The organism is Citrobacter sp. Cb031 (assembly GCF_030336725.1).
Classification (GTDB): Bacteria; Pseudomonadota; Gammaproteobacteria; order Enterobacterales; family Enterobacteriaceae; genus Citrobacter; species Citrobacter braakii.
Genome location: NZ_JAOWDA010000034.1, coordinates 577,616 through 692,958, shown reverse-complemented (window position 1 = coordinate 692,958; position 115,343 = coordinate 577,616). Strand labels below are relative to the sequence as shown.

The following is a 115,343-nucleotide window of genomic DNA, read 5'->3' as shown; positions in this document are numbered from 1 at the left end:
CTGCCGTATGCCATGACAGAGAGCACGCCAGAAATGAATGGATAGTTCTAGTTTGCTTTGCTGTTTTGACGGGATGTGACAATCGTCATTGCTGCCGCCGCCAGAAGTAAGAAACCACTCAAGCCAAAAGTACTGCGCCATCCCAGAGTGTCGAATACCAACCCACCTGCCGTTGAACCCAGTGCAATTGATAGCTGGATCACCGCAACCATTAAGCCACCACCCGCCTCTGCATCTTCGGGTAGTGCCCGCGCTATCCATGTCCACCATCCCGTTGGCGCAGCCGTTGCTAGTAGTCCCCACAGGCTGAGCAATACGGCAACAGCCCAGATGCTGTGTCCAACCAGCAGTAACGCCCCGGCAGTCGCTGCCATAAGCAGGGGGATCATGATTAAAGTTTTATAAAAACATGTGTTCAGGAATATTGATACGGCCAGTGTGCCGACAAAACCCGCCACGCCTATTGCGAGCAAAATCAGAGAGAGACCAGAAGGGCCTACGCGGGTTACGGTTTCAAGAAAGGGGCGCACGTAGGTAAATAAGGCAAACTGCCCCATGAAGAAGAGCCCGCAGGCCAGGAGTCCCGCAGGGACAATGGTGATGCGGAACAGATGATGCATAGATTTCTGGGATTTTTGTTTTTTATCGTTTTCCATCGATGGCAGGCTGACCCACTGCCACATGAACGCGGCTATAGCCAGGGGAACGAGGCATAAAAAAGCCCCTCGCCAGCCCACGGTCATCCCCAGATAGCTGCCAAGCGGTGCCGCTACAACGGTAGCCAGCGCGTTCCCACCGTTAAAAATCGCCAGCGCGCGGGGAACCTGATGCTGCGGAACGAGCCGAATGGCGGTTGCAGCAGACATGGACCAGAATCCACCAATGACCACCCCAAGCAGGGCCCTCCCCAGGATATAAACCGGGTAGCTGGGTGCCAGGGCGACGACTATCCCCGATATGGCCATTAAAACCGTCAGCCCCTGCAGGAGATGTTTTCGGTTCAGATCTCCGGCAATATGGGAGATAGTCAGGCTGGTAATGACCGCCAGCGCGCCAGAGATTGCAATTCCCTGGCCAGCCAGCCCTTCGGTAATGTGTAAATCACTGGCAATAAGCGTAAGCAGGCTGACCGGCATAAACTCGGAAGCGATCAGCACAAACACGCACAGCGTCATGGCAAACACGCCCCCCAATGCGCATGCTTTTTTTCGTAATGCGGTTTTAGTCTTACTGTGGACATTATCAGATCTCTTAATATCGAATCGGCCAGGTTCAGGCGCAGTCCGGACAGACGTCATTCAGGAAATCACGTCAAAACATGGATGAAAATGATCTGCAGGCGATTTACAGCCGCCTGCAAATATCAGGCGGCTTGGGGCGGTTATCTTAGGTTGGTATTGAAAAACTGCTCAAATTTAGCAAACGGAATCTTACCCGCAACGTTGTCGTACAGATCAACATGATTTGCCCCCGGCACAATCACCAGCTCTTTCTCATTGCTGCCGATCGCCCTAAAGGCATCTTCAGCAAAATAGCGTGAATGGGCTTTTTCGCCGGTCACGATAAGCGTGGGGATAGTGACTTCATTGGCGTAGCTCAGCAGTGGCATATTCATAAATGACAGCGGCATCGTCGCATTCCAGGCCCCGGTTGAGTTGACCGAACGCGCATGGAAACCACGCGGCATGCGATAATAATCAAAGAATTCTTTCAGAACCGGATTAGGATTTGCGGGTAACGTTTCTGGCAGAATACGTTTCGACGTACTGACGTCCCCCTTTTCATCAACATAAATGTCATGCCCGCCGGGCGCGAAAGCTCCGTTCTTCGCATCTTCCCAGCGCTGTGCGTTCAGATACTGTAATACGGCGCGACGATCCGCAGTGGTATAACGGTCTTTACCATCACCTACGCCATGCCCCATCGCACGGCTCATGTCATACATCACGCTGGTCGCCACTGCTTTCACGCGGGTATCCATCGCGGCGTCGTTTAAGGCCATCCCGCCCCATCCGCAGATACCCAGTAATCCGATACGATTTCGATCAACCTCATTTTGCAGGCCAAGGAAATCAACAGCCGCGCTGAAATCCTCGGTGTTGATATCCGGAGAGGCAACGTTACGCGGATAGCCACCGCTTTCCCCCGTATATGAAGGGTCAAAAGCCAGGGTAACAAATCCCTGCTCAGCCAACGTCTGCGCATACAGACCGCTGGACTGCTCTTTCACCGCGCCGAAAGGCCCGCTGATGGCAATGGCCGCCAGTTTGCGCTCGCCGCGATCCTTTGGAATGTAGAGATCACCGACCAGGGTGATCCCGAAGCGGTTCTGAAAGGTTACTTTACGGTGATTAATTTTCGTACTTTTAGCGAAGGTTTTATCCCATGTCTCGACCAGTGAAACTGGCGCGTTCGGATTGGTTGTATTGGCATAACTCATCGTTGTAACTCCACTTAATGATGCGCAGAGCAGCATGGCTGGTATCGCGGCTGTCAGTTTTTTGGTGAAGGCAGTCATCAAAATCCCCTCATAAAACGTGATAGATACAGGTTTCATACGGACAACACTGCTGTGATTTGTTGCAATGCGAGCATTATAGTGAGCAGTAATAGTGCTTATTAGAGGGGTAAAATTGCTAGAATTAATACCATATTGTTCTAAATGGTGATGCGATAGCGAGGGAAACGTGATGGCGAAACGGGAAAACTATAATGATTTATACCTGTTCATGCAGGTGGTGCGGGAAGGGAGTTTTACCGCTGCGGCGCAACGACTCGGCCTGGCACAATCAGGTATAAGCCGTTCCGTACGCGAACTTGAAGAAAGACTGGGCGTTCAGCTTCTGGCTCGCACTACGCGTAGGCTATCGCTCACCCATGCCGGCGAACAACTCTACCGGACTATTGAGTCAGGATTCGACGCTTTAGATATGGGGCTTGCCACGCTGGCCCATTATCGCCAGTCCCCGTCAGGTACGGTACGGATTAATGCCAGTCAGCACGCTATTGATAAACTGCTCCTGCCAAAGCTTGCGGTGTTTAAGCAACGCTATCCTGACATCCGGCTGGAACTCATTAGCGAAAGTCGGTTTGTCGATATTATTGCGGAAAGATTCGATGCCGGTGTACGTCTCGGACCGGAAGTTGGCGGTGGCATGATAGCGGTCCGTATTTCCCCCGACATGGAGATGGCCATTGTTGGTACGCCAGAACACTTTCGCCGCTATGGCTTTCCACAAGTCCCGGCAGATTTGGCGGTTCATCCCTGCATCGCTTATCAATTTGGCGATGGAAGCCTCTATACATGGGAGCTTCAACAGGATGGTAAAAAAATAACTCATCAGCCGCAGGGACAATGGGCTTTTGCTGACAGTTATATGGAAGCCAAAGCCGCCAGACTGGGGCTGGGGCTGGCTTATGTTCCGGAAGAACTGGTGTCCGATGATTTAGAAGAGGGTTCGCTCATCAGAGTTTTACAACGCTACAGTCAACGCCTGGAAGGCTCATTTCTCTATTATCCGCACCGCAATGTGTCTCCCGCTCTGCGAGCAGTTATCGATACACTGAGAATTTATGAATGAAGGCCAGGCTGCACACGTGTCAGGGTAACGGGTCTGAGCGAGGTGCGGGCCTTATATACACATCCCCATTAACTTGAGTATGCTCCTCTGTGAATTTGTTTCGAAAATGATGTCGCTGATGTGTTTCATTCCCTGCTTTTTATAGAATTTTTGAGCACGTTCATTTTGTTCAAGAACCTCCAGCCATAAATATTTTTTCCCCTGACTTCGGGCAATATCTATGACTTTATTAAACATTAGTTGACCGTAATGCTGATTCGTTTTGGTTGGGGCAAGGTAGAGTTTATTAAGTAAAACACCGCTGATGTCTGTATTCGGGACAGTTGCTTGCCATGTCAACTTCACAAAACCAATCGGCTGCTCGATTTCAACTATATACCAGCTAATGTTTTTATCATTAATACTCTGCTCAATAACAGGAAGTGAATATTCACCCTCCAAATAATTATCAAATTCTGATTCTGACTTCCACATATGCTTAAAGTGCGCAGTATAGAAGCGGTAGCCAAGCTCATTTAGTAATGCCGAATCGGCTAATGTTGCTTGTCGTATGATTAAAGACATGGGATAGGCCCTTACTTTATGAGAGAAAAGTGATATTAAATTTGTAATATATACGGCCTGTTAAGTCTACATGTCCGTTGTGACAGTCTTACCCTCAAACTTTGAATACGCAATCTAAGGTCTGAAGTTGGTGGAGCTCGACCATTAAGTTATTTTTTATCGATGTTAGCTTCTGGCTCGAAGCAGACAGGCCAACTGATTGCCTGGTCTGCTTTGAGCGAAAATGAAAAGACATCTTCCGAACTTGCGGCTGTTCATTCAGGATTTTACAAACAAGCTCATTATTCCCACTGCCAGGGCGCTATAGAAAAGCAACTGATATAGATTCGTCGGCACGTCTGTCCATTTTCTAACGATGCCCAGCGCGACCACGACCAGCGCAGCCGGGTAAATGGCGCACAGCACGGGAACCGCCATTGCGGTGAGGGAATTCAGTCCCAGCACGGCAAGTGCTGCTGACACCATCAGGGAGAGCGTCACCAGCAGCCCATAAGACGCACCGGTCGTCTGGTTGAAATAGCGCGCCGTTCCGGTCGTCAGACCAATGGCCGTGACCAGACAGGCGAGGGTAATGATCGCCGCCAACAACACCCGGCCATAAACGCCAAAAACAGTCTCGACATAGGCGCTCATCACCTGCATACCGTTTGTTGCGCCCCGCACCGGGCTGTGGGACCCCATCGACAGATAGCAGATATAAATCACGGCCAGACCTGCAGCGGCGATAAAGGCTGCGGCGATGGAATGGGTAAAGATGCCCCGCGGATGGTGGATCCCGCGCTGTTTAAGCGTGTGGGTGATAATGGCGCCAAAGCACAGCGCACTGATCACATCCAGGGTCTGATAACCGTTGACGAACCCTGTATCGAACGCGCGAGTTTGATACGCGGTTGTGGCGGTCGTGAGGTCACCAATCGGATGTAACCAGGCACATATGCCGATAAAAATCAGGGCACTAATTTTAATGGGCGAAAGGAAGAAACCGACGATTTCCAGCAGTTTTCCCGGCTTAGCCAGCGTCGCGCCAGCAAGGCCAAAGAACGCGGCGGAAAATATAATCTTCTGCATCAGGGAACTAGCTGCGCCATCGGTGATGACCTCGTAGCTAATCGTCGCGGTGCGTGGCGTACCAAATAAAACCCCCAGTGTTAAAAAGCAAATGCCAATAAAAATCAGGCTCGGCCATTTGCCTAAGGGTTTCGTTAATTCCGCGATATCACCGCCATTAATGGCAAGGGAAATAATCGCCAGCGCCGGGAACAGAACCGCTGTGATGATAAAGCCAAAGCCTGCATTAAAGGCGTTTGCGCCAGCCTGCATGCCGACCAGCGGCGGGAATATAATATTGCCTGCACCCAAAAAAAGCGCAAGGGTCATCCCGCCAAGAGCCATTGTCTCTGGCAATGAAAGTCTGGTGTTTGCTGTCATTATTAACTCTTATTTTATATAAACATCATGCTTTGGAAGGCGTGGTCATTATCTGCTCAGTCACCGTTCCGGTCATACATCGTCATTACAACTGGAATATTCCTTCGATGGTCATACGAGCGAAGCCATGCAATTCCACGCGCCCGTCATCCCGAACTACACAGCGCAACGCCCCTTTACGCTTCCCGCCTTGTTGAGCGGTCAGGACATTTTTACCCGTACGCGCTGCCCAGAACGGGGCGAGGAAAGTGTGTGCCGACCCGGTGACTGGATCTTCGTTCACGCCGACCTGCGGGCCGAACCAACGGGACACAAAATCAAACTGGTTATCAGCGGCGGTCACGATCACGCCGCGGGTGTCGAATACCGCCAGCTTGTTGAAGTCAGGATTAAGCCCGTCGATGATGGTTTTGTCATCGACCAGTACAATCAGATCGTCCGATTTCCACACCCCGATAACACCGTCGGTAATGCCAAGGGCTGCCAGCAGCCCATCAGGAGTATCAATCTTTATGGCCGATTTAGCCGGGAAGTCCATGCAGAGTTCGTCCCCGTTCTTACTCACCGTCAACAGGCCGCTGCGGGTGTGGAAGCTGATAGTTTCTTGTTGGTAGCCAAGCTTGTTGAACAGCACCCAGGATGCAGCGAGAGTGGCATGACCGCACAAATCCACTTCAACCGCAGGCGTACACCAGCGCAGGTGATAACCCTCCTCGAACGGCACAAAAAACGCGGTTTCAGAAAGATTATTCTCCGTGGCGATGGCTTGCAGAACAGCGTCAGGCAGCCACTCAGTTAACGGACAAACGCCCGCCGGGTTGCCGCCAAAAGGTTGAGAGGTGAAAGCATCAACCTGATAAAAAGGAATTACTGTGGTGTCAGACTTTGTCATTTAATTTATCCAGATAGTTGTAAACGGTGTATCGGGTGACGCCCAGCGCTTTAGCGACATGATTAACGCTGCCTTTAATCTTGAAAAAGCCCTGAGCATGTATTTCAGAAATAACCCGTTTTCTGAAATCAATTTTATTTTCTGAACCCGTGGGTCTGAATTTCGAAATAACGTCATCCAGAGATTTATCCTGAATATCACCTAGCGGATTTTCCGGCGTTTCAGCCGCGGCGGCCGGATGGAGTAAATAATCCAGGTCGCGTTTGAGTTTTGATACCACATCCATATCGACGTTAATGCAAAAAGCCACTAACGGCACGCCGTCCTTGCTGTAATAAATCGTCGATGCGCTATTCAACGTGGTGCCAGAGAGAGTGGTGGTGGTATATCCACTGAATACCTGACTGGGAACACGCTGCGAAGCATCCAGTAAACCTAAGAATCCCGTGTCATTTTCCGGGCCGGACAACAGTGCATCACCGACTTTCCTGCCGCTGACGTGTCCATTAATGATGTTTATCACGGACGATTCGGGGCGGGTAAGGTCATGCAGAACCGCTTCTGTGTTTAAGGGAAGCGTGGTTCTCAATGCCTCAAGCGAAGCCGTCAAAATAGTGATTAAACGTTCACGTTCGTCTTTCATTTTGCTCTCTCCATCAGACAACGGCCTGGACTTCTATTTCGACGTCTAAATCAAATGCGAGGTGGCTGGTGATGACGCTCCTTGCGGGGAAACCTTCCGGGAAGAACACGCTGTAAGCAACATTGAATTCGCTAAAGTGCTCCATGCTGCTTAACCAAACCTGGACTTTCACAATGTGGTTCAGCGTCGTTCGCGCCCGCGCCAGAGTTTCCCGGATGGCGTGCATGATATGCCGGGTCTGCTGGGTGACAGATCCATACAACGGTTCACCTTCGGAACTCATGGCGACATGGCCTGAAAGAAAAACAAACCCGTTCACCTGCACGGCGTCTGAAAAGGGAAAAGGCTTGGTCGAGGGGTAGCGTACGATAGACATGTGTCAGATTTGCCCTAAAGAAAGTGTAGTAGCACGGTAGCATGACTTTATTTTAAATTAAACAAAATTATTATTTTAAACATTTGTTGATTTTGTGGTTTTCATGCATCGCCACTAGCTGAGCATCGACAGATGCTTTGTTGACGGGATGGGACATGCTCTGACCCGCGTTTAAGTTCTGTAAGGACAAGCTCGTCTGTTTCTGGTACTGATCGGATAAGCTAACTGAACGAATGTCCGTTTTGGGCGAGGAGCGGAAGTTAGTCTCGTAAGCACAAAAGCAGTCTGTCGGAAGCTCTATAAAAGTGAATGATTCGTTTTGCAGGGATACTTACACCGCCAGTTAGTTTGAAAATGGTGCAATTTCTCAACACAGGGTTTACCCAGATGGCTATGTCACCACCTCCTATTTTTGAAGGCAACGACTATTACAGCGTCTCTGAAGAATTTTTTAGCAAATTACCAGCTGATCTAAGAGCGCCTTTTGAACAAATAATGAAGAAAGGGGCGGAGATTATTAGCGGTTGCGATAAAGAGATTGAAAGTCTGATTAGACTTATAAAGGTAATACCTACTACAACAAGCCTTAGTTACATTTATCGTCGGCTTCGTACGACCAAGTTTGAAATCACTACTGAATCGATGATGGAACAGGAGATGTTAACAACCGCTTTTGTGGTCAGCTACGCACGTTTGTTCGCCAAAAGCAATGGCACTTGCGTTCTCCAGCGGAATGATCTCCCTGTCCACCTACGGGCTGTTCATGATGAGCTGTATAAAATTCGCAACGAACGTTATGCTCATAACGGAGGTCATAACCCCCTACAGCGGCCTCGTCGGCTTACTGGTTTTAGCGCTATTACCTTCTATAACCTCTCTTTTGCGGTAGATAACTATTGCAGGGATCGTTTGGATGAGCAACATGCGTATAATATGGCTTGCCATCACAAAACTCGCATTCGCGTTAAGCGCCAGTGCCGCAAAGGACATTGATTCCACGCTCCCGGGAACCCAGGAGAGCATCAATAAATAAAATGGATAATCCAGAAGATGCGCCGCTGTAAATGCCATCATGACCGTCACACCCAGTCCAATAGCAATGAGCTGTATTGAAGACCAAAGATGACGCAAAAATGCAGTCAACGTAAACGCAATAAAATGATGCCCCAGTAATATGCCCATCAGGATCATACTGAACTGATTGAAAATATCGGGAAAAAACACAGTCTGAGATGACAAAGGGTGCAGGAGTGCTGCACAAAGCAACGACGTGATCATAAAGGGCGCAGGAAAGTGGAAGCGTTCAAGGCATTTGCCCAACACATAGCCCGCAAAGACAATACCCAATAGCCAGAGCACATTAGTCGTTGCAAACAATACAGGCGGCATGGCCATATGGGTTTGCGCACCGCCGGTAATATATCCGGCAAATAAGGTCAATGTGATGAGCCGTAGCGAGTGCGAAATGATAATTTTTTGCGGCGGCGTTTTAACATGGGACGCTAGCGCTAATACCGCTGCCATTGCCCCCGGAACGGCGCCCAATAACGCCTCTTCCTTACTCCAACGTAATCGGTGAATACACCACAAGTAGCATGCGGTGAATTGCAGGGATAAGCATACTAATAACAACACCAGTAAAAATGCGATATTTCCTTGCGCCCCAAAAGAAAAATCGCGAAATAAAAGACCAATTGACGTACCAAGAGAGAGTTGAATCACCGTCAGGCTGCCCGGCAGTACTGGCACAGAAAGACCGGTACGTTTTAACACCAGCACGGTAATAAGGGGGCCAAACATCATACCTAACGGAACGTTGCAATAGGTAAAACCCAACCCAGCCAGGATACAAAGAGCAAAACCTAACAATAATTTCATACACCTTTCTCCTGGCTACCGGGAGTGTTAAATACTCAGTGAACGGTTTCGTTAACCCAAAGGGTATTTTCAGCAACCCATTGGGTCAATGCATCAAGACGTTCGTGTATTTCCCGGCTGGACTCCGCTTGAACAATAGCACTCACGATCTCGCCATTTGTTAATTTCATCGCGTCATATTGGCGGCCGACGACACCTGTTGCCCGATATTTAACCACAAAAGGCAATGGACATTTTTCCGCAATAGAGAGGAGCGTGCCCTGTGCAGGCGGCACATTTAATTGGCCAACCCGTAAAACGGGTTGTCTTTGCGATAAATCCTGCGGATAGATTTCGCATAAACTGGCTTTAAGCCAGGTCATTCGAGGATCAAGACCAAAAGCGGCCCCTAATTCTTCATTGACAAAGCAGCCACCTAATCGGCAAGCAAGCTCGCCAAAAATAATGTTGTTATCTTTATCAACAAAAACTTCAAGGTGAAGCAATGCGTTTTCTTCCGTTGGAAAAACCTCTTCAGCAAGATATTTGGTGTAGGCAATCAGTTTACGATGCAGCGGCGTGTCATCTTCCATAACCAGACCTAATGTTTTCCCGGATAGAAAATCCAGGCAGGAGACGGTTGCACGAGATGCAGAAACAAATATTGCCTTTCCTTTTAAATACAACGCATTAATTTGATAAGCTTCGCCTTCGATAAATTTTTCAATGAGCAGATTGTGATACTCTGGCGGCTTAACCTGCGCCAGATATTTATAAAGCTGGCCTTCATTTTTAAGAACCACCACGCCCTGTGATCCACGCCCATCATTAGGTTTGATGACGCAGGGATATCCCTGTTCGGCAATGAATCGCGCCATCGCAGTCGCACTGTCGACGCGTGCCATAGCAGGAACCGCTAACTGATGAGACTGAACAAGCGATTTCATCATAAATTTATCACGGAAGAACATGGCCTTTTTTTCACGGTCGTGTGTCAAACCCAGACGATCGCTGATTCGCGCGGCCCTCAGAACATCGATTTCGGCGAGGTAAAAGATACCCGTTGCTTTATTGTCTTGGGCGTAGTGGTAAATATCCATTTCCACGAAGGGATTATCATTAAAGTTTTCATAAAAAAGGAAAGAAAAACCTGCCCCCATATGATCAAGAATATTATCGATCTGGCTTGCGCACGTTGCAATCAGAACCGGGGCCACTGATTGCAATGACTGCCACTCTTCACGTGAGTGCTGAAAAATAATTTTTGGTGGACACAGCAAGATATTCATTGTTTTTCTCATTCAATATCAAATGTAATGACAAATACATCCCGATAACCTTTTCCTGGCAACAAAGGAACCACTGCCGCGGTATAATGCTGATAATTCACATCATTGAATATTACTGCATCGCCCGCATGCAGTTTGAACGTAGAGGCATCATTGCCCCCATCATGATTAGGAATAAGCGTGGTTTCTCCACCAGTCACATTCTCAATTTCGCTGCAATAGATTGCAATGTACTTAAAACCATCTTTATGAATACCCTCTGGAGCGGGATATCCAGGCCTTCGGTCATCTGTCGTTATTCTTATTTGATGAATGCCAATATTGTAAGTCGTGTCTGGAAGCAATGGCAAAAGCTTACGAAACACCAGATTCATCACTTCTTCAGCAACGTCTTGTTTTATTTCTGGGTATTTTCTTGCAATACCGCCAGCGTAATTGTTCAGTTTTTCCGCTTGAAAAAACTCACCCACTGCGCACAGATCAAAATACTTTTCACGTCCGGCCCTGGCCTGCATGTAACTTCTGAACCGAAAAATACCATCTTCAGCCTTAAGCCATGGATCGGGTAGTAATTCATCAAAACTATTTTTGACTTTCGCTGAAGTCTTCCCCAGTCGAATATGATGATAGGCGTGCATAGATAACGTCCTTAATACGGTAGTTTGAGCAGTCTACTTATAAGATATGAAATGCATATCCAACAATAAATAATATTGCAGACTCTTTTATACTGATAATCTATGGGCAAAAGTAAGGAGGCAGGCTCCTTACTTTTTAAATAACTCTACTTGCTTTTTTTACGTAACTCCGTCACTGGCACGCCACCAATTCCCCAGTTATCAGTCTCCACTTCATCAATGACCACGATGGTTGTGCAGGGGTTTTTATTCAGGACATCAACCAATAGTTGTGTCACTCCCTCCATTAATTTTTTCTTTTGCTGTTCGGTAGCACCTTCATTAGTAATTTTAATATTTACGTAGGGCATATGAACTCCTTTTATTAGATAATTTTTGACATTGCACCAAGATAAACAAGTGCAAAGAGATTAAACGATAGAACATAACCGTAGTGCATTTTAAAACTGGTGTTACTGGGTGATACATTCAGACTGTTTGCGGCGAAAATAGCATTGATCGATACGGGAGAAATAAGCTGAGTTGCAATAAATAAGCAAATCCATATCTGATAATCAACCATCCCCCCCGTAAGATAATCAGAAAATATCGACCATGCGATACTAAAGATAATCAGTGGATGGATACCTAATAAACCAAAAAGCGGTACGATGAACAAAATAATCGCGTAGATCTGCAACGTTGTCAGCCCGCCAACATAAGCAGTGATACCCTCAGGTACATGGGAAAAAAGCAGCCAACAAACTGAGGTCAACACACTACAGCTTAAAAGCAACAATACCTCACCGGATATATTCTGTGCTGATTCAGTTAATTGCTCAGCCCAGGGTTTATCCTTTTTAACCAGATGATCGACAACAAAGAGCACAACTGCTGTAAAGGCAATACTTTGCAGTGAATTAAGATTCAGTACCGTTAATGAAAAAATGAATACTCCCCAGAACAGACCTACACATAGCAGGATATACCGCATCCCATCACGGCTGGGTGTCACCGTCTCGTTTTCAGCGATTACCGTCACTTTTGCGCTTTGGTTGAACAAGATACTGAATAAAAAGAGAGGGATACCCACCAGCATCGCCTTAAGATGCGGTACGTCAGGCATTGCCGCCCAAACGGCAGCAGCGCCGATGGTGGTTGGCATCAGTACCATCGTAATGCATACGGTGCGCGTAATAATCTTTGCCAGGTTGAATCTTGGCCCAATAACTGACTTGAGGCCATCGAGCAGCAATGATATTGCCCCCAGACTCATTGGCCATGTTAAGAACGCCGTCAATAACGTAACCCCAAAAGTCATGTTCGATGTTTTTCTACGCGAAAAATATCCTCCCAGAACAGCTGTAAAATTAAGAGAGGCCATGACTTGTCGTAATAAGGCAATACCAACAAGCAGTAAAATCACATCAAAATATCGCGAAAAAATTGCAGGGAGCACAATGCCTTTCAGGTTGTTTGTAGCAAGAAGAAACATCATCGAGCAGAGAAAAATAATCACACCACTTCTGGCGGATGATTTTTTTGACCAGAAAGCAAATGTCGATGCGAAGTAGAGCACGGCGGTAACTCCCGCAATAGCCGACATCGCCGCATGTTTATCCGTCAACGCACAAGCGAACAGAAATACCAGCAATGATGTTATCGCTAACGCAGGTTGCAATGATTGCCACGCCTTGCCACGGGCCTGGATTTGCTCAGTCTGCATTTATCGCTACCTCTGGCTGAGCCTGCCGCACCATCATTTGATGATACATATCTGCGACACAACGGCCTGCATCAACCAGGAATCTTGAATTAACCAGCGGACGTGGCAGGACGTAGGTGTAAAAATTCGCGCCTTCCGCAGGATTGCCCAGCACCCAAAAAGTCGTCTGCGCTTCCCCCATGCGATTAATAGGATGCTGGCATTGATCGATATCCAGCCCACCCGGGTGATACCCCTCATTCATAAATGGACGAACAATACCATTGGCTGTCATATTTCTGATTAACGGTGAAGCGTCATGTAGTGGCGAAAAACTGGCAATTTTCGCCTTGATTAAAACATCAGCCTGAATCTCAGTACTCTCTTCTTTAAAAGGTGAGTGAACTTCGAATTTTCCTTCGCAGTCGTTCAATACTAACCTTGAATCTTTACCACCGGCCAGACTCACCACATTCGCTTCCATTAATGCTAATAGTTGTTCATTTCTTAACTTCGGCGGGCCAACGGCAATGCGGTTAAAAATAGGATTAAAATGCTCAAGGAAATACTGATGTGACCGCGATTCAAGCCCTGAATTATCAATCGCTTCTCGTAAAATATCCCTGACATCACGAATAATGTCTGTCGCCGCTTTGATCGGGCCATGGACATTGCCCTCCTCAGACTCCTGGAGATCTTTACGCAGGAAATACATAAACCATTGAGTATAATCCTTTAAACTCAGATGTTCCTGCGATTGATGTGGATAAAGCACACTGTCAATTACCGCGATGTCTTCAGCGCTCGGTTCATAAGAGCCAGCATCTAACCACTGCCCATTTAGGGTTGAACGATAGGCATAACACATTTCTTTATGCAGTAAGGGGAAAACTTGTTCAAGAAAATCGATTTTTGAAGATCCTTTCTCAAACACATTTTTCAACCGCAATTCTCTGATAGCCATTGCCGTTAAGAAGCGTGGGGAGTACTGCCCAGAAACGCCTTTTTGATTCGCGCCGCGACTGCTAAAAGGTAGAGCCTTACGTGAATAGATAAAAATACCCGGTTCTTTTCCGGAAGGATGATAGCGAAGCTCACCATCTTCCCGGCTAAATTTTCCACCCCTGCCGATAGTGAGTTGCGAAATGACATCATAGGCAGTCAGACCAATACCCTGAACAATCACATTTGATTCCGCTGTTATTTTATTCAAATTATTTATTGGATAAGGAGTCGAATAGTAGTCCAGGCGTTCATTTTTCTTATAATTATTGGCAATAAATCGTTCAACAAGATGATCGTCAAACGTTTTGGCGTTGTCGCTGTGACCAGTGGTTAAATAGACGTAATCGGCCACCACACGCTGACTGTCTTCCAAGACAATAATAGACTTCGCATCGTCCTGAATCAGAATGTTGTTGGCCTGCTGATTTATCTGTGTAACCGAGATATTGTCAGGCAAACTTTTGATAATTTCGTGATAAAACCAATTTAAGTATTCACCTAATAATCGACGAGGTAAATAATCGTTGGCGTCAATTGGTTTGCCAGCCACGTCTTTTAAATAACGGCCATCAACATTTTTATAGCCCTGCTCATTAGCCCACTGATGAAAACATGGCCCTGAACGGAAAGATCCGGCATTTTTTACCGTTGCATCACCAAATAATGTTATCTGGCAAGCAACGGTGTTAACCAATAAATGGTCGGGCTGCGATAAACTGTGCGCACCTACACCCATCGCATTTTTATCAACGATAACAATATTAATATGTTCATTCTGTTTACGTTGTGCATGCTGAGCACAAATCCTTTCCAGAATACTAAGCCCCCGAGGTCCCATTCCTATAATAGCAACGGTTGTCTTTTTCATTCTTTGCTCCAACTTTGAGAGTATTTAACTTTGCTGTGTTGAACATAGCTAATCCCTGCTGCGATAAATAACGCACAAGCGCCAGATAATATTGAAATAGTCATCCCGTTTTTATTGTTCTGAAACGCACTCACGATTAATGGTCCGGCAATTTGCCCAATGCCATATGTTAACGTCACCAGACCCAGAAGATTAATTTTCTGTGGTGCAGAAATCTTTTTCGCGAGTGGCATAACGAGAGAACTGGTTCCCATGAAAGTTGCACCAAAGCCAATACAACTCAAGGTCAATAAAAGCGGGGAATGGATAAACGAGGCCATCACAACGCAGCTCGCCTGCACAATTAAGTTAACACTCAGGCAGGACAATATGCTCCACTTGCGTGCAGCCCATAACCAACCATAGCATCCTGGGATAACGGCAAGGCCAACAATAGACCAGATATGGTTGGCCAGAAATTCATTACCCACTCCCCGGGCCATTAAAGGGAGATAAGTAGCTACAATGATATAACCGAAGCCTGCCAGTCCATATAACAATGCTAAATTCCACCACTGGATGTTCGGCTCGGATGACGAAGCTTTTTTCTGAGGAGGTAGAACGTGTTTATTTGCAGGCAGCAAGATAATCAGCGCGATGAAGAGTACAGCTGAAATGATTGACGCGCCGATCCATAGTAGCTTTGAATTTAATGCATATGCGATACCGGCTATAACATATTCGTTGCCTATAAAAATACCCACCCCGACGCCGGCAAACAAAGAAGCAATGACAAACGGATTATGGGTATGCTGTAGCATAAGCATCGACCCGAATATCATCATGCCTGCGCTGGCAACACCGGCGAAAAATCGAATAACAATTACTATATCAGGGTGCGTGACTACTGCCATCGCAAAAATAAGTAGGCCGGTGACTAATGCAGCACAAATTAACATCGTTTTGATATTCTTCAGGCCACCAAAAATACCAAACGAGAACAGGAGGCTGCCAACCAGGTATCCGGCGTAATTCGCGCTTGCGATTAACGATAATTGCGAAAAATTAAAAATGCCTTCATGCAACATGACCGGCAGCATCGGAGTATATAAAAACCGACCAATTCCCATCCCCAGCGTTAAAACAATCATACCGAAGACAGCCGTGCTCAACTGGCGATGGCCAATAACATTGTGATCAAGATCCATTTTTCAGGCTCAATATGTCAATCAGATTTGATTGTTATGTTACATAAAGAAATGATAATAAAAAGTTAATAAAAATGACGAAAACCTTCACTTTGAGTGACAGACACGATGAACAGTACCTCATTAAATTTGTTTAAAACCGTCGCGGAAACCGGCTCTATCACCGCAGCAGCCCGTAATCTGCACTGCGTTTCTTCAAACGTCACGACGCGGCTCAAGCAACTGGAGTCCAGCCTGGATGTTTCGTTGTTTGTTCGCGAGAAGAATCGTCTTCACATCACCCCTGAAGGTGAACTGCTTCTGCGTTACGCTAACAAAATCCTCGCGCTTTTAGACGAAGCCGAGTTGTCTATGCAGGGAACGAAAGCGGCTGGCCCTCTGCGCATTGGCGCAATGGAAACCACTGCCGCCGTCCGACTTCCTGCTTTGCTGGCAAACTTCCACCGTGAAATGCCCTCCGTAGAATTAAACTTAAAAACGTCACCGACAGATGTGTTAGTTCGTCAGATCCAGAATAGTGAACTTGAAATTGCCTTCGTCGCTGACCACAAGGCGTTGCACGTAGACAATTCAAGGCTACAAACGCAGGTGCTGTGTCAGGAAACCCTGGTTCTGGTTACGGCCGCAGAGCATGGTGATGTCGTGACGGGAGCCGATCTGGAGGTGACAAGGCCGCTCGTCTTTGTGAAAGGATGTAATTATCGTTCCCGGCTTGGGCAATGGTTACGGCTACAAAATGTCGATTATGACGACCCGCTGGAGTTTGGTTCTTTTCAGGCAATACTTGGTTGCGTAAGTGCCGGAATGGGCATTGCATTATTGCCTGAGAGCGTCGTCAAACAGTATGAAACGAGCTTCCCCATACGGTGCCACTCTATTACTCCTCACATTGGTAATGTCAATACTATGATGATATGGCTTAAAAATCGTGAGGTTAGCCGGGTATTGAATTGCTTTGTTTCCTTTGTTTCATCCCACTGAGGTATTCCACAACCATATTGTGCCGTTAGGGCTTTTGGGCTGGTAAATACTCTATATGGATCTATTATCGATGCAGGCTTTCAGTTTCAGGATTGACTAATGCAATTTAATAGAGTTGCTGAAGATTTCTTTCCTGGGATTGGTCAAGAAATTTGACCACTGTTTTGTAGTAAGAACGGCATCTGCTCTCTGATTCGTTCGTTGCCAGTCTGCCATTGCCACAGAGCTGCTGTTGCAGCCCTGACAACCTTAGACTTCAATCGATTCAGAGATCTCTAACGCATCATCGACTTCAATGCCCAGATAACGGACTGTGCTTTCCAGTTTCCTATGGCCCAACAGAAGTTGGATCACCCGAAGATTCTTGGTTTTCTTGTAGATCAGGTAAGGTTTTGTTCTTCTCATGGAGTGTGTGCTGTAAAGCGAAGCTTCGAGACCAAGCTTTTCTACCCACCCATGAAAAATTCGGCTGTATTGCCGGGTTGATATGTGCCGGTTAGTTCCGATCCGAGACCGAAACAAGAAGTCTTTACTGTGCAAATTGCCAAGCTTTATCAATGCAGCAACAGCTTCTCTTGTCCCTTTGGTTATCTCAAATTGCACAGGGCTACCGGTTTTCTGTTGCAGCACCGTAGCTCTGCTTGAAACCGAGCTACCATATGCAACATCAGATACTTTGAGGTTCACCAGATCACAGCCTCGTAGCTTACTGTCTAAGGCCATGTTGAACAGAGCTAAATCACGCGTTTTACCTTCCAGTTCAAGCCGGATTCGGATCCCCCAGATATGAGATATCTGAAGTGGTCTTTTTTGGCCGATGATACGGTCTTTGTTCCACGGTGACATGTTCATACTCAAATCTCCTGCAATGTTGGAGATTTGAGTATGGTTGTCCCTTATGAGCGAGGAGCGGACGTGCTCATTACGAGATAAATAATGAAGAAAAGCCTAGATTAAGCTAAGTATTTAAGCGTAAAATTTTGGCAGACATTCACTATTTTTCTTTAAAATGAAATATATTAAAAGAGATAACTAATTGTAAAAGGATTACTTAATGTTTGATTTTTCATTTATTAAAAGCGATCGTTCTAATGAAACGATTAGTGTTCGTTGTGGAGAGGTTGTTTTTTTTGTCGGTGGAAATGGAACAGGAAAATCATCTCTCGTTAATAAACTATACCGAGAACACTCCGATAATAATTCCGTATACGTGGTTGCACATCGGAAAAATGCGTTTAAGACGGATGTAATTGATTATAGTAACTCAGATTATAAAAGTGCATCCGAGAGAGTCTTTAATGATTCCAGGTCTGCAAGTAGTAGGTATCGGACGGCTTGGGAAGATGATAGAACTGCAGTGCCAATAGTAAGATTAAAAAATAAAGCGACATCCCATGCGGTCAAAAGTATGCAACACTTAAAGGCTGGTGGTAAAACAGAAGAACTTGTTCTTCACAACGAGATTGATCTTGTTAACAATATTTTTAAAAATAGTGGATTTAATCTTGAATTTATCATTGATGAAGAAGCAAACTTAATGGTGAATAATCTTAGCTATGAACCGGTAAAAAAATACTCATTATCCCGGATGTCTGATGGAGAAAAAAGTGCATTAATCATCTGTTGTGAGGTTTTATGTGCTAATAGTGGTGCACTTATTGTGCTTGATGAGCCTGAGCGCCACTTACACAAACGGATCGTATCTCTTCTATTATCGAACCTAATAGAGGCTCGCAGAGACTGTGCTTTTGTCATATCAACGCATGAATTGACATTACCTTCTTTTTTTAAAGAGTCTACAGTTGTAAGTATTAATAGCTGCATTTATGAAAATGACCAACCTATTCAATGGAATACGGCTGTTATAAAAAAATATGATGAGGCGTTGAATGGTTTAGATGAGCAAGTCAAAACTGATATTCTTGGTGCAAGAAATAATATTTTATTTGTGGAAGGTACACAATCAAGCTTGGATGCTGAGTTGTACGGTGCTTTATTTGAAAATGTATCAGTAATATCAAAAGAAAAATGTGATCTTGTTGAACAGGCAGTTAAAGGCTTGAGAAATAACACTGCTGCGCATTGGGTTAACGCTATCGGAATCATAGATAATGATAATAAGGTTCCGTCACAAATAGAAAATTTGAATTCGAGTTTTGTTTTTAGTCTGTCAGTACATTCAATCGAATCAATTTACTATCACCCTAAAATGATAAGATGGGTATTGTATTCCGTTAAGGATACTAATTTGACTTCTACTATTGATGAATGTTTTAGTGAGGTTTGCGAAATTATACGCTCTGCTCTTGAAGAGAAAAAAGAACATTTATGTTGTCGAGCAATAGAGAAAAAAATTCGAGCAAATGTGATGTCCTCAATTCCAACGCAAAGAGATATTCGTGAAGGCGGAACCTACAGTAAAGAAATTAATTTTTCTTCATTTTTAAATGATGAAATTAGTTATTTCAATAATTTAATGAGCTCATCTGATTTTGACTCGCTTGTTGGTCGTTACCCAATAAGAGAAACGAATTTGCTGACTCCTGTTGCCAAACAATGTGGGTTTATAGATAAAAAAAGATATGAGCTAAATGTTATCAGAGTTATAAAAAATAATTGCGACGCCAGAAATTTTGTGCTCTCTTTACTTGGCGGTGCTTCCGAAGCTCTCATTCACTAAGAAAAAATAAGCTAATTAATCATATAATGCAACAGCCTTCGTTAAAGAAAGGTTGTTGCATTATGATCTGATATGTTGTTCAAATCTCTATCAATCTTTTTTAATGTCCGCTTCTGGCACAAAGCGGCTATTCAGTCTGCTTAACTTTGTTTCCAGGTTCAAAGGGGGAACGATGAGGTTTTGGCAGAATATGCTTAAGTTAAATGTGAAAAGGAATTCAAATTGGATGGAGTTTTTCACACATGAAAGACATCTTTCAGGATGCAGGTAAAAATTACCGAACAAGCAGATTCTGCCAATCTGGATTCTCAATTTTATGGGAATAGGGCAGCATCGCACGATTAATCAGATCAAAGAATTCTGACTCCACCATCCTTACCGCTTTGCTTGTACCTGGCCCTTTCCATTCATCAAAGAGACGCCAGTAAAGCGATTTCAGCATATCGACCGCTGCCTCGAAAATCTTTACGTCAGGTTCAAACCAATGACACACCAGAAAATACATTTTTTGTTCTGCATCATGAATGGATGTGCACTGGGAAAGTTGACTCATAAATAGCTTTATCCAGACCAATGCTGCTGTTTTTAGCGGTGGCAGTACAATCCGCTGCTCTATCATGTATCGTGACAGATATAATTCAACCTCATTCCGTTCAGGTTGATTATCAAGACCCAGTGAAGCGAGAATTAAGAGAGTCCCCGAATCATTTCCTTCGGTAATTTTATCTTCAGCCCATGCAATGATCAGGCAGTCCAGATTATCGTGGAGAAAGTGATATTTTCTTGAAAAAACAAGCAGTCCGAGCAGGTCATTGAGTGAGTATATATATGGCATCTGATGTTCTCTTTCGTGTATCGTTTACATGAACCTTGGCAATGCTCCTGTCTAAGGCCATCATTCATTTAACGGGTGGGGCTACGTATTCGAATGAAATGCCAGTTAACCTTAATTTTATCTTAACTATTGATATAAATACTATAAAGTGTAGTGATATACAGATTTTGACCACATAAGCCGAAGTGTGAGAAGTCCGCATCTGGCACGGAGCAGTCTGGCTGGCAACCCTCAAGAGCTGCTATGTCAAGAGCGGACGTTGACCACGTTGTTCAACGTCACCAAATTCAGCCCCTGGAACTCAGTTTCTCGCGAGTTGGACCTTGAAAGTAGATACTACCTATATGGCAACTACGCGGTTGAGCGAGCACAAAACGAATTGTTTCCCAGACTGAGCGTCCATTTAATAAACGTTCCCCCATTCTGGATTGACTATCAACAAACGTATCTAACCCGGTAAGTTCGAAATCCGGTGGATACAACCCGGTCACACGTATATTTTCTTCGGACAACTGGTGTGACAGTTTAGATGTGAATCCGCTAAGCCCGTGTTTGCTGGCAAAAAAAGCGGGATGCGCAATTGAATCCGTAAAATTCGGAATCCCACATGAAGATATTATTGAGACGACATCCGCGCTTTCTGAACGTCTTAACCCAGGCAACAATGCATGAGTCAATAAAATCGCACCTGTCAGGCCTGAACTGACGGTATTGATAATTTCTGCGTCTGGTTGATCGTCTAACGTTCCTGAAAGCCACTGGGCGGCATTGAGGATTAAAATGTCGATGGGCGTGTCTGAAGTTAACAACTGTGAAGAAAACTGCGAAAGGGATTCAGGCTGGGTTAAATCACAGATATATCCTTTTGCAATCCCGCCTTCAGCCGCGATGATACTGCAAGTTTTTTGAATATCATCAGCACGCCGCGCGCAAAAATCCACCTCGACGCCTTCCTGCGCCAGCCACACGCACAGCGCCTGACCAAATCCTCCACCTCCACCCGTAATTACAGCTCTTTTACCTCTTAGCATCTTCATCCATCCTTTCTTTATGACTATGTGTGGATATAGATATACATGAGGAAGTGGATTGGCATCTTTCAATTAGTGCCATTTTTACATGAGGAATAGGGATAGGGGACTTGCAAAGCCAGCATCTGGCGCGGAGCGGACTGAGCGTTAGATTATTATATTCTCTGCAAGGATATGTATGCGCTATACACCAATTTTAATTGTGCTATTTAGTCAGTAAATTTGTTTAGAATACCATTCCTCTTCTGTTTATAAAGACAAGAAGAGGGATGTGCTAATCATTTAGATATCAGTAGCCTGCAGCCCTGTTGGCTTCTTTGATGCGATTGTTTCTTGCGTCTTTATCGTGTTGGTCTTTTGCCTGCATTATCCCACTTGCAGCATCCACCCAATCATTTGCGGTACAACCTGACAATACAATACTCAACATTAATGCAAACGCATACTTCATTTTAACTCCATCATTCATTATTGTATAAATAGCGTCTGTGTAATGCTCAATGTATTTGACGCTAATGCGGTTAATTTAACAAATAATCATATCTCAGGCAAGGTGAGGATTTCGAACCCGTACATGTAATGGGTAATTCATAATGATTAGTTGAAATAATTGAAGGTGCAGGGTAGAAATTACACTGCATAAAAAACGACATATCGTATTGCGTGGATTATTAAACAGCGAATTAATTAGCCTCTGTGACAGAGGTTATCTTTACGCGTCAACGCATAGCTGCGCCACTCCCGGCGATTGTCATTCGTCGGGAGCTATCTTTATTTATCGAACCTGTAGTGCTTCGAGTTCAGAACACCGGCAAACCCAGCCCTTGCTTTACTTCTTTTAATGTCTGCTGCGTGACCTCGTGCGCCTCTTCGCTTCCTTTTTTGAGCATCGCCATCAGCATACCTTTATCCTGGATGTAGGTTGCCCGCCGCTCGCGCATCGGGGCGATAAGCTCCTGCAAGCACATCTCCAGCTCGTTTTTGCATGTCCGGTCACCCAGCCCGCCGCGCTGATAATGTGCTTTCATCTCCGCCACTTTCGCTTTATCCGGATGAAAAGCATCGAGGTAAGTAAATACCATATTGCCGTCAATCTGCCCCGGATCGGACACTTTTAGATGATTGGGATCGGTGTACATTGCGCTGACCGCATGATGAATGGCCTCTTCGCTGGCGGACAGGAGTAGAGTGTTGCCGAGCGATTTTGACATTTTGGCATTACCGTCGATCCCTGGAAGACGGCTGGTCTCACTCAGTAGCGCTTTACAATGCGACAAGACAGAGGTCGGTAACAGACTATTCATCTTATGCACGATCTCATTGGTCTGTTCGATCATGGGCAACTGATCGTCGCCGACGGGAACCACCTCGGCTTTGAAAGCGGTAATATCTGCTGCCTGGCTGATGGGATAAACCAGAAAGCCAACCGGTAACGAGCGGGCAAATCCTTTCTGCGCAATTTCGTTTTTGACCGTAGGATTTCGCTCCACGCGAGCCACGGTAACAATGTTCATATAAAGCGCGGTCAGCTCAGCGAGGGCGGGCAGGGCCGACTGCAGACAAATGGTGGTGAGTGACGGGTCGATTCCTGCGGCGAGGTAATCAGCCAGCACTTCGGGAATATTGTTGCGGATCTTTTGTGGTGTGCTGCCGTTATCGGTTAGCCCTTGCAGGTCAGCAACCAATATAAACTGCTGATAATCATGTTGCAGCGTGGCGCGCTGGCGCAGAGAGCCAACATAGTGGCCGAGATGCAGCGGGCCAGTGGGACGATCGCCAGTGAGGATGATAGTTTTGTTGTTCATGTAAGACTCCTTAATCAAAAAACCGAAAGGGGTCTTTAAATGCAAATAACCGCCTTTCGGCGGTTATTTAAAATGGGGAAAACACATTCTGACCGCCTTTAAGAAGGCAGCCACCACAGGTTGTGATTAAACGCGGTGATATTGTGTTTTGTGTTCATCCAGTCAACATATCACCGCCTGGCGCAGAGGTAAAGCAATGCACGGCGTACTGACGTATCTTAGCTCGCTTCCAGCATGCCAAAGCTCACGATGCGCGAACGGCCTAACTCTTTCGCGCGATACAGCGCCACGTCTGCGGCGCGCAGAAGATTGTCGCTCTGGGCGTGCTGCGGATAGCTGGCAACGCCGATAGAGACATCAACGTGACCAATCTCTGAGAGTCCAAAGCGCAGCGACAGTTCGCGTACACCATTATAAATATCTGTCGCAAAGCGGTTGGCGGCCTGCTCATCCGTATTGGCCAGCAACACCAGAAACTCTTCACCGCCGTAACGGAAGGCCATGCCGCTGTCATGGACAACGCGCTGAATAGTGGTGGCGATACTTTTTATCACGCTATCGCCCGCCTCATGGCCAAAGCGGTCGTTAATATTTTTGAAATGATCGATATCGATCATCAGGCAACTGATTGGCTCTTTGTTACGCACTGCCTGGCTCATCTGGGTGCGCAGCGTATCTTCCAGATGATGACGGTTGCGCAGGCCGGTTAGCGGGTCGTAGAGTGCTTTCTCCAGCAGCGCATCACGCAGGCGCTGGTTGGCTAACGCCAGACCGAGTGCTTCCGCCATCAGTTCCAGATACGCGCGAGAGGGAGCGGAATCATTGCTGAGGTTCTGGAATGAGAGCAGGCCGATGGCTTCACCCTGGGCAATCAGTGGCACGCATAGGGTATGCTGCTGGCATGATTCCGGTAGATGGTAGCAGGCGATATCGGGTTCGCCTTGCACCGGTGGATGACTCTGACCACGGCGCACTGCCCAGCATTCGTCCGGGTGGAAAGCATCCGCTTTGCCCTGCGGTGAAAGCCATTGCGCAACGCAGCGCATTTGCCAGGGCTCTCGATCCAGTATGTAAAGCCGCCCGGCAATACCGGGAGCAACATTCGGCGCAAACAGCTCTGCCACATTAATGACATCGGCAAAATTCTCGCAGCCTTGCAAACGTTGAGTCATACGTGCGAGCAGCTCGCGGATTGCCCAGTCGGCGTCTCGTTCTTTCTCCAGTCGCTGACGTGCCAGGCCGTTCTCGCGAAAAATGCGGATCGCCTGCGCCATATCGCCGATTTCGTCGATCTGATTAAAGCTGGGTGTCTCAACGGCGTAATCCTGCGACGCCAGACGGTTAACCACATCGCTCAAACGCACCACGGGACGCAGTACGCGGCGTTTTAAAATAAAGCCGAGAACGAACAAAAATAGCAGCGCCGTCAGCCCGACCATCACTTCCGAAGCCGTACGTAGCGTGCGCGATGTCTGAGTGGCATCTTCAATGGTGTTGCGTACGCGGCTGTCGAGTAACTGACGGAAATGATCTATCCGGTCCTGGGCTCGCTCCAGTTCCTGTTCATAGGATTTGCCATACAGCAGGGCGATGGCCTGCGACTCTTCTCCGCGCGCGACGCTGGCAAGCGCCGTAGCTTGCTCATCCTGCAGGGCATCAACAATCTGCAGCCCTTCATGCAATAGCGCCAGCTCTTCATCCGTCGCCCCAATGTCTTTTAGTTTCGACAGCCGCTGTTCAACGGCTTTCAGCGACGCTTCTTTCTGGCGGTAGGCGTTAAGCGCTTCAGGGTCTTTTGCAATAACATATTCGCGTGCCAGACTGGACAGCGACCAGGCATCGAGCTCGACTTCTTCGGTCAGTTGATCGAATTGATAACGCTGCTCCACCACCTGGCGTTCGGTGTTATCGGCGCTGGAGGCCATCAACATGACAACGCCGGAGGCAATGGTCAGACACACCGTCGCGCTGTAGGCCCAGTTGGTGATTGTGGCAATTCGCACTGATTAGTTCCTTCTGCGACGATTAATGAATAAGCATGATTGAAATTATAGGAAACGTATGATTTTGCGTGAAAATAAAAAAGGCGGTCTCAGGACCGCCTTCTGTTATCGTCCTGCCATCATAAATCTGGAGGATTTTTTCCTTCTTCCATAAAGGCTTCGTCGATTCCTTCCACGTTACCTTCATGATCGCGCCCGGAAAACAGGTTCCAGCAGGTAATGAACAGTGCGGCAATCAGGGGGCCAATCACAAAGCCGTTAATGCCGTAGATCTCCATTCCGCCGAGAGTGGAAATCAGAATCAGATAATCCGGCATTTTGGTGTCTTTACCCACCAGCAGCGGGCGCAGGATATTGTCCACCAGCCCGACGATAATCACGAAGAAGCCAACGATAAACAGCCCTTGCCACAGCTGGTGCGTGGCGAAGAGGAATATTGCCGCAGGTACCCAGACGATCGCTGAGCCGACCGCGGGCACGAGGGAGAGAAACGCCATCAGCGCGCCCCACAGGACGCTGCCGTCGATGTCGACAATTGCAAACGCGATGCCGCCAAGAATACCCTGAACCAACGCCACGACCGCCGTGCCCTTGACCGTTGCCCGCGTCACGCCGACGAATTTGGCAAACAGGTGCTGTTTGGCAAAATCAGAAAGCGGTAATGAGTCCAGAATCTGGCGCACCAGGTACGGCCCGTCCTTCAGTAAGAAAAACAGCAGATACAGCATGATGCCAAAGCTAATAGCAAAGCCGAATGTCCCTTTACCAATCAGGAACGCGCTGCCGGCGAGGTACTGTCCACCCTGCAGTACAACGTCGGACAGTTTTTTCTGGATCTGCGCGACGTTATCCAGATTATGTTCTGCGAGGAATCCTCTGGCCCAGTCAGGAAGATACGAAATAATGGCGGTGACCACTTCCGGGAACTGAGTGTCGTTTTGTTGTAATTTGGCATACACCACGTTCAGCTCAATAGCCAACGAGGAGAAGATCACCATCAGTGGGATAAAAACAATCAGACAGATGATGCCGATGGTGAGCAGTGACGCCAGCCCGTTACGTTCGCCAAGCGCGCTGCGCAGTCTGTTTTTCACCGGGTTAAAGATGGTGGTTAAGATTGCGGCCCACAAAATGGCAGAGAAATAGGGAGATAACACATCGAAGAACGCCCAGGTCACGAGGGCAAGTATGAAAATGAAGAAACCTTTAGTCAGTCCGTTAAATCGCATTAGTGAACCCTGTAATGAGAAGCAGTCCCGACTATAGAACCGTTCAGGGGAATTACCAACTTTCGCTGCGCATATTTTCTTAAATTGGTTAACCTGTTTTTCGTAGGGAGCCTGCGACAGATAAATAACGTACGCTATGATTTATTAGTGAAACAGTCATACTTTTCTTCCCGAAAAAGGGCGTCAAAAAAAGAGGGGGCGTTATGAACACTCAACCTGTCATCGGGATTAGTGGATGTTTAACCGGCTCAGCCGTGCGATTTGACGGCGGGCATAAACGGATGGGATTTGTGATGGACGAGCTGGCTCAGTGGGTGACTTTTAAACCTGTCTGCCCGGAGATGTCCATCGGTTTGCCTGTACCACGCCCCGCGTTGCGTTTGGTTCAAACCGCCCAGGGGAATATCCGCATGTGTTTTAGCCATGCGCCTGGTGAGGATGTAACCGATAAAATGTCCGATTTCACCGCTTCATATATCAATGGGCTTGGCGGTCTGTCGGGTTTTATCGTCTGTGCTAAATCACCGAGCTGCGGAATGGAGAGAGTGAGGCTGTATGACGAAAAGGGAAATCGCGGGCGAAAAGAGGGAACCGGTCTGTTTACCGGCACCTTAATGGAAACCTACCCGTGGTTGCCGGTCGAAGAAGATGGCCGCTTGCACGATCCGGTGCTGAGGGAGAACTTTGTCGAGCGAGTGTTCGCGTTACATGAACTTAATATGCTGCGAGCCTCTGGTCTTACTCGCCACGGTTTACTCAACTTCCACAGCCGCTATAAGCTCCAGCTTTTGGCTCATCACCAGGCGGGTTACCGGGATATTGGCCCTTTCGTGGCCTCGCTCCATCAATGGGATGATTTGGACGCTTTTTTCGTGGTATATCGCGAAAAGCTAATGGCAATCCTCAAAAAGCCCGCCTCACGGAAAAATCACACCAACGTACTGATGCATATTCAGGGCTACTTCCGCGATCGGTTGAACACCCGCCAGCGCGGAGAGTTGCGTGACGTTATCCTCAACTATAGCGGCGGACTGCTGCCAATATTAGCGCCACTGACTCTGCTCAAGCACTACCTTGCTGAATACCCAGACAGCTATTTGCTTACCCAGAACTATTTTGATCCTTATCCGAAGGATTTAGCCCTACGGTTAATGATTAATTAGCCTGATGGCGAGTAAATCTGGGGCAGAAATATCCGTTGTTCGGGAAGGTTATCCCTGCCGTTTTCTGATGCGTTTAAGCAGGGATAATTTTCACGGTGTGTAATCATGCGGCCCTGCACCCACGGGCAAATGTGCCGACCGCGATTTAACCGTTTCTGATTTCTTCATCGATACAAGGCTGAGGTTTGCCAAACAGATATCCTTGCGCGAAATCGCAGCCCAGAGCCTGAAGTCTTGTCAGTTGCTCCTGCGTTTCAACACCTTCTGCAACAGCCTTCATATTGAGAGATTTCGCCATACCCGTGATAAGTTTGATGATAGTCAGGGCGTCTTCCTGCGTAGATATCGAATGCACAAAGGACTTGTCTATTTTGATTTTATCGAAGGCAAGTCTGCTGAGGCGCGAAAGAGAAGAGTATCCGGTACCAAAATCATCGATGGAGATTTTTACCCCCATGGCCCGGAGCTTATTAAGCGTATTTATCGGCGTAGCACTCTCGGTAAAGAGAGAGGATTCAGTCACTTCCAGTTCGAGGCGGTCAGGTGGAAGTCCAGTTTCTTTCAGAATGGTTAACACGATTCCTGCAAAGGCCTTGCTGCTTAGCTGGACAGGGGAGACATTGACTGAAATTTTAGCCGGAACCGCCCAACCCGCGGCTTCCCTGCAGGCAATTTCCAGTACCGCTTTCCCCATCTCATTAATCATCCCTGTTTTTTCAGCAACAGGAATAAAGCTATCCGGCGACAAGAGGCCCTTGAGAGGATGGACCCAACGAATAAGCGCCTCATAGCTGTATATTTTCTGACTGAAAGAATCGACAATAGGCTGGTAATACACCACGAACTCTTTGTTCACTATTGCTAATGCCATATCATGCTCAAGCGTTCTGCTTTCTTGCAATTTTTCTAACATTCGTTGCCGGAAGACTTTTATCTTGCCAGAGCCTTCATTTTTGGCTTCATAAAGGGCCAGATCGGCAAATTTATAAAGATAGTCAGAGCGACGCTCATTTTCTGAGATAACAATGCCAACACAGGTGGTTATGTTGATAATTGTGTTGTAAATGGTGTAGGGCTGGCTGATAAACTCACATATTTTCTGGGCTCGCGAAACGGCCCGACTTTCTGTCAGGCCACTTGAGAGAAACGCAAACTCATCCCCGCCTAAGCGATACAACGTATCCGACGTAAGGCTTGTCGAAATCAGACGATCGGATATCTGGCGCAGTAACATATCACCGGCATCATGACCATACGTATCATTGACCTCTTTGAATCGATCTAAATCAAACAACATCACAGTCACAGCATCGTTATTTTTCTCTGCCATTTCGATTGTTTTATTTAAATCGCTCCAGAATAACTGGCGGTTATTCATCTCGGTGAGCGAGTCATGGTAGACGTCATATTCCAGTTTGGCATTCTGAATTTGTAGCTTTTCCTTCGATTTCTGCAGTTCTTCGGCAAGACTCTTGACCTGAAGGTGCGCCCGCAGAATATTTCTGTTTTGATAAAAAATGAGCACGCCCAGAATCGCACTCAGTATTATTAGCAGTACAGATGTCGTTGAGTAAATATAGTACAGCGTTTGAATTTTTTGGTTGGCGTTATTAATCGAGTTTACATCTTTGTTTAATGCGCCGGATGAAAGACGCCCAAGTTGTGCATCCAGGGTATGCATTTTTTTCAGATACGCCTGGAGTGCTGGACGGTTCATTTTCTCGAGATTATCATCCAGATAACTAAGGGTATTTTCAAGTGTTATCGCTAGCTCACGGTGGGCAATATTGCTCTCAATGTAGCGTCCCAAATCACCTTCTTTTATCAAATCACTCTGGCTGAGCATAATGTCGAGACGCATGCGTACATCATCAAGATTCATCGTATCATCGATAGTGTAAAGACCAAGCAACGATTCAAATCGGTAATATTGAGATACCAACTGAGCGGCAGACCAGGAATCGGTGTAGTGAGTCAGTTTCTGTAGCTCTTGTTGCCTTTCATGCACGAGGAAAGAGATATATCCGGTCGATATAAAAAGAAAAAAGATGATGCCAGCCAGTATTCTGTTCATGATGTTCCTCTGAACGCTTACTCAATATCCATACTACTTACCTGCCATGCAGACCTTGAATAATAAATCTGATTATTTAGTTCCGGCATGCTGTCATAGGGGTACACAATGAATAATGGACCTTTATCACGGATGCGCATATATTTTCCGTTGATTTTTAAAGCAAGGATGGCATTGTATTTTTTGAAATCACTGAGAGGGATAACGGTGGTGTAGTCATTAAGCGCAGTAACCTTTACAACGGAGCCGCTCGCTCCAACATAATCCATGAGTTTTTGTAGTGGAATACCCGTAAAGGTCGTACGTCCATTATACCAGGGGGAGGTGGTCTGAAAACTTACCATGCCCAGCTTCTCAAGGCTGGCGGTATCAAAAACCGCTTTCCCGTCTTCATTTGTATTTTCAATATTACCGGATAACGTTAAAAGAACTTTACCGGTGGGCCTGGAAAGTTCACCCGCCCAAAGCTGGGTGGAGAGCACAACGCTTACCAACATGACTATTAACCGCATTCTAACCTCACCAATCAGCCGGATGTAAAAGAATTATAATTTAGATATCACGCTATTTATATATTCCGCCTGTCTATTATTGATGATGTGAAGTTATTTGTGTTTTAATTCATTTAAATCAATGAGTTGCCATGCTTAGTGGTTATGAATATTTATTAAATCAGGCGAAGTCTGTTATTAACGGACGGTGATTTTTGTTGTATCTGTACAAAAAACACTCACTCTGTGGTTGTTAAAAAATCACACGGTCATAAAGGTTTATTTTTTTGTGCAGCGACAGGGAATCGTTGTTTTATCGGCGGGTAACCTTGCTGAATAAATCGAACTTTTGCCTATTCCCGGGATTAGATTACACAGGCGTAGCAGACGTTCAAAAATAGTCAATTATCAGGAATTCAAAATATGCAAAATCACCTACGGGATCGTCAGCAACTTAATGAACTTATCAATGGCTGGATACACCGAGATTGGGGGAATATGCCGCGCTGGCTTGCTGCATGAGCCAGGCGGATAAACCTTGCTGAGCGCCGCATAACCGGGTTTATTCGCCAGCCTGAGCCGACTGGCGGGCATACAGATACGCGGTCGCTCTGGAGACGCCCAGATGCTGCGCCACAGTGTCCATAGATTTTCGTACGTTCAGCAAACCGTCTTTGCGTAATTGTTGAATCAGTCGTTTACGGTCTTCAGGTTTCAGGGCGCGGGCCGTCGTTGCGCATTTAGCGGCAAAGTCATCGATACGCTGGCGGATGACTTCGTTACTGCCGGGATCGATATGTTCCTTAATGGGAGAGTCAGCGGTTTCAGTAAAACGCGCAAGGGCACTCTGTATGCCACGAAACAGCGTCATATCCACGTTCAGACAGAGTGCTGCTACGTATTTGCCTTCATCATCCTTGATGCCGATGGAGGTACTTTTCACCGGGCGGCCATCGGCAAACTGGTTGCTGTAGTTGGCTATAATGCTGGGGAATTCAGGCGATGCGATTCGCGCCAGACCCAGTTCTGTTGCCGGTTGGCCGGGTTCTCGCCCGGACAGGTTATTATGGATGGATAAAATGGCATGTTCAGGATTTTTGAGATCATGAACCACCACTTCGCAAAACGGCGAGAAGGTCTCGCTCAAGCCCCTGGCGATAGTGTCAATTTGGCTGAGAAGTGAGTTGTTATCGGTTTTTGGCATGCCAGTCTCCTGCGGTGATGCCTGTTGCCATGATTGCGGTCAGTTTACAGTGAGCAGGGTTCGCTTTTCCAGACGCGAGTGTTCAGACGGTAATAAGGTATCCGCATGGCAGATACCTTCTTGATTACTCGGCAAGGAATTCACTGTAGCGGCTGATATCCACGTTCCCGCCGCTGATGATAATGCCGATTTTCTTGCCGCGAAGTTCAGCTTTGCGCGCTTTGGCGGCGGCAAAACCCAGACAGCCAGTCGGCTCCACGACAATTTTCATTCGCTCAGCGATAAATTTCATCGAGGCGACTAATTCATCGTCTGAGACAGTCAGAATATCGTGCACATTTCGCTGGATAATCGGAAACGTAATATTCCCGAGATGTTGGGTCTGAGCACCGTCAGCAATGGTTTTCGGCGTATCGATATGAACAATCTTTCCGCTGCGAAACGATTGTTGACCATCGTTTCCTGCCTCCGGCTCGACACCATAGATGATGCAGTCAGGTGACAGATGTCTGGCTGCCAGTGAGGAGCCCGAAAGCAGGCCGCCACCGCCCAGACACACGAAAAGAACGTCTAGCTGACCCACTTCTTCAATCAGCTCTTTTGTGGCGGTACCCTGGCCCGCAATCACGTGCGGATGGTCGTATGGCGGGATCAGCGTCAATCCTTGTTTCTCTGCCAGCTCCCGTCCGATTTTTTCACGATCTTCGGTATAGCGATCGTAAATCACCACATTTCCACCATAGCCTTTTGTGGCTGCAACTTTAGCCGCCGGGGCATCATGCGGCATGATAATCGTCGCCGGGATCCCCAACAATTTTGCCGACAAGGCAATGGCCTGCGCATGGTTGCCGGACGAAAAGGTGACGACGCCCGCAGCGCGTTGTTCTGGCGTGAACTGGCGTAACGCATTCATGGCTCCGCGAAATTTAAACGCGCCCATTCTCTGGAAGTTTTCGCACTTGAAGAAAACTTCAGCACCAAATTCGTCATTAACCGTTCGGGAGGTCATCACCGGCGTTTTGTTGGCATAGTCGGCGATGCGCTCTGCCGCGGCGGCAACATCGTTATAATCAGGCAGTGTCATCTCAGTCATTGTTGTTCACCTGTATGTCGTTAAACGTCATGCTTGTGGGGCCAGGGCTATAGCTTCAACTTCCAGCGCGAAACCATAATGAAGTTCTGCAACGCCCGCTACCGCGCGGGAGGGCCGGAAATCACCGATCCACTCCCCATAGATTTTGTTAAACGTTGGCCATTGGTTGATATCTGTCACATAGACGCGTACTGACACCAGGTGCTGTCGAGAAACCCCAGCGCCAGCCAGGCAGGCATCAATATTCTGCAGTACCAGCCGCGTCTGCTCTTCAAAAGAGGCATCCGTTTTTTTTTCGCCATCACTTGTGACCGGCAACTGACCAGAAATGAAGACGAATCCGCCAGCCGTTGTACTGTGTGAGTAATGACCTGCAGGCGGAAAACCTCCTGCAGATGAGTTCAATGTAATGTCCACGGACATAAGAGAATCTCCTGTAGTTAGTGGTAATTCATTTTGTATAAAATAATACTTTTTGTATTATTTTATACGCTTTCAAACCGCGTTCGGCTAGTGATAGTTTTCACAGATGATGATTTTGTGAACTATGGCAAACGTGATGACCCACGTTATATAGCTATCCTGGCGCGGTGAAAGAGGGGGAACGCTTTTGATGAGGGTAAAGCTGGGGAGTGAAGAAGCGCCCCGGGGCGGGGCGTTAAAGCCAAAAATTAGCCGATATGGCCGTGGTTAATCTTACTTAACGGTTCATTGATATCGAAGATTTTGCACGTCACGTCATCCACACCCAGGTGCTTCAGGCGGGCCGTGTGTTTTTTGATATAGGCCAGAGCGCTGTCTTCATCCTGAAACAGGTAGATGCCACCCGCTTCGTGGTTTGCTGCGTTCTCGGTCCAGATTTTCCAGATGAAACCCGGTTCCTGGTTGATGGATTCTGCCAGTTCAACAAGCTGATGTGACATCTCAGCGCCAAACGGACCAGGAAAATCAAAGTGTATCTGCACGAGTTTGTTTGCCATAAATCCTCCATGGATTGGTTAATTCGGGTAAGGCTGCTAGCGTAACAGCACTTTACCCGTCAGATAAGTTACTGCTTGTCCACCAATATAAACACGCGTTCCTGTCAGTTGGCAGCGTAAATCGCCGCCGCGTTCAGAGACCTGGCGCGCCAGCATCTTCGTTTTATTCAGTTTTGCAGCCCAGTAAGGAATCAGCATGCTATGCGTCGAACCTGTAACCGGGTCTTCTGCGACTGCTTCACCCGGGCAGAAGAAACGGCTGACGAAATCGTATTCCCCGTCACCCGGCGCGGTGATACATACCATTTTCCCGAGGGGAATCATGGCGTGGATATTCGGGCGCACAGCCTCAACCTGCTGTTGATTCTCCATCACGACCATGTAATCGCGCGCGACGCGCACTTCTTTATATTCGGTGATGCCCAATGTTTCCAGCAATAAGGCGGGCGGTTCGGCAGGTTCGCTTTGCCAGGCAGGAAAATCAAGCGTCAGCCAATCACCGCTGCGCGTGACCGTCAGTGGCCCCACAAAACGGGTGGCAAAATGAATGGTCGCTTCCGGGTAATCCAGATGTTCAAAGATGACATGTGCGGCGGCAAGCGTGGCATGCCCACACAGATTAATTTCGCCTTGCGTGGTAAACCAACGCAGCTCGAAGCCATTCTCACTAGCGACAAAAAAAGCGGTTTCCGACTGGTTATGCTGCTGCGACATTTTTAATAATATTTCATCGGGCAACCAGTCATCGAGCGGGCATACTGCTGCGGCATTACCGCCAAACGTCGTAGTGGTAAAGGCATCTACCATGTAGAAATCGATTTGTTGCACGGTGTAACCCTCTCATCGCACTCAGGATATCCCACACTCTATCATGCAATGATTGTCATTGGTTAAGCGCCCTGATTCGCTAGTGTGGTAAAAATTCGCTATCATCCGTTTCCACACTTCATCCTGGCCGCTCATGTCTACGATCCTTGATACCTTTATTGCCCCGCCTTGTCATGAGGAGATAGCGATCCTCTATCAGGACGAGCATCTGGTGCTTATCAATAAACCCACCGGACTGCTTAGCTTGTCGGGGAAAAACCCGCAGAATTTCGATTCGGTACATCACCGGCTGGTACAAATTTATCCCGGCTGTACGCTGGTACATCGGCTTGATTTTGGGACGTCAGGGCTGATGGTGATTGCCCGTAACAAGGCTATCAACGCCGCGCTTTGCCAGCAATTCAGTCAGCGCGCGGTAAGCAAGGTGTATAGTGCGTTGTTGTGCGGGCATCTGAAAAACGATGAAGGCGTTATAGACGCAGCGATTGCCAAGGATCCGGCGCTGTTTCCACTGATGTCGATTTGCGCCATTAACGGTAAACCCGCGCGCTCGCGCTATCAGGTTATTGAGCGTTTTCATCATCGCCAGCAAGATGGGACATTACTCGCTTTGACGCGGGTACGGCTGACACCTGAAACCGGGCGTACCCACCAGTTGCGGATCCACTGTCAGCAGTTGGGGCATCCCATTTTGGGGTGCGATTTATATGGTGGGCGTCTGCTGCCAGGCACCGAACGGACGTCGAGACTGATGCTGCATGCCAGTGAACTGCATTTCAGGCATCCGGTCAGTCAGGAATGGATGACGGCCCAAAACGCCAGCCCGTTTTGAGGATATAAAAAAGCCGCCAGATGGCGGCTATTTGGGGATTATCGTGCAGCGCGTTGTAAAATAACCGCTGACGGCTGGCGCTGCAGAAAACGCATCCGCAACATCATCAACACTGCCGCAGAGGTCAGGCCGATAATAAAGCCCATCCAGAATCCTGCCGGTCCCATCCGGTCAACCACCAGATCGGTCAGCGCCAGAATATAGCCGCTCGGCAGACCCAGTACCCAGTATGCCGTAAAGGTAATAAAGAAAATGGAACGCGTATCTTTATAACCACGTAGGATACCGCTGCCAATAACCTGGATAGAGTCCGATATTTGATACACCGCGGCCAGTAACATGAGCTGCGCTGCCAGAGCGACAACTTCCGGGTTATTGTTGTAGAGCAGGGCAATGTGCTCACGGAATGTCACGGTGAAAATCGCCGTCACAACCGCCATGCAGACGCCGACGCCCAGACCTGTTCTGGCTGCGGTTTGCGCATCCAGCGTGGAACCCTGGCCCAGACGATAACCGACTCGAATGGTGACGGCTGCAGCCAGAGACATCGGCAGGACGAACATTAACGAGCTGAAGTTGAGCGCGATCTGGTGTCCGGCCACGTCGACAATCCCCAGCGGGGAAACCAGCAGCGCCACCACAGCAAACAGCGTCACTTCGAAAAATAACGCCAGCGCGATAGGTAAACCCAGCTGTACCAGACGCTTCATTACGGCGGTGTCCGGTTTCTGGAAACCACGCTCATTACGGATATCACGCATCGAGCGTGCGCGTTTAACGTATGACAGCATGGCGATAAACATCACCCAGTAAACCGCCGCCGTTGCCACGCCGCAGCCCACGCCGCCTAGCTCCGGCATGCCAAAATGCCCATAAATGAAAACATAGTTAACCGGAATGTTCACCAGCAGGCCGAGAAATCCCATCACCATCGCCGGTTTGGTTTTGGCCAGACCTTCACACTGGTTACGGGCTACCTGGAAGAACAAATACCCCGGCGCGCCCCACAGCAACGCACGCAGGTAGCCGACGGCTTTATCCGCCAGCGCCGGGTCGATGTTATGCATGGAGCGAATAATGTATCCCGCGTTCCAGAGCACGATCATAATCAGAATGGAGACGCTGCCCGCCAGCCAGAAACCCTGGCGTATTTGATGGGCGATACGATCGCGGCGCCCTGAACCATTGAGTTGCGCAATCACTGGCGTCAAGGCCAGCAGCAGTCCGTGACCAAACAAAATGGCCGGCAACCAAATAGATGTGCCAATGGCGACGGCCGCCATGTCCGTGGCGCTGTATCCGCCCGCCATGACGGTATCAACGAATCCCATTGCGGTTTGAGCGATTTGCGCAAGAATCACCGGAATTGCCAGAGCTAATAACTGACGCGCTTCACTTACATACTTTTGCACGTGTACACCACTATATTGTTGTTATTTGAGAGACTAAAAAAGCCGCCTTATATGGCAGCAAGGAGAAAAAGCAGGGGAAATTTCAGTCTATTGTAGCGAGGAATACGTAATTCTCCAGTGAAAAAACAGGCAGTAGCGGCGCATTGCTGGCAACCTGAATTTCCACCTGCTATTGTGCTGTGCAGAGATGTCTTAATTCAGTTCAGGAGTTAGAAGTATGTTTACGGGTATTGTGCAGGGCACCGCGAAATTGGTGTCCATTGATGAAAAACCAAATTTTCGTACGCATGTTGTGGAGTTACCTGAATATATGTTGGATGCGCTGGAGACCGGCGCATCGGTTGCCCACAATGGGTGCTGCCTGACGGTAACCGAAATCAACGGTAACCAGATAAGCTTTGATCTGATGAAAGAAACGCTGCGTATCACCAATCTGGGTGACCTGAAGGTTGGGGATTTGGTCAACGTTGAGCGTGCGGCAAAATTCAGTGATGAAATTGGCGGACATTTAATGTCGGGCCATATTATGACGACCGCCGAAGTGTCGAAAATTCTGACCTCGGAGAACAACCGCCAGGTGTGGTTTAAAGTTCAGGATCCGTCGCTGATGAAATACATCTTGTACAAAGGATTTATCGGAATTGATGGCATCAGTCTGACGGTCGGTGAGGTGACACCGACGCGTTTCTGTGTGCATTTGATCCCGGAAACGCTGGAACGTACGACACTGGGTAAGAAAAAGTTAGGCGCGCGGGTCAATATCGAAATCGATCCTCAAACCCAGGCGGTGGTTGATACCGTTGAGCGCGTACTGGCGGCGCGTGAAAGCGCCATCAGTAACGTAACGGGTGAGGCGGGAGCCTAAGCCAGAGTGTAAAACCCCCGTTGGCACGGGGGTGATAACGATTAGCGGGGAACGCGCAGGCCGTGTTCAACGCCGCGGGAAAAAACCACCTGCCACAGCTGGATGTCGCGAGCACGAAACGCACCGGCGCAGGCGTTCAGGTAATAGCTGAACATCCGTTTAAAGCGTTCGGTATAGTTATCGGCGATTTCAGGCCAGGATCTCATGAAACGCTCGTGCCAGGCCATCAACGTTGTATCGTAATCCGCGCCAAAATTATGCCAGTCTTCCATCACAAAATGCGGCTCGCTGGCGTTGGCAATCTGGCGAACTGACGGTAAACAGCCGTTCGGGAAGATATATTTATTGATCCACGGATCAACGTTATTGTCGGTCTTTTTAGAGCCGATGCTATGCAGCAAAAAGAGGCCGTCGGGTTTTAAATTACGATCAACCACTTCAAAATAAGTCGCGTAGTTCTTCGGCCCCACATGCTCAAACATGCCGACAGAGACAATGCGATCAAATTTGTCGTTCAGGTCGCGATAATCCTGCAGCAAAATTGTGACATCCAGCCCCGCACAACGCGCCTGCGCCATTTTCTGCTGTTCTGCCGAAACGGTCACGCCCACCACGCTAACGCCATATTGTGACGCCATAAACTGGGATAAGCCGCCCCAGCCGCAGCCAATATCGAGCACCCGCATGCCTGGCTTCAACTGCAGTTTTTCGGCAATCATTTTTAGCTTCGCCTGTTGGGCAGATTCCAGGGTATCGGCATCTTTCCAGTAGGCGCAGGAATACTGCATATAAGGGTCCAGCATGCGGGTAAAGAGATCGTTGCCCAAATCGTAGTGTTCTTTGCCGACGACCCACGCACGTTTTTTGGTCTGTAAATTGAACAGGCGAGCAGTGGCGATACGGAGCGTATCTTTAAAGTGGCGGGGGAGTTGGTTTTCAAGACCGGCGCGCAGGACTTTACAAAAAAACATGTCCAGCCGGTCGCATTCCCACCAGCCATCCATATAACTTTCGCCCAACCCTAACGATCCTTCCTGCAGTACGCGTTTGAAAAAATCGGGGTTCGTTACGCGAATATCTGCCGGTGCCGGACCATTAATGGTAATACCTGCACGGCTTAATAATTCATTGGTGATGCGGTACCAGTCATCATCCGGTACGCTGACGTCTTCTATACACGATGAACTCATAGCTTCTCCATCACTGGTCGGTGATCAGAACCTTAAAATAGCGTAGACGCTTTTTTGGGCTTTGTGAGAACTCTCACGGAATTAATCCGCGAATCTATAATCCGACGTAGAACAGAGGAAGGGAGGAACCCTTGCCGAAAAGACCATCCATGGGAAAACGGGAACGTTCTTGTCCCCGTTAACACATAACAATTATCGTTTTTTTAACAACCGGAAATCAGTATAGGCCTGAATTTTTGACGATTCAACCAATAAATATTAGCAGGCTAATCAATTATCAAAGGTGATTACTAGTGAGACTCACCGTGGGCAATTTGCGCCCGATCATCTGTGTGCGGGGCGTTAGCCTTCTGCGACTGCATTTTGTAACCCGCGGCCGCCAGCAGCACCGTTGTCAGCATCACGCTGGTGGTGGTGAGCAGCGGGGTGGCGATCAACCAGGAAACCACAAGGCTTGCCAGGAAGCATAAACCCAGTTGCAGAGTGTTCTGCAATGCCGCTGCGCGTCCCGTAGCCTGTGGGAAAGGACGTAACGCCTGAGCCACAACAATTGGGTAGATTGCTCCATTGGCAATCGCCATAACGCAGAATGGGATGAGGATTTCAGCCAGCGCAACATGGTGAATAAAGCCGGTTGCCCAGGTGGCCACTACGCTAAAGGCATACAGAATGAGTAACCAGGGCAGCAACTGACGGCCCTGCCATTTTTGCAGCGCAGCGCGGCAGCCGTAACCACCAATTAAGAAAGCGATGGTTTGTGGAACATAGCTCAGGCCAATCACCGCCGGACTGTAGCCCATTTCGCTGAGGATGAACGGGGAACCCGTCAGCCACGCGAAGAAGCTCGCGGAGCAGGCGGCATAAATCAGCACGTTTCCGCGGTAAACTTTTGAGCGCAACAGGGTAGCGAAAGTCAGTTTATCCTGGCTGTCGTCGCGTGCTTTAGCTGTTGGTTTTAAGCGCAGAGCCGGAAGCATCAGGATTAGAGTAATGGCAAACAGGGTGGCGAAAATGGCCTGCCAGGAAAAATGTACCAGGATCCAACTGCCTAATAACGGCGCTAATGCCGGGGATAACCCGACCAATGGCATAATGGTGGCAAAGATGCGGTTTACTTTTTGTGAAGGATAATAATCGGTGACCAGCGCCTGCCAGATAACCGATGCCGCACAAACGCCAACGGCCTGAACAAAGCGCAGTACCAGCAGACCGGTGGCATTTTCAACCCACAGCATGCCCAAACTGCCCAGCGCGAAGATGGATAAACCCAGCAGCAAAACAGGCTTGCGACCATAGTGGTCAGAGAGCGGCCCCCACAGAAGTTGCGCGACGGCAAAACCCGCTAAGAATAAGCTAAGACTGGCGCTGACGGCAGATGCAGGCGTCTGCAGATCGGACTGAATTGCTGCAAAGGCGGGCAGATACATATCCGTTGCCAGAAAGCCGAGTACGCTAAGACCCGCCAGCCAGACTAAAAATCCTTTCCCAGGTTGCATCATCATTTCTCTTTTTTTAGCAGTAGAACAATGCCGCTGAGTGTAGTGAGTGTAATTCTTGCTGTGAAACGCTAATATTTGCTTACTGATTTCAAATTTTTTGTAGGCAGAATATGTGGTCGGAATATTCACTTGAAGTTGTGGATGCGGTTGCGCGTAACGGTAGCTTTAGTTCGGCCGCGCAGGAGTTGCACCGCGTACCCTCGGCGGTAAGCTACACCGTGCGTCAACTGGAAGAGTGGCTGGCGGTGCCGCTTTTTGAGCGACGCCATCGGGACGTGGAATTGACGCCTGCCGGTGCATGGTTTCTCAAGGAAGGCCGCTCTGTTATCAAAAAAATGCAGATCACCCGCCAGCAATGTCAGCAAATTGCCAACGGCTGGCGCGGGCAGTTGGCGATCGCGGTAGATAATATTGTCCGCCCGGATCGTACCCGACAGATGATCGTGGATTTCTATCGTCATTTTGATGATGTGGAGCTGCTGGTTTTCCAGGAGGTGTTTAACGGTGTCTGGGATGCGCTGTCCGATGGGCGCGTTGAGCTGGCAATCGGCGCCACGCAAGCGATTCCGGTGGGGGGGCGCTATACCTTCCGCGACATGGGAATGCTGAGCTGGAGCTGCGTGGTGGCAAGCCATCATCCGTTGGCGTCAATGCCCGGACCGCTAAGCGACGACACGTTGCGCAACTGGCCGTCGCTGGTGCGTGAAGACACGTCGCGTACGCTTCCTAAGCGTATTACCTGGCTGCTGGATAACCAAAAGCGCGTCGTGGTGCCTGACTGGGAATCTTCTGCGACCTGTTTATCGGCAGGTTTGTGCGTGGGCATGGTACCGACGCATTTTGCCAAACCGTGGATTGATAGCGGCAAATGGGTCGCTCTGCAGCTGGAGAATCCATTTCCTGATGCCGCATGCTGCCTGACATGGCAACAGAACGATACGTCGCCGGCATTGAGCTGGCTGCTGGACTATTTAGGGGATAGTGAAACGCTGAATAAGGAATGGCTGCGGGAGCCCGATGAGGCTCCCGCACAACTGTCTTAACGACGGTAATCGCGGAACGGGCCGTCGGCAACGGAGCGGCGTTCTACCAGGCGCGGATGAACCTCGATAGACTGCGACTCTTCACGTTTATTCACGATACGGTCTAACAGCATGTTGAAGGCCGTTTCCCCCAGTGAATCTTTAGGCTGGTGAATGGTCGTCAGAGCCGGCGTGAAGAAGCGGGCGTTGCGCACGTTGTCGTAACCGATGAGCGAAACATCCTGCGGTACGCGCAGTCCCATCTCGTCAGCGGCGCACAGCGCACCCATCGCCATGATATCGCCACCGCAGAAGACGGCGGTCGGACGATGTGACTGTGACAGAATTTGCTGCATGGCGCGATAGCCGGATTCAGGCTCAAAATCGCCCTGCACAATCCAGTTTTCAGGAACTTTAATCAGCGCTTCTTCCATCGCTTTCATAAAGCCTGCCAGACGCCCGGCTCCGGTATTACGCTCCATTGGGCCTGGGATCACGCCAATCTCACGATGACCGCGTTCTACCAGATACCGACCCGCCATGTAACCGCCTTCGAAGGCGTTATCAATGACCGTATCGGTAAAGTCGGCTTTAGCTTCGCCCCAGTCCATGACGACCATCGGAATATGGCGGTACTCTTCGAGCATCGAAAGCAGCGACTCCGGATACTCAGAACACATCACCAGCAGACCATCAACGCGCTTTTGCGCCATCATTGACAGATAAGCCTGCTGTTTTTCGAGGCTGTTCCATGCGTTACCCAGAATCAGGGTATAGCCTTTCTGGAAACAGTTTTTCTCAACGGCTTCGATAATTTCAGCGAAATAGGCCGCTTCGCTGCTGGTGGCCAGCAAGCCAATAGACTTGGTGTGATTCACCTTCAGGCTGCGCGCCACGGCGCTCGGAGAATAGTGCAGCTCTTTGATCGCCGCCCAGACAGCATTACGCGTTTCTTCCGCGACAAAGCGCGTTTTGTTAATTACGTGTGATACGGTTGTAGTGGAAACGTTTGCTCGCTTCGCTACATCTTTAATTGTTGCCATTACATCTCACTCCAGACCATATCCTAAGCTCCTGAGAATACTCCAGGTAAACGTTTGCCTTAACACACCCTTAGCGCAACGTAAGGGTTGCGGCACGCCGGGAAAACGACACGGAACGTCAGGAAGGGGTCAATGGCCGGTACGCTAATCAAGTAAGCGTGGAATTTTGTCTGATCTTAACGAAAAGGGGAAGAGTTAAAAGCAGTTATCAATATAAATCGTGAGAGATTTTTGCTTTCAAGTGTGTAAAAATGCGCAATATCACTTTTTGTGTGGGAATAAAAAGGAGAAAACTTGATGAGCACCGATCTGAAATTTTCGTTAGTGACTACCATTATTGTTCTGGGTTTGATCGTCGCGGGTGGCCTGACCGCAGCGCTGCATTGATTTCCCCCGAGGGAGTTCGCTCTCCCTCATCCTTTCCGCTTGCCTTTCCCGTCGATTGTTTGCGAATAAGCAAAAGTCTTTTGCAATTTTGTTAACTTTATTAATTTTGCGATCAATGTCATGCTTTTGACTCTTATTTTATGTCGCGCCCCGGCTCGACGTTACGGAGTCGAAATATGAAACTCAATTATCCTTTACTGGCGCTGGCGATCGGCGCGTTTGGCATTGGCACCACTGAATTTTCGCCAATGGGATTATTGCCCGTCATTGCCAAAGGTGTGGATGTCTCGATTCCCGCGGCCGGAATGTTAATCAGCGCGTATGCGGTTGGGGTGATGGTGGGTGCTCCGCTGATGACATTACTGCTTTCCCATCGTGCGCGACGTAATGCGTTGATATTCCTGATGGCGATTTTCACGCTGGGCAACGTGCTTTCGGCTATTTCGCCGGATTACACCACCCTGATGTTATCGCGTATTTTGACCAGTCTGAACCATGGGGCATTTTTTGGTCTTGGCTCCGTTGTCGCTGCAAGCGTAGTACCCAAACATAAGCAGGCCAGCGCCGTGGCAACCATGTTTATGGGGTTGACCATTGCCAATATTGGCGGCGTTCCTGCGGCGACCTGGCTTGGTGAAACCATCGGTTGGCGTATGTCATTTATGGCAACCGCGGGTCTGGGCGTCATCGCCATGGTCAGCCTGTTCTTCTCATTACCCAAAGGTGGGGCGGGAGAGCGCCCGGATGTCCGTAGCGAACTGGCGGTACTTATGCGTCCGCAGGTGCTGTCGGCGCTGCTGACGACCGTTCTGGGAGCCGGGGCGATGTTCACGCTTTATACCTATATCTCACCAGTGTTACATACGATCACACATGCCACACCGGCGTTTGTGACCGGTATGCTGGTGCTGATTGGCGTTGGCTTCTCTATCGGTAACTATCTTGGTGGCAAACTGGCTGACCGTTCCGTCAACGGTACGCTGAAAGGCTTTTTACTGCTGCTGATGGTTATTATGCTGGCCATTCCTTTCCTGGCGCGTAATGAGCTGGGTGCGGCAGTCAGTATGGTGGTCTGGGGGGCAGCGACGTTTGCGGTCGTTCCGCCGTTGCAGATGCGCGTGATGCGTGTTGCCAGCGAAGCGCCTGGATTATCATCGTCAGTCAACATTGGCGCCTTTAATCTGGGGAATGCTCTGGGTGCCGCAGCCGGTGGGGCGGTGATTTCCGGTGGGTTGGGCTATAGCTTTGTTCCGGTGATGGGGGCAATTGTGGCAGGACTTGCGCTGCTGCTGGTCTTTATCTCGGCGCGCAAACAGCCTGAAGAGGCTTTCACTACCGCGAATTAATGCTAAAACGCAGAAGGGTTCTCCTTCTGCGTCATCTTTTTTATGCTGCGAAGTTCTTCGCAACAAATTCCCAGTTCACCAGCGCCCAGAAGTTTTCCAGGTAGCCAGGACGGGCATTGCGATAATCGATGTAGTAGGCGTGTTCCCATACGTCAACGGTCATCAGCGGCGTCGCGTCGGTGGTCAGCGGTGTACCTGCATTGGAGGTGGAAACGATAGCCAGTTTGCCATCCGTTCCTTTTACCAGCCAGGTCCAGCCAGAACCGAAGTTTTTAATAGCGGCATCAGTGAACTGCGCTTTGAAATCCGCAAAGCTGCCAAAGGAGGCGGCAATTGCTTCGGCCAGTTTACCGGTAGGTTCGCCACCTGCGTTCGGTGCCAGGCAGTTCCAGTAGAACGTGTGGTTCCATACCTGTGCTGCGTTATTGAATACACCGCCTTCAGAGCTACGTACGATCTCTTCCAGTGATTTGCCTTCAAACGCCGTGCCTTTAATCAGGTTGTTCAGATTAGTCACGTAAGTTTGATGGTGTTTGCCATAGTGATATTCCAGCGTTTCGGCAGAAATGTGCGGTGCCAGAGCATCTTTGGCATACGGTAATGCAGGTAATTCAAACGACATTGCTTCTCTCCTTATTATTTATATTGAGTACACACAATAGCCTCATTGTGAGTAAGGATAGGGTAGCAAATTGAAAGGTTATGCAAAAGAAGAACTTACCCTACAGCATGTACTGTAGGGTAAGTTTTTAACGAATTGTTTTTGGCGTCATTACCCGACGAGCGCCCACATAGTGGCGCTGCCAGTAATCTTCACTCAGAGAGGTGATTTGAATTTCCTGGCCGCTGCGCGGTGACTGAATAAACTTACCGTTGCCAACATAAACGCCAACATGATCGGCAGTTCCACGCCCCTGGGTACGGAAAAATACCAGATCGCCATTTTTCAGTTCGCCACGTTCAATCGGCGCGGCATCGCGCAGATGATACATTTCGTTCGCAGTGCGTGGAATGCGGAATTTCACCAGATCTTTATAGGCGTAATAGACCAGACCGCTGCAGTCAAACCCGGTTCTTGGTGAGGTGCCGCCCCAGCGATAAGGCTTGCCGATTTGGTTCATCAGCGTGGACATGGCGGTTTTAGTGGCTTTCTGCACTTTCACTTTATGCGCGTCAGCCAGCGTCGTTGGTGCGGTGGTTTTCACTTTTACACAGCGCGGCTTATGGCCTTTGCGCGGCGTGCATTTTTCAGTCCAGGTAACGGCAGCGGTTTGTGCTGCGGTGTTTTTACCACGACGGTTTACTGTTTTAGTCGACTTTGCCGGAGCGGCAGTACGATGTTTAGAAGAGGAAGCGGTTTTGGTGCTGGTTTTGCTGGTGGTTTTTGTCGCCGTTTTTTTGCTGGTCTTTGTTGTTTTTTGGCTGGTTGTTGCGCTTTTCTTTTTATCTACCGTTTTGATGGTGTGGGAATGGGTAGGTGTCGTCCTGGCCTGCTTGGAAGCATGAGCCATGGGCGTAAAGGGCAGTGTAGTAAAAAGTAAAGCACAGAGCGTGATCGAGATTCGGTTTATCCGCGCCACTGAGCAATCCTCTGGTAAGGCAGGTCTATCATGCCTGCGTGTGATTTTCAAAACTTGATGATTCTAATCTATAGAAAGAGGGAAAGTTAATAGCTTTTTTGTTTAAAACTACGTTTCGTAACCGACCGCAAAAAAAATCAGCAATTAAAGTTGGCGTTGGTGAACGAATAATCAAATCCACAGGCTTTAAAGGGATAAGTGAGATTGTGAATGCAACTTTTGGCGTCAGGGGATAAAATAATAACGCGTAATGAAAATGTTATTTTCCGTTGCCTGTCTGACCCGCTACAATGTCAGACTACTGCCGTAAAAGAAGTTTAAGGAAGCAAGATAATGAGCACCACTATCGAAAAAATCCAGCGCCAGATCGCTGAAAACCCGATTCTCCTGTACATGAAAGGTTCCCCTAAACTGCCAAGCTGCGGTTTCTCCGCTCAGGCTGTGCAGGCGCTGTCCGCCTGTGGTGAACGCTTTGCTTATGTTGATATTCTGCAGAACCCGGATATTCGCGCCGAGCTGCCGAAATACGCAAATTGGCCAACCTTCCCGCAGCTGTGGGTTGATGGCGAGCTGGTTGGCGGCTGTGACATTTTGATCGAAATGTACCAGCGCGGTGAGTTGCAGCAGCTGATTAAAGAAACAGCGGCGAAATACAAAACCGAAGAGCCGGACGCTGAATAATATCAGCGTAAATAAAAAAGCGACCTCGTGATGGTCGCTTTTTTTATCGGTCCGTTATGCCTCTTCAGGCATGGGAAGAGGCCAGCCGCCGAGACGTTTCCAGCGGTTAACAATTTCGCAAAACAGCACGGCCGTCCGTTCGGTGTCATACAGCGCCGAGTGCGCCTGAGTCCCGTCAAATTCCATTCCCGCCGCCAGGCACGCTTTCGACAACACAGTTTGCCCCAGAGACAGGCCGCTTAAGGCTGCAGTATCAAAGGTGACGAACGGATGAAATGGATTACGTTTGAGCGAGGCGCGTTCTGCAGCGGCCATCATAAAACTGTGGTCGAACGTAGCGTTATGCGCCACCATGATCGCCCGATTGCAGCCGCTGTCTTTAATCCCTTTACGCACCATTTTAAAGATGGCATGCAGAGCGTCATATTCGCTGACCGCGCCGCGTAGCGGATTGTTAGGGTCAATTCCGTTAAAGGCGAGGGCTTCCGGCTGCAAATTCGCGCCTTCAAATGGCTCTACGTGGAAATGTAACGTCGTGTCCGGCATCAGCCAGCCTTGTTCATCCATTTTCAGTGTGATGGCTGCGATCTCAAGCAGCGCATCGGTTTTGGCATTGAACCCTGCGGTTTCGACATCAATGACGACAGGATAAAAACCACGAAAACGGTCACACAGACCGGAAAGTTGAGCGTTATCGGACATCTGGGTCTCTTAATACGGGAAAATTGCAGCGCGTATTATGGCAAAATGATGAGTATAAAACTACGGGCACAGACGATCTGCGCCCGTGGGGAGGTTAGTCGCCCAGGCCGCGCCCGGCGTCTTTCTCTTCGATCAGTTCAATTTTGTAACCGTCTGGATCTTCAACGAACGCGATTACGGTGGTGCCGCCTTTTACCGGACCGGCTTCACGCGTGACGTTACCGCCATTCTGACGAATACGTTCACAGGCTTCGGCTGCGTTGTCTACGCTCAGGGCGATATGACCGTAGGCAGTGCCCAGCTCATACTTGTCGACACCCCAGTTATAGGTCAGTTCGATCACGGCTTCGCTGGTTTCAGGGCCGTAGCCGACAAAGGCCAGGGAGTATTTGTATTCAGGGTTTTCGCTGGTACGCAGCAGCTTCATGCCCAGCACGTTGGTATAAAACTCGATGGAACGCTGCAGGTTACCCACGCGCAGCATGGTATGAAGTAAACGCATCTTTTTCCCCTTCGAAAATGGCTAATACATTCAAAATGTTGTTTTAGTATAGCGGCGTTGTTACGCCGCTATCAATGGCAGAACGGAGTTTGTGACGTTAGAGGGTAGGATAATCGGTGTAACCTTCCGCGCCGCCGCCGTAGAAGCTTTCGGCACGTTGCGGATTCAGCTCCGCTTTACGCTGCAGGCGCGCAACCAGATCCGGGTTAGCGATATAGGCGCGACCAAAAGCAACGGCGTCGATCAGGCCCTTCTCGATCAGTGCTTCTGCTTTTTCAGGTGTGTAGGCACCCGCACCAATGATCGGACCGTGGAAACGTGCACGAACTTTTTCGCGAAACGCATCGGAATACGGCTCGCCGCCAGCCCAGTCCGGCTCAGACATATGCAGGTAAGCGATTCCGCGCTTGCCCAGTTGTTCAATCAGATACAGCGCATCGGCTTCTTCGTTCGGGCCGTTGTCAACGTTCTGGAATGAGCCAATCGGGGAGACGCGAATACCGATGCGATCTGCACCCCATTCTTTAATACCGGCATCGACAACTTCCAGCACCAGACGTGCACGATTTTCGACGCTGCCGCCGTATTGATCGGTACGCTGGTTAGACGTTGGCGACAGGAACTGGTGCAGCAGATAGCCGTGAGCGGAGTGCAGTTCAACCATGTCGAAACCCGCTTCGCGCGCGTTGGCAATCGCCTGACGGAAGTCATTAACGATGCCGGGAATTTCTTCCGTTTCCAGCGCACGCGGCATTGAGGTATCCGCACGCGTTGCCAGACCATTTTCATCACGAAGCGAGGTCCGGGTACCGGCGCTAATTGCGGAAGGTGCGACCGGTGCCTGACCGTTGGGCTGCAGACTGGCGTGAGAGATGCGCCCGGTATGCCACAACTGGACCGCAATATGACCTTGCTCCGCATGTACGGCAGCGGTGATTTTTTTCCATGCGGCAATTTGCGCTTCGCTGTGTAAGCCGGGGGCCCCCGCATAACCTTTCGCCTGCGCGGAAATCTGTGTAGCTTCACTGATGATAAGACCCGCGCTGGCGCGTTGACGGTAATACTCGGCCATCAGCGGAGTAGGGATGTCGCCAGGCTCAATGCTGCGCAGACGCGTCAGTGGCGCCATGAATACGCGGTTTGCTGCCGTAATAGCACCCACTTTCAGTGGGGAAAAAAGTTTTTCAGATGACATATGGCACTCCTGAATAGACCGGTCGTCTAGTAATAAAAGAAATAAAAACGCCTGTTAAACGGCAGGCGTAGTAATGATGGTTTTAACGTGCGCCAGCGCATTTTCCAGCGGGGTGGCGCTACGAGAAATCTTGGCCTGCAGGTTGGCGCCCAGCCACAGCGCATACAATACCTGCGCCTGTTGTAACGGCTCGCCAACAAAGGACAGACAATGATTTGCCTGACCTTTCTCCAGCGCCTGCGCTAACAGCGCAATAATGTGCCGCGCGCCTTTATCCATCGCCGTGCGCATATCTTCTGACAGATCGCACACTTCGGCAGACAGTTTTACGGTTAAACAACCGCTGATAATGCCGTGCTGGCTAAACTGGTTCAGAGTTTCCTGATAGTAGGCCAGAATACGGTCGCGATAGTTTCCTGCCCCCGTATCAAAGTGCGTAGCCAGTCGCTGATGATAGGCCGCATAGTGGCGTTCCAGCATCGCAACACCGAACGCTTCTTTAGAGCGAAAATAGTGATAAAACGAACCTTTGGGGACTTCAGCGGTTTTCAGTAGTTCGCTTAAGCCCATACCGGTGAAGCCGCGCTGCATACATAGCAGTTCGCCAGTCGCCAGCAGATGTTCGCGTGTATCGTGTTCAGTGATTTTGTTCATGGGAAGGAGTGTAATAGACCAGTCGGTCTAATGCAATAGCGCTTGCGAGAAATTCAGTTAACGTCTTCAATAGGTATATCAATCTTACTAAAGGAGGGGATGTGGCCGAACAGCTGGAGTTTTTCCCCGTCCAGAGCCCATGCCGTGGAATATGTCAGTCTGACGAGCGCGGTTTTTGCCGCGGCTGTTTTCGCAGTCGGGATGAGCGTTTTAACTGGCAAAAGATGAGCGATGCCGAAAAGCAGGAAGTGTTACGGCTTTGTCGTCAGCGCCTGATGCGTAAATTACGAGCAAACAAAGCCAACCCTTCGGAAGAACCGCAACAACCTTCACTCTTTTAAAAGCGTAATTGCGTATACTCGATGCACATTCACTTATAAGGAAGCTGCTATGGTTCAGCGTATTACTATTGCGCCGCAAGGTCCGGAATTTTCTCGCTTTGTAATGGGGTATTGGCGCCTGATGGACTGGAATATGTCCGCGCGCCAGCTAGTCAGCTTTATTGAAGAACATCTGGATCTGGGCGTTACCACCGTCGATCACGCCGATATTTACGGCGGATACCAGTGTGAAGCGGCGTTTGGTGAGGCACTGAAGCTGGCCCCGCATCTGCGTGAAAAAATGCAGATTGTTACCAAGTGCGGGATCGCCACGACGGCGCGCACGGAAAATGCGCTGGGTCATTACATCACCGACAGCGCGCATATCATTGCCAGTGCGGAAGCATCGTTGAAGTTACTGGCGACCGATCATATTGATTTGCTGCTCATCCACCGTCCCGATCCGCTCATGGATGCGGACGACGTCGCTGACGCGTTCAAAAAATTGCACCATAGCGGAAAAGTGCGTCACTTTGGCGTATCTAACTTCACCCCGGCACAGTTCTCACTGCTGCAATCGCGTCTGCCGTTCACGCTGGCGACTAACCAGGTTGAGATCTCACCGGTACATCAGCCGCTCCTGCTGGATGGTACTTTAGATCAACTGCAACAACTGCGCATTCGTCCGATGGCCTGGTCCTGCCTCGGCGGTGGTCGTCTGTTTAATGACGATGCGTTCCAGCCATTACGTAATGAACTTGCCACAATCGCAGAAGAGTTAAACGCGCAGTCCATTGAGCAGGTGGTGTACGCCTGGATTTTACGTCTGCCGTCTCAGCCGTTGCCGATTATTGGCTCAGGGAAGATAGAGCGCGTACGCGCTGCCGTTGAGTCTGAGTCATTGAACATGTCTCGCCAGCAGTGGTTCCGTATTCGCAAAGCCGCGCTGGGTTACGACGTACCGTAATCGCGTTTTTGACGCTTCTCCGTTCAAATTTGTGTCACTGGTTTACACTTATCAATCAGACACCTTTCGGACGGAGGTCTTATGAAGCGTTTGAGTTTGGCCATTATTACTCTACTCGCCTGTGCAGGTGCGCAGGCTGCAAGTGAAGAAAAAGTGACGATGAATCTGGTAACGTCGCAAGGCGTCGGCCAGGCGATTGGTACGGTCACTATTGCTGAAACCGGGAAAGGGCTGGAGTTTACGCCCGATCTGAAAGCGCTGCCGCCGGGTGAACATGGCTTCCATGTCCATGCGAATGGCAGTTGCCAACCGGCGATTAAAGAAGGAAAAGCCTCAGCCGCGGAATCGGCTGGAGGCCATTATGATCCGCACCAAACCGGCAAGCACGAAGGCCCGGAAGGCGCAGGCCACATGGGCGACCTGCCGCTGCTGGTGGTGAATAACGACGGTAACGCCACAACACCGGTCATTGCGCCGCGGCTGAAAACGCTCGATGAGGTTAAAGGCAAAGCGCTGATGATCCATGTCGGTGGCGATAATATGTCCGATCAACCAAAACCGCTTGGCGGTGGTGGCGCGCGCTACGCCTGTGGCGTTATCAAATAATCAATTGCCTAGCGTACCCGGCGGAGGCGCCTGTTCGAGCTGAGAAAGCGAGCAGTGTAGTCGCCAGATAAGCGCCGACAGTTCTTGCGCCGCAGGTTGATGATGGTGGGCGAGCGTGTCGCAAATACGCTGTAGCTCACTCAGCGTGGCATTCAGCGGCCGTTGCTGAACGCCGCGCTCACTCATTACGTCGCGAAGCAGCGAAATACACACGTCTCTGACGCGAGCCAGAGGATCTGAACGCACCTCCCAGGTGCGCAGTTGCCACACCACGTGCGAGCAGTTCAGCAAGACAACCCCCCAACGCAATAGCCAGCGTCGCGCCAGTGCATCCTGACTGTTGCTGAGTTGGCTGACGTGATGATAGGTCAGCGACTCAAATTCGTTTTCACTGAGCGAGGGATGTCGGCTGAGCTGATCGACAAAATCCCGGCGCAGGGCGCGAATATGGCGGCGACCTTTCCGCGCATCCGATCCGGGCCGCAGAATGGCGAATGCCAGCCACGATAGCGCCACGCCGGTGATTTTCGCCATATTGTCATTCAGGAAATCAGCAAAATCATAAACCGGTGGATTAGTCACCGCGATAAACGATCCCATAAACACGATTAGCTGTCCCCAAAGACCCGCCAGCGCGGGCATTTGCAGCTTCAGGAGTTGCATGGTAGCGAATAGCGGGAAGAGAAACAGAATAAATTGCCAGAGGTCAGAGATTTGCACCATCAGGCCAAACTTAACCACAAAGCTAAACAGCGACAGCAGAACCAGCGTGCGCATCAGCAAAGAAAGCGACTTAAACGGCGTGGCTACGGCGGAATAGAGCACGCTGCTGATGGCCGCGAGCGTTAGTGCGCCAGAGCCTGATTCCCATTGCGCGCCAATGCTCCATGCGCCGATAAGCATCAGGGTACAGAACGTACGCAATCCGCTCCAGAGGGCTTCCGCATTATCGGTATGACGGGCAAGTCCTGGCGTGCGGGCGATAGTAATACGCTCGGCGGTAACGCCATTTTCCAGTAAATGCAGATAATGACTGCTGCGTAAGTACAGCCGACAAAAATAACGCAGTCGTTGCCAGAAGGCAACGTGCCGATAGTCGCGCGCATCGAGAGGACGCAAGGGGGCGATAATACGCGCGACGGTGTAGGTGTCGGTATTGGATTTGACCAGCTCGCTGAGCAGTTGTTCGATGATTTGCCGGGTATTAGCCGGGGGAGTGGGCCAGTTCAGTAGCATCCTGCGCAGACTGGATATCACGCTGGTCATACGTAACTGCTGATGCAACAGCGAATTGAGCAACGCATTTTGACGGCGAAAACGGTAGTGACTCCAGAACGCCTGAATACGCAGCAGGTTCATGGTCAAAATCTGACCAATAACACCTTCATGAGCTGTGCGAATCGCATCTGTTGTCTCCGGTTGCCAGAGTAAGCTGGCATGCTCCAGTAAACGCGAATGCATGTTTTTCAGCGCGGTAAGCAATGTGGTGCCATCGGAGGTGCTGGGCAGGATCATCATCATCATGCCGCCGCACAGGATACCGACGATGACCTCGCATACGCGGGCCTGAGCGATATCCCACAACTGCGTAATCTCTATGGTATTGACCATGGGAAAAGCAATGATCGCCGCCGTATAACCGGCCAGTTGAAAGGCATAGGCGACGTTATTGGTGAAATGCGCGCATGCCCAGGTACAAAAACCGATCCACACTGACATGCTCAGCAAAAACAACCACGGCTCATTGAGGGTATGACCGGCAATAATCAACGCGGCGGTGGCGCCCAGTAAGCTACCCGCAACACGACCCAGACTTTTGCTGATAACCCCGCCGACGGTGGGAAAGCTGACCACTGCCGCCGAGGTCATCGCCCAGTAGGGCTCATCCAGATTCAGGTAATAGGCGAACGTTAACGCCAGACACATCGCAATGGTATTTCGCAACGCATAACGCCACTGCGCTACCGTGGCTTTAAACCACGGCCAATGGCCTGGCATCAGGTGGGACAGTTTCATTTACGCTGGCCGATAGACACGCTGCAGGTCGTACCAGAAACCAGAGTGACATCCTGCGGCAGAGCGTCGAATTCGATGCGGACCGGAACGCGTTGGGCCAGACGCACCCACGGCACATTGGGTTTGATGTCGGGAATCAGGCCGGAATCGCTTTCCACACTTTGGTCGTAGATGGCGCGACCAATACTGGATACGTGACCCTGTAACTTTATGTTGCCGCTGTAGAGCGTGATAACCGCAGGTGCACCTTCACGAATGTGGCGCAACTTGGTTTCTTCAAAATACCCCATCACATAGAAAGAGTGGCTGTCGACAAGGGCAAACAGGGGCTTACCGGTTGAGGCGTAGTCTCCAGTACGAGTTGAAAGGTTGGTGACCCAGCCCGCTACGGGCGCTTTGACCACCGTCTGTGTCAGTTGCCACTGTGCCTGGCGCAGACTGGCCTCGGCTGCTTCAACGCTGGCCTGCATGGCTTTCACGTTGAGGTTAGCAGTATCCAGATCTTCGGCTGAGATATAATTTTGCGATAAATGACGGCGGCGGTTGGCTTCGTTATTGGCTTTCGCCAGATCGGACTGTGCCTTCGCCAGCTGCGCTTGCGCATTCAGTTCAGCAATGTGAAACGGCGTCTTGTCGATGATAAAAAGGACATCGCCTTTGTTCACAAACTGGTTATCTTTTATATTGAGTTCGCTAATGCTGCCTGAGACCTGCGGCGTGATGCTGACCTGCTCAGCACGCACTTTGCCATCACGTGTCCAGGGCGATTGCATATAGTAATTCCACATCCACCATCCGGCGAAAACTGCGATGGCAGCGACTATAATGGTGGAGAAGTATTTAATGGTTTTAAGCGACATAATCACCACACAATCAGCATTACAAAGGCCAGACATACGCAAAGCGTAAAGAGTGACAGATCCATTAACAGGGGATGCCAGATTTCGCCGGAGTAAATCCAGTCGCGCAGGAGGCGATGAACAACCAGCCAGAGAATAAATCCTGCTACAAACGCCTTGAAAACAGGAGGGAAGTAGACAGATGCTCCGATCATTAAATCTTGTAGGGGCAATCCTGTTGCATTAAACATAAACTTCACGGGCAAAATCCTTGGCGGAAGAGAGCATTGCTATAGGTTTAGCAAAAAAGAGACAATGAGTCTCTGTAACGCATAATGTCTGAAAAAATGTCAGCCGGTAAGCAAATTTGGCAATACATTTGTTTTGGGAATACAAATGCTGCACACTATTCTAAAATCAGCATAATAACTTAGCAAGCTAATTATAAGGAGATGAAATTGGAATCGCCATTAGGTTCTGATCTGGCACGGTTGGTGCGCATTTGGCGTGCTCTGATTGACCATCGCCTGAAACCTCTGGAGTTGACGCAGACGCATTGGGTTACGCTGCACAACATTCATCAATTGCCGCCTGATCAATCGCAGATTCAGTTGGCTAAAGCGATTGGCATCGAGCAGCCTTCGTTGGTACGCACGCTTGACCAGTTGGAAGAAAAGGGACTCATTTCACGACAGACTTGCGCCAGCGATCGTCGGGCTAAGAGAATTAAACTGACAGAAAAAGCAGAGCCGCTGATTGCAGATATGGAAGCGGTTATCAACAAGACGCGTGGAGAAATTTTGGAAGGGATTTCAGCTGAGGAAATTGATCTGCTGATTAAACTGGTCGCCAGACTGGAACACAATATTATTGAACTACAGTCACAGGGCTGAAACGATAAGATGACGTGTGGCCAGAGCCTGACCACACGTGAATTCGATTAGCGTGGAGACACGGTAACCTGGCTGCCGTTGTTAGCCATAACAACGCGCTGGCCAGCTGAGAACTTGGTCGCACCCTGTTTCTGAACCACCATGATGGTATTACCGTCGTCCTTACGGATTTCCAGTTCTACACCCTGTGTTTTATTCATCGCACCTTGTACGCCTTGACCCGCTACGCCACCGGCAACTGCGCCAGCCGCCGTGGCTAATGAACGACCCGTACCGCCGCCGACGGTGTTACCCAGGAACCCGCCGAGTACCGCACCACCAATGGCGCCAATCACGTTTGCGTCATCGCCACCCTGGATTTGCACCGGACGAACATGAACAATTGTACCGTAGGTAACGTTCTGAACTTGTTTCGCTTCGGATGCGGTGTATACGTCGCCTGAAAGGCTATCATTGTTAACGCAGCCCGCCAAAGACACACCCATTAATGCAACAATCAGCACACGTTTAATCATTTACAAATCTCCTTTAACACCACGAAACGCTAATAAAGCACCCTTCATGGCTAAATTATATGGCACTTGTGAGCCTAAGGTCACATGTTCTACTGGAACAATATGAAAATCTTAACCGAAATCGGATATACCGAGTATAAACGAATCATTCATATAATTGATGTAATAAAGCGTCCATTGTAATGATTAGCCCTCAAAAATCATTAAGGAAGCATGGCATTAGTCGGCACTTTATGGTTGAGTGTCAAGGCTAATTTGCTTAAAAGGATGACATATGAAATCGGGCCGTTTTATCGGTGTAATGTCTGGAACCAGCCTTGATGGTGTCGATGTTGTGCTGGCGACAATAGATGAAACGATGGTTGCGCAACAGGCGAGTCTGACCTGGCCTATCCCTCTCCATATAAAGCAGGCGATCCTGGATATCTGCCAGGGGCAGCAGCTTACGCTATCGCAGTTTGGCCAACTTGACGCACAGCTCGGTTATCTGTTTGCCGAGGCGGTGAATGCGCTGTTGGCACAGGAAAAATTGAAACCGCAGGAGATCGTTGCGATTGGCTGTCATGGGCAAACCGTGTGGCATGAACCGACGGGGATCGCGCCGCACACGCTGCAAATTGGCGACAACAATCAAATCGTCGCGCGTACCGGGATAACGGTGATCGGCGATTTTCGTCGCCGCGATATCGCTCTCGGCGGGCAGGGCGCGCCGTTGGTTCCCGCTTTTCATCAGGCGCTGTTGGCTCATCCAACGGAGCGGCGGATGGTGCTAAACATCGGCGGAATTGCCAATCTGTCTCTGCTTATCCCACAGCAACCCGTTCGCGGTTACGACACCGGGCCGGGCAATATGCTGATGGATGCCTGGATCTGGCGGCAATGCGGCCAACCCTACGACAAAGATGCGCAGTGGGCCACATCGGGAACGGTGATCCTGCCTTTACTGCAAAATATGCTTAACGATCCTTATTTTTCTGCGCCTGCGCCGAAAAGCACTGGCCGCGAGTATTTCAATTATGGCTGGATAGAACGTCATATGGCGCAGTTCCCGGGAATAAGCCCGCGGGATGTGCAGGCGACGCTTGCCGAACTGACGGCCGTGACCATTTCCGAGCAGGTCTTGCTAAGCGGAGGCTGTGAACGGCTAATGGTATGCGGCGGCGGCAGCCGTAATCCACTGCTGATGATGCGTCTGGCGGCGTTATTGCCAGGGACAGAGGTCACCTCAACCGATGAGGCTGGGATCAGCGGCGATGACATGGAGGCCCTTGCTTTTGCCTGGCTGGCGTGGCGAACGCTGGCGGGATTACCGGGAAATCTGCCTTCCGTGACCGGCGCATCAGAACCGAGCGTTTTAGGGGCGATTTATCCCGCTAACCCACGAACTCAGAGTTAACTGAAATTATTCAGCGCCATATGTCGATAAACTAGGGATATTAGGGAGGGTGCCATTACCCTCCAGGACCAGGAAAGTCTTCAGGATATGGCTATGAAAAAACTGTTGTTAGTGTGTCTGCCGGTACTGCTTAGCGGGTGCAGCGTGTACAACCAATTTGTCGAGCGTATGCAAACGGATACCCTCGAATACCGCTGTGACGAAAAACCCCTTACCGTGAAGCTGAACAATACCCGTCAGATGGCGAGTTTTGTTTATGATAATCAGCTATTGAACCTCAAACAGGGCGTGTCGGCATCAGGTGCTCGCTATACCGATGGTATTTACGTCTTCTGGTCTAAAGGCGACGAGGCAACGGTCTATAAACGAGACAGAATTGTGCTAAATAACTGTCAGTTACAGAACCCGAAGCGTTGAGATTTTCACCTGGGCGGCGCACAATAGCGTCACCCACTGACAATCCGTAGCCAACATCATGTCTGATAACGACGAATTGCAGCAAATCGCGCATTTGCGCCGTGAATACACGAAAGGCGGTCTCCGCCGCCGCGATCTTCCCGCCGAACCCCTTGCGCTGTTCGAGCGCTGGCTGGGGCAAGCCTGTGACGCCAAACTGGCCGATCCCACTGCGATGGTCGTTGCTACCGTCGATGAAAACGGTCAGCCTTATCAGCGTATCGTGTTGCTCAAACATTATGATGACAAAGGGCTGGTGTTCTATACCAACCTCGGTAGCCGTAAGGCACATCAGATTGAGAAAAACCCACGCATCAGCCTCCTGTTTCCCTGGCATACGCTGGAACGGCAGGTGATGGTGATCGGCAAGGCTGAGCGCCTTTCCACGCTGGAAGTGGTGAAATACTTCCACAGTCGCCCACGTGATAGTCAGATTGGCGCCTGGGTCTCTAAGCAATCCAGTCGTATCTCCGCGCGCGGTATTCTGGAAAGCAAATTCCTCGAACTGAAGCAGAAGTTTCAGCAAGGAGAAGTTCCACTGCCCAGTTTCTGGGGAGGCTTTCGCGTAAGTATTGAGCAGATGGAGTTCTGGCAGGGTGGCGAAAACCGTCTGCACGATCGTTTTTTATACCAACGCGAAGATAACGCGTGGAAAATTGATCGCCTGGCCCCCTAAAGATGCAAAATTCTTGTTTTAAGCGCTGGTGCTGAACAATCCGGCGCTTTATTCTATGTTTCTTTCGCATCAGGCGAAAAGTCGTGTACCGGCTAAGGTGCAGTCGTTTTATACATGGAGATTTTGATGGCAAGCAGTAACTTGATTAAACAATTGCAAGAGCGGGGGCTGGTGGCCCAGGTGACGGACGAGGAAGCGTTAGCAGAGCGACTGGCGCAAGGCCCGATCGCGCTCTATTGCGGCTTCGATCCTACCGCTGACAGCTTGCATTTGGGGCATCTGGTTCCATTGTTATGCCTGAAACGCTTCCAGCAGGCAGGCCATAAGCCTGTCGCACTGGTGGGTGGCGCAACCGGTCTGATTGGTGACCCGAGCTTTAAAGCCGCCGAGCGTAAACTGAATACCGAAGACACCGTGCAGCAGTGGGTGGATAAAATCCGCAAACAGGTTGCGCCGTTCCTCGATTTCGACTGTGGCGACAACTCGGCGATTGCTGCGAACAACTATGACTGGTTTGGCAGTATGAATGTACTGACTTTCCTGCGTGATATCGGCAAACACTTCTCCGTTAACCAGATGATCAACAAAGAAGCGGTGAAGCAGCGTCTGAACCGTGACGATCAGGGGATCTCTTTTACCGAGTTTTCTTACAACCTGCTGCAGGGTTATGACTTTGCCTGCCTGAACAAACTGCACGGTGTTGCGCTGCAGATTGGCGGTTCTGACCAGTGGGGCAACATTACTTCGGGTATCGATTTGACCCGTCGCCTGCACCAGAACCAGGTGTTTGGTCTGACCGTTCCGTTGATCACTAAAGCTGACGGTACGAAATTCGGTAAGACGGAAGGCGGCGCTGTGTGGCTGGATCCGAAGAAAACCAGTCCGTACAAATTCTACCAGTTCTGGATTAACACCGCCGATGCGGATGTTTATCGCTTCCTGAAATTCTTCACCTTCATGGACATTGAAGAGATCAATGCGCTGGAAGAAGAAGATAAAAATAGCGGTAAAGCGCCGCGCGCCCAGTATGTTCTGGCTGAGCAAGTAACGCGTCTGGTTCACGGCGAAGAAGGTCTGGTAGCGGCAAAACGTATTACCGAAAGCTTGTTCAACGGTAATCTGAGCGATTTGAGCGAAGCGGATTTCGAACAGCTGGCGCAAGATGGCGTGCCGATGATCGAGATGGACAAAGGTGCCGATCTGATGCAGGCGCTGGTGGACTCCGAGCTGCAACCTTCTCGCGGCCAGGCACGTAAGACTATCGCGTCTAATGCGGTGACCATCAACGGTGAGAAGCAATCCGATCCGGAATATTTCTTCCAGGAGAGTGATATCCTGTTCGGGCGCTACACCTTACTGCGCCGTGGCAAGAAGAACTATTGTCTGATTTGCTGGAAGTAAGATTTAGTTAGCAGGGGCGTGGGAAACTACGCCCCTTTATTTTTTCAGGGTTGTGGTAAGTAAAATGAAGAATATCCTCGCCATCCAGTCCCACGTTGTTTTTGGTCATGCGGGCAACAGTGCAGCAGAATTTCCAATGCGTCGTCTTGGCGCAAATGTCTGGCCGCTGAATACCGTTCAGTTTTCTAACCACACACAGTACGGCAAATGGACCGGTTGCGTTATGCCGCCGAGTCATCTGACTGACATTGTCCAGGGCATTGCCGATATCGATAAACTCCAGACTTGTGACGCAGTACTGAGCGGCTATCTTGGCTCGGCTGAACAGGGCGAGCATATTCTGGGTATTGTACGCAAAGTAAAAGCGGCCAATCCGCAGGCGAAATATTTTTGTGACCCGGTGATGGGCCATCCGGAAAAAGGGTGTATCGTCGCGCCGGGCGTAGCGGAGTTTCATGTACGCCATGCGCTTCCAGCCAGCGATATTATCGCCCCGAATTTGGTTGAGCTCGAAATTCTGTGCGAGCATGCGGTGAACAATGTTAATGAGGCCGTGGCGGCAGCGCGTGAGCTCATCGCTCAGGGACCAGAGATTGTGCTGGTGAAGCATCTGGCTCGCGCGGGTATCAGCGCAGATCGTTTCGAGATGCTGTTAGTTACCGCTGAACAAGCGTGGCATATCAGCCGACCGTTAGTCGATTTTGGTGCTCGTCAACCGGTTGGCGTGGGTGATGTCACCAGCGGCTTATTGTTGGTTAAACTGCTGCAGGGCGCGTCTTTACAGCAGGCGCTGGAGCACGTGACGGCGGCGGTGTACGAAGTGATGATTGCCACCAAAAAAATGCACGAGTATGAGCTGCAGGTCGTGGCTGCGCAGGATTGTATCGCGAAGCCTGAACACTACTTCAGCGCGACGCAGCTGTAACCAATGCCCGATGGCGCTCACGCTTATCGGGCCTGCGTTTGGCTGAAGGCCGGGTAAGCGCAAGCGCTACCCGGCAACAACAATTAATTTAACCCTTCTGCTTTCAACGCCGCGCCAACCGCCGGACGTTCAGCCATACGCGCCATATACGCATCGATATTGCTTAACCCTGCCATATTCAGCTTAACCGCATACGCCCAACGCAGCACGGTGAACAAATAGGCGTCCGCAATGCTGAAGCGCGAACCGCAGATCCATTGGTTATCTTGCAGCGCGTCGTTCACATACTGCATTTTTTTCTCCAGCAGCGCGCGAACGGTTGGCTTGAAGTCTTCCGGCGTATCGGGACGGAACAGTGGGGTAAAGCCTTTATGCAGTTCTGTCGCGATGTAGTTAAGCCATTCAATGGTTTTGTAACGGGAGAGGCTGCTGGTCGGGGCAAGGAGTTGACGGTCTGGAACGGTGTCCGCCAGGTATTGCATGATGGCGACGCCTTCGGTCAGTAGCGTACCGTCATCCAGCAGCAGCGCGGGAACTTGCCCTTTTGGGTTTACCGCGAAAAAATCATCGCCGTTTTCCAGACGCTTCTTCATCAGATCAACACCATCCAGCGTGAAATCTTTACCGCTCTCACGAAGTGTGATGTGGGAAGCAAGAGAACAAGCGCCCGGTTTGTAGAACAGTTTCATCGGTAACTCCTTTTGGCTGAGGTATATCGTATGGTAGTGCTAGCTCAGGCAAAAAAAAAGCCGCTAACACCAGTTAGCGGCCTGAAAAAGAGTTTCCCTGAGAATTACGCTGTCGCGGCCTTAGAGGCTTTCTCATTGACGTCATCGTCCTGAGTCATACGATTCAGCTTCGGTGCCGTCAGCAGCATCAGAACAGCGATAACAGCCGTAGCAACACCAATCTGCAGGAACACACGACCGTAGACTTCAAGGGACATCAGCGGGTCAGTGACGTTCTCTGGTACAGCCATCATGTTGGCTACGTAACCACCGATGATGTTTGCACCGGCAGTGGTCAGGAACCAGCTACCCATGATGAAGCCCATCAGGCGTTGCGGAACCAGCTGAGCCACCATTGCCAGACCCAGACCGGAGATCATCAGTTCACCGATACTTTGCAGACCGTAGCAGATGATCAGCCAGTTAACGGAAACGATGCCCGCATCGGTAGCGAATTTAGCACCCAGAGGCAGGATCAGGAACGCACCGGAACACAGCACCATACCAATCGCAAACTTGGTTGGCATCGGCAGGGTATCGCCCATCTTGTTATAGATAGCGGCGAGGATTGGGCTACCAATGATGATCCAGAACGGGTTCAGTGCCTGGTACTGCTCAGGTTCGAAAGCAATGCCAAGAATAGAGTGCTCAACGTTACGAATCGCGAAGAAGTTCAGTGAGGTCGGCATCTGGCTGTACAGCACGAAGAAGATAATCGCTTCCAGCATCAGAATGAAGGCGACGATCATTTTACGACGCGCAGCACCGTGCATGGTGAATGCTTCTTTACCGAAGATAAACACGATACCCAGAGCAATGACGCCCAGAACCATACGTGCGATCTGCTGGTTGTGCAGCAACCAGGTTGCAATCGCGATCAGCACCACGACGCCAACAATAGTCAGCAACAGGTTACGGAAGTTGATCGGCTCAAAGTCAGGTTTAGAACCGTACTGTTTAACCCAGCGCTGACAGAATGCGAAGTTAACAACGGTAATCAGCATACCCACGACGCTCAGAGCGAACGCGGTGCTCCAGCCGTAATGCGCAGCCAACCACGGTGTTGCCAGCATAGAGAAGAATGAACCGATGTTGACGGACATGTAGTACATGGTAAATGCACCATCAAGACGCGGGTCATCTTTGGCATAGCAGGTAGAGAGCAGGGATGATGGGTTTGCTTTAAACAGGCCGTTACCGACCGCGATGGCCGCCATGCCCATATAAACGATACCCGCATCGTGACCAGACCATGCTACCAACGCATAACCGATGGCCAGGACAACGGCACCCAGCATAATGACACGTTTTGTACCCAGAACTTTATCACCTAACCAGCCGCCAATGGCAACCAGACCGTACACCAGGGCGCTAAAGGACGAGAAAAGGGTGATGGAATCCGCTTCTGACATACCCAGTTGTTTAACCAGGTAGACGGCCATAATTCCTTGCAGGCCGTAATAACCAAAACGCTCCCACAGCTCAATAGAGAAAATGAGATAGAACGCTTTTGGTTGTTTGAAGGCGTTTAAACTCACGCTTTCTGTTGGTTTATTGTTTGCAGTAGACACTTTTACCTCTTTTTTTACATCCCATATCAACGGGGGTGTTCAGGCACGTGATGAGTCAAGTTCATCCGTCCGATTGTTATAGTGGGAGGGGAAACGGCAAGTAATGTTCACTATCTTGACCATTCAGACAAGTGGTTTGTAATAATCTGTTACATATATCATGACTGGTGAAATCGTCGGGACTGTGAAATGTTATCTAGCGTTAAATTTCTTCATTTGAAAAATGGCAGATTTTTACACTGTTTAATTAGGGTGAAAACCGCAATGTGGCGATATGTTCTGCTATTTGCGCTTGAATCCAGTGATATAGGCCATTATCTGAAAAATAGCCAGTGTAATGTTTTGTTTAGAAACTGTTCAGTTAGGTCATCTGATTGTCACTTTAACTAAAAAATAAATATTTTTTAACATTATGTTATCTGGATGATCTGGATCACGTATAGATAGAAATTTCTTTTACTAAAAAAACGATTAACCTGCTCAGGTGTTAATTAACAAGAATATTGCATTAGATATGGGCGGTTGAGCGGCATCATTGTCGGGAAAATAAACTCAGGGGAGTGCATAACTAATCGTTATGTTAGCGAGGGGCAAGCAGTATGCCCCGGCAGCATCAGATATCGACTTTCTCTTTGAATTCGCAAAGATCTTCGATAATGCAGGAACCGCAGCGCGGCTTTCTGGCTATACAGGTGTAGCGGCCATGAAGAATTAACCAGTGATGGCAATCGACTTTAAATTCACTAGGTACGACTTTCAGCAGCTTCTCTTCAACCTGCTCGACGTTTTTACCCGGGGCGAACTGGGTACGATTACAAACGCGAAAAATATGGGTATCTACGGCAATAGTGGGCCAGCCAAAGGCGGTATTTAACACCACATTAGCCGTCTTTCGCCCAACCCCGGGCAGGGCTTCTAATGCGGCCCGGTCTTCAGGCACTTCGCCATTATGTTGCTCCAGCAGAATGCGGCAGGTTTTAATCACGTTCTCCGCTTTGCTGTTAAACAAACCGATTGTCTTGATGTAGGACTTAACCCCTTCAACGCCAAGCTCCAGCATCGCGGCTGGCGTATTGGCGATGGGGTAGAGCTTAGCCGTCGCTTTATTGACGCTGACATCGGTGGCCTGCGCGGAGAGCAAGACTGAAATCAGCAGTTCGAACGGCGATGTAAAATTTAGCTCGGTTGTCGGATGCGGATTGTTCTCACGCAGGCGCGTCAGTATTTCCAGCCGTTTTGCTTTGTTCATTACACATTCCCTGTTTCACCGGCCGGACTGTCCGTGACAGCCGCCTCGGCACGACGTTTCTTCATTTTCTCATCAATCAGATACTTAACAGCCAGCATCAGACCCAGGCCAATAAACGCGCCTGGTGGCAGCATGGCCAGCAGAAACGGCGTATCGGTATGGAAGATCTCAACGCGCAATACTTTGGCCCAGCTACCCAACAAACCGTCTGCGCCATCAAAGAGTGTACCGTTACCAATTATTTCACGTAGCGAGCCCAGAACAAACATGGCGCCAGTTGCGCCCATGCCGATGGAAAAGCCATCGAGTGCGGATAGCGCAGGGCCTTTTTTGGCTGCGAAGGCTTCAGCGCGGCCAACAACAATACAGTTGGTCACAATCAGCGGGATAAAAATGCCCAGAGACTGATACAGGCCAAAAGCGTAGGCATTGATCAACATTTGCACCGCGCTCACCACGGAGGCGATGATCATGACATAAATCGGAATACGTATTTCAGGCGGTGTCCAGCGACGAAGGGCAGAAATCGTCAGGTTCGTCAGCGTCAGGACGAGCGTAGTCGCGAGTCCCAGGCCCAGCGCGTTAGTGGCGGTCGAGGTGACGGCCAACAGCGGACACATCCCGAGTAACTGCACAAGCGCGGAGTTATTTTTCCATAACCCTTGGACAATAACGTCTTTAATTTCGCTCATGGTTTATTCTCCACAGGCGCTAAGTTGAGGAAGTTTCGCGGGCAGCGTCTGCGCATACAAACCGGCGCGTTTTACTGCATTAACTACCGCACGCGGCGTAATGGTTGCGCCAGTAAACTGGTCAAAGTCGCCGCCGTCTTTTTTCACCGCCCAGTGAGCGTCGTTACCCGCAGCGATCGTTTTGCCGCTAAAGTGGGTGATCCAGTCGGACAGTCGCAGTTCGATTTTATCACCCAGCCCTGGCGTTTCATGATGTTCGGTCACCCGCGTACCCAACACGGTACCCGAAAAATCGACACCAACCAGCAGTTGAATAGCCCCGGAATAACCATCTGGCGCCGTAGCTTCAAGAATTGCTGCAACGGGACGATCGTCCTGGCGGGCAATATACACTCGGTGAGTGCCTTTGCCCAACGCCTGCGCATCGACCAGATAACAACTTTCGGACAAGTTATTATTGTAGCGATCGCCTGGCAGAACCTGATCGAACAGCGTTTTTTGCTGCAGCGCGGCTTGTTCATCAATGGTGGACTTGGTTAATTGATTGATTGCCGCGGTTAACCCCGTCGAGCCCGCTGCAAACAGCGCCAGAGTAATACCGTGTTTACGAATCGTTTTCAGCATAGGGAGTCCTTAGCGATGTCCGTACACGCGAGGGCGGGTGTAATAATCAATCAGGGGAACCGTGATATTTGCCAGCAATACGGCAAAAGCCACGCCATCAGGATAACCGCCAAAACTGCGAATCAACCACACTAACAGGCCCGCAAGTGCGCCAAAAATCAGGCGGCCACGGTTGGTTGTTGATGCTGTAACGGGATCGGTAAGAATAAAGAATGCACCCAGCATGGTCGCGCCGGAAAGTAGGTGCAACTGAGGCGAGGCCAGCGAATCTGGCGAGAAAATCCAGCCTAAAGTGGCACAAACGGCGAGCGACAGCAGGAAGCTAACCGGGATATGCCAGCGAATCGCTTTCTGCCATAGCAACACGACGCCGCCCACCAGCCAGGCAAGGTTAACCCACTGCCAGCCAGCGCCTGCAAGCATGCCGCTGTAGATTGGGTATTGCATCACCTGCTCAACAGTACGTCCCGCATGCAGCGAAGTCTTAAAGGTATCGAGAGGTGTTGCCTGACTGATACCATCAATACCCATACGCAGCGTGTTCATATCCCCGCCGCTGGCGGTATGTCCGCTAAAGATAACGTTCAGGGCGTCAAAAAAACCAGGCACAGTCGCCGCAATTTCATGCGGCGGCAGCCAGCTTGTCATCTGTACCGGGAATGAAATAAGCAGCACCACGTAACCAATCATGGCGGGGTTAAACGGGTTCTGACCGAGGCCGCCATACAGTTGTTTAGCAATGATAACGGCGAATACCGTGCCTAAAACTACCATCCACCAGGGGGCGAGCGGGGGAATACTCACGGCCAGCAGTAACCCGGTGAGAAATGCGGAGTTGTCTTTTAAAATCGCGACAATGGGTTGTTTGCGCAGTTTAAGCACGCCCGCTTCGGCGGCGATAGCGCTGATGGCGGCCAGAACTATCTGGAACAACGTACCCCAGCCAAAGAACCACAGCTGAGCGGCGATCCCCGGCAATGCAGCCAGTAACACCAGCATCATGATACGCGATGTCTGGCGCTGGTTATGGGTATAAGGGGAGCTTGCTATTCTGAATACCATTTATTCCTCGTTTACAACCTGCTGCTGGGCGGCTTTCTTTGCCTGAGCGCGTGCAATAGCGGCCGCGACGGCGGCTTTACGCGGATCCACCGGTTCGACTGTTTCCGTAACCGCCTGCTGCTCGAGCTTGCGAGCTTTGGCGCGGGCGATAGCCGCTTCCACGGCGGCTTTACGCGGATCCACCGGTTCGGCTGTTTCCGTTACGGTTTCCTGTTCAAGCTTGCGGGCTTTGGCACGAGCGATTGCCGCTTCCACTGCAGCTTTACGCGGATCCACCGGTTCGGCTGTTTCCGTTACGGTTTCCTGTTCAAGCTTGCGGGCTTTGGCACGAGCGATTGCCGCTTCCACTGCAGCTTTACGCGGATCCACCGGTTCGGCTGTTTCCGTTACGGCTTCCTGCTCAAGCTTGCGGGCTTTAGCACGAGCGATTGCCGCTTCCACTGCAGCTTTACGCGGATCGACCTCTGTGTTGCTGCCTCCAGCTTGGGGAGGGTTTTCCATCCGGGTTGCGCGAGCTTGCGCCTTACGCGCCTCGCGTGCGGCAATCACGGCACTATTGTCAGGTTTTTCGCCAGCCTGAATGACTACCGGCTGCATTGCCTGAGCCTGCTTTTCTTTTACGCGAGCCAGCGCGGCGGCAATGGCATCATGATCTTTAGCCGCAGGCTGAACGGCTGCGCTTTTGTGACGTTCAAGACGTGCTGCTTTTTCACGTTCGAGTCGCGCCTGTCGGGCTTCAAATCGCGCTTTCGCTTCAGCGGCACGTTTTTCTTCCTGACTAATGGCATAAATCTCGGCTTTTTCCTGACGGAAATACTGCACCAGTGGAATATTGCTTGGGCATACCCAGGCGCAGGCACCGCATTCAATGCAGTCCGCGATATTGTGCGCTGTTGCTTTGTCGTGCTGTTGCCCTTTACTGAACCAATAAAGCTGTTGCGGCAGGAGATCGGCCGGACAGGCATCGGCGCATGCGCTACAGCGAATGCAGCCTTTCTCTTCCGGCGTTTCTCCCATTTCACTGGCAGAGGGCGCCAGAAGACAGTTGGTTATCTTCACCACCGGTACATCCAGCCACGGCAGCGTAAAGCCCATCAGCGGCCCGCCCATAATCACCATCTGGTCGGCGGAAGGGCAGAAGCCTGCGTCGTTGAGCAGATGACGAACCGGCGTGCCTAAACGCGCCCAGACGTTGCCCGGACGGCTGACGGCTTCGCCGGTCAGCGTCACGACACGCTCGGTAATCGGTTCTCCGTCAATCACCGCACGTTTAATCGCGTAGGCGGTTCCAACGTTTTGCATCAGCACGCCGATATCTGAAGAGCGTCCCCCGTGGGGAACCTGCTTGCCGGTCAGGATTTGCGTTAACTGTTTGGCCCCGCCTGACGGGTACTTGGTGGGGATCACGCGTAAGCTGATATCGTGTGAATCAGCCAGCACCGCGCGCAGCATGGAAATTGCCTGTGGCTTGTTATCTTCAATGCCCAGTAGAATTTCGCGTGGCTGAAGAATATGCGCCAGGATGCGGATACCTTCGACGACCTGCGCCGCGCAGTCCTGCATCAGGCGGTCATCAGCCGTAATGTACGGCTCGCATTCAGCAGCGTTAATGATCAGCGTTTCAATTTTATCTCCGCCGCCCTGCAGCTTAACGCCGGTGGGAAAACCCGCGCCACCCAGTCCGGCGACGCCGAACTGGTGAATACGTGCGATCAGCTCTTCCCGGCTGCGGGAACGGTAATCGACCCAGCCGTCTCGCTCAATCCAGCGATCTTCGCCATCGGCGTCAATAATAACGCTCAGCTCAGCTAATGCCGATGGATGTGCAGTAGAATGCGGCGCAATAGCAACAACGGTGCCTGACGTTGGCGCATGTACCGGAAGCATTTTACCACGCCCAAGGGTTAACGCCTGACCACGCAGCACGGTGTCGCCTACGTTTACGCACAGCTCACCCTCCGCGCCAATATGTTGTTTCAGCGGAATAACAAAGCGTGGCGCCAGCGGAACCTGTCGCAGCGGCGTACCGTTCGACTGGGTCTTCATTTCTGGTGGATGAATGCCGCCATCAAAGTCCCAGATTTTGTTTTTTCTGAATGCAGAGAATAACTTAAACATGTTGTTCCACGGGAATGATGCGCACAGGGATGGTGTTTAAATCCCATTTCCAGCTATCAGGTGTCTCGGCCACCGGGCGTAATTCGATACATTGCGTCGGGCACGGGTCAACGCACAGGTTGCACCCGGTGCAGAGATCGCTCATCACTGTGTGCATAGCGCGGGTCGCGCCCACGATCGCATCAACCGGGCAGGCCTGAATGCACTTTGTACAACCGATACAGTTATTTTCATCAATGACCGCCAGCATACGCACGGGGGTAATATCGTGTTCATCACCATCAATCGGTTGCGGGTCGACGTTCAGCAGGGCGGCAATTTTTAACATCACCGCTTCGCCTCCGGGTGCGCAACGGTTGATTTTTTCGCCCTGAGAACCGATCGCTTCAGCGTAAGGATGACAGCCCGGATAGCCGCATTGTCCACACTGGCTTTGCGGGAGAATTTCATCAATTTTCTCCACGACAGGATCATCTTCGACGGCAAAACGTCGTGAGGCGTAACCCAAAATAGCGCCGAACGCCAGACCCAGTAGACTCACTGCGGCAACGGCAATCCAGATAGCATTCATTACAACTTCACCAAACCACTAAAGCCCATAAAGGCCAATGACATTAAACCAGCGGTAATCAGCGCAATCGCATTACCGCGAAACGGAGCAGGCACGTCCGCCACGGCGAGGCGTTCGCGGATCGCGGCGAACAGTACCATCACCAGCGAGAAGCCGACGGCGGCGGAAAAACCGTATAGCGCCGACTGTAAAAAGTTATGACCGAGATTGATATTCAGTAACGCCACGCCTAATACCGCGCAGTTAGTGGTGATCAGCGGTAGGAAGATCCCCAGCAGGCGGTAAAGTGCAGGGCTGGTTTTGCGTACAACCATCTCGGTAAATTGCACGACGACGGCGATGACCAGAATAAAAGCCAGCGTGCGCAGATAGATGAGATTGAGTGGAATAAGGATCCAGGTATCAATCAGCCATGCGCAGATGGATGCCAGTGTCATGACAAACGTCGTGGCAAGGCCCATACCCATTGCGGTTTCCAGTTTTTTGGAAACGCCCATAAACGGGCAGAGCCCCAGAAACTTGACCAGTACAAAGTTATTGACCAGTACAGTTCCGACAAACAGCAGCAGGTAATCAGTCATTTTTCGGCCTGAAATAAAAAAGCCGCCTATTATCTGACAATCTACAACAGGCGACAACAGGTTAACTGTAGGGTTATTACGGATTCACAAACGTCGATTTAACGCGTTGCGAGCGTTTGAAATAGGGCACCAACAGTGCTGCAGCCAGCAATGGGAACAGCAGTTGGCGCACGGCAAAGGCGTCCGGAACCGGTGAAAACGCAAACGCTTTAATCGCCAGTAACACGGAGATCAGCAGCCATAGAATATAATGCTTAGGCACACAGGCTCTGCGTTTGAAAAACGCAATCGTCAGCCACAGCGTGTAATACCACATGGCAATCGCGGTAATAAAAGAGACGCCCCATAACAGCAAATTTGCCGTACTTTGCGCACCCAGCGTTTGGAAGGTTTGCGGTGTAGCCAGCGCAGTGACATAAAGTAATAACGCCAGCGAAGCGCTCAACAATGCGACTAACAGCCAGGCCAGTGGCCCAAGTAGCCAGCCCCCGATACGTTGTGCCGGTGTGGTAGTCATCTCTTCTCCAGGTTTACGCGCGCAATCAAACATGCCATTCATTTTGGGGCAATTATTATAAAGCTTTTAACGTTGAGCGCTACTTTCTTCTTTATTGCACGTAATGCCAGACTGATTTGGGTACCTGACCAACATCAAACAGACGACCTCCTGAGATAAGCTCGGCACGGCGATGGTCTGCAGCGCGATACATATTGATAATGTCGCTATCGTCGGTGAGCGTGTAGTTAAGATGGTCGAACAGTTTTTCCAGACTTTCGAGTGAACTGATTTTGCGGAATTTTAATAAGTAATCCTGAACAGTCATAAATGGAAATCCATATTAATAAAATAATACCAACGGAGTAGTAAATATAAATAATAAACAACATGCACAGGTAAAAGCGGATTGACGCGCAAATGTGAGAAGAGTGTTCATACCTGTGGAAAAGCAGGCGCTATGCGCACCTGCGGTAAGGGTAACGCGCTTCGCTACAGCAGGCAATATGCACCGGAGTGGGATGCGGCATTATTCTCTTTTTTTGACAAAATTCGATCTTTTGCAGCCAAACCTGCCGTTACTAGATGTTAATTGCCGGGTTATAAGGGACTGCAGATGCTTATTTCTTCTGCACAGCAGCAACGGGCTCCGGTGGCTGGTAATTGTCAATATGATTGGCAACACCCAGCAGGATCACAGAGACGGTGAGAACAATCCAACCTGCTAATTCAATAAGACGATTCATTACTGATGACATTTGCTTTGATTTATCCATAAACACAGGCTGCAAATGTTACTAATCTCTCAATAATACAGCAAGATAATTGGGAACGATTTCTCCCTCTTTTTCGCTGCAAGTTAAGCATAAGTGGCATATGTTTGACTTAAGTTAATAAACAACCTTTGTAGCGCAATGGTTATTAAACTATTGAGACGTTGCAGGGTATGGTGTGAAATAGGTCAGTCCTGAATTGAGAGGCTATAACATGAGTGACAACATCCGCGTTGGGCTAATTGGCTATGGTTACGCCAGTAAAACCTTCCATGCCCCCCTGATTGTGGGCACACCGGGCCTCGAACTGGCTGCGGTTTCCAGTAGTGATGAAGCAAAAGTGAAGGCAGACTGGCCAACGGTGGCGGTTGTTGCTGAGCCTAAACACCTTTTTAACGATCCGAATATCGACCTGATTGTGATCCCCACGCCTAACGACACTCACTTCCCGTTAGCGAAGGCTGCGCTGGAAGCGGGCAAACATGTGGTTGTTGATAAGCCTTTTACCGTGACACTGTCACAAGCACGCGAACTGGATGCGTTGGCGCGTAGCCTTGGCCGCGTGCTGTCCGTTTTCCATAACCGCCGCTGGGACAGTGATTTTCTGACGTTGAAAGCCCTGCTGGCGGATGGCGTTTTGGGGGAGGTGGCGTATTTCGAATCCCATTTCGATCGATTCCGCCCCCAGGTTCGTGACCGCTGGCGTGAACAGGGGGGGCCGGGAAGCGGCATCTGGTATGATTTAGCACCGCATCTTCTGGATCAGGTGATTAACCTGTTTGGTTTGCCCGTCAGCATGACGGTAGACCTGGCTCAGCTCCGCCCAGGTGCGCAAGCGACGGATTACTTCCATGCCATCCTGACTTATCCGCAGCGTCGTGTGATTCTGCACGGCACCATGCTTGCTGCCGCTGAGTCGGCCCGTTATATCGTGCACGGATCGCGTGGCAGCTATGTGAAGTATGGTCTTGACCCGCAGGAAGAGCGCCTGAAAAATGGCGAGCGACTGCCTCAGGAAGACTGGGGTTACGACATGCGCGATGGCGTGTTGACGCGAATAGAAGGCGAAGAGCAGGTTGAAGAGACCTGGCTGACTGTACCGGGTAATTACCCGGCGTACTATGCTGGCATTCGTGATGCGCTAAATGGTCACGGTGAAAACCCGGTACCGGCGAGACAAGCTATTCAAATCATGGAGCTGATTGAGCTGGGTCTTGAATCGGCGAAACATCGCTCGACGCTGTGCCTTGCCTGATTAGGCAAATGCCGGATGGCGATGCTCAGCATCTCATCCGGCACTTTAACCGTCACGCTGCCGCGACTTTCTCGCGCAGGGCACGTTTTTCTTCGTTACTCAGAAATGCCATTTCCAGGCCGTTGATTTGCGCCTGACGGATCTGTTCGCGCGTGAGTCCTGCTGCTGGTGCGGCAATGGTGTACTCGTGAATAATATCCACACCCTGTACCGCCGGATCGTCCGTATTCAAGCTGGCTAAAACGCCATGCTCAAGGAATGTTTTCAGCGGGTGGGTTGCCAGAGAGGCGACGGTGCTGGTCTGAATGTTCGATGTCAGGCAGGATTCGATGCCGATACGGTGTTCGGCGAGGTAATCCATCAATGCACGATCTTCAACGGCTTTTACGCCGTGACCAATACGTTCTGCGCCCAGCTCTTTAATAGCCTGCCAGATACTTTCTGGTCCCGCGGCTTCGCCCGCATGCACGGTAATACGCCAGCCGGCGTCGCGCGCCTGATTGAAATGCGACAGGAACAGACTGCCCGGGAAACCGAGTTCGTCACCAGCCAGATCCAGCGCCGTAATATGGTCACGGTGGGCTAACAGCGCATCCAGTTCCTGCAGGCAGGCGGCTTCGCCGAAGGTACGGCTCATAATGCCAATTAAGCGAGCTTCGACGCCAAAGGTCTTGCAGCCCTCGCGTACGCCGGCAATGACGGCTTCAACTACGCCCGCAACCGTGAGCTGATGCGCCATCGCCATATAGCCGGGTGAAAAACGTAATTCTACATAGTGCAGACCGTTACGTGCTGCATCCTCAATATTCTCAAATGCCACGCGGCGACACGCATCCAGCGAGGCCAGTACCTTCACGCCCCAGTCGAGCTTGGATAAAAAGCTCACTAAATCCGGCTCAGTTGATGTGACTTGCACATGAGGGATCAGCGTTTCCAGCGTTTGTGCCGGAAGCGTTAAATTGAACTGACGACCCAGATCCAGGATCGTTTGGGCACGGATGTTACCATCAAGGTGGCGATGGACGTCGGTCAGGGGGAGGGAAGTATCAATCATGGTCGCACTCGTGTATTTAGGTAAAGTGCGTCGTATTATATGAAAAAATCGGGATAAAAAGCTATGTTGCGCAATGAATAATTTCATTGCGCAAACTTAATTAACGTACAGAACGGATGGCGTTAATCAGCCCCTGAACGCCTTTTTCAAGCTTGGATCTTGGGCATCCGGCATTGAGGCGTACAAAACCGCGACCTTCTTCTCCGTAGGTATATCCCGGCATGATAGCGACTTTCTGCTGGTGGATGAGAACATCCTGCAAGGCATGGTCATCAATATTGAGCGGACGCAGGTCAATCCATGCCAGATAGGTGGATTGCGGAATCTGCCAGTTGAGTTCGGGGAATGCGGCATTAAGCTCACGCGCAACGTAATGCAGATTGCTGGCAAGATAATCGCGCAGCGCATCAAGCCAGCTTGCACCCTGTTGATAAGCGGTAATATGTGCGCTAAGCGCCAGCACCGCAGGCGAGGAAAGACCATCGCGGCCTTTTAACGCGCTGAGGTAATCGTTGCGGCTTTGAGCATCTTCAATGAGTCCGTAAGCCCCGGTTAATGCCGGAATATTAAAACTCTTTGAGCCGGAAGTGAGCAGTGCCCAACTGCCACGCGCGACGTTACTCCACGGGATGTGCGGCCGGTCTGACCATACCATATCCATATGAATCTCATCGGAGATAACTTTTACACCATGGCGCTGACACAGTTCCGCCATGGTTTCCAGCTCGTCGCGCGTCCACACTTTGCCCGTTGGGTTTTGTGGGCTGCAAAGCAGAAGAATTTTGCTTTCAGGTCGAGACAGGGCTTTCTCCAGCGCAACCATGTCGCAAAACCAGCCGTCGGCGCGTTTTTCCAGTCCGACTGCGTGTACCTGGCGCTGATTACCTTCAATCGCTTTGTAAAACGCATCGTAAGCCGGAGTATGGATAACCACCGCATCGCCCACGGATGACCACTGGCGGATCAACTCCGACACCATATAGATGACCGAGGGGCCATATACCAGCGACTGAGGATCTATTTGAGTGTTATGTCGCGAAAGAAACCAATGGCTTATCGCCGCCAGAAACTCATCGTTTTTCCAGCGGCTGTAACCCAACACGCCATGTGACAGGCGCTGAGTCAGCGCCTCCAGAATGCAAGGTGCGGTGGCAAAATCCATATCGGAGATGGTGAATGGCAGCAGGTCGGCTGAACCAAAACGGTCGGCAACGTAATCCCACTGAGTACACCAGGTACCGTGCCTGTCCACAACCTTTGAAAAATCAAACATATTGTTGTCCTTAAGCCTGTACGGTGTTCATCAGAACCGCGATCTCGTCTTTCACTGACTGGACCTGCGGACCGATAACGACCTGAAGGTTATGCTGATTGAGTTGTACTACGCCAATGGCACGATTGTCCTTCAGAGCCTGTACGTTAACAAGCGACATATCTTTCACTGACAAGCGCAGACGGGTGATGCAATTATCCAGGCTGACAATGTTTTCTGCGCCGCCCAGCGCCGCCAGAATAGCAGGGACGTTGTAACCTGATTTACCAGGCGCTCCGGCCATTACTTTTTCGATATTGCTGGCAATTTCGACTTCACGGCCCGGCGTCTTCAAATTGAAACGCGTGATGGCGAAGCGGAAGATCACGTAGTACACCGCAAACCAGATAGCCGCGACAACAGGGACCAGGTACCACTTGGTGGACAATCCGTGCAGGATGCCGAACACCACGAAGTCAATCAGGTTACCGTCAGTGTTACCGATAGTGACGCCAAGCACCGCCATCACGGTGAAGCCAAGACCGGTTAGCAGGGCGTGGATTACATACAGAACCGGAGCGACGAACAGGAATAAGAACTCGAGTGGTTCAGTTGTACCGCCGATGACACAGGCAATCAGGCCAGAAATTAATAACCCTTTAATTTTATGACGATTTTCAGGGCGTGCGCAGTGGTACATGGCTAATGCCGCACCCGGTAAACCGCCGAGGAACGCCGGCATTTTACCCTGGGACAGGAAACGTGTTGCGCTTTCAGAGAAACCTTGCGTTGTCGGGCAGCTCAGTTGAGCCTGGAAAATAGTCAGTGCGCCGCTCACGCTATGGCCGCAGACTTCCTGTGTGCCGCCAGCTTCGGTGAAGCGAATGAGTGCCACCAGAATATGGTGCAGGCCAAAAGGCAGCAACAGACGTTCACCGGTACCAAACAGCATAGGACCAAATTCCCCCGCGCTATTGATGATGTGACCGAGTCCGGTAATGCCCATGGCGAAAACCGGCCAAATCAGGGGAATGACCAGCCCGACCAATCCCATCACCACCGAGGAGATGATAGGCACAAAGCGCGTACCACCGAAAAACGCCAGCGCATCCGGCAGACGAATGTTGTGGAAGCGTTCATGCAGCATCCAGACAATGATCCCGGCAATAACGGCTCCGAGGATCCCGGTGTCGATCGACTGGATCCCCAGAATGTTTTGCACGTTGTTGGCTTTCAGGATCGCCGCATCTGTGGTGGGTAAGATACCTTTGGCGGTTAACCAGAAATTGACGGCGAGGTTCATGACCGCATAACCGACAAAACCGGCGAACGCCGCAACGCCTTTGTTCTCGCGCGCCAGGCCCAGAGGAATGGCAATACAGAACATGACTGGCAGGAAGCTAAACGCAAAAGAGCCAACTTTACTCATCCAGGTAAAGATGGCCTGAAGCAGCGGATTCCCCAACGCCGGGATCAGCGTTAAGACATCATGGCTGCTCAACGAGCTGCCGATCCCCAACATGATCCCGCAAAATGAAAGCAGCGCTACAGGCAGCATAAAGGTTTTGCCCAACTGCTGGAAAAATTCCCATAACGTTATTTTTGGTGTGGTTCTCGCCGTCATCAAACGACTCCTTGTAAAGGCTAGCTGACTAATGATGGCGAGAAGATAAAACGTTTTACCTAATTTTAGTGCGGTATAAATCACATTATCGAACGATAATAGGAGGTATAAATATAAGTGATTGATAAAACGTTTTATCTGTCACGTTATCAGGGAGTTTTCTGTTTTTATGGCTATAGCCAAAAAAATAACCATCCATGATGTTGCGCTGGCTGCGGGGGTTTCGGTCAGCACCGTCTCATTGGTGCTCAGTGGAAAAGGGCGAATTTCATCAGCGACCGGGGAGCGGGTGAATGCTGCTATTGAGCAACTGGGGTTTGTGCGTAACCGCCAGGCATCAGCGCTGCGCGGCGGGCAGAGCGCAGTAGTTGGTTTGATTGTACGCGATCTTTCAACGCCGTTTTACGCCGAGCTGACGGCAGGTCTGACGGAAGCGTTAGAAGCGCAGGGGCGCATGGTCTTCTTATTGCACGGCGGTAAAGATGGGGAGCAGCTGGCGCAGCGTTTCGCGATGTTACTCAACCAAGGGGTAGATGGCGTGGTCATTGCCGGGGCCGCTGGCAGCAGTGATGCACTGCAACAGTTGGCCGCTGACAAAGGGATCCCGGTGGTATTTGCATCACGCGCCAGCTACATGGATGACGCAGACACCGTCAGGCCCGATAACATGCAGGCTGCACAGTTACTGGTTGAACATCTTATCCGCCACGGACACCAGCGTATTGCCTGGCTGGGCGGGCAGAGTTCTTCATTGACTCGCGCAGAGCGCGTCGGCGGTTATTGTGCAACGTTACTAAAATATGGTTTACCGTTTCATAGCGACTGGGTGCTGGAGTGCTCATCCAGCCAGAAGCAGGCCGCAGAAGAGGTAACGGCGCTGTTACGCCGCAATCCCACGATCAGCGCGGTGGTGTGCTACAACGAAATAATCGCCATAGGCGCCTGGTTTGGCCTGATGAGAGCAGGACGTCAGAGTGGTGAAATTGGTGTCGATCGCTATTTCGAACAGCAAATATCGTTGGCCGGATTCGCTGATGTGGCGGAAAACGCGTTGGACGATATCCCGATTACCTGGGCCTGTTCGCCCGCGCGTGAAATGGGATACACCCTTGCTGAACGTATGCTACAACGCATTGCCCACGATGAAGGTCATTCACGCAATCTGACGCTTTCCGCTCGTCTGGTGGCGGCGAAATAAAAAAGCCCGATAAACACTGTTATCGGGCCTGTCACTGACGAGTGATTATTGTTGCGGGATGGCAGGGGTATCCGGCTGTGTAAGAGAAGGCATACCGAACATACCAACAAACTCATCCAGCGGCATTTTTTGTCCGTTCAGCGTCACCTGGCCGTTTGCGTATTGCAGGCTGGTGCCGATAACGTTGTCCTGCAAAGTCGTAATGCGGAACATCTGCCCCATCGCCGCCAGGCCATTAACCTGTTGCTTCGCCAGACCAGCCGCTTCTTCCTGCTGATATCCTTCCAGTTTGGCAATTTGCGTCATGAACTCAGTCGCCATATCGACAGGGATGGTCAGTTTCGCATCCAGCGATTTGACGGAACGATCCACTTCCTGGGCCAGCGTTTGCGGCTCCACCGTGTTTGCTGTCGGATCTTTTAGCAGCAGTGACAGATTAAATGTGGTTTCACCTTTTGCATTCTTCCAGCTCAGTGGAGCAATGGTGACAACCGGTTCGCCTTTCATCAAAATCGGTAGCGCATTAAAGAAGGCTTCGGTGACTTTCTGCTGATAAAGCTCAGGATTTTGGACCACATCAATCTGCGCCATCAGCGCTTTGGTTTGGGCGCTGTACTGCTGGCTGAACTGGTGCAGCGCTTCACCGTCAATCTGGCCAACTTTCAATGTCAGCTTACCGCTCCCCATATCCTGGCCCTGCAATTTCAGGCTGTTCAGGGTGTAATCCAACTGGCTGTTGACGGTTTTGCCATCGTTAATCAGATCGGATTTGCCATCGATACCCATGCCTTCCAGCACCGCCAACTCTTTGCCCTCAACTGAAATCGACAGTTTTTCGAGGGACAATTTCTGATCGCCGATGCGCTCACCAAAGCTTGCGATACTGCTGGAACCTTCAGTTTTCAGGTTATTGAAAGTAACTTGTACTTTCTGATCATACTCATTGACGGCATTAACCAGGCCACTTTGCGCCTCGCCAGTCAGCGACACCGCATTACCATCCTTATCTGCCGTAAACTGGAACTCCCCGCCGCTAAAGGCCACTTTTTCGTCGCCTTTCTCGTAGTTCAGCGGTTTGAGGGAGAGATCGGAACGGGTATCCCCACTGTAGCCAATACGGGAATTAATGATGAATGGCGTCTCACCTTTGGCAATATCAAACAGCGGTTTCGTCACGTCGTTATTGACCAGCGTCGTTTTCACGGAGGCCATTGCCGGAACAAGATTCAGTGATTTCAGCTGAGCCAGCGGGAAAGGGCCGTGATCCACGGTTTCATTCAGGACGATGCTTTGTCCCGGTTTCAGCCAGGAATCTGCCTGCCCGGCAACAGGTTTCACCACCAACTGCAGTTGGCTATTGAACACGCCGCGCTGGTAGTTTTGATAACTCAGTTCAATGCCTGCCTCTGGGGAGTAGCGTTTTAACTGATCGTTTGCCTGCGTCACCATCTCGGCGAGATGCGTTTCGAGTTTCTTTCCTGTGTACCAGGCGCCGCCCGTCCAGACGATACCCAGTGCAACCACCACACCCGCAGCTACCAGCGATTTTTTCATTTTGATATCCATAAAATAAAACCAGGCGTTTGAAGACGCCTGGAGGAGTGACATGTCTTTAACTCACTACAGCTTAGCAAGAGTTGTTAAAAATATCAGTATCTTGCTACAGCTTGTTATAAACCCGAGCTAAACGGCCCGTGCCGCTGACGTTTACCGGCGATTCATTCGCGCTAATAAAGGCCGACTCACCCGGCTGCAGCACCAGACGCTGCTCGCCCTTGCTCAGCACGGCTTCACCTTCGATGCAGAACAAAATGGCCGCACTTTGCTGGCTGATATCTGCGCCATTGGCGGTCAGTTCATGCAAGGAGAACGCGAAATCGTCGACCGGAATGGGGAAGTCCAGTTCGCTGTCAGTCTTAACTGGCGTGGTCAGCAGTTGATTGGCTGGCTTGGCGACAAACTTAACGTTGGCGACCAGCTCCGGGATATCAATGTATTTTGGCGTCAGTCCGGCGCGCAGCACGTTGTCCGAGTTAGCCATTACCTCCAGCGCCACACCTTGCAGGTAGGCGTGTGGGGTTTCGGCAAATAAGAACATCGCTTCGCCAGGATTGAGTTTCACCACATTGAGCAGCAGCGGGGAGAAGAGCCCGCTGTCATTCGGATAGAAATCGGCGATCAGGCGAATGGTTTGCCACGGTTCACCCTGCTGGCTGTTCAGCGCCGATTTCAGGATCGCCAGCGCATGGGATTTCTCCTCATCCTGCATATTCAGCAAGCTGGCGAAAAGATAGCTCAGACGTTCCGCGCTCGGTTCCTGCAGGAAATGCGCAATAGCCGGATGCGCGGCGGAAACCGGTTGTAACAATGCGACAATGTCAGAGAACTCGCGGAATGCGTTCATCGCCAGGAACGGTGTCAAAGCAAAAACCAGTTCCGGTTTGTGATTAGGATCTTTGTAATTGCGCTCGGCGGCATCCATCGGGATCCCCGCCGCGTTTTCTTTGGCAAATCCGATTTCAGAGTTGTGCTTGTTAGGATGAACCTGAATCGAAAGAGGTTGCGCGGCGCACAGCACTTTAAACAGGAAAGGCAGTTCACCAAAGCGTTTCGCAACGGCATCGCCTAACAGTGCGGATTTATCGTGTTCGATGACATCACGCAGAGCGACCGTCTGGCCGTTAGCGTCCAGAACCTGCGAACTGCTTTTCGGATGCGCGCCCATCCACAGCTCAGCCATCGGTTGCTGAGTGGGGTTGGCAATCCCATAAAGTTCCGTTAACGCAGTTTTACTTCCCCAGGCGTAGTTCTGCACTGAGTTGATGAGTTTTTGCATTCTCAAGCCCTGTTTCAATGTGGAATTTTCTACGGCTATTAAACCAAGAAACCCTGAGCGAAGTAACCTGCACATGTAAAAAGTCGTACTTGTCTCAGTTTTTGTTAAAAAATTGTGTAGGATATGGTGACTCGCTTTTAATACCCTGAGTAATTCCGGTTGCAGAAAGCCTTTCCTTCTACAACCCGACCTGCGGCAGGGAAGCAGGGCAATGGAACATCTGCCCAGAGAATAACCAGACCGAGCAGTAAGTGAGAGCACAATGTCAAACAAACCCTTTCATTATCAGCATCCTTTCCCCCTCAAAAAGGATGATACCGAATACTATCTGCTGACCAGCGACCATGTCTCCGTTGCCGAATTTGAAGGGCAGGAGATCGTTAAAGTCGCGCCGCAAGCCTTAACGCTGCTGGCTCGTCAGGCCTTCCATGATGCATCGTTTATGCTGCGTCCTGCGCATCAGCAGCAGGTGGCCGACATTCTGCGTGACCCGGAGGCCAGCGAAAACGACAAATATGTGGCCCTGCAATTCCTGCGGAATTCTGATATTGCGGCAAAAGGTATTTTGCCGACCTGTCAGGACACCGGCACCGCGATTATCGTGGGTAAAAAAGGTCAGCGCGTCTGGACCGGCGGCGGGGATGAAGCTGCGCTGGCGCGCGGTGTGTATAACACCTACATCGAAGACAACCTACGCTATTCACAAAACGCCGCGCTGGATATGTATAAAGAGGTGAACACCGGTACCAACCTGCCGGCACAGATAGATTTGTATACCGTCGATGGCGATGAATACAAATTCCTGTGTATTGCCAAAGGCGGTGGTTCGGCGAACAAAACCTATCTGTACCAGGAGACCAAAGCGCTGCTCACGCCGGGCAAATTAAAAAATTACCTGGTTGAGAAAATGCGAACGCTGGGAACAGCGGCCTGTCCGCCGTATCACATTGCGTTTGTGATCGGTGGAACGTCAGCGGAAGCCACGCTGAAAACGGTGAAACTGGCGTCGGCTAAATATTACGATGAGCTGCCGACCGAAGGTAACGAACATGGTCAGGCATTCCGCGATGTGGAGCTGGAAAAAGAGCTGCTGATTGAGGCACAGAATTTGGGGCTGGGCGCGCAGTTCGGCGGGAAATACTTCGCTCATGATATCCGCGTGATCCGCCTGCCGCGTCACGGTGCGTCGTGTCCGGTTGGTATGGGCGTTTCTTGCTCAGCCGATCGAAATATCAAAGCTAAGATCAACCGTGAAGGTATCTGGATCGAAAAACTGGAGCATAATCCAGGCAAATTTATACCAGAAGAGTTGCGCCAGGCGGGAGAAGGCGAAGCGGTACGCGTTGACCTCAATCGTCCGATGAAAGAGATCCTGGCTCAGCTGTCGCAGTACCCGGTTTCTACACGTCTGTCGCTTAACGGTACCATTATTGTTGGCCGTGATATTGCGCATGCGAAACTGAAAGAACGGCTGGATAACGGCGAAAGTTTGCCGCAGTATGTTAAAGATCATCCGATCTATTACGCTGGCCCGGCAAAAACGCCGGAAGGCTATGCCTCTGGTTCGCTTGGACCAACCACGGCAGGGCGTATGGATTCGTATGTTGACCAGCTTCAGTCCGCAGGTGGCAGCATGATCATGCTGGCGAAAGGCAACCGCAGCCAGCAGGTGACCGATGCCTGTCATAAGCATGGCGGCTTCTACTTAGGCAGCATCGGCGGCCCGGCAGCGGTGCTGGCCCAGGGCAGTATCAAGAGTCTGGAGTGTGTGGAATACCCTGAACTGGGGATGGAAGCCATCTGGAAAATTGAAGTGGAAGATTTCCCGGCGTTTATCCTGGTGGATGACAAAGGCAACGATTTCTTCAAACAGATTCAGACGTCGCAGTGCGCACGCTGCGTTAAGTAACGTCAGCCGCCCTTCGGGGCGGTTTTTTTTTACCGCACGAACCACCAAACGACAGATTAATCCTCGTTAATACTCATAAGACCAATGCAAATGGGCAATGTCGAAACATAACCTAATCAATTGTTAATGTAAGGAGCAGGTAATGGTAACGGTACGCCGCGAGAATGATTCAATGGGGGCGATTGATGTTCCAGCCGATAAGCTTTGGGGCGCGCAAACCCAACGTTCGCTGGAGCATTTTCGTATCTCTACGGAGAAAATGCCGGTCTCGCTGATCCATGCGCTGGCGCTGACGAAACGCGCCGCAGCAAAGGTTAACCAGGATCTCGGGCTGCTGGCGGAGGATAAAGCCAGGGCTATTATGCAGGCCGCAGATGAGGTGTTGGCGGATAAACACCGCGATGAGTTTCCGCTGGCCATCTGGCAAACCGGGTCAGGTACACAAAGCAATATGAACATGAACGAGGTGCTGGCAAACCGGGCCAGCGAGTTGCTGGGCGGCGTGCGGGGGATGGAACGGAAAGTTCACCCCAACGATGATGTAAATAAAAGCCAAAGCTCGAATGATGTGTTCCCGACCGCAATGCACGTTGCCGCTCTGCTGGCGCTGCGTAACTCACTGATCCCGCAGTTAAATGTGTTAACTAAAACGCTCAGTGATAAATCACACGCTTTCGCGGATATCGTCAAAATTGGTCGTACACATCTGCAAGATGCAACCCCGCTTACGCTCGGCCAGGAGATTTCCGGCTGGGTGGCAATGCTTGAACATAACCTCAGACACATTGAAAACAGCTTACCCCACGTGGCGGAACTGGCGCTGGGGGGAACCGCGGTAGGGACCGGACTGAACACGCATCCGGAATATGCCCGTCGGGTCGCGGATGAATTGCGGGACATTACCTGTGCGCCGTTCGTTACCGCACCGAATAAATTTGAAGCGCTAGCCACCTGCGATGCTCTGGTTCACGCCCACGGCGCACTAAAAGGGTTGGCGGCATCGCTGATGAAAATCGCCAACGATGTGCGCTGGCTGGCATCCGGTCCGCGTTGCGGGATTGGCGAAATTTCGATTCCAGAAAATGAACCGGGCAGCTCCATTATGCCGGGTAAGGTCAATCCTACCCAGTGTGAAGCGCTGACCATGCTTTGCTGTCAGGTAATGGGCAACGATGTCGCCATCAACATGGGCGGAGCGTCAGGTAATTTTGAGCTCAACGTTTACCGACCAATGGTCATCCACAATTTCCTGCAGTCGGTGCGTCTGCTGGCTGACGGTATGGAAAGCTTTAACGAGCACTGCGCGACAGGAATCGAGCCTAATCGTGAACGAATCGATCAACTGCTCAACGAGTCGCTAATGCTGGTGACCGCGCTCAATACCCATATCGGTTATGATAAAGCCGCTGAAATTGCCAAAAAGGCGCACAAAGAGGGGCTGACGTTAAAAGCCTCCTCCCTGGCGCTGGGGTATCTAACCGAAGCGGAGTTTGACAGCTGGGTACGTCCGGAACTGATGGTTGGCAGTATGCGGCCAGGCAGTTAATCCGCAACGTACAGGTGCAGCCGGGGAATAATCAATCTCAACGGCTGCGCCTGAGGTTTAAAACGATGCTGAACATTGTCGGCATCATAATTCAGTAACTCGCCGATATCTGGTACGGTCATGCCGTTTTCATTGTTGAGCAACGCGATCAAGGGCGTCGGGCAGGCATATTGCACCTGCTTTTGTTCTCCTTTGTACCAGACGCGGGCGATGGGCTGCACTTTTACCGGCCGTTTAATCTTCAGGCGCGCCTGCTGGCCCAGGGCGGCGACATCCTGATATTCCCGTTCAAGTTTCGCCTGCCACTCTTCCCGCGTCCAGGGATGTACGCTGCGCGGCGACGTCAGGCTTTTTTCCAGTTGCTGTAGTACTTCATCGCGTTTCAGATTTTTAATAATGTGTTTGTTGGCCCAGCCAAATCGCAGGGTGGCAGGCTCTCTGACAAGGGTGAGCGTACGATAGGCATTCAGCGTAATCAGTCCCGGCAGGTGGCGATGCACCCATTCGAAACGCGCTGCCGGTGCCAGCCCTGATTCCACCGTGACAATGCGCTCGAAGGTGGTTTTTAGCTGGTTAATACGCTGTATTTGCTCTTCCAGAGCGCGCTGAGCTGCGTTATCTACCTGATAACACAGTACGCCTGGCAGGCGGACGGCCGCTTTGCTGCTACGATTCTCGGACTGTTGCTGGATAAACAGATGACGATAGTGGCGTAGCGCCAGCGTTTCAGCCTCTTTACCTAAATGTTGCTTAACATCAATGTTCTGCAGTGGGGCATGCTCTGCCTCTTTGGCCACTTCCGGTAACGAGAAGACGCGCGCAATCAGCAGCGTCTGCTGCAACAGATTGTCGTTCAGAAGCGCCAGCTCTTGCTCCATCTGGCGGAAGGTGCCGTTCAGGCGGTCGACGAGATCGTAACGGGCCATAGATTTACCATTTTAGTTACAACATACTTTTTTTATAGCACAACCTACACCATTTGACCACCGAGCCGAATGGGTCAGGCAGCTGAAATTTCAGGAATGTTATGCCAGACGGGCCAACTGAAACAAAAGCGGGCGCCGCCGAGTTCACTTTCATCACAAACGACCGTACCGCCCATAGCCAATGCGATCGAGTGAACAATGGCTAGCCCAAGCCCGCAACCACCGGTCGCCCGGTCACGGCTGGGGTCAAGGCGTACAAACGGTTCAAAAACCTGTTCGCGGGCGTCTGGAGCAATTCCGGGACCGTCATCCTCCACAACCAGCGTCGCCTGATTGCCATTCAATAACAGGCTCGCTTGCACCGTAGACTGGCAATAGCGCAGGGCGTTATTCAGTAGATTATCCAGTACGCGCTCCATCAGGCGCATATCCAGCGCGCCGTAGTCGCCAATATTAAGATGGCGTAAGTGCACCGCACGCTCAGGGTTTACGCTTTGCACATCCTCCAGATGGGTTGTCAGCCAAACGGCCAGATCCGGTACGCTGAGCTTCAGTTCATTTTGCGGGCGGTCCAGCCGGGCATAGGTCAGTAATTCTTCGATTAACCCTTCCAGTTGACCAATATCGCGATTCAGCGCCTGGGATTCCTGCGCGGTGAGGTTATCACTCATTTCCAGACGATAACGTAGGCGTACCAGTGGGGTACGAAGCTCATGGGCAATGCCATCGATAAGTTGTTTCTTACTGGCGATTAGCGCATTGATATTGTCTGCCATCTGGTTAAACGCGATACCCAATCGCTCAAAGCTGGAACCGCTGTCAAAATGGAGGCGTTCGCCCAGATGTCCTTCCCCAAAACGCTGTGCAGCAGCTTCCAGTCGTAGCATTTCCTGCCAGTGCGGACGCATCCAGATAAGTACCGGAAAGGCCAGTGAGATAGCAATAAACGCCATCAACGCGATGTCCAGCAAACGCATTTGATGGAGAAAATAGAGATAGGGAAGCGGGCCGACGGCCAGCACGTAATGGCTGCGTGGGATCCGTTGAATAAATGTGTACTGATCGTCAAGCGCCACGATATCGCCTTCGCGCAAACGTTGCATTGTTTGAACGTCTAGCGTGTACTTATTTAACGGTTCAACGCGCAGGTCAAAGGAGAGGTTCAAATCCATCTCCTTCAGCGTTTTACCCCAGTCACGTGGCGGGATCTCGCGAAGCTCGCTGCGCATCAGATATAACGAGCTTTTCATTAAATCGTCGAGCGATTGTCTGCCTGCGCGCTCTGCGGTGAATTTATAGACCAGGCCGACCAGCAGGGTCATCACCAGAAAGCAGACAAACAGCAGGAGATAAAACTGTACAAACAGCTTCTTCATAAAAAATCACCGAATACATAATATAATGCTCACCGATACTCTCAAAATTGCTGTGATATAAAAATATGAATTTCAATCGCTGTTGTTATTTACTACTCATTTTCGCAGCGTTAGGCTGCATTTTCACCTCGCATCCCTTTGTTATATGGTTTTTGCTCGCCAACATACTGACGTTGGCAATGTACGGTGCGGATAAAATGGCAGCGCGCAGGGCCTGGCGCCGAGTGCCGGAGTCCACTTTGCTGCTGTTTGGCGTTGTTGGCGGGTGGGGTGGCGCGATAGCCGCTCAACAACTCTTTCGCCATAAAACACAAAAACAGCCATTCGAAACCTACTTCATTATCAGTGTGATAGTGAATGTGTCTGTCATCGGAGCGGCCTATCATTTCTATCCCATTTCATCCTGGTGAACGTCAGTGACAGGCAGCCTGCTTACTTGAGACAGGAAACGTACTTTTCACCTGAGCGCTGCACGATGTCATCGGCATTTTTCGTTATGTCTTTCCCTTCAAACGCGCCATAGAGTTGCTTAAATTTCACCGTACTCAGGCGGTGGGTAATGTCGCTGACCGTTGCGGCTGGCAATGGCAACATATTGGGGTAGCTCCACATAAAGGAGACGGCATGCGCCCCAGGGGTGACCTGAACGATATCGCCGGAAAGCACCACGCCTTCATCTCGCGCCCAGTGCAGAACGCAGCCGCCAGCAAAGTGTCCGCCGAGGCGTATCACACTGACGTCGCGTGTCAGTTCCAGGGTGTCGCCATCCCAAAATTTAATCCATGGGCTGTCGCGCATTACCCACTTGCGGTCATTGGCATGGAGATAAATGGGAGCGTTAAATTCGTCAGCCCAGTTTTGCATGGTGGTGTAGTAATGAGGATGCGAAATCGCGATGGCCTTAAGCCCGCCCAGGGACGTTATTAGCATTTTTGTGGCGTCGTCGAGCGTGGCAATGCAGTCCCATAAAATATTGCCTTCCGGAGTACGCAGAATAAACGCCCGTTGATCAATTGCAAAACCAGGAACGGTGCGGATGCTGAGGAGGGTGCTGTCATGTTGCCGCCACTTATTTGTGTGCGAAGCACAAAGTGCGACAAAATCGACCCATTCCTGCCCGGTCGCGGGAACATACTGACGTTCGTCCTGGCAGATATCGCAATGTTCAGGAAGGGCATCTGCAACCTCATAGGATGTTCCACAGGCTTTGCATAACGTGATCATCGTGTCTTCCTCTATTGAAAAAACACAGTCAGCATGGCACACCGATACGCAAGGGTGTGCCCTTTAGTGCTCTACATGATAAGCCAGGAATGGTGGGCGTGGGTCGTTGTGGCCCAACCAGCAGAAAGCAGGAATAATGTCTACACCGTCCCTGTCGAGGGTCATTTCCGGCGAAAAAAATGAGGATAATGTTTGGAAAATAGTCTGTTCAACACCTGGCTCAGCCGTTGGGGACTTACTCCTGATGGCCAACCGCTTGAGACGCACACATCACAGCTTTTGCCCGTGGTGACCAAAGATGGTCAGAAAGCCATACTCAAACTCACCGACGATGACAGTGAACGAAACGGCTGCGAACTAATGGTCTGGTGGAACGGGAATGGTGCTGCGAAAGTGCTTGCTCATGCAGCAGGGGCGATTCTGCTAGAACGTGCAACAGGGGTGGGGTCTTTAGCGGACATGTCCTGGTCCGGCAATGATGCGCAGGCCTGTCGCATTATTTGCCATGCAGCCAGTCGACTCCATCTCCCCCGGAATGCGTCAACGCCTGCGTTAACACCGCTACTTTATTGGTTTCGCGATCTGGCTCCTGCCGCGAAAAAGCATGGCGGCATCCTGACGCATTGTGCAGAGGTGGCAAACGTATTGCTCTCCTCTCCCCAGAATGAAGTCGTATTGCACGGTGACTTACACCACGGCAATATTCTTGATTTCGGAACGAAAGGATGGCTGGCTATCGATCCTAAAGGGCTGGTGGGCGAGCGTGGCTTTGATTACGCCAATATTTTTACTAATCCCGATCTTGCCGATCCCACCAAACCTGTCGCCATTGAGCCAGAAATATTCGCACAACGGGTAAATATTGTGTCTGAAATCGCGAGGATTGAACGGCAACGTTTGCTGATGTGGATTATTGCCTGGTGTGGGTTGTCGTCTGCCTGGTTTCTGCAAGAAGGAGACTGCGCCACGATACCCCTGCGCATCGCAGAGTTAGCGAGCGCGGAACTCGCTTTTGGGGGGAATCAATTTTGATCTACGACACTGGGCTGGTAATTCTTTAGAGTTATCATTAGCCTGGTAAATGTTTTATTAATCAATCAGTGAACGGCGGTGTGGTGTGTTGTTTAGCGAAAATTTGACAGGCTGTGAGCAATGAACGCATTGTTTTTTTTATTAAAAAAACGCCCGAACATTATTTTGTTGATGGTCTTACTCATCGGGGCAAACATCGTGGCGTGGCTGTGGGCTTTCACCGCGTTTAGCAACAACACGTCGTTACTGGCGCTTAGTCTGATCGCATGGTGCTATGGTTTGCGCCATGCTGTTGATGCCGATCATATCGCCGCGATAGATAGCGCTACGCGCAAACTTATGCAGCAGAAAAAACGCGCCCTGACGACGGGAGCCTGGTTTTCCCTGGGGCATTCCACCATTGTGGTACTGGCAAGCATTGGCATTGCGTTGACCACCAGCGTGTTTAAGCAACACATGGCATGGTTTCAGAATGTCGGCGGTCTGATAGGTACCACGGTCTCTGCCGTATTTCTGCTGATTCTGGCTACCATTAATCTCGTTATATTCTGTCATGTCTGGAAGGCTTTTCGTCATCTAAAACGCACCGGTACTTACGATGGCACCACAGAGGAAATGACAGTTTCAGGCCCGCTGAACTGGCTTTTCCGCTCGGCGTTTCGGCTGGTAGGCAAAGACTGGCATATGTATTTTGTCGGCTTTTTGTTTGGCCTGGGTTTTGATACCGCTACTGAAATTTCTCTGCTCGGAATTTCTGCTTCAAGCGCGTCCAGTGGCATGTCGGTGTGGTCAATTCTCGTGTTCCCGGCGCTGTTTACCTGCGGCATGGCGCTGATTGACTGCCTCGACAGTATCCTGATGGTTGAGGCCTACGGATGGGCATTCAATAAGCCGCAGCGTAAGCTCTATTACAATATGACCATCACCGGGACCTCGGTAATTGTTGCGCTTTTTATTGGCGGGCTGGAGGCGCTGGGGCTTCTCTCTGACGCATTTTCGCTCCAGGGAGGTTTGTGGGATACCGTCAGCGAGTTGAGTGACCATATGGGGAATGTCGGGTTTGCGATTATTGGCGTCTTTATCGGCTGCTGGATTATTTCTGCAATAAATTACCGTTGGAAAAAATACGACGGGCTGACGTTTAGTTGACACAAAAGAAAGCCTTCCGTGAAAGGGAAGGCTTTGATCTTACTTGAGGTCTGACTAATTCGCGGTGATGATACACACCATCTGCATCACCCAAATCTGGGTGATATTAAAAGTGACGGTGTAACGTATAATGGTCGGCCCGGAGGGATTACATTTGAGGCTCATCGTCCCAGGCGTGCGGTGCGAACAGATAACCTTTGTTGCGCACCGTTTTGATTCGATAAGGTTCAGTCGCGTTATCGAGCAGTTTTTTGCGTAACCGGGAAATCGCGACATCAACGCTGCGATCCATGCCGTCATAACTTACGCCGCGCAGGTTCTTCAGCAGCGCATCGCGGTCCATAATTTGCCCGGCATGGGTTGCCAGCTCCCACAGTAATTCAAAATCTGCGGTGGAAAGAGAGACTTGCTCGCCGCCAAGCAGCACGGAACGATTGGTTGGGTCGATAGTGAGTGTGCCAAAGCGCAGCGTCGTGTGCGGCGTGATGGTTGCCGCCTGAATGCCTTTAGACTGGACGGAGTGTTCATTCTGGCGCAGATGCAGACGCAGGCGAGCAAGCAGCACAGCTGGCGGCGTTGTCTTCAGAATATAGTCACAGGCACCCATTTCCAGCGCCAGGATATGGTTCATATCGCTGTCCAGCGAGGTGAGCAGGACAATTGGACCCTGCCAGCGTCCGCGCAAATCGCGGCAGATAGTCATCCCATCTTTGCCCGGCAGCATGATATCTAATAACACCAAATCGGGTTGAACTTGCAGGATTTTCTCCTCGGCCAAATCACCTCGAGGCTCAACGATAACCTCAATATCATGCCGGGCCAGATAGGCTGCAATCAGCGAGCCAACTTCGGGATCATCTTCAACAAATACGATGGTGTTCATATCATTCATTTTGAATATAAAACGCCAACATACACCGCCCCGGTTTTTCCTTCCATTAATCTTTTCTAAACAAGAACGCTTCCGTTATGCTAGGGGCTGATGTTATTGATGTGTTAAGGCAGAGTGATGGGACTCGTTATAAAAGCGGCGCTCGGTGCGCTGGTGGTGGTGTTAATTGGTGTGCTGGCGAAAACAAAGAACTACTATATTGCCGGATTAATTCCGTTGTTCCCGACCTTTGCGTTGATTGCCCACTATATCGTGGCCAGTGAACGTGGGATCGAAGCGTTGCGTACAACCATTGTCTTCAGCATGTGGTCGATTATTCCCTATTTTGTCTACCTCGTTTCGCTGTGGTATTTCACCGGATTTATGCGCTTACCCGTTGCGCTCGGCGGTTCAGTGGTGTGCTGGGGCCTGAGCGCATGGTTGCTTATTTTTTGTTGGATTAAATTGCACTAACGCAGATGACGCCCGCCATCAAGGGCAAAACTACGCCCGGTGACAAAACAGCTGGTCAACAGATAGTCAATTAAATCAATGACCTCTTTTTCACCCGGTGCTGTTTTCATCAGTGATTTGTTCAATGCCTGCTGACGATACTCTGCATCGTCACCCTCGTTAAACAGGATTAGCGAGGGGGCAATCGCGTTCACTTTCACTTCCGGTGCCAGTTTGCGCGCGAACGAGCGGGTCATGTTGTCCAGCGCCGCTTTGCTGGCTGCATAAGCAATGTGCTTATCGCTGCCACGCTCTACAACATAATCCGTAAAATGGATAATATCGCTGGCCGCGTGTCCATGCCCGCGCAGCAATCCTTCCAGCGCGTGGTTGAGCAGGTAGGGGGTATTGACGTGAATCTGCATCATGGCTGACAGCACTTTGGTTAACGGCGCTCCGGGCTTTTCTGCAAGCCAGGCACTGGCATTATGCACAATACCGCGCAGGCCATCCGTCTGTGCTTTGACCTCATCCGCAAAGGCCAGTACGCCTTCATCGGTGGAAAAATCAGCCTGGATACACAGCACGCCCGCATCTCGCAGGCCATCAATAGCCGGATAATGCGTGCGGTAGCTAACGATAACTGGCTGTTTTTGATTAATAAAGTGCCATGCGACGGCGAGGCCGATACGTCGACCTCCTCCGGTGATAAGAATTGGCAAAGGGGGTTTTTTACCCATCGTAATCTCCATGTGTCGCGAACGATGGGGACAATGTTACCCCATCAACATCCAGGTCGCCGGAACAGCAGCAACAAGCAGCAGGCCGATCAGCGCCATTTCCTGGCGTTTTAATACGTTTTCATGCGCGTGTGTTTTACGGGCATAAAGGAAGACCAGCAGCCCTGGCGCATACAGCACCACAGACAGCAGCAGGTGCATCGGACCTGACGCATACAATAACCATATGCCATAAATACTCGCTCCGATACCGACAGCCTTATGAATTGGACGAGTGGCAATTTTCAGCAGAAATGCGCCGACCAGTAAATAGGGCACCAGAATCATTTCTGAGGCGATGGTTAATAACGTATTGTAGTCGGAACCTGTGAGCCAGATCAGCACCAGGCAAATCTGTACGCAGATATTGGTCAGCCACAGCGACGCCGATGGCGCGCCTTGCGCGTTCTGCCGCGCAAAAATGCGTGGAAACGCTTTGTGCGTGGAGGCGAGGAACGGCACTTCCGCCGCCATAATCGTCCAGCTTAAATAAGCACCGCACACGGAGACAATCAGACCTGCGGCAATAATAATTTCACCCCATGGCCCCATCATTTTCACCATCAGACCGGCCATTGACGGGTTGCGGATCTCCGCCAGTTCGGGACGCGCGACAACGCCCAGAGACAGCAGGGTGACAAGCAGGTAAACGCCCAACGCGGCGAGTACCGCCAGCAGCGTAGCGCGTCCGACATCGCGTTTGTTTCTGGCACGGGCTGAAACCACCACCGCGCCTTCCACACCGATGAAAACCCACAGGGTGATGAGCATGGTGTTTTTTACCTGCTCCCAGACGGGAACGCCCAACGCTACGCCGGTAAAATCGAGGGTAAAGGTGTCGAGCTTAAACAGCATAAACGCCAGCACGATAAACAGACCAAGCGGCAGTAATTTCGCCAGCGTCGCCACCAGGTTAATACTGGCTGCCGTTTGCACACCACGGAGCACCAGAAAATGGACCACCCACAACAGCACTGATGCGCCAACAATCGACTGCCAGGTATTACCGTCGCCAAACAGACGTAACTCCGGCGTGTCGGTAAAGAAGCTGAGCGCAGAGAAAACAATCACCAGATACGAAACGTTAGCGATAACAGCACACAGCCAATATCCCCACGCGGAGCAGAAGCCAATCAGCTCACCGAAACCTTCACGTGCATAGGTAAATATGCCGCCATCCAGTTCAGGACGGATACGCGTCAGAATCAGCATGGCAAAGGCGAGCAAAAGGATACCCGCACCGGTAATCGCCCAACCAATCAGTAATGCAGCCGGGCTTGCTACCGCCGCCATATTTTGTGGCAGGCTGAAAACACCAGCGCCGAGCATTGAGCTTAAAACCAGCGCGGTGAGTGCGCTCAGACCCAATTTCTTTTCCATTTGTATCCAGTGACAAAAACGAGAGTGAGAGAATAATTATTTTGGCAAACCGCATAAAAATGGTGAAAGCCACTAAGGCGCGGGATTTTACGGAGAGAAGAGAACGCATGCAATGGGGATAGAGAGATTTGTGACTAATAGTGTGAAAAGTAGTCTTAATACTGCTGTTTTTGTTTCGCCCGAGGGGAGGATGGCGGGAAATTATCAGGTCTACAAGGCTGTAGACCTGATAAGGTACTGAGTATTACTTATACAGGTCAGCGCTGATGGTCATGTTATTACCACGTTCAGACCACTGGCGGGTGATGTGATAATACTTAGCGCCTTTCTTCGCTGCGCGTTTGGCAACCTGGTAAGAGATTTCAGTCATGTTGCCATAGTTACCGGTGAACTTGATGCTGTCGAACGGCACCATCATAGCGGCGGTTGCTTTGTTCAGTTCTTCAACTTTGGTTCCATCCGGTAGCGTGACAGTGTAACGCCCACCTTTGGTGGATTGCGTTTCGAAGAAACGACCGACTTCAGCGCTCGGAGACGCGGTAGTCGCAACGCCTGGGATCTCAACTTTCTTCGCGGCTTCGCCACCGGCGGCTAATGCGGCACGTCCGGCATCTGAATCTGCTGGGATCGCATCAGGGCTTTGTACTACGCGTTTTTTCGCATCAGCTTTATAGATGAATGCGGTAATACGCTGGTTGCCGCCCTGGTTGGCATCGACCTGGCGCACGATGTAGAAGGAGTAAGCGCCTTTCTCTTTCGCTGCTTTGGTGATGGCATCGTTAACTTCAGGCTGGCTGCGGTAGAAACCCTGCACCGTAACGGTATCGAATGGTTCTATCAGAACGGCCTGATCTTTCGGTAATTCCATCACGCCGTTAATGACACGGTTTTTGGACGCTTCCGCTTTTTCAGCATCGGCTTTATAGATATCGGCTACAACGCGCCAGTTACCGCCGCTGCCAAAATCTGAGGTATCAACAACATAAAAGGAGGCTGCACCGTCTTTATCTGCACGGCGTGATACGGCGGTCACCGCGTCACCGATAGCATTAAAACGACCGGTAACCACAATGCGGTCATAGGGTTTCAGGGCAGCCGCTTGCTCCGGCGTCAATTCTGTCGCTGCATTTACAGAAAAAGCAGTCGCAGAAATAAGTGCGGACGCCAGGAGAGTGTTCTTAAGCTTCATAAAAATAATCCTTCGCCTTGCGCAAACCAGGTACTGGTATTGTTATTGACTAGAAACGTCGCTGATTATTGCATTTAAATTGTGTCAGTGTCTGCGTCAATTTTCACTCATCGTGCCACGTGACGTAACAACACAGATAACATTTTGTGATATGTCGAAAATTTCGGCGTTTGGCGACCAAAACTGATAAAGCAGTTGAATTTCATAAGTTAATTTAATGTTAATCAATTGTTTTTGGCAGGCACGTAATCATGTTTTGCCGCTTCGCTTGAGCGAATTATCGGCCTTTGTGGGCTATTTTTAGGGTATTTTATCTGCCAGCGGTTCGATTCATCTCTATTTCGCGAATTTCATAATAAATACTGTTTTTTGGCGCTAGATCACAGGCGTCATTTTCAGTAGGTTATACAGAGTTTGTTACTGTTTTATTTTATTGGGGTAACACTGACCTCTTTCGAGAGTGCGCGCATGCCTCGTGCGAACATTGATAAACCATCATCACAAATACAGATGGAAGGGAACATTATGCGAATTGGCATACCAAGAGAACGGTTAACCAATGAAACCCGCGTCGCAGCTACGCCGAAGACGGTTGAGCAGCTGCTTAAGTTGGGTTTCAGCGTCGCGGTTGAAAGCGGTGCAGGTCAACTGGCAAGTTTTGACGATAAGGCGTTTGTACAAGCAGGCGCAGAAATTGTTGACGGAAATGCCGTCTGGCAGTCAGAGATCATCCTGAAGGTCAACGCGCCGGAAGAGACGGAAATCCCGTTGCTTAACCCGGGCACGACGCTGGTGAGTTTTCTTTGGCCCGCGCAAAACCCTGAGCTGTTGCAAAAGCTGGCAGAGCGCAACGTGACGGTTATGGCGATGGACTCCGTGCCGCGTATTTCGCGCGCGCAGTCGCTGGATGCCTTAAGCTCGATGGCGAATATCGCCGGGTATCGTGCCATTGTTGAAGCCGCTCATGAATTTGGCCGCTTCTTCACCGGCCAGATCACCGCCGCGGGCAAGGTTCCACCTGCCAAGGTCATGGTGATTGGTGCGGGTGTAGCTGGTCTGGCAGCTATCGGTGCGGCAAACAGCCTGGGCGCTATCGTTCGTGCTTTTGACACCCGTCCGGAAGTGAAAGAACAAGTTCAGAGTATGGGCGCTGAGTTCCTCGAACTGGACTTTAAAGAAGAGGCCGGCAGCGGCGACGGTTACGCCAAGGTGATGTCCGAAGCGTTCATCAAAGCCGAAATGGCGCTCTTCGCCGCGCAGGCGAAAGACGTTGATATTATCGTTACCACCGCGTTGATTCCGGGCAAACCAGCCCCGAAACTGATCACCCGCGAAATGGTCGATTCGATGAAGGCGGGCAGCGTGATTGTCGATCTCGCCGCGCAAAACGGCGGTAACTGCGAATATACCGTGCCTAACCAGGTGACCACCACCGAGAACGGGGTGAAGGTTATCGGTTATACCGATCTGCCAGGCCGACTGCCGACGCAGTCTTCCCAGCTTTATGGCACGAACCTCGTTAACCTGCTCAAGCTGTTGTGCAAAGAGAAAGACGGCAATATCACCGTCGATTTTGACGACGTGGTCGTACGTGGCGTTACGGTGGTTCGCGAGGGTGAAATCACCTGGCCTGCGCCGCCTATCCAGGTTTCTGCTCAGCCGCAGGCTGCGCCAAAAGCCGCGCCCGCGCTGAAAGAAGAGAAAAAACCGGCCTCTCCGTGGCGCAAATATGCGTTGATGGCACTGGTCGTCATACTGTTTGGCTGGCTTGCTGATGTCGCGCCGAAAGAGTTCCTGGGGCACTTTACGGTGTTCGCGCTTTCCTGTGTAGTGGGTTACTACGTGGTCTGGAATGTGTCGCACGCACTACACACTCCGCTGATGTCCGTGACAAACGCTATCTCCGGGATCATCGTTGTCGGGGCGTTATTGCAAATTGGCCAGGGTGGCTGGGTGAGTTTCCTGAGCTTTATCGCGGTGCTTATTGCCAGCATTAATATTTTCGGTGGCTTCACCGTGACTCAGCGCATGCTGAAAATGTTCCGGAAAAACTAAGGGGTAACATATGTCTGGAGGATTAGTTACAGCTGCATACATTGTTGCCGCGATCCTGTTTATTTTCAGCCTGGCGGGGCTTTCGAAACACGAAACCTCTCAACAGGGTAACAACTACGGTATCGCCGGGATGGCGATTGCGCTGATTGCCACGATTTTTGGCCCGGAGACCGGCAACGTTGCGTGGATCCTGGTGGCGATGATCATCGGCGGCGCGATTGGTATTCGTCTGGCGAAGAAAGTCGAGATGACCGAGATGCCGGAGCTGGTGGCGATTCTGCACAGCTTCGTCGGTCTGGCGGCGGTACTGGTGGGTTTCAACAGCTACCTGTATCACGACACGGGCCTGGAACCGATTCTGGTGAACATTCACCTGACGGAAGTGTTCCTTGGTATCTTCATCGGTGCGGTGACCTTTACCGGTTCCGTGGTGGCGTTTGGCAAACTGCGCGGTAAGATCTCCTCTAAACCGCTGATGCTGCCGAATCGTCACAAAATGAACCTGGCGGCGCTGGTTGTTTCTTTCCTGCTGCTGGTGGTGTTTGTTCGTACCGAAAGCGTGGGCCTGCAGGTTCTGGCGCTGCTGGTGATGACCATTATTGCGTTAGCCTTTGGCTGGCATCTGGTGGCGTCCATCGGCGGTGCGGATATGCCGGTCGTCGTTTCAATGCTTAACTCCTATTCAGGATGGGCGGCGGCGGCGGCGGGCTTTATGCTCAGCAACGATCTGCTGATTGTTACCGGTGCGCTGGTTGGTTCTTCCGGTGCGATCCTGTCTTACATCATGTGTAAGGCGATGAACCGTTCGTTTATCAGCGTGATTGCCGGTGGCTTTGGTTCTGACGGTTCTTCTACGGGGTCTGATGAAGAAGTCGGTGAGCATCGTGAGATTAATGCGGAAGACACGGCAGAAATGCTGAAGAATTCGCACTCCGTGATAATCACCCCGGGCTATGGCATGGCCGTGGCACAGGCGCAATATCCGGTTGCTGAAATCACCGAGAAACTGCGCGCGCGCGGCATCAAGGTACGTTTCGGTATTCACCCGGTAGCAGGGCGCTTGCCAGGTCATATGAACGTACTGCTGGCGGAAGCCAAAGTACCCTATGACATCGTGCTGGAAATGGATGAAATCAATGATGATTTCGCCGATACCGATACCGTGCTGGTGATTGGCGCCAACGATACGGTAAACCCGGCGGCGCAGGACGATCCGCGTAGCCCAATCGCCGGTATGCCGGTGCTGGAAGTATGGAAAGCGCAGAACGTTATCGTGTTCAAACGCTCTATGAACACCGGCTATGCTGGCGTGCAGAACCCGCTGTTCTTTAAAGAAAACACCCATATGCTGTTTGGCGATGCCAAAGCCAGCGTGGATGCGATCCTGAAAGCGCTGTAATCGTCAGCGCAAACCAAGACGGCCTCTGCGGAGGTCGTCTTTTTAATACTCCGCTATTCATGATTACCGCTCATAAACCCATACGGTTTTAACCGTCTAATCACCGTAAAACGCCGTGTATATACTGCTTCCTGACTTTTTAGAACATAACAGGGCGCTATGAGTACACGTAAACATGCCTCGTCGGCGGCTATAGCAAGCCAGACTGGTCTTACTTTTATTCTGATCCTCAGTGGCCTGATGGCCTTTGCCTCGCTTTCCACCGACATTTATCTTCCGGCAATGCCGACAATGGCAGAGGATTTGCATGGCAATGTAGAACTGACGATCACCGGTTTTTTGGTAGGTTTCGCCATTGCGCAATTGATTTGGGGGCCGATAAGCGATCATCTGGGACGGCGTAAACCGCTGTTAATTGGCATGGTGCTTTTTATCATCGGCTCCGCAGGATGTGCGATGTCCACGAGTATTACGCAAATTGTTTTCTGGCGAGTTTTTCAGGCGCTTGGAGCCTGTACCGGACCTATGCTGGCGCGGGCGATGATCCGCGATCTCTTTGCACGTACTCGCGCGGCGCAAATGCTTTCAACTCTGGTGCTGGTCATGGCGATTGCGCCAATAGCAGGACCGTTGATTGGCGGACAAATTATTCGCCTGAGCACCTGGCACTCTGTTTTTTGGCTGCTGGCGGTGATAGGAGCGCTGATGTTTATCTCCTTAAACTGGCTGCCGGAAACATTGCCGGAAGAGAAACGGGTGAAAGCTTCTTTAGCTGGCGCATTTCGTAATTATCGTTCGCTATTCGCCAATGGACGTTTTATGCGCTACACCCTGAGCCTGACGTGTTATTACGTTGCCGCGTATGCGTTTATTACCGGTTCGCCGTTTGTTTATATTAGCTATTATCATGTTGAACCACAGCATTACGGCTGGCTGTTTGCGCTCAATATTGTCGGAGTCATGGTCATGAGCGTAGTAAACCGTCGTCTGGTGCAACGGCATTCTCTGGAGCAACTGCTAAAGTATGCGACGATGCTGGCGGCGCTGGCTGCAGTGGCGCTTGCGGTGCTGGTTAAGCTGGAGTCAGGTGGCGTTGAAGCCATTATCATCACCGTTTTTCTGTTTTTCTCAATGAATGGCATTATTGCTGCTACTTCAACCGCTGCCGCGCTGGACGCGGTACCGAGCATCGCCGGTTCAGCCTCCGCGCTGATTGGCGCGTTACAATACGGTAGCGGCATTATCTCGTCATTGCTGCTGGCCGCCTTCAGCGACGGAACACCATGGACTATGGCCTGGATAATTGCGTTATTTACGTTGTGTAGCGCCGTTCTGGCGCTACGGGCTAAACGATAAAAATGCCCGCAATGGCGGGGCGAATTCACTCTTTATTGAGATCGCTCAGCAACACGGCAATGCTTTGACCGCCGTTGGTTTGCTCAAGCGCGATTTTCACGATGATGGTCAGCGGCACAGAAAGCAGCATCCCGACAGGCCCCAGTAACCAGCCCCAGAAGATTAACGACAGAAACACCACCAGCGTAGACAACCCAAGTCCACGCCCCATGATCCGTGGTTCGAGGATATTTCCGAACACCAGGTTAATGACCAGATAACCTGCCAAAACCACCAGGGCGTCATAAAGGCCGCTAAATACCAGCACCTGAGCAATAGGGGGAATGGCGGCCAGCACCGAACCGATATTAGGAATATAGTTGAGCGCAAACGCCAGCAGTCCCCAGACAAAAGCGAAACGCACGTCGAGTGCGGCGAGCATGCCCCAGGCCACCAGCCCGGTCACAATGCTGATCGCCGTTTTGAGCACCAGATAGTGGGAAACGCTGTCGATGGCGCGTTGAATCGCCGCCATTCCCTCAATGGGACGACTCATCATTTGTTTGAGTTTGTTGGGTAACTGCGGTACTTCCAGCAGCATAAAAACCACCGTCAACAGCAGTAAAAATATCGATGACATGGCATTAGACAACTGCGCCAGTAAATTGGTCACCAGCGTCATTGCTGCGTTCGGGTCGATATATTTGACGAGTTCATCCACGGAAACGCCGATCCCTGCGCGCTGTAACCACGGCTCAAGGTTTTTGAGTGGGATAACCAGTGAAGAGCGATACTGCGGCAGCGTTCGCGCAAGCTCATTTAAGGATGTACCTAAATACGCTAATAGCAACACCATTAGCATCACAATAATAACAATGAGCAATGATACCGCTATTACGCGCGGTATACGAAGTTTGACCATCCGCTGCACCACGGGGTTAAGCACGACGGCAATAAATAACGCCAGAATAAATGGGACGATGATATCTGCGGCAACGCGGATGCCGCTCAGGATGATAACCAGCATGCCCAGCATAATGACTATTTTTAGGCCGTTAAGCGTGATGATCGGTTTCGCCATGTGTATTCCTGCATTTTTCATTTTTGAATCTGAATAATAATGTGATTTGCGTCGAGCTGTTATAACAAAAATCAAATGGGGCAGGTAAAGAAGTGAAAAGACTTTGAGTTCGCATTGAAGCTATGGTACAAATCATCTGTGTTTAACTACCGAGGACAATTATCATCCGCGATGATGAGAAGCAACACTGCGGATAATTGTAATATTATGGACAATATGTTCAGGATGTTTTTGCGTTTACCTTCACTTCTTCGTACCTCCTCCACTTTCTTGCTTGCGGGTGAGCAACACTGGCGCAACGCGCTTTAGTCCCTTCTTCTGCCTGAGCTGGCGCTGTGCGCTGAGCTAACTAATTTTATTTTTTGGTTTACTGCATGCAGTAGGCCCAAAGGACTATATTCTCAAGCAGGAGAAGCATTATGTTTTACTGGATATTATTAGGTCTGGCCATCGCGGCTGAAATTACTGGTACGCTGTCAATGAAATGGGCAAGCGTCGGCCATGGTAATTCGGGCTTTATTTTAATGCTGGTAATGATTGCCTTATCGTATATTTTTCTCAGTTTTGCCGTTAAAAAAATTGCCCTTGGTGTGGCCTATGCCTTATGGGAAGGTATCGGTATTTTATTTATTACGCTGTTCAGCGTGCTGCTATTTGACGAAACCTTGTCCACGATGAAGGTGGCTGGACTGGTCTCGCTGGTGTTAGGTATTGTGCTGATTAAATCCGGTACACGAAAACCGACAAAGGCGGGCAGAGAGGTGAGCCATGCAGCAGTTTGAGTGGGTTCACGGCGCATGGCTTGGCATAGCCATTGTGCTCGAAATCGTCGCTAACGTCTTTTTGAAATTTTCAGATGGGTTTCGCCGCAAGACTTATGGCGTGCTGTCGCTGGCAGCCGTGTTAGCGGCCTTTAGCGCGCTGTCCCAGGCGGTAAAAGGTATCGACCTTTCTGTTGCCTACGCCTTGTGGGGCGGCTTTGGGATTGCTGCGACGTTAGCGGCAGGTTGGGTATTGTTTGGTCAGCGCCTGAATCATAAAGGCTGGATCGGTGTGGCGCTGCTGCTTGCCGGAATGGTGATGATTAAACTTGCCTGATCTCAGTGCTGCCCGTTACTACGGGCAGCATAGGTTATTCGTTCGCCAACTCATCCAGCTTATCGCGAAAACCGGTCACGGATATGGCGCGATTATCGGCCCGCCAGCGATCTTTCGCCGCCGGAGCGGAGCTTTGTACGCCAATCAATTGCCAGCCAGTATCTGTCTTCAACATCAATGGTGAACCGCTGTCGCCCGGGAGTGTGTCGCACTGGTGCGACAAAACGGTATTCTGCGCCCAACCGGTCACCACGCAATCCTGATGCGTGTACAAATCATCGAGATGATCTTCCGGGTAGCCCGACTGCGTAACTTTACGATCTGCGGTTTTCAGCGCCGCGGTTAATGCCGCTTTATCACCTTCAAATAATGGCAGCGGTGTGATGCCAGAAGGTGGGTAACGCAGCACCACCAGACCGAAATCCCACGGGGCCGCGGAAGGCGGCACAATCCAGCCATCGCCATCGGCTTTTAAACGTTTTCCGAGCGAGGGATCTACCCGTCCTTCAATGCCGTGGATCTCGTAGCGCCAGACACCCTTTTTCGACACGAAGCGTAATGCCACGGCTTTATCCGGCTTGCCTTTCGGGGGGGTGAGTAAGCAGTGTCCGGCAGTCAGTGCCAGTCGTGGTGAAATGAGCGTGGCAGTACACAGGTTACCGCTGACGGTTTCCAGTTGCCCGATAGCGTCCCAAGGAGATTGCGTTGGGTCAGTCACTTTTATGCGATCGTCATGACCAAAAAACAGCGTTTTTACGTTTTCTGCTTCAGCGCTGGCCGTTGCAGGCTGGTCCGCATGCGCAACGACAGGAAGTAAACAAATTGAACCCAGTAACACAGCAATGGTTTTATGCATATCACACTCTGGTGGGGAATTATGATTTTTAACAGCAAACCCTCAGTTAATACTATAGACGGGACGGCGGGAAAGTGGGAGTAAAATCAGATAACTACACTCAGGATAGATAAAAATGCATGGCAATGAGGGCGCAAATTATCAGGGTAATAAGAATGAACTCAAAGCGATAATGTGACACCATTTTACCCTCCAAAAGGCGGCGCTAAATCAGGTTGATTTAGCGCCGTATGCTATGGCGTGGGGGACGCCATAGTAACTACAAATGTGTTATGCAGCTGGTTGAGCAGCGGGTTTAGCGGTGTCGTGTTTTACGGCTTTTTTGGTGTGTTTTTTTGCTGCCTGAGCTTTCTGCTCTGGTGCTTTTTGTTCTGCAGCGGGTTTGGTCGCTGCTTTTTTGGTGTGTTTTTTAGCAGCCTGAGCTTTCTGCTCTGGCGCTTTCTGTTCTACAGCCGGTTTTGTGGTGGATTTTTTAGCGTGTTTCTTGGCAGCCTGCGCTTTCTGCGGCGCTGCTTTGTGCTGTTTTTTATGATGAGTGGTTTTTGCCGGAGCTGCTTTGGTGGTTGCAGCAGCAGCCGGAGCGGTGGTAGCAGTTGTTTCAGCAGCAAATGCAGCAGAAGACAGACCCATAGCAGCGGCAACAACCAGAGCTAATACTTTTTTCATTCTCATACCCTCGATTTGGTTTTTCATTCAACCCCACTGCGGGGCCGTTGAAATAACTATATCGCTGTAATCACAGGGCTTCCGTGAGTCATTGGTTTCGACGTGTAACGATATGTACAATGACTCACGGTATGAGATTACAAATAGCGGGCTTCCAGATGAGCGCGGAAATAACGGCTGCTGAGCGGCTCTCCGGTGGCCTGGGTAATAAGCTGTTCAGTGGTGAAACGGCTGCCATGCTGCCAAATATTCTGACGTAACCAGTCAAACAGGGCACCAAACTCACCTTGCGCAATAGACTGCTCTAAATCAGGCAATGCGCGCTTAGCGGCACTGAATAACTGCGCCGCATACATGGCGCCTAAAGTATAAGAAGGGAAGTAGCCAAAGCCGCCATCGGTCCAGTGAATATCCTGCATACAACCGTTACGATAGTTGCCGATGGTTGACAGCCCCAGCCAGGACTGCATTTTCTCATTCCACAATGCCGGGATATCATCCACTTCAATATCGCCATTAATGAGCGCGCGTTCGATTTCATAACGCAGGATAACGTGAGCAGGATAGCTCACCTCGTCGGCATCAACACGGATAAAACCGGGTTTAACCTGCTGGTTCCAGGCGATGAAATTGCTTTCTTCAAACGCAGCCTGATCGCCAAAGTGGCGCGTCACAGCAGGAATTAACCGCGTCAGAAATGCTTTACTGCGCCCCAGTTGCATCTCAAAGAACAGACTCTGGGACTCATGAATAGCGGTTGAGCGTGCCAGGGCGATAGGTTGCCCTGACCAACTGTGCGGCAGATTTTGCTCATAGCGGGCGTGACCGGTTTCATGGATCACGCCAAACAGCGCGCTAAGTAATTCGTTTTCATCATAGCGGGTGGTGATACGCACATCTTCAGGTACGCCACCACAGAAGGGGTGCGCACTGATATCCAGTCGACCAGCCGTAAAATCGAATCCCAACTGCGCCATCGTTTCAAGGCCCAACTCTCGCTGGATTGCGGTTGGGAAAGGACCAACCGGGGCGATGAGCGACTGCTGAGACTGCTTTGCCACCACCTTGTTGAGCAGATCCGGTAGCCAGCTTTTAACGTCTGCAAACAGGACATCCAATTGGGCACTGGTCATCCCTGGTTCGAATATGTCCAGTAGCGCGTCATACGGCGAACAGCCTGTGACTTCCGCACGCAGCCGGGCTTCTTCACGACTGTGCTTCACGACCTCTTTCAGGTTTTCGGAAAATCCCTCCCAGTCATTGGCTGGTCGCTGGCTGCGCCAGGCATGCTCACAGCGGCTACCCGCGAGTGATTTCGCTTCTACCAACGATTCAGGTAGTAAGGATGCCTGATGATGCAGTCGCGACATTTCGCGCAGGTTGGCCTGCTCAACATCGTTAAGGTCCTCCTGTTGGGCTGCGGCGATCCACGTTGCCACCTTCGGGTCGGTTAACAACTGGTGCTCAAGCACACTCAGCTCGGCCAGCGCTTCGCCGCGAGCTTTGCTGCCGCCAGATGGCATCATGGTAAACATGTCCCAACTGGCGATTGCCGAGAGGTGGGAGAAGCGAGAGAGCCGCTGGAACGTGCGGGTGAGCTGATGGTAATTATCATTGTTACTCATTTTTTGTTCTCGTTCTGTTTAGGTGTGATGAGAAGTTTACCGTGATTCATTCACTTTTCATAAACACACCGTTGAACCCGACTTTGCGTAACAGCTTTTTATAGCGAAAAGCCAGTAGCACGAGAAAACAGAGGGCATAAATAATGGGGAGCGGTGATAACACTTTTACCGACCACAGATAATGCAGCGGAAGCAAAACGGCCGCCAGGTAGACGTAGTTGTGCAACGTTTGCCAGCGTTTGCCCATTTTACGCTGCGCGGCTTGCGTGGAGGTCAGCGTCAGCAGGAATAAGATTATCCAACCAGTCATGCCCAACGTTAGCCATGGGCGTGAAACCAGTTCACGTCCCAATAATCCCAGATTTTGTATACCCAACTCCAGCAGCGCATAGCTGGTCATATGCAGCGTGGCCCATGCAAAACACCATAACCCTAATAATCGACGGGTGCGATACAACAACGGCTGCTTTGCGTAGCGGGCAAGCGGTGACACCAGCAGGGTAGCAAGCAGAAACTTCAGCGCGGTGATGCCCGTAAAGTGCTGGATATCTTTACCCGGGTCGGCCCCCAACTCACCACGCTGCGCGGCCCAGAAGAGCCATAGCAGGGGTAATAAACCGGCGAGATGCAGCAGTACTTTCAGGCCGGTTATCTGTTTTGCGGTTAACCTCACTTAAAAATACTCCCGTAGATCCATGCCCTGATATAAAGAAGCCACCTCATCGGCATAACCATTAAAAGGCAACGTGGGCTGTCGCTGCACATCGAGAATGCCACCCGAACCGATAAAACGCTCTGTGGCCTGAGACCAGCGGGGGTGATCGACTTGCGGATTGACGTTGGCGTAAAAACCGTATTCGTTAGGTGCCGACATATTCCAGGTCGTCGGCGGCTGTTCACGCGTCAGCTTAATACTGACTATCGATTTAATGCCCTTGAAGCCGTACTTCCAGGGTACGGTCAGGCGTATTGGCGCTCCGTTTTGCGGCGGCAACGCTTTGCCATACACGCCCACGGTCAGAAGGGTAAGCGGGTGCATGGCCTCGTCCAGACGTAAACCTTCAACATAGGGATACTTCAACCCGCCACCAATGAAGCGATCTTTCTGGCCGGGCATTTCATCAGGCGCGTAGCGTGTTTCAAAGGCGACGTATTTGGCGTGGCTGGTGGGTTCAACCAGCGCCAATAATTTATGCAAAGGAAAGCCGACCCACGGTACAACCATCGACCACGCCTCAACGCAACGCATCCGGTAAATACGCTCTTCTAATGGAAAACGACTCGTCAGCGCATCATGATCCAACGTTAAAGGTTTGTTCACTTCACCGCTGATGGTTAACGTCCAGGGATCGGTTTTCAGGCTACCGGCATTCGCGGCAGGATCGGCTTTATCCAGACCAAATTCGTAGAAATTGTTGTAGCCCGTGACCTTGTCTTCCGGCGTCAAGGGCAGATTGTTTTGCCAGATCTCGGGTTTTGTGAACTCGAGCGGTTTGCCCGCCGGTGCAGACGGGCGATCGTTGCCTTTAAACCAATTCAGCAGACCGGCCTGTGTCGGGGAAGAGAACGAAGCCGCCGCCGCACCTATCCCAAGAGCTTTGAGGATCTGTCGTCGTTGCATAAAAAAAACGGACTCGGCGGTAACATCAGCTTCCCGAAGTGGATGTTTTTTCTGCATAACTTTTCCTTTTTATTTTCATGTTAAGGAAAACAAATCGACGTTTCCCTGTTGATGCCTGACCTATCTATAACGTCATACTGGACGCATGCGTATCCCTGGATCCTCACGAAAAGTTAAAAATTTTGTGATAACTTCCGCCCCTTGCCTGAGGTAAGCTTTCAGCATGACGAGAGGGGGATGACACTGATGGCTGGCGCGAAAAAGATATTTTTGGTGGAAGATGACAGCGATATTGCCTCACTTTTGCAACTTAGCCTGAAGGATGAGGGGTACGAAATTATTCATGAAGCTGATGGCGCGCGAGCGGTCGAGCTACTGGAGAAGCACGTCTGGGATGCCGTTATCCTCGATTTGATGCTGCCGGGTGTGGACGGTCTGGAAATTTGTCGTCGCATTCGGCAAATGAGTTTCTATCTACCTGTCATTATTATCAGCGCTCGCACCAGTGAAACTCACCGCGTACTGGGGCTGGAAATGGGCGCCGATGATTATTTAGCCAAACCTTTCTCGGTGCTGGAATTGATGGCCCGGGTGAAGGCGTTGTTTCGCCGTCAGGAGGCGATGAGTCAGAACCTGCGTATGGAGGCGGGGATTATCACCGTCCATGGTGTGGAGATTGATCCATTAGCCCGGGAAGTCCGCCTGCAGGGTAAATCCCTCGATTTAACGCCGCGTGAATTCGATCTGCTCTATTTTTTCGCCCGCCATCCCGGGGAGGTCTTTTCGCGTCAGGCGTTGTTAGACCAGGTGTGGGGCTACCAGCACGAAGGATATGAGCATACGGTGAACAGTCATATTAATCGCCTGCGCACCAAAATTGAAAAAGATGCTGCGGAGCCGGAAATTATTCTTACCGTGTGGGGACGAGGCTATAAGCTTGCTGCGGTTAACGCGGAGCATCAACCATGATTTATCGATTGTCGCTGAGCCAGCGTCTGACCCTGGTCTTTACCGCTATTATGTTGATTTGCGCGGTTGCGGTCAGCGTTGTCCAGATCCGCAGCAGTAAACAGTATGGCGACGCCATGGTGCAAAGGCTCTCGCTGGAATTGGCAAGCAAAATTGTCAAAAGTGAGTCGCTTATTGATGCCAGCGGTCAGGTTAATCGGCAGACCTTAAAAGGACTGTTCAATCACCTGATGACGCTAAACCCAAGCGTGGAGCTGTATCTGGTTTCACCGTCAGGCGAGATACTTGCTGATGCCGCTCCGCCTGGGCATATTCAGCGCCAGAACATTAGCGTACAGCCGATCCAGGTTTTCCTTAATTCGGACGAGCTGCCCGTTTATGGCAATGATCCGCGCAGCAGCCAGCAAAAGGTATTCAGCGCTGCGCCAGTTTTATTTAACGGCAAGCTGCATGGCTATTTGTACATTATTCTCCAGGGCGAAGATCTCAATATGCTGGCGAATACCGCCTGGCAAAAAACGCTTTGGAACACCGTGACCGGGACGTTAATACTGGTTTTATTAGCCGGTGCAATCGCGGGGTACCTGGTGTGGAGATGGGTGACGAATCCGGTGAAAAGGCTGACAGGTCAGGTGGTTAATCTGGAGCAGGACAGCATTAGCGTCATAAAACAGCTGGCGCAGAAAAAGCCCGATTTAACTCCGGCGAATGAAATTGCGTTGCTGAACAATGCATTTATTGAGTTAGCACAGAAAATTGCCCACCAATGGGATTTATTAGCTGACAGCGATCGTCAGCGCAGAGAGTTTATCGCCAATATTTCGCACGATTTACGTACGCCGCTCACTTCACTGCTGGGGTATCTGGAAATGCTGTCGCTGAAAGCCGATACGATGACGCCGGAGGAAAATCGGCATTATCTAAGCATTGCACTGCGCCAGGGGCATAAGGTTCGCCATCTGTCACAACAGCTTTTTGAGCTGGCGAGACTTGAGCATGGCGGCATAAAACCACAGCGTGAACGTTTTGCTATTGGCGAGCTGATCCAGGATGTGGCGCAGAAATTTGATCTACCCGTTGCCACGCGTCATTTGCAGTTGCACCTTGACGTAATTGGTCCGTTACCGCTGGTGAATGCCGATTTATCGATGATGGAAAGAATCGTCACGAATTTGCTGGATAACGCTATCCGTCATACGCCTGACGGGGGCGAAGTGTGGTTAAAAGTCTGGCGTGAGGAAGACCGCTTGTTAGCAGAAGTGCAGGACAGCGGGCCTGGCGTCGAAGAGGCTGTTCGCGAAGTATTATTTCAGCGCCCGACGGCGTTACTACCCCGTGAGCAGCGGGCTGAGCGTGGTGGTCTGGGCTTACTGATCGTGCGCAGAATGCTCGAACTGCATGGGGGAGATATCCGCCTGATTAATTCGACGGCAGGGGCCTGTTTCCGTTTTTCGTTGCCGCTGGCGGATTCCCCAATGAGTAGCTGATGAGAATGTTCCGCTGAAAAGAGTCTGTAACGCTATACGCGTTGTAAATCGTGGGCATTGCGTAAAAGTTGGTAGGTTGTCAGTGATAATGAGAATTTTTATCATATTTGATAATTCATCAAGTTAGCTTTGATAAGCGCAAGGAGATCGTATGTCACAGGATGCCGACAACCTGTATATCGTCAGGACCAAAGCGGTTGCTGGCTGTTTTACCATGTTTTTGCTGATGTTTGGCCTCACGTTTATTCCGTTGTTTTTCCCCGCCAGCCAGGTTCTGCTTGCCAAAGGGCTACTTTTTCCGCTGCTGTTTGCGCTGGAATTTGTTGTGCTGGTCCCGCTGTATTACTTCTTCTTCAGAAAAAGAGAGGGGCTGGGAAAGGGAATTTTCAACGCCAGATGGTTTGCCATTTTGTTCGTGGCGCTGCTGTTTATTCAGCTTATCCTGCCATGGTTTCTGGGCCTCAGACAAACCGAAGCGTGGGTGACCAGCCAGATATCCCTAAACAGCTACGCGCTGTGGTTATCCACTCTGACCCTGATATTTATTGCGCCAGTGTATGAAGAGATTGTTTTCAGGGGCTGTTTATTCAACGCATTCCAGTATTGGTTCAATAATAAAACTTGGCTGTCGTCGGTGGTGGTATCGGTCATTTTTGCCATCATGCATACCCAGTATGTGGATCTGCGCACGTTGCTGATGCTGTTTCTTGTGTCGCAGGTTTTGATCATCGCCAGACTGAAAAGCAACGGCCTGCTGATGCCGGTTATGCTGCATATAGCGATGAACGGGACGGTTATTGCCCTGCAAATGGGGGCTCAGACGTTACAGCCTGGTTGATGAAGGCGATGCCCGGAACCCGGGCATCGTGGACTATACGTGCAGACGATGGTGCAGACGTGCACCGACCAGCAACGCCAGCACCAGCATCAGGGCGATAAATCCGCCCACGCCGTTCCAGCCGTAGCTGTGCCAGAATACGCCACCCAGCGTACCGGCAATACTGGAACCCAGATAATAGCTGAACAGATACAGGGAAGATGCCTGGCCTTTAGCGCGTTTTGCCCGTGGTCCAATCCAACTGCTTGCCACGGAGTGCGCGGCAAAGAACCCGGCTGAAAAGAGCAGCATCCCGGCGAAGATCAGCCACAGTGATGTGAACAGGGTCATCAACAGTCCAACCAGCATCACGCCGGTTGAAAAGAGCATTACCGGACCACGTCCATAGCGGGTGGTCATCGACCCCGCTTTCGGTGAGCTCCAGGTCCCGGTCAGATAGGCCACGGACAACAGACCGACAACCGCCTGGCTGAGTTCCCACGGCGAGAGCATCAGACGGTAGCCGATGTAATTAAACAGCGTGACAAACGACCCCATCAGTAAAAAACCTTCCGCAAACAGCAGCGGCAACCCTCTGTCGCGCCAGTGCAAACGAAAGTTGATAAACAGCGTTTTCGGTCGCAGCGACGTTGGTCTGAAATGACGAGATTCCGGCAAGATTTTCCAGAACATCAGCGCGGAGGCGAGGGCAAAACAACCGATCGCCGCCAGCGCGATACGCCAGTTAAAAAAGTCGGTAAACACGCCGCTTATCAAACGGCCACTCATACCACCAATCGAGTTACCGCTGATATATAAGCCCATTGAGAAGGCGACGAAGCTGGGATGTATTTCCTCGCTCAGATAGGTCATTCCCACTGCCGCCACGCCGCTGAGCGAAAGACCTATCAGCGCACGCATGATTAAAATACCGTGCCAGCTGGTCATCATCGTCGAAAGCAACGTACAGCAGGACGCGAGCAGCAGGGCGGTAACCATCACCGGCTTGCGGCCTATCGCATCGGAAAGTGGACCGGTAAACAGTAAACCGATCGCGAGCATCGCCGTTGAGATGGAAAGCGAAATACTGCTGCTGGCGGGAGAGACCCCAAACTCGTGCGAGAGCACTGGCAGTATGGGTTGCACGCAATAGAGGAGAGCAAATGTCGCCAGTCCGGCAGAAAACAGCGCCAGCGTGACGCGCATAAATGGGGGTGTTCCGCGTTTGATAAAACTATCCGGCGGGGTAACTCTCTGTTCATCAACATCGCTTGTCGGCGCGGTGTCGACAGTGGTTGTACGGCTCACTTGAAATCCTTGCTCAATCAATTACCTCTACATGACTAGCTTTAAGAGTATGAAAATCGCATTATTCTGTCTAATATATTAATAATCTCAAATGATATCTTAAAAATATGAATATCGAGCTGCGTCATTTACGTTACTTTGTAGCGGTTGCCGAAGAATTGCATTTTGGCCGGGCGGCGGCACGGCTGAATATTTCGCAACCGCCGCTGAGCCAGCAAATCCAGATCCTCGAGCAGCAGGTCGGCGCCCGACTTCTGGCGCGCACTAACCGCAGCGTGGCGCTGACCTCTGCCGGAAAGCAGTTTCTGGCAGACAGTCGGCAGATCCTGGGGCTGGTTAATGAAGCCGCTGCCAGGGCTGAGCGTCTGCATCTGGGAGAAGCGGGGGAATTGCGTATCGGCTTTACGTCATCGGCACCGTTTATCAAAGCGGTTTCAGATACGTTATCCCTCTTTCGCCAGAGCTACCCCGCTGTACATATGCAAACCCGTGAAATGAACACGCGCGAGCAAATTGCTCCGCTCAATGAAGGAACGCTGGATTTGGGACTTCTGCGCAACACGCAGCTTCCGGAAACGCTGGAGCGTGAAATCATTCTGCATGAGCCGCTGATGGCAATGATCCCGCGCGCGCATCCATTGGCGCAAAAGCCCGTGGTCACATTGGCGGAGTTGGCCAATGAGCCATTTGTCTTTTTTGATCCGCATGTGGGGACGGGGTTGTATGACGATATTCTTGGCCTCATGCGTCGCTATGGACTGAAGCCGACTATCACTCAGGAGGTTGGTGAGGCGATGACTATCATCGGGCTGGTGGCCGCAGGATTAGGCGTTTCCATTCTTCCCGCTTCCTTTAAACGGGTGCAATTGTATGAAATGTGTTGGATCCCGATAGCGGAAGAAGATGCCGTTTCGGAAATGTGGCTAGTGTGGCCAAAACATCATGAGCAAAGTCACGCCGCGCAACGCTTTCGCGAGCAACTGCTGGCGGCCGTTCAGGCGATTAATTTAGTTTAAAAATGGGCGAAAATGTGCAGTAAATCACAAGGCTAAGTAAAAAGTTGACGGAAGCCATTGAAGTGCTTCACCATAGCCCGCAGATTATTTCGGAGCGCGAAAATAAAGGGAGTAAGTGGTGGTTGCTGATAGTCAGCCTGGGCATATCGATCAAATTAAGCAGACCAATGCGGGCGCGGTTTATCGCCTGATTGATCAGCTGGGTCCGGTATCGCGTATTGATCTCTCTCGCCTGGCACAATTGGCGCCTGCCAGTATTACTAAAATTGTCCGCGAAATGCTCGAAGCGCACCTGGTGCAAGAGTTGGAAATCAAGGAAGCGGGCAGCCGAGGACGTCCGGCCGTTGGGCTGGTTGTGGAAACGGAAGCCTGGCACTATTTATCCATTCGTATCAGTCGCGGCGAGATCTTTCTGGCGCTGCGCGATCTGAGCAGCAAACTGGTGGTTGAAGATTGTCTTGAAATGGCGCTGGTCAGTGAAACACCATTGCTGGAACGCGTTATTACCCAGGTCGATCAGTTTTTCATCCGCCACCAGCAAAAGCTGGAGCGCTTAACCTCCATCGCCATTACCTTACCCGGCATTATTGATACTGAAAACGGTATCGTTCATCGCATGCCATTCTACGACGATGTCAAAGAGATGCCGCTGGGTGAAGCGCTTGAAAATCATACCGGCGTGCCGGTCTATATTCAGCATGATATCAGCGCCTGGACTATGGCCGAGGCGCTTTTTGGCGCATCGCGCGGCGCGCGCGACGTCATTCAGGTGGTTATCGATCATAACGTGGGGGCCGGAGTAATCACCGACGGTCATCTACTGCATGCCGGCAGCAGTAGCCTGGTGGAAATTGGTCATACCCAGGTGGACCCCTACGGCAAACGCTGCTATTGCGGCAACCATGGTTGCCTGGAAACGATCGCCAGCGTCGACAGCGTTCTCGAACTGGCACAGGTACGCTTGAAGCAATCAATGAGTTCTTCTCTACACGGGCAACCGTTAACGGTAGACGCGCTGTGTCTGGCGGCGATGCAGGGGGATTTATTGGCGAAAGATATCATTAGCGGCGTTGGGACCCATGTCGGACGGATTCTTGCCATCATGGTGAATTTGTTCAACCCGCAAAAGATATTGATTGGTTCGCCGCTCAGTAAAGCGGCGGATATTTTGTTTCCCACTATTGCTGACAGCATTCGTCAGCAAGCGCTCCCGGCCTACAGTCAGCATATTGTCGTCGAAAGTACGCAGTTCACCAATCAAGGGACGATGGCAGGGGCGGCGCTCGTGAAGGACGCGATGTATAACGGTTCTTTGTTGATTCGTCTATTACAGGGTTAACATTTTTTAACTGTTGTACGAAAAATTGCGCTATCTCAAGCCGATTCTCGTCGTCATACCTTAGACTTTCTCCACTGTATTATTTTCCTGACTTATATTTTCAAAGCATAACGGTGGAGTTAGTGATGCTGAAGCGTTTCTTTATTACAGGTACAGACACTTCTGTTGGGAAGACCGTGGTTTCCCGCGCATTACTACAAGCGTTAGCGTCAGGGGGTAAAAGCGTTGCGGGCTACAAACCCGTGGCCAAAGGAAGCAAAGAGACACCTGAAGGTCTGCGCAACAAAGATGCGCTGGTGCTGCAAAGCGTGTCCACTATCGAATTGCCCTACGAGGCGGTCAACCCGATAGCGTTGAGTGAGGATGAAAGCAGCGTAGCGCATAGTGGTCCGGTCAATTACACCCTGTTATCCAACGGCCTCGCAAGCCTCAGCGAAAAAGTGGATCACGTTGTCGTTGAAGGCACCGGAGGCTGGCGGAGCCTGATGAACGATCTGCGTCCGTTATCTGAATGGGTGGTGCAGGAACAACTGCCGGTGCTGATGGTGGTGGGTATCCAGGAAGGCTGTATTAATCATGCCATCCTCACCGCACAGGCGATTGCCAGCGACGGACTGCCTTTGATTGGCTGGGTCGCGAACCGAATCAACCCGGGGCTGGCGCATTATGCGGAAATCATTGATGTGCTGGGCAAAAAATTACCCGCACCGCTGATCGGTGAACTGCCTTATCTGCCTCGCGCAGAGCAGCGCGAGCTGTCTCAGTACATCCGTCTGTCAATGCTCGGCAGCGTGTTGTCGGTAGATAGAGTCCTGGCGTAACGTTCGCGACAGCACAGACGCCACCACACAGGCAATCAGCAATCCGGGGAGCAGACGATACTCCCCGGTCATTTCACAAACCATCAGTGTCGACATTATTGGCGCATGCGTGGTCGCTGCCAGCAGCGTGGCCATCCCCGTTAATCCCAGCAGAATGGCAATCTCATCCGGACCCGGAAGCCATAATCCCCACACTCGTCCCAGCAGCATACCCACCGAAAGACCGACAAACAGCGTTGGCGTAAACACGCCGCCAGGCGCACCGGAACCACTGCTGGCAAGCACCGCCAGTAATTTGCAGATGAAGATCCCGCTTACCACGGCCAGCAGCGGTGGGGAGAGTAAATATGACTGCACCACGCTGTAGCCGTTACCCCAGACCGCAGGCGTGAGCAATGACAGCAGGCCAACGATCAGCCCGCCAAGCGCCAGTTGCCACGGGGGCGAGAGTTTTAAGCGCAAAAACCCATTATGGCTGGCGGTCATCAACCACATGAATAGCGGTCCGCAAACGCCGGCAGCCAGACCGGTGCTGATGATCATGACGTATTCCAGCGCATGCAGTTCCCGTGTGAAGTGCACGGCATACAGCAGCGCATTGCTGTCGCTCAGCATATTGGTGGTGAGCAAGGCGACGACGGCGGATACCACCACCGGTCCCAGTGACGCGAGGATCAAGGTGCCAAACAACACTTCAGCAATAAATAGACTGCCCGCCAGTGGGGCATGATACGCTCCGGCCATACCCGCAGCGGCTCCGCAGGCAATCCATAACTTCCATTCCGTGCGCGGGGTGAAGCGTTGAGCAAAGCTGGAGGCTGCCAGCGCTGCCAGTAAAATCATGGCACCTTCGCGCCCGATAGCACTCCCGCTGGAGACGACCAGTAACGAGGCCAGCGATTTCACCAGGCTTGCACTGACGTCAAATTGTCCGTTAGTTTGCAAGGCTTCCATGTAATCAGTGGGAGCCTGCGGGCGTAACCGGTTGAACGTTTGCCATCCCCAAAGCAGCAAACCCGCCGCCAGCCCTCCTAACGCAGGTGTCAGCATGCGTCTTACAGGGGAAAGGTTTGTTGCCGCGTTGACCAGACTCCCTGTGTCATTGCTCAGGAACAACCATTCAAGAAGGAGCATGGCGTGGCGAAATCCTGCGACGGCCAACGCAGCAAGGATACCAATCAGCGCAGCAATCAGCAGGCGTCGGAACATGGCGCGCAGGTCAGGATAAGCATGTAAATGATGCATGAGTGGCCAGACAGGAAATTTCAGACGCTTTATTTTGCGGCTATTTGGCAACAGAAGCAAAAGCTCAGCGTGCGCAACGGAATGCTACACAGGCAGGACACATCCTGCCTGTGGTGAAACTAACGAAAAAGTGGCTTATCGGCTATCGGGATCAGTAACTGCGACTGCCATTGCGCCAGCGTCAGACGGGCCAGCTCCCCCAGCGCCTGGTAAAACGGGTGATCAGCTTTTTCGATAAACACATCAAGGAAGCGGGATGACCACGGGAACAGATGCCAGGCCAGCAGCTGTTCGCACTCGGTGTGGCGTTCATTTTCAGCAAGCCAGGCCGTCAGCAACAGCAGTGAACCAAAGTGATCTTCTGGCTCATTTTGCTGCATGGCAAACTGGATGCCGTTGTCCCGCATCCACTGACGGAGTGCCAGCGTAGAGTCGCCAAACAACACGTTTTCACGATCCAGCCAGACGGATCCCCAGGGCGGAGAGGGTAGTGCATATGGACCGACAAACAGGCGTTGCCAGGCCTGCGGGAGAGGCTCATCGACCTCGGCTTGTAGCCGTGCTGCCAGCGGGAAAAGCATTGCCTGATCGAGCGGCCACTGCGCCTGCCAGCCATCGGCTCTTAACGCGCTGACTAATGCAGAGGCTTCCGCGCTATCTGGCGCATAGTAAAACAGTGCGCCGAGTACACGCGCCGCGGTAGAAAAGTTGTCACCTTGCGAAAAATGGGTCATGCAAACAATCCTGAACAGTGCGGG

The 115,343-nt window shown here is 50.7% G+C and carries 113 protein-coding genes and 2 pseudogenes; 39 read left to right on the top strand and 76 right to left on the bottom strand.

The genetic code is table 11. The features are described 5' to 3' along the window. Positions 1-47 precede the first annotated feature (47 nt). Positions 48-1,240 (bottom strand): annotated as a pseudogene (locus tag OGV93_RS19765) (MFS transporter). Between the two features lie 141 nt (positions 1,241-1,381). Next, positions 1,382-2,518 (bottom strand): alpha/beta hydrolase, encoded by a 1,137-nt coding sequence (locus OGV93_RS19760; protein ID WP_181634777.1) that lies wholly within the window; start codon positions 2,516-2,518, stop codon positions 1,382-1,384. Between the two features lie 172 nt (positions 2,519-2,690). Between OGV93_RS19760 and OGV93_RS19755 the strand changes: the two genes are divergently transcribed. Next, complete coding sequence (locus OGV93_RS19755; RefSeq protein ID WP_016152950.1) at positions 2,691-3,581, top strand: LysR family transcriptional regulator; 891 nt, start codon at positions 2,691-2,693, stop codon at positions 3,579-3,581. A 51-nt stretch (positions 3,582-3,632) separates the two neighbouring features. On the opposite strand, the gene OGV93_RS19750 is transcribed toward OGV93_RS19755, so the two are convergent. The 12 genes from OGV93_RS19750 to OGV93_RS19695 form a co-directional block, all read right to left on the bottom strand. Next, complete coding sequence (locus OGV93_RS19750; protein WP_181634776.1) at positions 3,633-4,145, bottom strand: GNAT family N-acetyltransferase; 513 nt, start codon at positions 4,143-4,145, stop codon at positions 3,633-3,635. 258 nt (positions 4,146-4,403) lie between these two features. Beyond that, positions 4,404-5,573, bottom strand: a complete 1,170-nt coding sequence (brnQ, locus tag OGV93_RS19745) for a branched-chain amino acid transport system II carrier protein (protein WP_287110035.1) — start codon at positions 5,571-5,573, stop codon at positions 4,404-4,406. Between the two features lie 85 nt (positions 5,574-5,658). Continuing rightward, positions 5,659-6,465 carry a PhzF family phenazine biosynthesis protein gene (locus OGV93_RS19740; RefSeq protein WP_094169031.1) on the bottom strand — a complete coding sequence of 269 codons (807 nt, stop codon included), beginning with the start codon at positions 6,463-6,465 and terminating at the stop codon, positions 5,659-5,661. Further along, positions 6,452-7,108 carry a helix-turn-helix transcriptional regulator gene (locus tag OGV93_RS19735; RefSeq protein WP_181545861.1) on the bottom strand — a complete coding sequence of 219 codons (657 nt, stop codon included), beginning with the start codon at positions 7,106-7,108 and terminating at the stop codon, positions 6,452-6,454. The genes OGV93_RS19740 and OGV93_RS19735 overlap by 14 nt, the downstream gene beginning before the upstream one ends. A gap of 13 nt (positions 7,109-7,121) precedes the next feature. Continuing rightward, positions 7,122-7,484 carry a RidA family protein gene (locus OGV93_RS19730; protein ID WP_287110033.1) on the bottom strand — a complete coding sequence of 121 codons (363 nt, stop codon included), beginning with the start codon at positions 7,482-7,484 and terminating at the stop codon, positions 7,122-7,124. A gap of 822 nt (positions 7,485-8,306) precedes the next feature. Beyond that, complete coding sequence (locus OGV93_RS19725) at positions 8,307-9,362, bottom strand: AbrB family transcriptional regulator (RefSeq protein ID WP_047417713.1); 1,056 nt, start codon at positions 9,360-9,362, stop codon at positions 8,307-8,309. Between the two features lie 35 nt (positions 9,363-9,397). Next, on the bottom strand, positions 9,398-10,630 hold the full coding sequence (locus OGV93_RS19720; RefSeq protein WP_075849150.1) for an ATP-grasp domain-containing protein: 1,233 nt from the start codon (positions 10,628-10,630) through the stop codon (positions 9,398-9,400). A gap of 8 nt (positions 10,631-10,638) precedes the next feature. Then, a complete protein-coding gene (locus OGV93_RS19715) occupies positions 10,639-11,268 on the bottom strand; it encodes a 2OG-Fe dioxygenase family protein (RefSeq protein WP_016156404.1) in 630 nt (209 codons plus the stop codon). Between the two features lie 146 nt (positions 11,269-11,414). Further along, the gene (locus OGV93_RS19710; protein ID WP_287110031.1) at positions 11,415-11,618 is read right to left on the bottom strand and encodes a tautomerase family protein; all 204 of its coding nucleotides are present in this window, start codon (positions 11,616-11,618) and stop codon (positions 11,415-11,417) included. A gap of 14 nt (positions 11,619-11,632) precedes the next feature. Continuing rightward, on the bottom strand, positions 11,633-12,973 hold the full coding sequence (locus OGV93_RS19705; protein WP_047417697.1) for a hypothetical protein: 1,341 nt from the start codon (positions 12,971-12,973) through the stop codon (positions 11,633-11,635). After that, on the bottom strand, positions 12,963-14,825 hold the full coding sequence (locus OGV93_RS19700; RefSeq protein ID WP_047417694.1) for an FAD/NAD(P)-binding protein: 1,863 nt from the start codon (positions 14,823-14,825) through the stop codon (positions 12,963-12,965). Before OGV93_RS19700 ends, OGV93_RS19705 begins: the two co-directional genes overlap by 11 nt. Then, on the bottom strand, positions 14,822-16,012 hold the full coding sequence (locus OGV93_RS19695; protein ID WP_046276354.1) for an MFS transporter: 1,191 nt from the start codon (positions 16,010-16,012) through the stop codon (positions 14,822-14,824). Before OGV93_RS19695 ends, OGV93_RS19700 begins: the two co-directional genes overlap by 4 nt. A gap of 108 nt (positions 16,013-16,120) precedes the next feature. On the opposite strand from OGV93_RS19695, the gene OGV93_RS19690 reads away from it, so the two are divergent. After that, positions 16,121-16,993, top strand: coding sequence for a LysR family transcriptional regulator (locus OGV93_RS19690; protein ID WP_016152964.1), 873 nt, complete (start codon positions 16,121-16,123; stop codon positions 16,991-16,993). A 249-nt stretch (positions 16,994-17,242) separates the two neighbouring features. On the opposite strand, the gene OGV93_RS19685 is transcribed toward OGV93_RS19690, so the two are convergent. Then, positions 17,243-17,845, bottom strand: a complete 603-nt coding sequence (locus OGV93_RS19685) for a site-specific integrase (protein WP_079497767.1) — start codon at positions 17,843-17,845, stop codon at positions 17,243-17,245. A 202-nt stretch (positions 17,846-18,047) separates the two neighbouring features. On the opposite strand from OGV93_RS19685, the gene OGV93_RS19680 reads away from it, so the two are divergent. After that, positions 18,048-19,673 (top strand): AAA family ATPase, encoded by a 1,626-nt coding sequence (locus OGV93_RS19680; protein WP_287110028.1) that lies wholly within the window; start codon positions 18,048-18,050, stop codon positions 19,671-19,673. Positions 19,674-19,947: 274 nt separating this feature from the next. Here OGV93_RS19680 and OGV93_RS19675 read toward each other — a convergent pair whose 3' ends face one another. The 6 genes from OGV93_RS19675 to OGV93_RS19650 form a co-directional block, all read right to left on the bottom strand. Next, entirely contained in the window at positions 19,948-20,508 is a 561-nt protein-coding gene (locus tag OGV93_RS19675) for a hypothetical protein (RefSeq protein WP_287110027.1), read from the bottom strand. A gap of 287 nt (positions 20,509-20,795) precedes the next feature. Continuing rightward, complete coding sequence (locus tag OGV93_RS19670; RefSeq protein ID WP_287110025.1) at positions 20,796-21,539, bottom strand: SDR family oxidoreductase; 744 nt, start codon at positions 21,537-21,539, stop codon at positions 20,796-20,798. A 289-nt stretch (positions 21,540-21,828) separates the two neighbouring features. Further along, the gene (locus OGV93_RS19665) at positions 21,829-21,990 is read right to left on the bottom strand and encodes a hypothetical protein (RefSeq protein WP_016156412.1); all 162 of its coding nucleotides are present in this window, start codon (positions 21,988-21,990) and stop codon (positions 21,829-21,831) included. Between the two features lie 349 nt (positions 21,991-22,339). Continuing rightward, positions 22,340-23,344 carry a tryptophan--tRNA ligase gene (gene trpS, locus OGV93_RS19660; protein WP_016156413.1) on the bottom strand — a complete coding sequence of 335 codons (1,005 nt, stop codon included), beginning with the start codon at positions 23,342-23,344 and terminating at the stop codon, positions 22,340-22,342. A gap of 218 nt (positions 23,345-23,562) precedes the next feature. Then, a complete protein-coding gene (locus tag OGV93_RS19655; RefSeq protein ID WP_101700700.1) occupies positions 23,563-25,347 on the bottom strand; it encodes a sensor domain-containing diguanylate cyclase in 1,785 nt (594 codons plus the stop codon). A gap of 119 nt (positions 25,348-25,466) precedes the next feature. After that, positions 25,467-26,576, bottom strand: coding sequence for an AI-2E family transporter (locus OGV93_RS19650; protein WP_016156415.1), 1,110 nt, complete (start codon positions 26,574-26,576; stop codon positions 25,467-25,469). 203 nt (positions 26,577-26,779) lie between these two features. Between OGV93_RS19650 and OGV93_RS19645 the strand changes: the two genes are divergently transcribed. Continuing rightward, positions 26,780-27,739, top strand: a complete 960-nt coding sequence (locus OGV93_RS19645) for a YbgA family protein (RefSeq protein WP_016156416.1) — start codon at positions 26,780-26,782, stop codon at positions 27,737-27,739. 145 nt (positions 27,740-27,884) lie between these two features. Here the strand turns inward: OGV93_RS19645 and OGV93_RS19640 are convergent, their stop codons facing one another. The 7 genes from OGV93_RS19640 to OGV93_RS19610 all read right to left on the bottom strand — a co-directional run bounded on the left by OGV93_RS19640 (position 27,885) and on the right by OGV93_RS19610 (position 34,409). Next, positions 27,885-29,813, bottom strand: coding sequence for a putative bifunctional diguanylate cyclase/phosphodiesterase (locus tag OGV93_RS19640; RefSeq protein ID WP_287110023.1), 1,929 nt, complete (start codon positions 29,811-29,813; stop codon positions 27,885-27,887). A gap of 17 nt (positions 29,814-29,830) precedes the next feature. After that, the gene (locus OGV93_RS19635; protein WP_016152974.1) at positions 29,831-30,325 is read right to left on the bottom strand and encodes a putative pterin-binding protein; all 495 of its coding nucleotides are present in this window, start codon (positions 30,323-30,325) and stop codon (positions 29,831-29,833) included. Positions 30,326-30,866: 541 nt separating this feature from the next. Next, on the bottom strand, positions 30,867-31,508 hold the full coding sequence (locus OGV93_RS19630) for a helix-turn-helix transcriptional regulator (RefSeq protein ID WP_287101236.1): 642 nt from the start codon (positions 31,506-31,508) through the stop codon (positions 30,867-30,869). Between the two features lie 124 nt (positions 31,509-31,632). Further along, complete coding sequence (locus OGV93_RS19625; RefSeq protein WP_287110021.1) at positions 31,633-32,601, bottom strand: threo-3-hydroxy-L-aspartate ammonia-lyase; 969 nt, start codon at positions 32,599-32,601, stop codon at positions 31,633-31,635. A gap of 27 nt (positions 32,602-32,628) precedes the next feature. Continuing rightward, the gene (locus tag OGV93_RS19620; RefSeq protein WP_016156419.1) at positions 32,629-33,024 is read right to left on the bottom strand and encodes a RidA family protein; all 396 of its coding nucleotides are present in this window, start codon (positions 33,022-33,024) and stop codon (positions 32,629-32,631) included. Positions 33,025-33,272: 248 nt separating this feature from the next. Further along, complete coding sequence (locus OGV93_RS19615; RefSeq protein WP_019076722.1) at positions 33,273-33,581, bottom strand: monooxygenase; 309 nt, start codon at positions 33,579-33,581, stop codon at positions 33,273-33,275. 36 nt (positions 33,582-33,617) lie between these two features. Further along, positions 33,618-34,409, bottom strand: coding sequence for a PhzF family phenazine biosynthesis protein (locus tag OGV93_RS19610; RefSeq protein WP_053389110.1), 792 nt, complete (start codon positions 34,407-34,409; stop codon positions 33,618-33,620). Between the two features lie 133 nt (positions 34,410-34,542). Between OGV93_RS19610 and OGV93_RS19605 the strand changes: the two genes are divergently transcribed. After that, positions 34,543-35,241, top strand: a complete 699-nt coding sequence (locus OGV93_RS19605; protein WP_047358440.1) for an RluA family pseudouridine synthase — start codon at positions 34,543-34,545, stop codon at positions 35,239-35,241. 38 nt (positions 35,242-35,279) lie between these two features. On the opposite strand, the gene mdtK is transcribed toward OGV93_RS19605, so the two are convergent. Then, positions 35,280-36,653 (bottom strand): multidrug efflux MATE transporter MdtK, encoded by a 1,374-nt coding sequence (mdtK, locus tag OGV93_RS19600; RefSeq protein ID WP_016152981.1) that lies wholly within the window; start codon positions 36,651-36,653, stop codon positions 35,280-35,282. A gap of 217 nt (positions 36,654-36,870) precedes the next feature. On the opposite strand from mdtK, the gene OGV93_RS19595 reads away from it, so the two are divergent. Next, positions 36,871-37,518: a riboflavin synthase gene (locus OGV93_RS19595; RefSeq protein WP_016152982.1), complete on the top strand. Its 648-nt coding sequence runs from the start codon at positions 36,871-36,873 to the stop codon at positions 37,516-37,518. 41 nt (positions 37,519-37,559) lie between these two features. Here OGV93_RS19595 and cfa read toward each other — a convergent pair whose 3' ends face one another. Then, positions 37,560-38,708, bottom strand: a complete 1,149-nt coding sequence (gene cfa / locus OGV93_RS19590; protein ID WP_016152983.1) for a cyclopropane fatty acyl phospholipid synthase — start codon at positions 38,706-38,708, stop codon at positions 37,560-37,562. 290 nt (positions 38,709-38,998) lie between these two features. Beyond that, positions 38,999-40,204 (bottom strand): purine nucleoside transporter PunC, encoded by a 1,206-nt coding sequence (punC, locus tag OGV93_RS19585; protein WP_016156423.1) that lies wholly within the window; start codon positions 40,202-40,204, stop codon positions 38,999-39,001. 113 nt (positions 40,205-40,317) lie between these two features. On the opposite strand from punC, the gene punR reads away from it, so the two are divergent. Continuing rightward, complete coding sequence (punR, locus tag OGV93_RS19580; protein WP_080858749.1) at positions 40,318-41,250, top strand: DNA-binding transcriptional activator PunR; 933 nt, start codon at positions 40,318-40,320, stop codon at positions 41,248-41,250. Here the strand turns inward: punR and purR are convergent. Further along, positions 41,247-42,272 (bottom strand): HTH-type transcriptional repressor PurR, encoded by a 1,026-nt coding sequence (purR, locus tag OGV93_RS19575; protein ID WP_003832757.1) that lies wholly within the window; start codon positions 42,270-42,272, stop codon positions 41,247-41,249. The two genes, punR and purR, sit on opposite strands and share 4 nt — an antisense overlap. A gap of 297 nt (positions 42,273-42,569) precedes the next feature. Here purR and cydH point away from each other — a divergent pair, with 297 nt between their 5' ends. Beyond that, positions 42,570-42,659 carry a cytochrome bd-I accessory subunit CydH gene (gene cydH / locus OGV93_RS19570; protein ID WP_003029209.1) on the top strand — a complete coding sequence of 30 codons (90 nt, stop codon included), beginning with the start codon at positions 42,570-42,572 and terminating at the stop codon, positions 42,657-42,659. Between the two features lie 176 nt (positions 42,660-42,835). After that, complete coding sequence (locus OGV93_RS19565; RefSeq protein ID WP_046276347.1) at positions 42,836-44,005, top strand: MFS transporter; 1,170 nt, start codon at positions 42,836-42,838, stop codon at positions 44,003-44,005. Positions 44,006-44,045: 40 nt separating this feature from the next. Here the strand turns inward: OGV93_RS19565 and sodB are convergent, their stop codons facing one another. Together sodB and OGV93_RS19555 are read right to left on the bottom strand one after the other, a co-directional pair. Beyond that, a complete protein-coding gene (gene sodB / locus OGV93_RS19560; protein WP_016152988.1) occupies positions 44,046-44,627 on the bottom strand; it encodes a superoxide dismutase [Fe] in 582 nt (193 codons plus the stop codon). 127 nt (positions 44,628-44,754) lie between these two features. Beyond that, on the bottom strand, positions 44,755-45,585 hold the full coding sequence (locus tag OGV93_RS19555) for a C40 family peptidase (protein WP_047417633.1): 831 nt from the start codon (positions 45,583-45,585) through the stop codon (positions 44,755-44,757). A 333-nt stretch (positions 45,586-45,918) separates the two neighbouring features. On the opposite strand from OGV93_RS19555, the gene grxD reads away from it, so the two are divergent. Continuing rightward, positions 45,919-46,266: a monothiol glutaredoxin 4 gene (gene grxD / locus OGV93_RS19550; RefSeq protein WP_003832760.1), complete on the top strand. Its 348-nt coding sequence runs from the start codon at positions 45,919-45,921 to the stop codon at positions 46,264-46,266. Positions 46,267-46,320: 54 nt separating this feature from the next. Here grxD and rnt read toward each other — a convergent pair whose 3' ends face one another. From rnt to OGV93_RS19530, 4 genes are all read right to left on the bottom strand, one after another. Continuing rightward, entirely contained in the window at positions 46,321-46,968 is a 648-nt protein-coding gene (gene rnt, locus OGV93_RS19545) for a ribonuclease T (protein WP_131405887.1), read from the bottom strand. A gap of 94 nt (positions 46,969-47,062) precedes the next feature. After that, positions 47,063-47,470, bottom strand: coding sequence for a lactoylglutathione lyase (gloA, locus tag OGV93_RS19540; protein ID WP_046276345.1), 408 nt, complete (start codon positions 47,468-47,470; stop codon positions 47,063-47,065). Positions 47,471-47,567: 97 nt separating this feature from the next. Beyond that, complete coding sequence (locus OGV93_RS19535) at positions 47,568-48,665, bottom strand: alkene reductase (RefSeq protein ID WP_003029197.1); 1,098 nt, start codon at positions 48,663-48,665, stop codon at positions 47,568-47,570. Positions 48,666-48,719: 54 nt separating this feature from the next. Next, positions 48,720-49,319 (bottom strand): TetR/AcrR family transcriptional regulator, encoded by a 600-nt coding sequence (locus OGV93_RS19530; RefSeq protein ID WP_016152991.1) that lies wholly within the window; start codon positions 49,317-49,319, stop codon positions 48,720-48,722. 101 nt (positions 49,320-49,420) lie between these two features. Here OGV93_RS19530 and OGV93_RS19525 point away from each other — a divergent pair, with 101 nt between their 5' ends. The 3 genes from OGV93_RS19525 (at position 49,421) to sodC (ending at position 51,212) form a co-directional block, all read left to right on the top strand. Continuing rightward, complete coding sequence (locus tag OGV93_RS19525; RefSeq protein WP_016156428.1) at positions 49,421-49,660, top strand: DUF1289 domain-containing protein; 240 nt, start codon at positions 49,421-49,423, stop codon at positions 49,658-49,660. Between the two features lie 49 nt (positions 49,661-49,709). After that, positions 49,710-50,606, top strand: a complete 897-nt coding sequence (locus OGV93_RS19520; RefSeq protein ID WP_016152993.1) for an aldo/keto reductase — start codon at positions 49,710-49,712, stop codon at positions 50,604-50,606. 81 nt (positions 50,607-50,687) lie between these two features. Continuing rightward, the gene (sodC, locus tag OGV93_RS19515) at positions 50,688-51,212 is read left to right on the top strand and encodes a superoxide dismutase [Cu-Zn] SodC (protein ID WP_016156429.1); all 525 of its coding nucleotides are present in this window, start codon (positions 50,688-50,690) and stop codon (positions 51,210-51,212) included. Here sodC and OGV93_RS19510 read toward each other — a convergent pair. The 3 genes and pseudogenes from OGV93_RS19510 to OGV93_RS19500 form a co-directional block, all read right to left on the bottom strand. Then, positions 51,188-53,228: pseudogene (locus OGV93_RS19510) on the bottom strand (FUSC family protein). The gene sodC and the pseudogene OGV93_RS19510 sit on opposite strands and share 25 nt — an antisense overlap. Next, positions 53,225-54,088, bottom strand: coding sequence for an efflux RND transporter periplasmic adaptor subunit (locus OGV93_RS19505; protein ID WP_016152996.1), 864 nt, complete (start codon positions 54,086-54,088; stop codon positions 53,225-53,227). Before OGV93_RS19505 ends, OGV93_RS19510 begins: the two are co-directional and overlap by 4 nt. 2 nt (positions 54,089-54,090) lie before the next feature. Beyond that, a complete protein-coding gene (locus OGV93_RS19500; protein ID WP_016156432.1) occupies positions 54,091-54,327 on the bottom strand; it encodes a DUF1656 domain-containing protein in 237 nt (78 codons plus the stop codon). A gap of 192 nt (positions 54,328-54,519) precedes the next feature. On the opposite strand from OGV93_RS19500, the gene slyA reads away from it, so the two are divergent. Then, entirely contained in the window at positions 54,520-54,960 is a 441-nt protein-coding gene (gene slyA / locus OGV93_RS19495) for a transcriptional regulator SlyA (RefSeq protein ID WP_019076732.1), read from the top strand. 47 nt (positions 54,961-55,007) lie between these two features. On the opposite strand, the gene slyB is transcribed toward slyA, so the two are convergent. Further along, positions 55,008-55,475, bottom strand: a complete 468-nt coding sequence (slyB, locus tag OGV93_RS19490; protein ID WP_046276343.1) for an outer membrane lipoprotein SlyB — start codon at positions 55,473-55,475, stop codon at positions 55,008-55,010. Between the two features lie 274 nt (positions 55,476-55,749). Between slyB and anmK the strand changes: the two genes are divergently transcribed. From anmK to pdxY, 5 genes are all read left to right on the top strand, one after another. Beyond that, positions 55,750-56,871 (top strand): anhydro-N-acetylmuramic acid kinase, encoded by a 1,122-nt coding sequence (anmK, locus tag OGV93_RS19485; RefSeq protein ID WP_016152999.1) that lies wholly within the window; start codon positions 55,750-55,752, stop codon positions 56,869-56,871. 87 nt (positions 56,872-56,958) lie between these two features. Further along, positions 56,959-57,288: a C-type lysozyme inhibitor gene (gene mliC, locus OGV93_RS19480; RefSeq protein WP_085951051.1), complete on the top strand. Its 330-nt coding sequence runs from the start codon at positions 56,959-56,961 to the stop codon at positions 57,286-57,288. Between the two features lie 58 nt (positions 57,289-57,346). Continuing rightward, the gene (gene pdxH, locus OGV93_RS19475) at positions 57,347-58,003 is read left to right on the top strand and encodes a pyridoxamine 5'-phosphate oxidase (protein WP_003029169.1); all 657 of its coding nucleotides are present in this window, start codon (positions 57,347-57,349) and stop codon (positions 58,001-58,003) included. A gap of 126 nt (positions 58,004-58,129) precedes the next feature. After that, positions 58,130-59,404 (top strand): tyrosine--tRNA ligase, encoded by a 1,275-nt coding sequence (gene tyrS / locus OGV93_RS19470; protein ID WP_047500530.1) that lies wholly within the window; start codon positions 58,130-58,132, stop codon positions 59,402-59,404. 64 nt (positions 59,405-59,468) lie between these two features. Then, positions 59,469-60,329, top strand: coding sequence for a pyridoxal kinase PdxY (gene pdxY / locus OGV93_RS19465; RefSeq protein WP_019076734.1), 861 nt, complete (start codon positions 59,469-59,471; stop codon positions 60,327-60,329). An 83-nt stretch (positions 60,330-60,412) separates the two neighbouring features. Here pdxY and gstA read toward each other — a convergent pair whose 3' ends face one another. The 12 genes from gstA to blr form a co-directional block, all read right to left on the bottom strand. Then, positions 60,413-61,018 (bottom strand): glutathione transferase GstA, encoded by a 606-nt coding sequence (gene gstA / locus OGV93_RS19460; RefSeq protein WP_103928189.1) that lies wholly within the window; start codon positions 61,016-61,018, stop codon positions 60,413-60,415. A 104-nt stretch (positions 61,019-61,122) separates the two neighbouring features. Beyond that, complete coding sequence (dtpA, locus tag OGV93_RS19455; RefSeq protein ID WP_016153003.1) at positions 61,123-62,628, bottom strand: dipeptide/tripeptide permease DtpA; 1,506 nt, start codon at positions 62,626-62,628, stop codon at positions 61,123-61,125. A gap of 613 nt (positions 62,629-63,241) precedes the next feature. Then, complete coding sequence (gene nth, locus OGV93_RS19450; RefSeq protein WP_016153004.1) at positions 63,242-63,877, bottom strand: endonuclease III; 636 nt, start codon at positions 63,875-63,877, stop codon at positions 63,242-63,244. Beyond that, positions 63,877-64,569, bottom strand: coding sequence for an electron transport complex subunit E (locus OGV93_RS19445; protein ID WP_016153005.1), 693 nt, complete (start codon positions 64,567-64,569; stop codon positions 63,877-63,879). The genes nth and OGV93_RS19445 overlap by 1 nt, the downstream gene beginning before the upstream one ends. A 3-nt stretch (positions 64,570-64,572) precedes the next feature. Then, the gene (gene rsxG / locus OGV93_RS19440; protein WP_047358431.1) at positions 64,573-65,193 is read right to left on the bottom strand and encodes an electron transport complex subunit RsxG; all 621 of its coding nucleotides are present in this window, start codon (positions 65,191-65,193) and stop codon (positions 64,573-64,575) included. Positions 65,194-65,202: 9 nt separating this feature from the next. After that, positions 65,203-66,255, bottom strand: coding sequence for an electron transport complex subunit RsxD (rsxD, locus tag OGV93_RS19435; protein ID WP_287110017.1), 1,053 nt, complete (start codon positions 66,253-66,255; stop codon positions 65,203-65,205). Beyond that, a complete protein-coding gene (gene rsxC / locus OGV93_RS19430; RefSeq protein ID WP_287110016.1) occupies positions 66,256-68,373 on the bottom strand; it encodes an electron transport complex subunit RsxC in 2,118 nt (705 codons plus the stop codon). Next, positions 68,366-68,944: an electron transport complex subunit RsxB gene (gene rsxB / locus OGV93_RS19425; protein ID WP_049281812.1), complete on the bottom strand. Its 579-nt coding sequence runs from the start codon at positions 68,942-68,944 to the stop codon at positions 68,366-68,368. Before rsxB ends, rsxC begins: the two co-directional genes overlap by 8 nt. Further along, the gene (rsxA, locus tag OGV93_RS19420; RefSeq protein WP_003029144.1) at positions 68,944-69,525 is read right to left on the bottom strand and encodes an electron transport complex subunit RsxA; all 582 of its coding nucleotides are present in this window, start codon (positions 69,523-69,525) and stop codon (positions 68,944-68,946) included. The genes rsxB and rsxA overlap by 1 nt, the downstream gene beginning before the upstream one ends. 76 nt (positions 69,526-69,601) lie before the next feature. Continuing rightward, the gene (locus tag OGV93_RS19415; RefSeq protein ID WP_016153009.1) at positions 69,602-70,042 is read right to left on the bottom strand and encodes a DUF2569 domain-containing protein; all 441 of its coding nucleotides are present in this window, start codon (positions 70,040-70,042) and stop codon (positions 69,602-69,604) included. Between the two features lie 91 nt (positions 70,043-70,133). Further along, complete coding sequence (ydgT, locus tag OGV93_RS19410) at positions 70,134-70,349, bottom strand: transcription modulator YdgT (RefSeq protein WP_003832804.1); 216 nt, start codon at positions 70,347-70,349, stop codon at positions 70,134-70,136. 292 nt (positions 70,350-70,641) lie between these two features. Continuing rightward, positions 70,642-70,767, bottom strand: a complete 126-nt coding sequence (blr, locus tag OGV93_RS19405; RefSeq protein ID WP_019076739.1) for a division septum protein Blr — start codon at positions 70,765-70,767, stop codon at positions 70,642-70,644. A 241-nt stretch (positions 70,768-71,008) separates the two neighbouring features. Here blr and OGV93_RS19400 point away from each other — a divergent pair, with 241 nt between their 5' ends. Then, positions 71,009-72,049 (top strand): oxidoreductase, encoded by a 1,041-nt coding sequence (locus OGV93_RS19400; RefSeq protein WP_287110014.1) that lies wholly within the window; start codon positions 71,009-71,011, stop codon positions 72,047-72,049. Positions 72,050-72,101: 52 nt separating this feature from the next. On the opposite strand, the gene add is transcribed toward OGV93_RS19400, so the two are convergent. From add to malX, 3 genes are all read right to left on the bottom strand, one after another. After that, a complete protein-coding gene (add, locus tag OGV93_RS19395) occupies positions 72,102-73,103 on the bottom strand; it encodes an adenosine deaminase (protein ID WP_287110012.1) in 1,002 nt (333 codons plus the stop codon). A 100-nt stretch (positions 73,104-73,203) separates the two neighbouring features. After that, positions 73,204-74,376 (bottom strand): MalY/PatB family protein, encoded by a 1,173-nt coding sequence (locus OGV93_RS19390; RefSeq protein ID WP_287110010.1) that lies wholly within the window; start codon positions 74,374-74,376, stop codon positions 73,204-73,206. Positions 74,377-74,386: 10 nt separating this feature from the next. After that, complete coding sequence (gene malX / locus OGV93_RS19385) at positions 74,387-75,979, bottom strand: maltose/glucose-specific PTS transporter subunit IIBC (RefSeq protein ID WP_075848264.1); 1,593 nt, start codon at positions 75,977-75,979, stop codon at positions 74,387-74,389. Between the two features lie 169 nt (positions 75,980-76,148). Between malX and OGV93_RS19380 the strand changes: the two genes are divergently transcribed. Further along, positions 76,149-77,177 carry a Mal regulon transcriptional regulator MalI gene (locus OGV93_RS19380; RefSeq protein ID WP_287110008.1) on the top strand — a complete coding sequence of 343 codons (1,029 nt, stop codon included), beginning with the start codon at positions 76,149-76,151 and terminating at the stop codon, positions 77,175-77,177. Between the two features lie 45 nt (positions 77,178-77,222). Here OGV93_RS19380 and OGV93_RS19375 read toward each other — a convergent pair whose 3' ends face one another. Both OGV93_RS19375 and manA read right to left on the bottom strand, forming a co-directional pair. Then, positions 77,223-78,731, bottom strand: coding sequence for a YdgA family protein (locus OGV93_RS19375; protein WP_137367591.1), 1,509 nt, complete (start codon positions 78,729-78,731; stop codon positions 77,223-77,225). A 106-nt stretch (positions 78,732-78,837) separates the two neighbouring features. Beyond that, a complete protein-coding gene (gene manA, locus OGV93_RS19370) occupies positions 78,838-80,013 on the bottom strand; it encodes a mannose-6-phosphate isomerase (protein WP_049041450.1) in 1,176 nt (391 codons plus the stop codon). Between the two features lie 262 nt (positions 80,014-80,275). On the opposite strand from manA, the gene fumB reads away from it, so the two are divergent. Both fumB and fumC read left to right on the top strand, forming a co-directional pair. Further along, positions 80,276-81,922: a class I fumarate hydratase gene (fumB, locus tag OGV93_RS19365; protein WP_047358425.1), complete on the top strand. Its 1,647-nt coding sequence runs from the start codon at positions 80,276-80,278 to the stop codon at positions 81,920-81,922. 142 nt (positions 81,923-82,064) lie between these two features. Next, the gene (fumC, locus tag OGV93_RS19360) at positions 82,065-83,468 is read left to right on the top strand and encodes a class II fumarate hydratase (protein WP_047417577.1); all 1,404 of its coding nucleotides are present in this window, start codon (positions 82,065-82,067) and stop codon (positions 83,466-83,468) included. Here fumC and tus read toward each other — a convergent pair. Together tus and rstB are read right to left on the bottom strand one after the other, a co-directional pair. Beyond that, positions 83,465-84,394 carry a DNA replication terminus site-binding protein gene (gene tus / locus OGV93_RS19355; RefSeq protein WP_019076745.1) on the bottom strand — a complete coding sequence of 310 codons (930 nt, stop codon included), beginning with the start codon at positions 84,392-84,394 and terminating at the stop codon, positions 83,465-83,467. The genes fumC and tus overlap by 4 nt on opposite strands. 74 nt (positions 84,395-84,468) lie before the next feature. Further along, complete coding sequence (rstB, locus tag OGV93_RS19350) at positions 84,469-85,770, bottom strand: two-component system sensor histidine kinase RstB (RefSeq protein WP_047417574.1); 1,302 nt, start codon at positions 85,768-85,770, stop codon at positions 84,469-84,471. 65 nt (positions 85,771-85,835) lie between these two features. Here rstB and OGV93_RS19345 point away from each other — a divergent pair, with 65 nt between their 5' ends. After that, positions 85,836-86,180 (top strand): DUF1294 domain-containing protein, encoded by a 345-nt coding sequence (locus OGV93_RS19345; protein ID WP_275262079.1) that lies wholly within the window; start codon positions 85,836-85,838, stop codon positions 86,178-86,180. A gap of 22 nt (positions 86,181-86,202) precedes the next feature. On the opposite strand, the gene OGV93_RS19340 is transcribed toward OGV93_RS19345, so the two are convergent. After that, positions 86,203-86,994, bottom strand: a complete 792-nt coding sequence (locus OGV93_RS19340) for an MBL fold metallo-hydrolase (RefSeq protein WP_275262078.1) — start codon at positions 86,992-86,994, stop codon at positions 86,203-86,205. Between the two features lie 192 nt (positions 86,995-87,186). On the opposite strand from OGV93_RS19340, the gene OGV93_RS19335 reads away from it, so the two are divergent. Together OGV93_RS19335 and OGV93_RS19330 are read left to right on the top strand one after the other, a co-directional pair. Continuing rightward, entirely contained in the window at positions 87,187-88,026 is an 840-nt protein-coding gene (locus OGV93_RS19335; protein ID WP_275262077.1) for an aminoglycoside phosphotransferase family protein, read from the top strand. 120 nt (positions 88,027-88,146) lie between these two features. Next, positions 88,147-89,175 (top strand): HoxN/HupN/NixA family nickel/cobalt transporter, encoded by a 1,029-nt coding sequence (locus OGV93_RS19330; RefSeq protein ID WP_103928193.1) that lies wholly within the window; start codon positions 88,147-88,149, stop codon positions 89,173-89,175. A 148-nt stretch (positions 89,176-89,323) separates the two neighbouring features. Here OGV93_RS19330 and rstA read toward each other — a convergent pair whose 3' ends face one another. Continuing rightward, on the bottom strand, positions 89,324-90,067 hold the full coding sequence (gene rstA, locus OGV93_RS19325) for a two-component system response regulator RstA (protein WP_016153025.1): 744 nt from the start codon (positions 90,065-90,067) through the stop codon (positions 89,324-89,326). Between the two features lie 117 nt (positions 90,068-90,184). Here rstA and OGV93_RS19320 point away from each other — a divergent pair, with 117 nt between their 5' ends. After that, entirely contained in the window at positions 90,185-90,520 is a 336-nt protein-coding gene (locus tag OGV93_RS19320) for a GlpM family protein (RefSeq protein WP_016153026.1), read from the top strand. Here the strand turns inward: OGV93_RS19320 and folM are convergent. From folM to ydgH, 3 genes are all read right to left on the bottom strand, one after another. Continuing rightward, complete coding sequence (folM, locus tag OGV93_RS19315; RefSeq protein WP_016156453.1) at positions 90,517-91,239, bottom strand: dihydromonapterin reductase; 723 nt, start codon at positions 91,237-91,239, stop codon at positions 90,517-90,519. The two genes, OGV93_RS19320 and folM, sit on opposite strands and share 4 nt — an antisense overlap. A 36-nt stretch (positions 91,240-91,275) precedes the next feature. Continuing rightward, a complete protein-coding gene (locus tag OGV93_RS19310; RefSeq protein WP_016153028.1) occupies positions 91,276-92,658 on the bottom strand; it encodes an amino acid permease in 1,383 nt (460 codons plus the stop codon). Positions 92,659-92,902: 244 nt separating this feature from the next. Then, the gene (gene ydgH, locus OGV93_RS19305; protein WP_016156455.1) at positions 92,903-93,847 is read right to left on the bottom strand and encodes a DUF1471 family protein YdgH; all 945 of its coding nucleotides are present in this window, start codon (positions 93,845-93,847) and stop codon (positions 92,903-92,905) included. 525 nt (positions 93,848-94,372) lie between these two features. Between ydgH and pntA the strand changes: the two genes are divergently transcribed. From pntA to OGV93_RS19290, 3 genes are all read left to right on the top strand, one after another. Then, positions 94,373-95,902: a Re/Si-specific NAD(P)(+) transhydrogenase subunit alpha gene (gene pntA, locus OGV93_RS19300; protein WP_287110007.1), complete on the top strand. Its 1,530-nt coding sequence runs from the start codon at positions 94,373-94,375 to the stop codon at positions 95,900-95,902. 10 nt (positions 95,903-95,912) lie between these two features. After that, the gene (pntB, locus tag OGV93_RS19295; RefSeq protein ID WP_016153031.1) at positions 95,913-97,301 is read left to right on the top strand and encodes a Re/Si-specific NAD(P)(+) transhydrogenase subunit beta; all 1,389 of its coding nucleotides are present in this window, start codon (positions 95,913-95,915) and stop codon (positions 97,299-97,301) included. 159 nt (positions 97,302-97,460) lie between these two features. After that, entirely contained in the window at positions 97,461-98,657 is a 1,197-nt protein-coding gene (locus tag OGV93_RS19290) for a multidrug effflux MFS transporter (RefSeq protein ID WP_137352250.1), read from the top strand. Positions 98,658-98,682: 25 nt separating this feature from the next. On the opposite strand, the gene OGV93_RS19285 is transcribed toward OGV93_RS19290, so the two are convergent. Next, positions 98,683-99,717 (bottom strand): AI-2E family transporter, encoded by a 1,035-nt coding sequence (locus OGV93_RS19285; protein ID WP_016156458.1) that lies wholly within the window; start codon positions 99,715-99,717, stop codon positions 98,683-98,685. A gap of 138 nt (positions 99,718-99,855) precedes the next feature. Between OGV93_RS19285 and OGV93_RS23975 the strand changes: the two genes are divergently transcribed. The 3 genes from OGV93_RS23975 (at position 99,856) to mdtI (ending at position 100,815) form a co-directional block, all read left to right on the top strand. Further along, positions 99,856-100,026: a protein YdgV gene (locus OGV93_RS23975; protein ID WP_085951052.1), complete on the top strand. Its 171-nt coding sequence runs from the start codon at positions 99,856-99,858 to the stop codon at positions 100,024-100,026. A 107-nt stretch (positions 100,027-100,133) separates the two neighbouring features. Continuing rightward, positions 100,134-100,499 carry a multidrug/spermidine efflux SMR transporter subunit MdtJ gene (mdtJ, locus tag OGV93_RS19280; protein ID WP_161623250.1) on the top strand — a complete coding sequence of 122 codons (366 nt, stop codon included), beginning with the start codon at positions 100,134-100,136 and terminating at the stop codon, positions 100,497-100,499. Continuing rightward, the gene (gene mdtI / locus OGV93_RS19275; RefSeq protein ID WP_047500497.1) at positions 100,486-100,815 is read left to right on the top strand and encodes a multidrug/spermidine efflux SMR transporter subunit MdtI; all 330 of its coding nucleotides are present in this window, start codon (positions 100,486-100,488) and stop codon (positions 100,813-100,815) included. Before mdtJ ends, mdtI begins: the two co-directional genes overlap by 14 nt. A 34-nt stretch (positions 100,816-100,849) precedes the next feature. On the opposite strand, the gene OGV93_RS19270 is transcribed toward mdtI, so the two are convergent. The 6 genes from OGV93_RS19270 to msrP all read right to left on the bottom strand — a co-directional run bounded on the left by OGV93_RS19270 (position 100,850) and on the right by msrP (position 105,640). Then, positions 100,850-101,671, bottom strand: coding sequence for a trypsin-like serine peptidase (locus tag OGV93_RS19270; protein ID WP_287110006.1), 822 nt, complete (start codon positions 101,669-101,671; stop codon positions 100,850-100,852). A 100-nt stretch (positions 101,672-101,771) separates the two neighbouring features. Then, positions 101,772-101,855, bottom strand: coding sequence for a small membrane protein YdgU (ydgU, locus tag OGV93_RS23970; RefSeq protein ID WP_049259791.1), 84 nt, complete (start codon positions 101,853-101,855; stop codon positions 101,772-101,774). A gap of 86 nt (positions 101,856-101,941) precedes the next feature. Continuing rightward, a complete protein-coding gene (gene asr, locus OGV93_RS19265; protein ID WP_003028934.1) occupies positions 101,942-102,337 on the bottom strand; it encodes an acid resistance repetitive basic protein Asr in 396 nt (131 codons plus the stop codon). A gap of 137 nt (positions 102,338-102,474) precedes the next feature. Then, positions 102,475-103,962, bottom strand: coding sequence for a carboxypeptidase M32 (locus tag OGV93_RS19260; protein WP_047417554.1), 1,488 nt, complete (start codon positions 103,960-103,962; stop codon positions 102,475-102,477). Positions 103,963-104,008: 46 nt separating this feature from the next. Then, complete coding sequence (gene msrQ, locus OGV93_RS19255; RefSeq protein WP_287110005.1) at positions 104,009-104,635, bottom strand: protein-methionine-sulfoxide reductase heme-binding subunit MsrQ; 627 nt, start codon at positions 104,633-104,635, stop codon at positions 104,009-104,011. Beyond that, the gene (msrP, locus tag OGV93_RS19250) at positions 104,636-105,640 is read right to left on the bottom strand and encodes a protein-methionine-sulfoxide reductase catalytic subunit MsrP (RefSeq protein WP_094169223.1); all 1,005 of its coding nucleotides are present in this window, start codon (positions 105,638-105,640) and stop codon (positions 104,636-104,638) included. Between the two features lie 189 nt (positions 105,641-105,829). Between msrP and OGV93_RS19245 the strand changes: the two genes are divergently transcribed. From OGV93_RS19245 to OGV93_RS19235, 3 genes are all read left to right on the top strand, one after another. After that, positions 105,830-106,552, top strand: coding sequence for a winged helix-turn-helix domain-containing protein (locus OGV93_RS19245; RefSeq protein WP_016153040.1), 723 nt, complete (start codon positions 105,830-105,832; stop codon positions 106,550-106,552). Further along, on the top strand, positions 106,549-108,039 hold the full coding sequence (locus OGV93_RS19240; protein ID WP_287110002.1) for a sensor histidine kinase: 1,491 nt from the start codon (positions 106,549-106,551) through the stop codon (positions 108,037-108,039). The genes OGV93_RS19245 and OGV93_RS19240 overlap by 4 nt, the downstream gene beginning before the upstream one ends. Before the next feature lie 151 nt (positions 108,040-108,190). Next, entirely contained in the window at positions 108,191-108,877 is a 687-nt protein-coding gene (locus OGV93_RS19235) for a CPBP family intramembrane glutamic endopeptidase (RefSeq protein ID WP_047417544.1), read from the top strand. 33 nt (positions 108,878-108,910) lie between these two features. Here OGV93_RS19235 and ynfM read toward each other — a convergent pair whose 3' ends face one another. Continuing rightward, positions 108,911-110,164: a multidrug efflux MFS transporter YnfM/SxtP(Kp) gene (gene ynfM, locus OGV93_RS19230; RefSeq protein ID WP_287110000.1), complete on the bottom strand. Its 1,254-nt coding sequence runs from the start codon at positions 110,162-110,164 to the stop codon at positions 108,911-108,913. A gap of 107 nt (positions 110,165-110,271) precedes the next feature. Here ynfM and ynfL point away from each other — a divergent pair, with 107 nt between their 5' ends. The 3 genes from ynfL to bioD all read left to right on the top strand — a co-directional run bounded on the left by ynfL (position 110,272) and on the right by bioD (position 113,340). Then, positions 110,272-111,180: a multidrug efflux transcriptional activator YnfL/SxtR(Kp) gene (gene ynfL / locus OGV93_RS19225; RefSeq protein ID WP_016153044.1), complete on the top strand. Its 909-nt coding sequence runs from the start codon at positions 110,272-110,274 to the stop codon at positions 111,178-111,180. Positions 111,181-111,298: 118 nt separating this feature from the next. After that, positions 111,299-112,519, top strand: a complete 1,221-nt coding sequence (gene mlc, locus OGV93_RS19220; protein WP_016153045.1) for a sugar metabolism global transcriptional regulator Mlc — start codon at positions 111,299-111,301, stop codon at positions 112,517-112,519. A gap of 125 nt (positions 112,520-112,644) precedes the next feature. Continuing rightward, positions 112,645-113,340: a dethiobiotin synthase gene (gene bioD, locus OGV93_RS19215; RefSeq protein ID WP_016153046.1), complete on the top strand. Its 696-nt coding sequence runs from the start codon at positions 112,645-112,647 to the stop codon at positions 113,338-113,340. Here the strand turns inward: bioD and clcB are convergent. Both clcB and dmsD read right to left on the bottom strand, forming a co-directional pair. Then, positions 113,296-114,585 (bottom strand): voltage-gated ClC-type chloride channel ClcB, encoded by a 1,290-nt coding sequence (clcB, locus tag OGV93_RS19210; protein WP_047500476.1) that lies wholly within the window; start codon positions 114,583-114,585, stop codon positions 113,296-113,298. The genes bioD and clcB overlap by 45 nt on opposite strands. A gap of 119 nt (positions 114,586-114,704) precedes the next feature. Next, entirely contained in the window at positions 114,705-115,319 is a 615-nt protein-coding gene (gene dmsD / locus OGV93_RS19205; RefSeq protein ID WP_016153048.1) for a Tat proofreading chaperone DmsD, read from the bottom strand. Between the last annotated feature and the right edge of the window lie 24 nt (positions 115,320-115,343).

Coding starts and splice junctions, on each gene's coding strand:
- OGV93_RS19760 (WP_181634777.1), bottom strand. CDS start 2,518: ATGACTGCCTTCACCAAAAAACTGACAGCCGCGATACCAGCCATGCTG.
- OGV93_RS19755 (WP_016152950.1), top strand. CDS start 2,691: ATGGCGAAACGGGAAAACTATAATGATTTATACCTGTTCATGCAGGTG.
- OGV93_RS19750 (WP_181634776.1), bottom strand. CDS start 4,145: ATGTCTTTAATCATACGACAAGCAACATTAGCCGATTCGGCATTACTA.
- brnQ (WP_287110035.1), bottom strand. CDS start 5,573: ATGACAGCAAACACCAGACTTTCATTGCCAGAGACAATGGCTCTTGGC.
- OGV93_RS19740 (WP_094169031.1), bottom strand. CDS start 6,465: ATGACAAAGTCTGACACCACAGTAATTCCTTTTTATCAGGTTGATGCT.
- OGV93_RS19735 (WP_181545861.1), bottom strand. CDS start 7,108: ATGAAAGACGAACGTGAACGTTTAATCACTATTTTGACGGCTTCGCTT.
- OGV93_RS19730 (WP_287110033.1), bottom strand. CDS start 7,484: ATGTCTATCGTACGCTACCCCTCGACCAAGCCTTTTCCCTTTTCAGAC.
- OGV93_RS19725 (WP_047417713.1), bottom strand. CDS start 9,362: ATGAAATTATTGTTAGGTTTTGCTCTTTGTATCCTGGCTGGGTTGGGT.
- OGV93_RS19720 (WP_075849150.1), bottom strand. CDS start 10,630: ATGAATATCTTGCTGTGTCCACCAAAAATTATTTTTCAGCACTCACGT.
- OGV93_RS19715 (WP_016156404.1), bottom strand. CDS start 11,268: ATGCACGCCTATCATCATATTCGACTGGGGAAGACTTCAGCGAAAGTC.
- OGV93_RS19710 (WP_287110031.1), bottom strand. CDS start 11,618: ATGCCCTACGTAAATATTAAAATTACTAATGAAGGTGCTACCGAACAG.
- OGV93_RS19705 (WP_047417697.1), bottom strand. CDS start 12,973: ATGCAGACTGAGCAAATCCAGGCCCGTGGCAAGGCGTGGCAATCATTG.
- OGV93_RS19700 (WP_047417694.1), bottom strand. CDS start 14,825: ATGAAAAAGACAACCGTTGCTATTATAGGAATGGGACCTCGGGGGCTT.
- OGV93_RS19695 (WP_046276354.1), bottom strand. CDS start 16,012: ATGGATCTTGATCACAATGTTATTGGCCATCGCCAGTTGAGCACGGCT.
- OGV93_RS19690 (WP_016152964.1), top strand. CDS start 16,121: ATGAACAGTACCTCATTAAATTTGTTTAAAACCGTCGCGGAAACCGGC.
- OGV93_RS19685 (WP_079497767.1), bottom strand. CDS start 17,845: ATGAACATGTCACCGTGGAACAAAGACCGTATCATCGGCCAAAAAAGA.
- OGV93_RS19680 (WP_287110028.1), top strand. CDS start 18,048: ATGTTTGATTTTTCATTTATTAAAAGCGATCGTTCTAATGAAACGATT.
- OGV93_RS19675 (WP_287110027.1), bottom strand. CDS start 20,508: ATGCCATATATATACTCACTCAATGACCTGCTCGGACTGCTTGTTTTT.
- OGV93_RS19670 (WP_287110025.1), bottom strand. CDS start 21,539: ATGCTAAGAGGTAAAAGAGCTGTAATTACGGGTGGAGGTGGAGGATTT.
- OGV93_RS19665 (WP_016156412.1), bottom strand. CDS start 21,990: ATGAAGTATGCGTTTGCATTAATGTTGAGTATTGTATTGTCAGGTTGT.
- trpS (WP_016156413.1), bottom strand. CDS start 23,344: ATGAACAACAAAACTATCATCCTCACTGGCGATCGTCCCACTGGCCCG.
- OGV93_RS19650 (WP_016156415.1), bottom strand. CDS start 26,576: ATGCGATTTAACGGACTGACTAAAGGTTTCTTCATTTTCATACTTGCC.
- OGV93_RS19645 (WP_016156416.1), top strand. CDS start 26,780: ATGAACACTCAACCTGTCATCGGGATTAGTGGATGTTTAACCGGCTCA.
- OGV93_RS19640 (WP_287110023.1), bottom strand. CDS start 29,813: ATGAACAGAATACTGGCTGGCATCATCTTTTTTCTTTTTATATCGACC.
- OGV93_RS19635 (WP_016152974.1), bottom strand. CDS start 30,325: ATGCGGTTAATAGTCATGTTGGTAAGCGTTGTGCTCTCCACCCAGCTT.
- OGV93_RS19630 (WP_287101236.1), bottom strand. CDS start 31,508: ATGCCAAAAACCGATAACAACTCACTTCTCAGCCAAATTGACACTATC.
- OGV93_RS19625 (WP_287110021.1), bottom strand. CDS start 32,601: ATGACTGAGATGACACTGCCTGATTATAACGATGTTGCCGCCGCGGCA.
- OGV93_RS19620 (WP_016156419.1), bottom strand. CDS start 33,024: ATGTCCGTGGACATTACATTGAACTCATCTGCAGGAGGTTTTCCGCCT.
- OGV93_RS19615 (WP_019076722.1), bottom strand. CDS start 33,581: ATGGCAAACAAACTCGTGCAGATACACTTTGATTTTCCTGGTCCGTTT.
- OGV93_RS19605 (WP_047358440.1), top strand. CDS start 34,543: ATGTCTACGATCCTTGATACCTTTATTGCCCCGCCTTGTCATGAGGAG.
- OGV93_RS19595 (WP_016152982.1), top strand. CDS start 36,871: ATGTTTACGGGTATTGTGCAGGGCACCGCGAAATTGGTGTCCATTGAT.
- cfa (WP_016152983.1), bottom strand. CDS start 38,708: ATGAGTTCATCGTGTATAGAAGACGTCAGCGTACCGGATGATGACTGG.
- punC (WP_016156423.1), bottom strand. CDS start 40,204: ATGCAACCTGGGAAAGGATTTTTAGTCTGGCTGGCGGGTCTTAGCGTA.
- punR (WP_080858749.1), top strand. CDS start 40,318: ATGTGGTCGGAATATTCACTTGAAGTTGTGGATGCGGTTGCGCGTAAC.
- purR (WP_003832757.1), bottom strand. CDS start 42,272: ATGGCAACAATTAAAGATGTAGCGAAGCGAGCAAACGTTTCCACTACA.
- cydH (WP_003029209.1), top strand. CDS start 42,570: ATGAGCACCGATCTGAAATTTTCGTTAGTGACTACCATTATTGTTCTG.
- OGV93_RS19565 (WP_046276347.1), top strand. CDS start 42,836: ATGAAACTCAATTATCCTTTACTGGCGCTGGCGATCGGCGCGTTTGGC.
- sodB (WP_016152988.1), bottom strand. CDS start 44,627: ATGTCGTTTGAATTACCTGCATTACCGTATGCCAAAGATGCTCTGGCA.
- grxD (WP_003832760.1), top strand. CDS start 45,919: ATGAGCACCACTATCGAAAAAATCCAGCGCCAGATCGCTGAAAACCCG.
- rnt (WP_131405887.1), bottom strand. CDS start 46,968: ATGTCCGATAACGCTCAACTTTCCGGTCTGTGTGACCGTTTTCGTGGT.
- gloA (WP_046276345.1), bottom strand. CDS start 47,470: ATGCGTTTACTTCATACCATGCTGCGCGTGGGTAACCTGCAGCGTTCC.
- OGV93_RS19535 (WP_003029197.1), bottom strand. CDS start 48,665: ATGTCATCTGAAAAACTTTTTTCCCCACTGAAAGTGGGTGCTATTACG.
- OGV93_RS19530 (WP_016152991.1), bottom strand. CDS start 49,319: ATGAACAAAATCACTGAACACGATACACGCGAACATCTGCTGGCGACT.
- OGV93_RS19520 (WP_016152993.1), top strand. CDS start 49,710: ATGGTTCAGCGTATTACTATTGCGCCGCAAGGTCCGGAATTTTCTCGC.
- sodC (WP_016156429.1), top strand. CDS start 50,688: ATGAAGCGTTTGAGTTTGGCCATTATTACTCTACTCGCCTGTGCAGGT.
- OGV93_RS19505 (WP_016152996.1), bottom strand. CDS start 54,088: ATGTCGCTTAAAACCATTAAATACTTCTCCACCATTATAGTCGCTGCC.
- slyA (WP_019076732.1), top strand. CDS start 54,520: ATGAAATTGGAATCGCCATTAGGTTCTGATCTGGCACGGTTGGTGCGC.
- slyB (WP_046276343.1), bottom strand. CDS start 55,475: ATGATTAAACGTGTGCTGATTGTTGCATTAATGGGTGTGTCTTTGGCG.
- anmK (WP_016152999.1), top strand. CDS start 55,750: ATGAAATCGGGCCGTTTTATCGGTGTAATGTCTGGAACCAGCCTTGAT.
- mliC (WP_085951051.1), top strand. CDS start 56,959: ATGGCTATGAAAAAACTGTTGTTAGTGTGTCTGCCGGTACTGCTTAGC.
- pdxH (WP_003029169.1), top strand. CDS start 57,347: ATGTCTGATAACGACGAATTGCAGCAAATCGCGCATTTGCGCCGTGAA.
- tyrS (WP_047500530.1), top strand. CDS start 58,130: ATGGCAAGCAGTAACTTGATTAAACAATTGCAAGAGCGGGGGCTGGTG.
- pdxY (WP_019076734.1), top strand. CDS start 59,469: ATGAAGAATATCCTCGCCATCCAGTCCCACGTTGTTTTTGGTCATGCG.
- gstA (WP_103928189.1), bottom strand. CDS start 61,018: ATGAAACTGTTCTACAAACCGGGCGCTTGTTCTCTTGCTTCCCACATC.
- nth (WP_016153004.1), bottom strand. CDS start 63,877: ATGAACAAAGCAAAACGGCTGGAAATACTGACGCGCCTGCGTGAGAAC.
- OGV93_RS19445 (WP_016153005.1), bottom strand. CDS start 64,569: ATGAGCGAAATTAAAGACGTTATTGTCCAAGGGTTATGGAAAAATAAC.
- rsxG (WP_047358431.1), bottom strand. CDS start 65,193: ATGCTGAAAACGATTCGTAAACACGGTATTACTCTGGCGCTGTTTGCA.
- rsxD (WP_287110017.1), bottom strand. CDS start 66,255: ATGGTATTCAGAATAGCAAGCTCCCCTTATACCCATAACCAGCGCCAG.
- rsxC (WP_287110016.1), bottom strand. CDS start 68,373: ATGTTTAAGTTATTCTCTGCATTCAGAAAAAACAAAATCTGGGACTTT.
- rsxB (WP_049281812.1), bottom strand. CDS start 68,944: ATGAATGCTATCTGGATTGCCGTTGCCGCAGTGAGTCTACTGGGTCTG.
- rsxA (WP_003029144.1), bottom strand. CDS start 69,525: ATGACTGATTACCTGCTGCTGTTTGTCGGAACTGTACTGGTCAATAAC.
- OGV93_RS19415 (WP_016153009.1), bottom strand. CDS start 70,042: ATGACTACCACACCGGCACAACGTATCGGGGGCTGGCTACTTGGGCCA.
- ydgT (WP_003832804.1), bottom strand. CDS start 70,349: ATGACTGTTCAGGATTACTTATTAAAATTCCGCAAAATCAGTTCACTC.
- blr (WP_019076739.1), bottom strand. CDS start 70,767: ATGAATCGTCTTATTGAATTAGCAGGTTGGATTGTTCTCACCGTCTCT.
- OGV93_RS19400 (WP_287110014.1), top strand. CDS start 71,009: ATGAGTGACAACATCCGCGTTGGGCTAATTGGCTATGGTTACGCCAGT.
- add (WP_287110012.1), bottom strand. CDS start 73,103: ATGATTGATACTTCCCTCCCCCTGACCGACGTCCATCGCCACCTTGAT.
- OGV93_RS19390 (WP_287110010.1), bottom strand. CDS start 74,376: ATGTTTGATTTTTCAAAGGTTGTGGACAGGCACGGTACCTGGTGTACT.
- malX (WP_075848264.1), bottom strand. CDS start 75,979: ATGACGGCGAGAACCACACCAAAAATAACGTTATGGGAATTTTTCCAG.
- OGV93_RS19380 (WP_287110008.1), top strand. CDS start 76,149: ATGGCTATAGCCAAAAAAATAACCATCCATGATGTTGCGCTGGCTGCG.
- OGV93_RS19375 (WP_137367591.1), bottom strand. CDS start 78,731: ATGAAAAAATCGCTGGTAGCTGCGGGTGTGGTGGTTGCACTGGGTATC.
- manA (WP_049041450.1), bottom strand. CDS start 80,013: ATGCAAAAACTCATCAACTCAGTGCAGAACTACGCCTGGGGAAGTAAA.
- fumB (WP_047358425.1), top strand. CDS start 80,276: ATGTCAAACAAACCCTTTCATTATCAGCATCCTTTCCCCCTCAAAAAG.
- fumC (WP_047417577.1), top strand. CDS start 82,065: ATGGTAACGGTACGCCGCGAGAATGATTCAATGGGGGCGATTGATGTT.
- tus (WP_019076745.1), bottom strand. CDS start 84,394: ATGGCCCGTTACGATCTCGTCGACCGCCTGAACGGCACCTTCCGCCAG.
- rstB (WP_047417574.1), bottom strand. CDS start 85,770: ATGAAGAAGCTGTTTGTACAGTTTTATCTCCTGCTGTTTGTCTGCTTT.
- OGV93_RS19345 (WP_275262079.1), top strand. CDS start 85,836: ATGAATTTCAATCGCTGTTGTTATTTACTACTCATTTTCGCAGCGTTA.
- OGV93_RS19340 (WP_275262078.1), bottom strand. CDS start 86,994: ATGATCACGTTATGCAAAGCCTGTGGAACATCCTATGAGGTTGCAGAT.
- OGV93_RS19330 (WP_103928193.1), top strand. CDS start 88,147: ATGAACGCATTGTTTTTTTTATTAAAAAAACGCCCGAACATTATTTTG.
- rstA (WP_016153025.1), bottom strand. CDS start 90,067: ATGAATGATATGAACACCATCGTATTTGTTGAAGATGATCCCGAAGTT.
- OGV93_RS19320 (WP_016153026.1), top strand. CDS start 90,185: ATGGGACTCGTTATAAAAGCGGCGCTCGGTGCGCTGGTGGTGGTGTTA.
- folM (WP_016156453.1), bottom strand. CDS start 91,239: ATGGGTAAAAAACCCCCTTTGCCAATTCTTATCACCGGAGGAGGTCGA.
- OGV93_RS19310 (WP_016153028.1), bottom strand. CDS start 92,658: ATGGAAAAGAAATTGGGTCTGAGCGCACTCACCGCGCTGGTTTTAAGC.
- ydgH (WP_016156455.1), bottom strand. CDS start 93,847: ATGAAGCTTAAGAACACTCTCCTGGCGTCCGCACTTATTTCTGCGACT.
- pntA (WP_287110007.1), top strand. CDS start 94,373: ATGCGAATTGGCATACCAAGAGAACGGTTAACCAATGAAACCCGCGTC.
- pntB (WP_016153031.1), top strand. CDS start 95,913: ATGTCTGGAGGATTAGTTACAGCTGCATACATTGTTGCCGCGATCCTG.
- OGV93_RS19290 (WP_137352250.1), top strand. CDS start 97,461: ATGAGTACACGTAAACATGCCTCGTCGGCGGCTATAGCAAGCCAGACT.
- OGV93_RS19285 (WP_016156458.1), bottom strand. CDS start 99,717: ATGGCGAAACCGATCATCACGCTTAACGGCCTAAAAATAGTCATTATG.
- mdtI (WP_047500497.1), top strand. CDS start 100,486: ATGCAGCAGTTTGAGTGGGTTCACGGCGCATGGCTTGGCATAGCCATT.
- OGV93_RS19270 (WP_287110006.1), bottom strand. CDS start 101,671: ATGCATAAAACCATTGCTGTGTTACTGGGTTCAATTTGTTTACTTCCT.
- ydgU (WP_049259791.1), bottom strand. CDS start 101,855: ATGGTGTCACATTATCGCTTTGAGTTCATTCTTATTACCCTGATAATT.
- asr (WP_003028934.1), bottom strand. CDS start 102,337: ATGAAAAAAGTATTAGCTCTGGTTGTTGCCGCTGCTATGGGTCTGTCT.
- OGV93_RS19260 (WP_047417554.1), bottom strand. CDS start 103,962: ATGAGTAACAATGATAATTACCATCAGCTCACCCGCACGTTCCAGCGG.
- msrP (WP_094169223.1), bottom strand. CDS start 105,640: ATGCAGAAAAAACATCCACTTCGGGAAGCTGATGTTACCGCCGAGTCC.
- OGV93_RS19245 (WP_016153040.1), top strand. CDS start 105,830: ATGGCTGGCGCGAAAAAGATATTTTTGGTGGAAGATGACAGCGATATT.
- OGV93_RS19240 (WP_287110002.1), top strand. CDS start 106,549: ATGATTTATCGATTGTCGCTGAGCCAGCGTCTGACCCTGGTCTTTACC.
- OGV93_RS19235 (WP_047417544.1), top strand. CDS start 108,191: ATGTCACAGGATGCCGACAACCTGTATATCGTCAGGACCAAAGCGGTT.
- ynfL (WP_016153044.1), top strand. CDS start 110,272: ATGAATATCGAGCTGCGTCATTTACGTTACTTTGTAGCGGTTGCCGAA.
- bioD (WP_016153046.1), top strand. CDS start 112,645: ATGCTGAAGCGTTTCTTTATTACAGGTACAGACACTTCTGTTGGGAAG.
- clcB (WP_047500476.1), bottom strand. CDS start 114,585: ATGCATCATTTACATGCTTATCCTGACCTGCGCGCCATGTTCCGACGC.
- dmsD (WP_016153048.1), bottom strand. CDS start 115,319: ATGACCCATTTTTCGCAAGGTGACAACTTTTCTACCGCGGCGCGTGTA.